General features: G+C 70.6%; 72 protein-coding genes. 19 read left to right on the top strand and 53 right to left on the bottom strand.

Features of this window, described 5'->3' with window-relative positions:
- The coding region (locus tag ABD810_RS15355) for a DEAD/DEAH box helicase (protein ID WP_344939514.1) at positions 1-693 on the bottom strand (693 nt) is incomplete at its 3' end.
- Positions 694-973: 280 nt separating this feature from the next.
- On the bottom strand, positions 974-1792 hold the full coding sequence (locus ABD810_RS15350; RefSeq protein WP_344939512.1) for a TauD/TfdA dioxygenase family protein: 819 nt from the start codon (positions 1790-1792) through the stop codon (positions 974-976).
- Positions 1793-1980: 188 nt separating this feature from the next.
- On the opposite strand from ABD810_RS15350, the gene ABD810_RS15345 reads away from it, so the two are divergent.
- Positions 1981-4524, top strand: coding sequence for a DNA gyrase/topoisomerase IV subunit A (locus ABD810_RS15345; protein WP_344939510.1), 2544 nt, complete (start codon positions 1981-1983; stop codon positions 4522-4524).
- Positions 4525-4596: 72 nt separating this feature from the next.
- Here the strand turns inward: ABD810_RS15345 and ABD810_RS15340 are convergent, their stop codons facing one another.
- Positions 4597-4971 (bottom strand): VOC family protein, encoded by a 375-nt coding sequence (locus tag ABD810_RS15340; RefSeq protein ID WP_344939508.1) that lies wholly within the window; start codon positions 4969-4971, stop codon positions 4597-4599.
- A gap of 204 nt (positions 4972-5175) precedes the next feature.
- Here ABD810_RS15340 and ABD810_RS15335 point away from each other — a divergent pair, with 204 nt between their 5' ends.
- Positions 5176-5739 (top strand): thioredoxin family protein, encoded by a 564-nt coding sequence (locus ABD810_RS15335; RefSeq protein ID WP_344939506.1) that lies wholly within the window; start codon positions 5176-5178, stop codon positions 5737-5739.
- Here the strand turns inward: ABD810_RS15335 and ABD810_RS15330 are convergent.
- Positions 5736-6065 (bottom strand): hypothetical protein, encoded by a 330-nt coding sequence (locus ABD810_RS15330; RefSeq protein ID WP_344939504.1) that lies wholly within the window; start codon positions 6063-6065, stop codon positions 5736-5738. The two genes, ABD810_RS15335 and ABD810_RS15330, sit on opposite strands and share 4 nt — an antisense overlap.
- A gap of 140 nt (positions 6066-6205) precedes the next feature.
- Between ABD810_RS15330 and ABD810_RS15325 the strand changes: the two genes are divergently transcribed.
- Complete coding sequence (locus tag ABD810_RS15325; protein WP_344939502.1) at positions 6206-6706, top strand: beta-class carbonic anhydrase; 501 nt, start codon at positions 6206-6208, stop codon at positions 6704-6706.
- Positions 6707-6755: 49 nt separating this feature from the next.
- On the opposite strand, the gene ABD810_RS15320 is transcribed toward ABD810_RS15325, so the two are convergent.
- From ABD810_RS15320 to ABD810_RS15280, 9 genes are all read right to left on the bottom strand, one after another.
- Positions 6756-7916, bottom strand: coding sequence for an acyl-CoA dehydrogenase family protein (locus ABD810_RS15320; protein WP_344939500.1), 1161 nt, complete (start codon positions 7914-7916; stop codon positions 6756-6758).
- A 16-nt stretch (positions 7917-7932) separates the two neighbouring features.
- Positions 7933-9978: an acetate--CoA ligase family protein gene (locus ABD810_RS15315; protein WP_344939498.1), complete on the bottom strand. Its 2046-nt coding sequence runs from the start codon at positions 9976-9978 to the stop codon at positions 7933-7935.
- Positions 9975-11159, bottom strand: coding sequence for a Glu/Leu/Phe/Val dehydrogenase dimerization domain-containing protein (locus ABD810_RS15310; RefSeq protein WP_344939496.1), 1185 nt, complete (start codon positions 11157-11159; stop codon positions 9975-9977). The genes ABD810_RS15315 and ABD810_RS15310 overlap by 4 nt, the downstream gene beginning before the upstream one ends.
- The gene (locus tag ABD810_RS15305; protein WP_344939493.1) at positions 11146-12765 is read right to left on the bottom strand and encodes a thiamine pyrophosphate-dependent enzyme; all 1620 of its coding nucleotides are present in this window, start codon (positions 12763-12765) and stop codon (positions 11146-11148) included. Before ABD810_RS15305 ends, ABD810_RS15310 begins: the two co-directional genes overlap by 14 nt.
- 84 nt (positions 12766-12849) lie before the next feature.
- Positions 12850-13617 carry an amino acid ABC transporter ATP-binding protein gene (locus tag ABD810_RS15300; RefSeq protein ID WP_344939491.1) on the bottom strand — a complete coding sequence of 256 codons (768 nt, stop codon included), beginning with the start codon at positions 13615-13617 and terminating at the stop codon, positions 12850-12852.
- On the bottom strand, positions 13614-14549 hold the full coding sequence (locus ABD810_RS15295; RefSeq protein ID WP_344939489.1) for an amino acid ABC transporter permease: 936 nt from the start codon (positions 14547-14549) through the stop codon (positions 13614-13616). Before ABD810_RS15295 ends, ABD810_RS15300 begins: the two co-directional genes overlap by 4 nt.
- Positions 14546-15454 carry an ABC transporter substrate-binding protein gene (locus ABD810_RS15290; protein WP_344939487.1) on the bottom strand — a complete coding sequence of 303 codons (909 nt, stop codon included), beginning with the start codon at positions 15452-15454 and terminating at the stop codon, positions 14546-14548. The genes ABD810_RS15295 and ABD810_RS15290 overlap by 4 nt, the downstream gene beginning before the upstream one ends.
- Positions 15455-15586: 132 nt before the next feature.
- Complete coding sequence (locus ABD810_RS15285; RefSeq protein WP_344939485.1) at positions 15587-16180, bottom strand: TetR/AcrR family transcriptional regulator; 594 nt, start codon at positions 16178-16180, stop codon at positions 15587-15589.
- Positions 16181-16467: 287 nt separating this feature from the next.
- Positions 16468-18540, bottom strand: a complete 2073-nt coding sequence (locus ABD810_RS15280) for a DNA gyrase/topoisomerase IV subunit B (RefSeq protein ID WP_344939483.1) — start codon at positions 18538-18540, stop codon at positions 16468-16470.
- A 243-nt stretch (positions 18541-18783) separates the two neighbouring features.
- On the opposite strand from ABD810_RS15280, the gene ABD810_RS15275 reads away from it, so the two are divergent.
- On the top strand, positions 18784-19011 hold the full coding sequence (locus ABD810_RS15275) for a DUF7455 domain-containing protein (RefSeq protein WP_248958778.1): 228 nt from the start codon (positions 18784-18786) through the stop codon (positions 19009-19011).
- A 195-nt stretch (positions 19012-19206) separates the two neighbouring features.
- On the opposite strand, the gene ABD810_RS15270 is transcribed toward ABD810_RS15275, so the two are convergent.
- Positions 19207-19938, bottom strand: coding sequence for a GNAT family N-acetyltransferase (locus ABD810_RS15270; RefSeq protein WP_344939480.1), 732 nt, complete (start codon positions 19936-19938; stop codon positions 19207-19209).
- Between the two features lie 212 nt (positions 19939-20150).
- On the opposite strand from ABD810_RS15270, the gene yaaA reads away from it, so the two are divergent.
- Positions 20151-20915, top strand: a complete 765-nt coding sequence (yaaA, locus tag ABD810_RS15265) for a peroxide stress protein YaaA (protein ID WP_344939478.1) — start codon at positions 20151-20153, stop codon at positions 20913-20915.
- Here yaaA and ABD810_RS15260 read toward each other — a convergent pair.
- The 3 genes from ABD810_RS15260 to ABD810_RS15250 all read right to left on the bottom strand — a co-directional run bounded on the left by ABD810_RS15260 (position 20902) and on the right by ABD810_RS15250 (position 26088).
- Positions 20902-21876, bottom strand: coding sequence for a hypothetical protein (locus ABD810_RS15260; RefSeq protein WP_344939476.1), 975 nt, complete (start codon positions 21874-21876; stop codon positions 20902-20904). The two genes, yaaA and ABD810_RS15260, sit on opposite strands and share 14 nt — an antisense overlap.
- A 145-nt stretch (positions 21877-22021) precedes the next feature.
- Positions 22022-23752, bottom strand: a complete 1731-nt coding sequence (locus ABD810_RS15255; RefSeq protein WP_344939473.1) for an RNA polymerase sigma factor — start codon at positions 23750-23752, stop codon at positions 22022-22024.
- Positions 23753-23988: 236 nt separating this feature from the next.
- Entirely contained in the window at positions 23989-26088 is a 2100-nt protein-coding gene (locus ABD810_RS15250; RefSeq protein WP_344939471.1) for a SpoIIE family protein phosphatase, read from the bottom strand.
- A 477-nt stretch (positions 26089-26565) separates the two neighbouring features.
- Here ABD810_RS15250 and ABD810_RS15245 point away from each other — a divergent pair, with 477 nt between their 5' ends.
- Together ABD810_RS15245 and ABD810_RS15240 are read left to right on the top strand one after the other, a co-directional pair.
- Positions 26566-26850, top strand: a complete 285-nt coding sequence (locus ABD810_RS15245) for a hypothetical protein (RefSeq protein WP_344939469.1) — start codon at positions 26566-26568, stop codon at positions 26848-26850.
- A 288-nt stretch (positions 26851-27138) separates the two neighbouring features.
- Complete coding sequence (locus ABD810_RS15240; RefSeq protein ID WP_344939520.1) at positions 27139-28776, top strand: hypothetical protein; 1638 nt, start codon at positions 27139-27141, stop codon at positions 28774-28776.
- A gap of 57 nt (positions 28777-28833) precedes the next feature.
- On the opposite strand, the gene ABD810_RS15235 is transcribed toward ABD810_RS15240, so the two are convergent.
- The 6 genes from ABD810_RS15235 to ABD810_RS15210 all read right to left on the bottom strand — a co-directional run bounded on the left by ABD810_RS15235 (position 28834) and on the right by ABD810_RS15210 (position 39199).
- Positions 28834-30618, bottom strand: coding sequence for an ABC transporter family substrate-binding protein (locus tag ABD810_RS15235; protein ID WP_344939467.1), 1785 nt, complete (start codon positions 30616-30618; stop codon positions 28834-28836).
- Positions 30619-30658: 40 nt separating this feature from the next.
- Positions 30659-32704 carry a dipeptide ABC transporter ATP-binding protein gene (locus tag ABD810_RS15230; RefSeq protein ID WP_344939464.1) on the bottom strand — a complete coding sequence of 682 codons (2046 nt, stop codon included), beginning with the start codon at positions 32702-32704 and terminating at the stop codon, positions 30659-30661.
- Positions 32701-33609: an ABC transporter permease gene (locus ABD810_RS15225; RefSeq protein WP_344939518.1), complete on the bottom strand. Its 909-nt coding sequence runs from the start codon at positions 33607-33609 to the stop codon at positions 32701-32703. The genes ABD810_RS15230 and ABD810_RS15225 overlap by 4 nt, the downstream gene beginning before the upstream one ends.
- Positions 33610-33612: 3 nt before the next feature.
- Positions 33613-34596 (bottom strand): ABC transporter permease, encoded by a 984-nt coding sequence (locus ABD810_RS15220; protein WP_344939461.1) that lies wholly within the window; start codon positions 34594-34596, stop codon positions 33613-33615.
- Between the two features lie 218 nt (positions 34597-34814).
- On the bottom strand, positions 34815-37169 hold the full coding sequence (locus ABD810_RS15215) for an AAA family ATPase (RefSeq protein ID WP_344939459.1): 2355 nt from the start codon (positions 37167-37169) through the stop codon (positions 34815-34817).
- 209 nt (positions 37170-37378) lie between these two features.
- A complete protein-coding gene (locus ABD810_RS15210; protein ID WP_344939456.1) occupies positions 37379-39199 on the bottom strand; it encodes a hypothetical protein in 1821 nt (606 codons plus the stop codon).
- 377 nt (positions 39200-39576) lie between these two features.
- On the opposite strand from ABD810_RS15210, the gene ABD810_RS15205 reads away from it, so the two are divergent.
- Both ABD810_RS15205 and ABD810_RS15200 read left to right on the top strand, forming a co-directional pair.
- A complete protein-coding gene (locus tag ABD810_RS15205) occupies positions 39577-41160 on the top strand; it encodes an MFS transporter (protein WP_344939454.1) in 1584 nt (527 codons plus the stop codon).
- 114 nt (positions 41161-41274) lie between these two features.
- Positions 41275-42081, top strand: coding sequence for a DoxX family protein (locus ABD810_RS15200; RefSeq protein ID WP_344939452.1), 807 nt, complete (start codon positions 41275-41277; stop codon positions 42079-42081).
- Positions 42082-42172: 91 nt separating this feature from the next.
- Here the strand turns inward: ABD810_RS15200 and ABD810_RS15195 are convergent, their stop codons facing one another.
- A complete protein-coding gene (locus ABD810_RS15195; protein ID WP_344939450.1) occupies positions 42173-45661 on the bottom strand; it encodes an AfsR/SARP family transcriptional regulator in 3489 nt (1162 codons plus the stop codon).
- A 179-nt stretch (positions 45662-45840) separates the two neighbouring features.
- On the opposite strand from ABD810_RS15195, the gene ABD810_RS15190 reads away from it, so the two are divergent.
- Positions 45841-45999 carry a hypothetical protein gene (locus tag ABD810_RS15190; RefSeq protein WP_344939448.1) on the top strand — a complete coding sequence of 53 codons (159 nt, stop codon included), beginning with the start codon at positions 45841-45843 and terminating at the stop codon, positions 45997-45999.
- A 54-nt stretch (positions 46000-46053) separates the two neighbouring features.
- On the opposite strand, the gene ABD810_RS15185 is transcribed toward ABD810_RS15190, so the two are convergent.
- Genes ABD810_RS15185 through ABD810_RS15165 form a run of 5 tightly spaced genes read right to left on the bottom strand, consistent with a single transcriptional unit; the run spans position 46054 to position 52314 of the window.
- The gene (locus ABD810_RS15185) at positions 46054-47298 is read right to left on the bottom strand and encodes an acyl-CoA dehydrogenase family protein (RefSeq protein WP_344939445.1); all 1245 of its coding nucleotides are present in this window, start codon (positions 47296-47298) and stop codon (positions 46054-46056) included.
- Entirely contained in the window at positions 47298-49571 is a 2274-nt protein-coding gene (locus tag ABD810_RS15180; RefSeq protein ID WP_344939442.1) for an iron-containing redox enzyme family protein, read from the bottom strand. The genes ABD810_RS15185 and ABD810_RS15180 overlap by 1 nt, the downstream gene beginning before the upstream one ends.
- An 11-nt stretch (positions 49572-49582) precedes the next feature.
- Entirely contained in the window at positions 49583-50506 is a 924-nt protein-coding gene (locus ABD810_RS15175; protein ID WP_344939440.1) for a beta-ketoacyl-[acyl-carrier-protein] synthase family protein, read from the bottom strand.
- A gap of 3 nt (positions 50507-50509) precedes the next feature.
- On the bottom strand, positions 50510-51310 hold the full coding sequence (locus ABD810_RS15170; RefSeq protein WP_344939438.1) for a thioesterase II family protein: 801 nt from the start codon (positions 51308-51310) through the stop codon (positions 50510-50512).
- Positions 51307-52314 carry a DMT family transporter gene (locus ABD810_RS15165; protein ID WP_344939436.1) on the bottom strand — a complete coding sequence of 336 codons (1008 nt, stop codon included), beginning with the start codon at positions 52312-52314 and terminating at the stop codon, positions 51307-51309. The genes ABD810_RS15170 and ABD810_RS15165 overlap by 4 nt, the downstream gene beginning before the upstream one ends.
- Before the next feature lie 348 nt (positions 52315-52662).
- On the opposite strand from ABD810_RS15165, the gene ABD810_RS15160 reads away from it, so the two are divergent.
- The 4 genes from ABD810_RS15160 to fabG are packed head-to-tail and all read left to right on the top strand — an operon-like array spanning position 52663 to position 56098.
- Positions 52663-52932, top strand: coding sequence for an acyl carrier protein (locus ABD810_RS15160; protein ID WP_344939434.1), 270 nt, complete (start codon positions 52663-52665; stop codon positions 52930-52932).
- A 33-nt stretch (positions 52933-52965) separates the two neighbouring features.
- Entirely contained in the window at positions 52966-54198 is a 1233-nt protein-coding gene (locus tag ABD810_RS15155; RefSeq protein ID WP_344939432.1) for a beta-ketoacyl-[acyl-carrier-protein] synthase family protein, read from the top strand.
- Positions 54195-55352 carry a beta-ketoacyl synthase N-terminal-like domain-containing protein gene (locus ABD810_RS15150; protein ID WP_344939429.1) on the top strand — a complete coding sequence of 386 codons (1158 nt, stop codon included), beginning with the start codon at positions 54195-54197 and terminating at the stop codon, positions 55350-55352. Before ABD810_RS15155 ends, ABD810_RS15150 begins: the two co-directional genes overlap by 4 nt.
- Positions 55349-56098 (top strand): 3-oxoacyl-[acyl-carrier-protein] reductase, encoded by a 750-nt coding sequence (gene fabG, locus ABD810_RS15145; RefSeq protein WP_344939427.1) that lies wholly within the window; start codon positions 55349-55351, stop codon positions 56096-56098. Before ABD810_RS15150 ends, fabG begins: the two co-directional genes overlap by 4 nt.
- Here the strand turns inward: fabG and ABD810_RS15140 are convergent.
- The 13 genes from ABD810_RS15140 to ABD810_RS15080 form a co-directional block, all read right to left on the bottom strand.
- Positions 56050-57024 (bottom strand): hypothetical protein, encoded by a 975-nt coding sequence (locus ABD810_RS15140; protein WP_344939425.1) that lies wholly within the window; start codon positions 57022-57024, stop codon positions 56050-56052. The two genes, fabG and ABD810_RS15140, sit on opposite strands and share 49 nt — an antisense overlap.
- A gap of 17 nt (positions 57025-57041) precedes the next feature.
- Complete coding sequence (locus ABD810_RS15135; protein WP_344939423.1) at positions 57042-58079, bottom strand: C45 family autoproteolytic acyltransferase/hydrolase; 1038 nt, start codon at positions 58077-58079, stop codon at positions 57042-57044.
- Positions 58076-58690, bottom strand: a complete 615-nt coding sequence (locus tag ABD810_RS15130; RefSeq protein WP_344939421.1) for a GNAT family N-acetyltransferase — start codon at positions 58688-58690, stop codon at positions 58076-58078. The genes ABD810_RS15135 and ABD810_RS15130 overlap by 4 nt, the downstream gene beginning before the upstream one ends.
- On the bottom strand, positions 58687-58956 hold the full coding sequence (locus tag ABD810_RS15125; protein WP_344939419.1) for a hypothetical protein: 270 nt from the start codon (positions 58954-58956) through the stop codon (positions 58687-58689). The genes ABD810_RS15130 and ABD810_RS15125 overlap by 4 nt, the downstream gene beginning before the upstream one ends.
- Positions 58940-60454 carry an AMP-binding protein gene (locus ABD810_RS15120; RefSeq protein ID WP_344939416.1) on the bottom strand — a complete coding sequence of 505 codons (1515 nt, stop codon included), beginning with the start codon at positions 60452-60454 and terminating at the stop codon, positions 58940-58942. The genes ABD810_RS15125 and ABD810_RS15120 overlap by 17 nt, the downstream gene beginning before the upstream one ends.
- A complete protein-coding gene (locus ABD810_RS15115; RefSeq protein WP_344939414.1) occupies positions 60451-63765 on the bottom strand; it encodes a non-ribosomal peptide synthetase in 3315 nt (1104 codons plus the stop codon). Before ABD810_RS15115 ends, ABD810_RS15120 begins: the two co-directional genes overlap by 4 nt.
- A complete protein-coding gene (locus ABD810_RS15110; RefSeq protein ID WP_344939412.1) occupies positions 63762-65693 on the bottom strand; it encodes a class I tRNA ligase family protein in 1932 nt (643 codons plus the stop codon). Before ABD810_RS15110 ends, ABD810_RS15115 begins: the two co-directional genes overlap by 4 nt.
- Before the next feature lie 142 nt (positions 65694-65835).
- Positions 65836-66909 carry an NAD(P)/FAD-dependent oxidoreductase gene (locus ABD810_RS15105; protein WP_344939410.1) on the bottom strand — a complete coding sequence of 358 codons (1074 nt, stop codon included), beginning with the start codon at positions 66907-66909 and terminating at the stop codon, positions 65836-65838.
- Complete coding sequence (locus ABD810_RS15100; RefSeq protein WP_344939408.1) at positions 66906-67247, bottom strand: cupin domain-containing protein; 342 nt, start codon at positions 67245-67247, stop codon at positions 66906-66908. Before ABD810_RS15100 ends, ABD810_RS15105 begins: the two co-directional genes overlap by 4 nt.
- Positions 67244-68551, bottom strand: a complete 1308-nt coding sequence (locus ABD810_RS15095; protein WP_344939406.1) for a lysine N(6)-hydroxylase/L-ornithine N(5)-oxygenase family protein — start codon at positions 68549-68551, stop codon at positions 67244-67246. Before ABD810_RS15095 ends, ABD810_RS15100 begins: the two co-directional genes overlap by 4 nt.
- Positions 68552-70064: 1513 nt before the next feature.
- The gene (locus ABD810_RS15090; protein ID WP_344939403.1) at positions 70065-71072 is read right to left on the bottom strand and encodes a LacI family DNA-binding transcriptional regulator; all 1008 of its coding nucleotides are present in this window, start codon (positions 71070-71072) and stop codon (positions 70065-70067) included.
- Positions 71069-73918 carry a glycoside hydrolase family 3 C-terminal domain-containing protein gene (locus ABD810_RS15085; RefSeq protein WP_344939401.1) on the bottom strand — a complete coding sequence of 950 codons (2850 nt, stop codon included), beginning with the start codon at positions 73916-73918 and terminating at the stop codon, positions 71069-71071. Before ABD810_RS15085 ends, ABD810_RS15090 begins: the two co-directional genes overlap by 4 nt.
- Positions 73919-74133: 215 nt before the next feature.
- Positions 74134-75345, bottom strand: a complete 1212-nt coding sequence (locus tag ABD810_RS15080; RefSeq protein ID WP_344939399.1) for an ROK family protein — start codon at positions 75343-75345, stop codon at positions 74134-74136.
- 407 nt (positions 75346-75752) lie between these two features.
- On the opposite strand from ABD810_RS15080, the gene ABD810_RS15075 reads away from it, so the two are divergent.
- From ABD810_RS15075 to ABD810_RS15065, 3 genes are read left to right on the top strand one after another with little or no spacing between them, the layout of a single operon-like run.
- Positions 75753-77462 (top strand): extracellular solute-binding protein, encoded by a 1710-nt coding sequence (locus ABD810_RS15075; protein WP_344939396.1) that lies wholly within the window; start codon positions 75753-75755, stop codon positions 77460-77462.
- Between the two features lie 18 nt (positions 77463-77480).
- Positions 77481-78545 (top strand): ABC transporter permease, encoded by a 1065-nt coding sequence (locus ABD810_RS15070; RefSeq protein WP_344939394.1) that lies wholly within the window; start codon positions 77481-77483, stop codon positions 78543-78545.
- The gene (locus ABD810_RS15065; RefSeq protein ID WP_425566901.1) at positions 78539-79447 is read left to right on the top strand and encodes a carbohydrate ABC transporter permease; all 909 of its coding nucleotides are present in this window, start codon (positions 78539-78541) and stop codon (positions 79445-79447) included. Before ABD810_RS15070 ends, ABD810_RS15065 begins: the two co-directional genes overlap by 7 nt.
- Before the next feature lie 107 nt (positions 79448-79554).
- Here ABD810_RS15065 and ABD810_RS15060 read toward each other — a convergent pair whose 3' ends face one another.
- The 8 genes from ABD810_RS15060 to ABD810_RS15025 form a co-directional block, all read right to left on the bottom strand.
- A complete protein-coding gene (locus ABD810_RS15060) occupies positions 79555-79803 on the bottom strand; it encodes a hypothetical protein (RefSeq protein ID WP_344939390.1) in 249 nt (82 codons plus the stop codon).
- A gap of 798 nt (positions 79804-80601) precedes the next feature.
- Entirely contained in the window at positions 80602-80802 is a 201-nt protein-coding gene (locus tag ABD810_RS15055) for a DUF397 domain-containing protein (RefSeq protein ID WP_344939388.1), read from the bottom strand.
- The gene (locus ABD810_RS15050; RefSeq protein ID WP_344939386.1) at positions 80793-81623 is read right to left on the bottom strand and encodes a helix-turn-helix domain-containing protein; all 831 of its coding nucleotides are present in this window, start codon (positions 81621-81623) and stop codon (positions 80793-80795) included. Before ABD810_RS15050 ends, ABD810_RS15055 begins: the two co-directional genes overlap by 10 nt.
- A 315-nt stretch (positions 81624-81938) precedes the next feature.
- Entirely contained in the window at positions 81939-84902 is a 2964-nt protein-coding gene (locus tag ABD810_RS15045) for a glycoside hydrolase family 3 C-terminal domain-containing protein (protein ID WP_344939384.1), read from the bottom strand.
- Positions 84903-85001: 99 nt separating this feature from the next.
- Positions 85002-85943: a carbohydrate ABC transporter permease gene (locus ABD810_RS15040; protein WP_344939382.1), complete on the bottom strand. Its 942-nt coding sequence runs from the start codon at positions 85941-85943 to the stop codon at positions 85002-85004.
- On the bottom strand, positions 85940-86851 hold the full coding sequence (locus ABD810_RS15035; RefSeq protein ID WP_344939381.1) for a carbohydrate ABC transporter permease: 912 nt from the start codon (positions 86849-86851) through the stop codon (positions 85940-85942). The genes ABD810_RS15040 and ABD810_RS15035 overlap by 4 nt, the downstream gene beginning before the upstream one ends.
- Positions 86852-87032: 181 nt before the next feature.
- A complete protein-coding gene (locus ABD810_RS15030) occupies positions 87033-88343 on the bottom strand; it encodes an ABC transporter substrate-binding protein (protein WP_344939379.1) in 1311 nt (436 codons plus the stop codon).
- A 20-nt stretch (positions 88344-88363) separates the two neighbouring features.
- Entirely contained in the window at positions 88364-90649 is a 2286-nt protein-coding gene (locus ABD810_RS15025; RefSeq protein WP_344939377.1) for a TIM-barrel domain-containing protein, read from the bottom strand.
- A 189-nt stretch (positions 90650-90838) separates the two neighbouring features.
- On the opposite strand from ABD810_RS15025, the gene ABD810_RS15020 reads away from it, so the two are divergent.
- On the top strand, positions 90839-92923 hold the full coding sequence (locus tag ABD810_RS15020) for a beta-galactosidase (protein WP_344939375.1): 2085 nt from the start codon (positions 90839-90841) through the stop codon (positions 92921-92923).
- Between the two features lie 442 nt (positions 92924-93365).
- On the opposite strand, the gene ABD810_RS15015 is transcribed toward ABD810_RS15020, so the two are convergent.
- Together ABD810_RS15015 and ABD810_RS15010 are read right to left on the bottom strand one after the other, a co-directional pair.
- On the bottom strand, positions 93366-94169 hold the full coding sequence (locus ABD810_RS15015; RefSeq protein WP_344939373.1) for an MBL fold metallo-hydrolase: 804 nt from the start codon (positions 94167-94169) through the stop codon (positions 93366-93368).
- A gap of 197 nt (positions 94170-94366) precedes the next feature.
- Positions 94367-94651, bottom strand: coding sequence for an Lrp/AsnC ligand binding domain-containing protein (locus ABD810_RS15010; RefSeq protein WP_344939371.1), 285 nt, complete (start codon positions 94649-94651; stop codon positions 94367-94369).
- Between ABD810_RS15010 and ABD810_RS15005 the strand changes: the two genes are divergently transcribed.
- A complete protein-coding gene (locus ABD810_RS15005; protein WP_344939369.1) occupies positions 94650-95102 on the top strand; it encodes an amino acid permease in 453 nt (150 codons plus the stop codon). The two genes, ABD810_RS15010 and ABD810_RS15005, sit on opposite strands and share 2 nt — an antisense overlap.
- Before the next feature lie 225 nt (positions 95103-95327).
- Here ABD810_RS15005 and ABD810_RS15000 read toward each other — a convergent pair whose 3' ends face one another.
- Positions 95328-95726 (bottom strand): VOC family protein, encoded by a 399-nt coding sequence (locus ABD810_RS15000; protein WP_344939367.1) that lies wholly within the window; start codon positions 95724-95726, stop codon positions 95328-95330.
- Positions 95727-96006: the final 280 nt, after the last annotated feature.

The raw sequence follows: 96006 nt of genomic DNA, 5'->3' as shown, positions 1-96006 counted from the left end.
GGAGACCGCGGAGGTGGGGGTGGAGGTGGCCGAGGTGGAGACCGCGGAGGTGGGGGTGGTGGTGCCAGGCAGTGTGCCGGTGCCGAGTTGCTCGGCTACGTCGCGGGTGACGCGGGCGTTGGCGGTGGCGGTGGTGGCGAGGACCGGGACGCCTGGCGGGAGCTCGGCCAGCAGCGTGCGCAGCCGCCGGTAGTCGGGGCGGAAGTCATGACCCCAGTCGGAGATGCAGTGGGCCTCGTCGACGACGACCAGACCGGCGTTCGCCGCGAGCTTCGGCAGCACCAGGTCGCGGAAGTCGGGGTTGTTGAGCCTCTCGGGACTGACCAGCAGGACATCGATCTCCCCGCGCTCCACCTGGGCGTGGATCAGGTCCCACTCGTCGACATTGGCGGAGTTGATCGTGGCGGCGTGGACCCCGGCGCGCCCGGCGGCGGAGATCTGGTTGCGCATGAGCGCCAGCAGCGGCGAGACGATGACGGTAGGGCCGGCGCCCCGGGCCCGCAGGAGCGCGGTGGCGATGAAGTAGACCGCCGACTTGCCCCAGCCGGTGCGCTGCACCACCAGGGCACGCCGCCGGTCGACCACCAGCGCCCGGATGGCGGACCACTGGTCGTCTCGCAGCCTGGCGTGTTCCCCCGCAAGAGATCGCAGTCTCTGCTCCGCCTCGGCCCGCAGACCGCTCTCGTCAACCATGGGTCCTTGGTACCAGGTCCCAGTGACGTTTCAGACCCTCGACCCTCCACTGTGGACAACCGTGGAGGGTGACCTCACCACCGCACTCCCCTCCTGCTGTGACCGTCCATGCGACATCCCGTCACCACCGCACCCCTTCCCAAGGTGGACGACCACAGCGACCACGGCCCACCGTCCCCGGACAGAGGGTCGGCGGGAGAGGGGGTCCCGGTGCCGAAGGTCACGCCTGAGGACATCGCCGGGAAGGCGGGCGGCCGGTGGCGATGACGGGCCGGCGACCTCAGCCCTTGTGCTCGTCGAAGGCCGCGATGGTGACGCGGTGCATGATGCGGCGTTCGGTGTAGTCGGCGATGGCGTAGTGCTGGGTGCTGCGGTTGTCCCAGAACGCCAGAGTGCCCGGCTGCCACCTCAGTCGCACCTGGAACTCCGGAGAGCGGATGTGGTCGATCAGGTACGGCAGTAGTGCCTCGTTCTCACGGTCGGACAGGCCGACCAGCCGGGTGGTGGAGGCGCGGTTCACGAACAGGGCCTTTCGCCCGGTCTCCGGGTGGATCCGGACGACGGGGCGCTCGTACGGCGGCCACTTCGCCTGCATCTCGGCGAGATCGTACTTGTGCCCCTTGGAGATGGCCTTCTTCATGGAGTTCGTGATGTCGTGGATCGCGGTCAGCTCGTCACAGAGCCGCTGGATCGGCGGCGACAGCGTCTCGTACGCCAGGTAGGTGTTGGCGAACATGGTGTCGCCCCCCACCGAAGGCAGTTGCAGGCAGCGCAGCAGGGATCCCATGGGCGGCTCGGGCTCGAAGGTGTTGTCGCTGTGCCATTCGTCTCCCCCCTCGCCCTTGGGGTCGACCTGGTCGAGCCGGTGGATCGGGCTGTTCTGGTCCTTGTTGAACGCCGGGATGTTGAGCGTGCCGAAGCGCAGCGCGAACTGGGCGTGCTCCTCGTCGTCGATCGGCTGGTCCCTGAAGAAGAGCACCAGGTGCTTCAGCCAACCCTGCCTGATGGTGTGCACTTCCTCTTCCGCCAACGGCTTGCGCAGGTCGATACCGACCACCTCGGCGCCGATGTTCCTGGTCATGGGCTTGAATTCGATCATGTCTCCGAAAGCCCTCCTCGTTCTCCGTCCGGCCCGCCCAGAGTAAGCAAGCAACCGCTTGGTCAAGCATATGCGCCCTTCCCCGCCGACCGCGAGAGTGATGTAGGTCACCGTGAAGCGGCCAACCGTACGGGGGCAAAAGTCCTTCAAGTCGCGGAGCACGTTGGACGTTCGGCACAATGTTCGATATGGCCCGACGGACGACAGCACCCCCACCAGACGAGGACTTCGAGGAGCGGATCGTCGACATCGACGTTTCGACCGAGATGCGCACCAGCTTCCTGGAGTACGCCTACTCCGTGATCTACCAGCGCGCGCTGCCCGACGCGCGCGACGGACTGAAGCCGGTCCAGCGCCGCATCCTCTACTCCATGAGCGAGATGGGCCTTCGGCCCGACCGGGGGCATGTCAAGTCCTCACGCGTCGTCGGTGACGTCATGGGCAAGCTCCACCCGCACGGCGACACCGCCATCTACGACGCCCTGGTCCGCATGGCCCAGCCGTTCTCCATGCGGCTCCCGCTCGTCGACGGCCACGGCAACTTCGGCTCGCCCGACGACCTGCCGGCGGCCATGCGGTACACCGAGGCGCGTCTCGCGGCGGCGGCCATGCTCATGGTGCAGTCGATCGACGAGGAGACCGTCGACTTCAAGCCCAACTACGACGGCCAGGAGACCGAGCCCACGGTCCTGCCGAGCGCCTTCCCCAACCTCCTGGTGAACGGCGCCGCGGGCATCGCGGTCGGCATGGCGACCAACATGGCGCCCCACAACCTCGTCGAGGTCATCGCCGCCGCCCGCCACCTCATCAAGAACCCGGGCGCCACGCTCGACGAGCTCATGCGCTTCGTGCCCGGGCCCGACCTGCCGACCGGTGGTTCGATCATCGGGCTGGCCGGGGTCAGGGACGCCTACGAGACCGGCCGTGGGACGTTCCGCATGCGGGCCAAGGCGACCATCGAGCAGGTCACCCCGCGCCGCAAGGGCATCGTCGTCACCGAGCTGCCCTTCAACGTCGGCCCCGAGCGGGTGATCACCAAGATCAAGGAGCTGGTGACCTCAAAGAAGCTCTCCGGCATCTCCGACCTGAAGGACCTCACCGACCGGCACAAGGGCCTGCGCCTGGTCGTCGAGATCAAGAACGGCTTCCACCCCGAGGCCGTGCTCGCCGAGCTCTACCGTATGACCCCGATGGAGGAGACCTTCGGGATCAACAACGTGGCGCTGGTCGACGGCCAGCCCCTCACCCTGGGCCTGAAGGACCTGCTCCAGGTCTACGTCGACCACCGCATCGACGTGGTCCGCCGCCGGTCCACCTACCGGCGCCGCAAGCGAGAGGACCGCCTGCACCTGGTCGACGGCCTCATCGTCGCCCTGCTCAACATCGACGAGGTCATCCAGGTCATCCGCTCCTCCGACGACTCCTCAGAGGCCCGCACGCGGCTGATGCAGGTCTTCGAGCTCTCGGAGATCCAGGCCAACTACATCCTCGACACGCCGCTGCGCCGCCTCACCAGGTACGACAAGATCGAGCTCGACCGCGAGCGGCAGACCCTCCAGGAGGAGATCGCCGAGCTGACCGCGATCCTGTCGTCCGAAGACCGGCTGCGCCGGGTGGTCTCCACCGAGCTGGCCGAGGTCGCCAAGACGTACGGCACGCCGCGCCGCACCGTCCTGCTGGAGGCCGGGGTCGTCACGACGCCCGGGGCCATCCCGCTGGAGGTCGCCGACGACCCCTGCCTGGTGCTGCTCTCCTCGACCGGACTGCTGGCCCGCACGGGCAGCGCCGCCCCGCTCGGCTCCGGCGAGGACCGCTCGGCACACGACGTGCTGGTCTCGGTCGTACGGTCGACGGTGCGGGGCGAGGTCGGCGTGGTGACGTCCGCCGGGCGCCTGATCAGGGTGTCGGTCGTCGACCTGCCGACCCTGCCTCCCTCGGCCAACCCGCCGTCCCTGTCGGGCGGCCACCCGGTCAGCGAGTACGTCGCGCTGACCGCCGGCGAGGTGGTGGTGGGCCTGGGCTCCCTGGACCCCGAAGGCCCCGGCCTGGCCCTCGGCACCGCGCAGGGCATGGTCAAACGCGTCGTCCCCGAGTATCCCGCCAACCGCAACGACTTCGAGGTCATCGGTCTCAAGCCCGGCGACAGCGTGATCGGCGCCGTGGAACTGCCCGCCGAGGACCACGACCTGGTGTTCATCACCTCCGACGCGCAGCTTCTGCGCTTCCCCGCCTCCTCCGTACGGCCGCAGGGGCGTCCCGCCGGCGGCATGGCGGGCATCCGCCTCGACGAGGCCGCGAAGGTCATCTGGTTCGGCGCCGTGGATCCCGCCCGCGAGGCGCGTGTGGTCACCGTCTCCGGCTCCGCCACCGCCCTTCCCGGCACGGAGCCGGGGAGCGGAAAGATCTCCGACTACGCCGAGTTCCCGGCTAAGGGCAGGGCGACGGGCGGCGTCCGTGCGCAGCGCTTCCTCAAGGGTGAGGACCTGCTGGTTCTCGCCTGGGCCGGCCCGGCCCCGATCAAGGCTGTGTCCTCTACCGGCAAGCCCGTGGAGCTGCCAGCCGAGCTGGGCCGCCGGGACGGGTCGGGCATCCGGCTCTCCGCCGCCATCGCCGCGATCGGCGGGGCCCTGGGCAGCGGCCCGGCGGACGGCCAGGGCGACGGGGGCTCCGCCGGGTACCTCGACGGCCAGGAGGGCGTCCCGGCGTCCACCCCCGATGAGCAGCTCTTCTGATCGATCATTGAGACGGTGTGATCGCCGGAGCCGATGAGCCCCGGCGATCACACCGCACCGTACGAACCCGTTCTAGCCGGCGTCACACAGGCAGAACGGGTGACCCGCGGGGTCCAGGAACACCGTGAAGCCTCCGTCCACCTCTCCAGGCTGGTGGGGATGCTTCACGGCCCCGAGAGCCAGCACCTCGGCTTCGGCCTTCTTGCGATCGTCCACCGTCAGGTCGAGGTGGAACTGCTGGGGATGGTCGGAGCTGGGCCAGTTCGGCGGCTGGTAGTCGTCCGCCTTCTGGAACGACAGCCTGAACTCCCCGCCGTCGCTCAGGCTCACCCAATCGTCATCCACCTTGGTGATCTTCCACCCGACCACGGCGGAGTAGAAGTCCGCCAGCGCCTTGGGCTCCGGGCAGTCGAGTACGACAGCCCGCATGCGCGCGATCTCGCTCATCGTCACTCCCTCTCCAATGTCGAACAACACCACCGATCACGTTATACAGGTGTTCCGACGCGAGCAATGGCTTTGTGGTCATCCGGCCGTGCTGCTGGAGCAGGACCGCCTCGCCCCTGTAACCCGAGCCCGAGGGTCCAAACCGCCACGACCGACACGGCGCCCGCTGCGCCCGCGGCGCGGCGGATGGCGGAGAATGACGGCATGGCTGTCACCTCCTTCATGGTCCCGCTCGGCACGCCCGCCCCGGCGTTCGATCTGCCGTCGATCGACGGCGGCCGCGTGTCCCTGGCCGACCTCAAGAGCACTCCGGCGACTCTGGTGATCTTCCTGTCGAACCACTGCCCGTACGTGCGCCGCATCGAGCAGGGCATCGGCACGCTGGCCGCCGACTACCGCGACCTGCTGACGACGGTCGCCATCTGCAGCAACGACGTCGTGAACTACCCTGACGACGACACGGCCCACCTGGCCGAGCAGGCCCGGCGCGCCGGATTCGGCTTCCCCTACCTCGTCGACGAGTCGCAGGACGTCGCCCGCGCCTACAAGGCCGCCTGCACGCCCGACTTCTTCCTCTACGACGCCGACCGGAACCTGGCCTACCGCGGCGAGTTCGACGACGCCCGCCCGTCGAACCAGGTGCCGGTGACCGGCGCGTCGCTGCGGCGGGCCGTCGACGCGGTGCTCGCCGGGGAGCCGGTGCCGGGCAGGCAGAATCCCAGCCTGGGCTGTGGCATCAAGTGGAAGCCCGGGGGCGAGCGGCCCTAATGTCGCGAGGGGACGGACCCACCCCTGGCCACCGCGGGGATGGCGGTCAGCAGCTCCCACGGCTCTCCGGCATGCCAGGAGTCGATGAGCTTGGCGACGGCCTCCCCCGGCTCGAAATCGCCGAAGCCGTACGGGCCGAAGCACCCGGCCTCCTCCAGGGCGAAGATCAGTGGATCGTCGTCGGGAAGCTCCTCGACGTAGGCCGCGGCGTCCAGCAGCGCCAGCGCGCAGCGCGCGTTCCAGCCGCCATCCCTGCGCTGCACCCGGTCGAGCCGCCACCTGGCCCGGGCGCGCAGATGGCCGGCAAGCGAATCGGTCGTCCCCACCACGAACCCTCTCCACGATCTTGCACTCAGAGTGTCATCATCATCACCCAAAGTAACCGATGATCGTGGGCTCTTTACCAACCCCCTCCCGGACACCCCCGGCGGTATTGCCGAAAAGGGCGTCCGGGAATATGGGCACCATGACGGAATCCTTCGACGATCTGCTGACCGCCAACGAGGCTTTCGCCCGCTCCTTCAAGCACTCCGGTCTCACCGGGCGCGCCAGGCGCGGTCTGGCCGTGGTCACCTGCATGGACTCACGGATCGACCCTCTGGGCCTGCTCGGCCTGGCCGCCGGAGACGCCAAGATCCTGCGCAACGCGGGCGCGCGCGTGACGGACGATGTGCTGCGGACGCTCGTGCTCGCGGTGTACCTTCTCGGCGTCGAGCGCGTGCTGGTCATGCCGCACACCGACTGCAGGATGGCCAAGTCGACCGACGAGGACGTCCACGAGCTCATCAGCCGGGAGTACGGCGTCGACACGCGCAGCCTGGAGTTCCACACGGTCCCCGATCAGGACGCGGCACTCCGGCGCGACCTGGTCCGCATCCGCACGTACCCGTACCTGCCGGAACGGCTGGTGGTCGGCGGAGCGGTCTACGACGTCCACACCGGCAAGCTGATGCCCATAGAGATGTGATCGCCCAGAGGCGCCACGGCCACACGATCGGCGGCCGGTCCTGGAGGAATCAGCTCGGGAAGGAGAGCAGGCCCGCAACTCCGCGCTTGACGATCTCGTTGCCGATGACCAGCCGCTGCACCTCGCTGGTGCCCTCCCAGATGCGGTCCACCCGCAGCTCACGGTAGAGCCGCTCGACCGCGTAGTCACGCATGTAGCCGCGCCCGCCGAAGATCTGCACGGCACGGTCCACAACCCGCCCGGCCGCCTCAGAGGCGGCGAGCTTGACGACGGCGGCGCGGGCGTGCAACTGCTTGCGGTCCAGCCCCTGATCGGCCTCCCAGGCGGCCTGGTAGACCAGCGTCCGATTGGTCAGCACGTCCACCGTGCTGTCGGCGAGCATGGCCTGGATGAGCTGGTAGGTGGCGATCGCGGACCCGAACTGCTCGCGCTGCGTCGCCCAGGCGGCGGCCTCGGTGAGGGCGCGTGCGGCCGCGCCCACGGTCCGTGCGCCGATCATCAACCGTTCCTCGACGAACCAGTCGCGGGTCAGTTCGTAGCCCTGCCCGACCTCGCCCAGCACGCAGTCGGCCGGAACTTCGACGTCGGTGAAGGTGAACTCGGGGTGCTCGTAGACGAAGGTGTGCATGTACCGGGGAACGCGCGCCATCTGGACGCCGGGGAGGTCCTTGTCCACCAGGAACATGGTCGGCGCCCCCTCGACCATGGCAAGCACGATCAGGAAGTCCGCCGCGTCGCCGACCGTGACGAACCACTTCTCACCGTTGAGGATGTAGGAGTCCCCGGAGCGGCGCGCGGTCGCCTTCACCGCCTGGGGGTCCGACCCGGCGTTCGGCTCGGTGACCGCGACGCAGTCCCGGCGCTCGCCGCGGACGACCGGGACCAGGAAGCGTTCACGCTGCTCAGGGGTACACGCCTTGAGCGCGTTCGCCGGTCGCCACACGGTGTCCCACAAGGCGTTGGTGAGCTTGCCCAACTCCTCCTGCACGATCACCTGCTCCAGGATCGACAGCCCGGCGCCACCCCACTCGACCGGCATGTTCACCGCCTGGAGCCCGCACTCCAGTACGGCCGAGCGAATCGTGGCGTGCGCCTCAGGAGGCAGGCCGTTGTCGGCCTCACACTGCTCCTCAAAGATGGCGATCTTCTCGAACAGTGCGATGGCGGCGTCCTTCAGCTCTCTCTGTCGTGGCGTGTAGCGGAATTCCATGGTGAAGCCTTTCTGATCAGGAAAGGACGATGCGCGCGTCGAGAGCGAGCGCGCCTCGCGGGGTGACGAGCAAAGGGTTGACTTCCAGCTCGGCGATCTCCGGATGGGCCGCGGCGAGCTCAGTGATGGCGGCGATGACGCGGGCCGCCGCCGCGACGTCCACCGGGGTTCGGCCCCGGGCACCGCGCAGGAGGGCGGCCCCGCGCAGTCCGGCCAGCAGCCGCTCCGCCTCGTCGGCCCGCAGGGGAGCCAGAGCGCAGGCGACGTCGGCCAGGATCTCGGTGTAGACGCCGCCCAATCCCACCATGGCCACCGGTCCGAACCGGGGATCCCGCCGGACGCCGGCGATGAGCTCGACACCGCCCGAGACGTCGGCCATCTGCTCGACCGTGCAGGGCAGCGGCCCCAGCCGGTCCTGCAGGTCGCGGTAGGCGGCCGTCAGCGAAGCCGCGTCCGGGATGCCGAGCGACACGCCGCCCGCGTCCGACTTGTGCAGCAGCCCGACGGCTTTCAACACGCACGGGAAACCGGGGGCGGCGGTCAGTCCCGCCTCGTCGTACACGAGGACGGCCGCGGGGAACGGCACGCCCGCCTCCGCCAGCAGCGCCCGGGAGCTCCAGTAGTCGTCCTCACTCACCGGCTCGGCCGGCACGGGGATCGGCAGCGGTGCGGGTACGGCGGGCGGAGCGGCCATGACCCGGGCGAGAGCTCCCACGGCGGCCTCCACGGTCCGGTAAACCGGGACCCGACCCGAGCGGAGCGCCGCCGCCGCCGGGGTGTCGGGATACATCGAGTGGACGACCAGCGGCCGGCCGGCCTCCCGGGCGGCTCGGGCCAGCGCGTCCGCCACCTCGACCTCCCGCTCGGCCAGCTCCGGGCTGTACTCGCCGTAGCCGCCGAAGTAGCCGGTCAGCAGCACCGCGTCGACCTCGCCCGAACCGAGCAGTCCACGGGTCACGCGGGAAAAGCAGGTGATGTCCTGCTCGCCGCCGCCGGCGACGTCGATCGGGTTGGCGGTGGCCGCGGTGGGCGGGAGCTCGGCCGCCAGTTCCGCCATGACGGCCGAGCTCAGCTCAGGCACCCGCAGCCCGGCCACCTCCGCGACGTCCGCCGCGATCGACGCGTGCCCGCCGCCGTCGGAGAGCACCGCCAGCCTTCGCCCGGCATGGCCGTCGGGGCGTACGCCGGACAGCAGGGCGGCGAGGAGGTCGGCGAGCTGGGCGGGGGTGGCGACGCGGAGTACGCCACCGGCCGCGCACGCGGCGTCCACCACCGACGACCCGCTGACCAGCGAGCCGGTGTGGGAGCGGGCGCCTCGGCGGGAGGCCTCGGAGGAGCCGACGGTGAGCAGCACGACCGGCTTGCCGGTCTCGCCCGCGCGCCGTGCCGCGGCGACGAAGCGGCGGCCGTCGCGGAAGTCCTCGCAGTAGACGGCGATCGCGTCGGTGCCCTTGTGCTCGGCGCAGGCGACCAGCAGGTCGGCCACGTCCAGGTCGGCCTGGTTGCCGAGCGAGGCGAACCGGGAGAAGCCGTGGCCGTGCCACTGGAGCATGCGACCGAGCTCCAGTGAGAGGTTGCCCGATTGCGACAGGAGCGCGACCCGGCCGGCCGGCATCGGGTTGGACACCAGGTGTAATTCGGCGGCGCTGTCCATCACGCCAAGGCAGTTCGGGCCGAGCAGCACCGCGTCGGCGGCGCGGACGTCGGCCTGGAGCTCCCGCTGGAGCCGGGCGCCGTCCTCGCCGGCCTCGCCCAGCCCCGCGCTGATCCCTACGATCGCCCGGGCCCCCGCCTCCAGCGCCTCGTGGACCGCGGAGGCGAAGGCGGCCGCGGGTACCGCGACGACCACGAGCTCGACGGGTGCGCCGATCTGCGCCAGGGAGGTGTAGGCCTTCTCCCCCAGGACGGTACCGGCCCTGCGGTTCACCAGGTGGACCGTCCGGCGGGACCGTCCGGCGAGCGCCCCGCGCGCCAGCCAGTTCCCCCACTTGGCCGGGTCATCGCTCGCCCCGACCACGGCCACCGACGCGGGATCGAACAGCGCGGACAGGTCCCTGCTCACCTGCCGTTCACCGCGGCCTCGACCAGGGCACGCTTCTCCAGGGAGATGGCGGTGGCGGCGGTGCGCGGCGTGGTGCGCTCGCTCGCCGCTCGGGCGAGCATCTCGCGGGTGAGGGGCCGCAGAGTGGAGTCGATCTTCTTGAAGGAGCTCTCGGCTTCCGGGGCTATGTCGCCGAAGACGGTCCACCACCACCAGGCGTTGGTCCCGACGTTGGCGACGAAGTCCGGGATGACGGCCACGCCTCGTGCGGCGAGGCGTTCCTCAGCTTCGGGGACGGTCGGGCAGTTCGCTGCCTCCACGATCGCGCGGGCACGGACCTGGTCGCAGTTCGCGGGCGTGATCGTGTACGAGAGGGCCGCCGGCACCAGCAGTTCGGCGTCCATCGAAAGCCACTCGTCGCCTGGCAGCTCACGGTCGCCGGGGCCGAGCCGCCTCCGGTCGATGGCGCCGTGCTGGTCACGGGACAGCAGCAGCCCTTCGACGTCCAGGCCCTCGGGGTTGGCGACGAGGCCGCGCACGTCGGCGATCCCGACGACGCGGACACCCGCCGCGGCGAGGTAGCGGGCGCTCGCCCCGCCCATGGACCCGAACCCCTGGATCACCGCTCGTGACTCGCCGGGGACGATCCCCAGGTGCTCCAGTGTCTCCAGCGCGACCGCCGCCACGCCGTATCCGCCGACGACGCCGTCCAGGCCGACGCCGTCCACTTGCACGGCGAACGCCTCCCGGAGCCGGCGGTGACCCGCCTCCGCGCCGTCCTGGACGAGCCTGAAGGTCGACTGCACCGAGGAGGTGATTCCCTCGGCAGCGAAGACCTCGTCGATGACCTCCTGCCGGACTCCCAGGTCCTCGCCGGTGGCGAAGCACGTCTCGATGAGCGGCTTGGTGGCGCGGGCGTACCGGGCGAGCACGCCGCGGGCCTCCGGGTCGTACGGGCTGCAGTCGATGCCGCCTTTCGATCCACCGAAGGGGATGTAGCGATCATGTTCGGAGTAGACCACGGACTCCTTCAGCGTCATCGCCCGGGCCAGGTCGCGTACCTCGTCGAGCGTGCATCCCTCGCGCATCCGAAGCCCGCCGGCGCTCACCCCCCTCGTGAGGCAGTCGATCACCACGAAGCCTTTGCGGCCGGTGACCGGGTCCGTCCAGACGACTTCGAGGTAGGAGTCATGCTCCCTCACGGTTCACTCCCTCTGGGATCGATGCTTCCGGTGTCACGATGAGCGTCGGGCCCGGCCGTTCCAACGCCAGGGCAAGCTCGGTCGCGAGGTGCTCGGGGGTCGGCGCGGACGCCCCCGCCGCCCCCATCGCCGCCGCCAGCGCCACGAAGTCGGGCGCGGCGAGGTCGACCGCGTACGGCTCCATGGACCGCGCCCGCATCTCGGCCCTGATCTCCCCGTAACCCGAGTTGTCGAAGACGACCACGGGCAGGCAGAGCTCCTGCTGGACGGCCGTGGCGAGCTCGGCGATGGTGAACATGAGCCCTCCATCGCCGGTCAGCGCGACGACCTGGCGCTCCGGAGCGGCGAGCTTGGCCCCGATGGCGGCGGGCAGCGCGTAGCCGAGCGTGCCGAAGCCGGTCGGGTAGAGGAAGCCGCGGGGCAGGTAGCGGGGGAGGTTTCCTGCGGCCCCGTAGTAGCAGGCCATCGCGCTGTCGCCCGTCACGATCGCGTCCCGGGCGAGCACGCCGTGGATCGCGTCCAGCGCGTGCAGCCACCGTGCCCCCTCCGCGGCTCGGTAGGCCGCCAGCGCGGACCGCCACCGCCGCGTCGGGCGTCCGTCGGGCGGCCCATCCCCGGTCATCGCCTCGTCCAGACGGGCCAGCGTGGGTCCCGCGTCGCCGATCAGCGCCTCGGCGGCCGTGTAGTTGAGGTGGGCCTGCGCCGGGTCGATGTCCAGGCGGATCAGGCGCCCGCCGAGCTCGGGCCAGCCGTTCCAGAAGTCGGCCCCGCCGAGCTCGGTGCCGACGGCCAGCACGACGTCGGCCTCGCCGAAGATGTCGGCCGCGGCCGGGGAGTGCACGCCCGCGCCCAGCGACTGCTCGTGGTCCTCCGGGAGCGTTCCCTTACCGTTGAATGTGGTCAGCACGGGGATGGCGTGCCGCTCCGCGAGCCGGCGCAGTGGACCGGCGGACTCGGCCGTCCCTCCCCCAGCGATCACGAGCGGCCGCCGGGCCGCGGTCAGCATGGCGGCGGCCCTGGCGACGGCACCGGGGTTTGCGACCGGCCGCGGACCTGGCAGGGGGCCGAGGATCTCGACGTCCGCGATCTCGTCAACCATGTCCAGGGGGATCTCGATGTGCACGGGCCGCGGCCGGGCGGCGGCGAACCCGGCGAACGCGTCCGCGATGGCCGCCGCGAGCGCGGCGTGGTTGTCCACCCGGATGCTCTGCCCCACCAGTGCGTCCATGGCGGCCCGCTGGTCCTTGGCCTCGTGCAGATGGCCGCGGCCGCTCGGAGGGCTCGTCCGGGGCATTCCGGGGCTGAGCAGCAGCAGCGGGATCGAGTCCGAGTACGCCTGTGCCGCCGCCGTGGCAGCGTTCATGATCCCGGGGCCTGTCGTGGTCAGCACCACGCCCGGCCGCCCGGTGACTCGCGCGTACGCGTCCGCGGCGTACCCGGCGCCCTGCTCGTGCCGTGGGACGACGTGACCGATGCCCGCGGCCGGCAGCGCCGCGTAGATCCCGAGGTTGTGCGTCCCCGGAATGCCGAAGACCAGCTCCACGCCGTGTGCCGCCAGCCCGGCCGCCACCACCTCGCCGGCGGTCCTGCCCCATCCCTCTTCCATGGATGGCACTCCTAATTGATCGGTCAGTTGAATCGAAGGACACGCGGATGCCCAGGCCCTCCAAGGCCCTGGAGCCTTGGAAGATCAGCTCAGCACTTTGGACAGGAAGGCGCGGGTGCGCTCGTGCCGGGGCTGCCCGATCACCTGAGCGGGGGTGCCGCACTCGACGATGCTGCCGCCGTCCATGAAGGCGATCCGGTCGGCCACCCCGCGCGCGAACCCGATCTCGTGGGTCACGACGAGCATGGTCATACCGTCCCTCGCGAGGTCGCCCATGACGTCGAGGACCTCGCCGACCAGCTCGGGGTCGAGCGCCGAGGTCGGCTCGTCGAACAGCATGAGCTTGGGCCGCATCGCCAGGGCCCTCGCGATCGCCACCCGCTGCTGCTGGCCGCCCGACAGCTGGGCCGGGTAGCCGTCCACCTTGTCCGCCAGCCCGACCCTGTCCAGAAGCCGGCGGCCGCGCTCGACGGCACCCGTACGATTCTCGCCGTTGACCCATATCGGACCGCAGACGACGTTCTCCAGCGCGGTCATGTTGGGGAACAGGTTGAACCGCTGGAACACCATGCCGATCGTCGACCGCTGCCGGGCGACCTCGGCGTGGCTCATCTCGTGCAGGCCGTCGTCCTTTTCGTGGTAGCCGATGATCTCGCCATCGACGAGGACCTTGCCGGCGTCCACCCGTTCGAGATGGTTGACACAGCGCAGGAACGTCGACTTGCCCGATCCCGAAGGGCCGATCACGCAGACGACCTCGCCGGGAGCCACCTCCAGGTCGATGCCCTTGAGCACATGCAGGTCGCCGAAGTGCTTGTGCACGCCCTGCGCGCTGACCATCGGGCCGCTCATGCCGCGCCCCTTTCCGCCCGGCGGAGGCTGAACAGGTTCCCACGTAGCCGGGCCCGCAGCGTCGGGCCGGGAGGACCGCCCCCATTGTGAGAGGAGCCGCGCGAGTAGTACGCCTCCAGATGGTGCTGCCCGTACGTCGCGACCGAGGTGAGCAGCAGGTACCAGACGCTGGCGACGATGAGGAACTCGATCGTCTGGGAGTTGATGTGGGCGAAGTTGAGCGACTTTGTCAGCAGGTCGTCGCCGGCGATCACTTGGACCAGGGAGGTGGTCTTGAGCATGGAGATGAACTCGTTGCCGGTCGGCGGGATCACCACGCGCATGGCCTGGGGAAGGACGATGCGCGTCATCGTCCGGCGTGGGGTGAGGCCCATCGCGAGAGCGGCCTCGGTCTGACCGCGGTCGATGGAGAGGATGCCGGCGCGCACGATCTCCGCCATGTAGGCGGCCTCGTTGAGCGCGAGCCCGAGGGCCGCGGAGACAAAGCTGGTCATCACCGCGGTGGTCGTGACCTCGACGAACGTCGGCCCCCAGGGGACGCCGAAGGAGATCGTCGGAAACCAGAGCGACAAGTTGTACCAGAACAGGAGCTGAACCAGAATCGGCGTGCCGCGGAAGAACCAGATATAGGCGCCCGCCATGCTACGCAGGACCGAGTTGTCCGACATCCGCATCACCGCGAGCACCGCGCCGAGCGCGACGCCGACCAACTGTGCCAGCACCGCCAGCACCAAGGTCACGAGCAGCCCGCGCATGATCTCGATGTTGAACAGGTACTGCACGACGACGTGGTAGTCGACGTTGGGGTTGCTGACGACGCTCTGCCCGAGGAAGAGCAGGAAGAACAGGATGGCGGCGGCCAGCACCCGGCTTCCCCACCGCGGACGGCGGTGGACGCGGGCCGGTTCCGCCGCCGGGACCGGGTTGATCACTCCTGCGCTCCGTTGATCTGCGCCGTGGTCAGCGAGCCCGCCGAGATGTTCCACTTCTCCAGGATCTTGGCGTAGGCGCCGGACTCGATGGCCTTCTTCAACCCCGCCTGGATGGCGTCGCGCAGCTGGGTGCGGTTCTTGGCGATGACGATTCCATAAGAGCCGGGCTTGTACTGCTCCGAGGTCAGCACTTCGAACAGCTTGCCGCCTCCGGCCCGCTGGGCGTTCCACGCGGCCGCGGGGAAGTCCTGCATGCCCGCGTCCGCCCGGCCGTTCCGAACCTGGAGGACGGCGCCGCTGTCGGCCGGATAGACCAAAACCTTGATCTTGCTCGCCCCGCACTTCGCCTGCTGGCCCTTGACGATGTCGACCTGCTGGGTGCCGGTCTGCAGGGCGACGGTCTTGCCGCACAGGTCGGCCAGACCCTGGATCTTCTTCGGGTTGCCCTTTTTGACCAGCAGCGCGCTGCCCGCGCTGAAGTACTGGACGAAGTCGTTCTGGGCCTCACGCTCCTTGGTGTCGGTCACGGCGTTGACGACGACATCGAAGCGGCCTGAGTTCAGCGCGGGGAAGATGCCGTCCCAGGCGGTGTTGGTCCACTCGACCTTGACGCCGAGGGCCTGACCGACAGCCGCCATGAGATCCGGCTCCGCACCGATGATCGTCTTACCGTCGGCGTCGAAGAAGGACATGGGCGCGTACCCGACTTCGGCGCCGACCCGGATGACGCCCGCCTTCTTGACGTCCTCAGGCAGAAGCGTGGCGGCCTGCGTGTCCTTCGCCAGGGCGGCAGGGCCCTCCTTGGACGGCTTGGCGGCGGGAGCGTCGGTCGGCGTGGCGCACGCGCCGACCAGGGCAAGTGAAGCCAGTGCGAGGGACGGCGCCCAGCGTCGGTTGCGTGACAAGACAGCACCTCCAGCGAGGGTTCATGGAGGAGCCCATCTTGTTGGCCGACTCACTCGCAGGTCAATAGCAATTAACTGATTCGTCAGACAGAAAACTGCTTGGCGGCGAGCCGGTACCGTCGATGACGTGAGTCATGCCCGCAGGCCGTCGATCATCCGAAACAGGATCCGGCGCATCCGTTCGCGAGCGGCCTCGCCCGGCTCCAGCAAGATGTGCAGGCCGAGGCCGTCGACGAGAGCGATGAACTCCTCGGTGATGTCGTCCACGTCCAGTTCGGCCGCAAACAGCCTTTGGTCCTGCCCTTCCTGGACGAGCTGCACGATGAGCGCGCGCCACCGGTGGTAGATGGCCGCATGGCTGGCGCGAAGCGGCTCACGCCGGTTCGCCTCGTTCCAGAATTCGAGCCAGATGGTCCATTCGTCCCGGACCGTACGGTCGGGAATCTGCAACTCCACCAGCCGCCGTAGGCGCTCGGCCGGATCGGTGAGCTCGCTCAGCATCCGGTGGTGGCGATCGAAAGCCCGGTCGGCGGCGTAGCGCAGCGCCTGGTCGAGCACGTCCTCCTTGGTCGGGAAGTAGTAATGCACGGTCCCCGTGCTGGTGCCGCTCAGCCGGGCGATGTCGGCGACGCGTGCTGCGGCGTACCCCCGTTCGATGAGCACCTTCCAAGCAGAGCTGAGGATCAGCGCTCTGCGCTCCTCCTCCTCCACCAGCCTGCGCGCCATGGATACCATCCTTGTGCCGTGAGAAGATCACCCAGTATAACTTGACTGACCGGTCAGTTCCCTGGGATGCCAAGCCGCAGCGCCGGGTCCTGCCGGTCACCGAGCTGGAGACGAAGAACCCCGTCATGAACCTCCAGGACGCAGGCTGCCGGCTGACCGCCGCACCTGCCGGTGGTCTTCCTGGCCGACGCCGGTCGGTGTAGGTCCACCTCGGGCGGCGTGCGTCGTGGGATAGGCGCGGCCTAGGGACGTCGCCCTCGGGCGGCGTGCGCCGCCGGGCGATGCTCTCAGGCGTCGATGTGGTCGCGGTCGACCTCGGCCGCGCTGCCGACGATGAACTCGCGGCGCGGGGCCACGTCACTGCCCATGAGCAGAGCGAAGATCTGCTCGGCCGCCTCGACGTCCTGGATGCGGACCCGGCGGAGCGTGCGGTGGCGTGGCTCCATGGTCGTCTCCGCGAGCTGGTCGGCGTCCATCTCGCCGAGGCCCTTGTAGCGCTGGATGGGATCCTTCCAGCGCTTGCCCCGGCGCTCGAGGTCGCGCAGCACCTTGTGCAGCTCGGCGTCGGAGTAGGTGTAGATGTACTTCTCCTTGCCCCTGCCCGGATTGACGACCTCGATGCGGTGCAGGGGAGGCACCGCGGCGAACACGCGCCCCGCCTCGACCATGGGCTTCATGTAGCGGTGGAACAACGTCAGCAGCAGGCAGCGGATGTGGGCGCCGTCGACGTCGGCGTCGGCCATCAGGATGACCTTGCCGTAGCGCGCGGCCTCGATGTCGAACCCCCGCCCGGAGCCGGCGCCGATGACCTGGATGATCGCGGCACACTCGGCGTTCTTGAGCATGTCGGCCACAGAGGCCTTCTGCACGTTGAGGATCTTGCCGCGGATGGGCAGCAGGGCCTGGAACTCGGAGTCGCGCGCCGCGCGGGCGGTGCCGAGGGCCGAGTCGCCCTCGACGATGAACAGCTCGCTGCGGTCGACCGCGTCACTGCGGCAGTCGACCAGCTTGGCGGGCAGCGCGGAGTTCTCCAGGGCGCTCTTGCGGCGCTGGTTGTCGCGGTGCTCCCGGGCGGCGATGCGGGCCTTGGCCGCCGAGACGATCTTCTCCAGCACGGCGCGCAACTGGAGCTTGTGGGCGCGCTTGGTGCTGGCGAACAGCTGCTTGAGCTCCCTGGTGACGACGTGGGAGACGATGCGGCTGGCCGCCGAGGTGCCGAGCACCTCCTTGGTCTGCCCCTCGAACTGCGGCTCGGGCACCCGGACCGTCACGACGGCGGTGAGGCCCTCGAGGATGTCCTCCTTGGTGACCGGATCGTCGCCGTTCTTGAGCAGGCGGGTCTCCCTGAGCTGCTCGTTCATCGTGCGGACCAGGGCGCGCTCGAAGCCGCTGACGTGGGTGCCGCCCTTGGGCGTGGCGATCACGTTGACGAACGAGCGGACGGTCGTCTCATAGCCCTTGCCCCAGCGGACCGCGACGTCCACCGTGAGCTCGCGCTCGACCTCGGTGGAGGTCATGTGGCCCTGCTCGTCGAGCACCGGGACGGTCTCGTGGAAGTGACCCACACCCTGCAGCCGCATGACGTCGCAGACGGACTCGTCGCGAGCCAGGAACTCGGTGAACTCGGAGATGCCGCCGTCGAAGCGGAACTCCTCCTCCAGCGGCTCCTCGCCGCGGCTGTCGCGCACCGCGATCGTGAGCCCGGGGACCAGGAAGGCGGTCTGCCGGGCGCGGACATGGATCTCGTCGAGCGAGACCTCTGCCTCGGGCAGGAAGATCTGGCTGTCGACCCACCAGCGCACCCGCGTGCCGGTGATCTTCTTGCGGAGAGCGCCGCCGTCGCGCAGGCCGGACTTCTTCTTGAACTTGGCGGTGGGGCCGGCGCCGTCGAACACGCCGGGCACGCCCCGGCGAAAGCTGATCTCGTGGATGCGCCCGCCGCGGTCGACCTCGACGTCGAGCCTGGCCGACAGGGCGTTGACCACGGAGGCGCCGACGCCGTGCAGGCCACCGGAGGCCCCGTAGGAGCCGCCGCCGAACTTGCCGCCCGCGTGAAGCTTGGTGTAGACGAGCTCGACGCCGGCGAGACCGCTCTTGGGCTCGACGTCGACGGGGATGCCCCGGCCGTCGTCGCGGACCTCGATGGAGCCGTCGGGGAACAGCTCGACCTCGATGCGCTTGCAGAAGCCGGCGAGAGCCTCGTCGACGGAGTTGTCCACGATCTCCCAGAGGCAGTGCATGAGACCGCGGCTGTCAGTGGACCCGATGTACATTCCGGGGCGCTTACGGACGGCCTCAAGGCCCTCCAGCACCGACAGATGACGGGCCGTGTAACCCGTCTCCGTGCTGACTGCGGTCACTCCCACTCCCACTGAGCATCGAACATGTGTGCGTAGCCTACCGTTTCTGATGTTCCGGCGCGCCTAAGCGTGCCACCAACAAGGGGTTCTGCGTCAGCCGGAGCTGTATTCACGTCACTTAACGACACATTCTGCTCTCGGCGTATCCGGAAGGCGATTGGGAACGTCCGCATCGGGTTAGATGTTGAGCCAAGTGACTGACGCCAAATCCCCACGTCAGTGGGGTGACCCGAAAGGCGATACGTGACTGGAGCTCTCGCCCCCACCAAGCCGCTTACCGCCGTGGATCGTTGCGACCGGTGCGGCGCCCAGGCGTACATCCGCGCGTCCCTCCCCGTGGGCGGGGAGCTGCTGTTCTGCGCCCACCACGGGCGTCGGCACGTCGCGGCTCTGCGCGACAAGGGTGCCGACATCCAGGACGAGTCCGCGCGCCTGAGCGAAACCCCTACATCGAACACCACCGAGCGGTGAGCATGCGCCTGCCGCTCTGACCCAAATAATCGAGCACAACCGCATAAGCGAACGCGGCGATCTCAGATGGCGTCCCCCCGGACGCCACCTCGAGGCTCGCCGCGTCGCTCTCTCTCAGGCCGGTCCCGCCTCCGCCTCGGGGCCGCCCATGTGGCGACGCCCCGGCGGGAGCGCCGGCCGCGACAGCGACCGGCGTCACCGCACGCGGTAGTGGTACCGGCCTGACAGGGTGAAGCCCTCCTTCGTGTACAACGCGACGGCCGCGGAGTTGGCCGCCACGACCACCAGGTAGGCGTTCGTGGCCCCCCGTGCCCGGCCGTGCGCGAGCAGGGCGCGCAGGACACTGCGCCCGAGCCCGCGACGTCGCGCGCCGGGCAGCGTCGCCATGCAGTAGATCCCCAGCGTGCCGCCTTGGAGCACGGAACGGCCCACGGCGACCGGCTTGCCGTCCTGGTGAACGGCCGCGTAGCTCGCGGGCGTTCCCCGCAGTATCCGCCCGGCGCCCCGCAGGCCGTCCTCCCCGAAGCGCCCGTCCACCGCCCACCAGGTGGCCAGCCACTCTTCCGCCGGCCGGTCCGCGATCTTCACCTCGTGCGCGGCGGGCTCCGGCTCCTCCGCCATCGAAGTGGTCATGTACGCCGTCTCGTCGACCACGCGGTATCCGCGCCCGGCCAGCATCTGGTCGAGGCCCGGCGCCGCGCGCGGGCCCATGGAGAAGACGCACGGCAGCCCTCGCTCGGCGTAGAACTTCTCCGCCGCGTCGACCGCCGCATCGAGGTCCTCAGGCTCGGCCCAGGGAAGGACGGAATTGGCCCGCTTCGTCACGCCGTCGGCGTGGCGCAGGACCCATCCGTCGAGGTCCTCCTGGTACGGCGCAGGCCAGGCACGATGGACGAGGGCGTCGAAGTCGAGATACTCCCCGATCATCCAGCGCACATTAGCCCATCCCCTCCCCCGGGCCACCACGCCGCCCCGCCTCCGCGTCCCGGCCGGCCTGCCCGGCCCCCGCTCGGACCACCACGCCGCCCCGCCTCCGCGTCCCGGCCGGCCTGCCCGGCCCCCGCTCGGACCTTCTCCAGGACGACCGCGCCCGGGGGTGGCATGACCTATCTGACCTGCGAGGGCTAGGATCGGCATCCGTGCTGATCCTGCTGCCGCCGTCCGAGGGCAAGGCCGCCCAGGGCGACGGGCCCGCTCTGGAGCTCGACGCCCTGAGCTTCCCCGCCCTGACCTCCGCGCGCGAGAAGGCCCTCGACGCGCTCACCGCCCTGGCGAAGGGGCCGGAGGCCGACGCGCTGGCCGTGCTGGGCCTCTCCCCCGGGCAGGCCGGTGAGCTCGCCGCCGACCGCCGGCTGCGCACCGCTCCCACCCTCACCGCGGCGCGGCTCTACACCGGTGTGCTGTACGACAATCTCGGGCTGGACTCCCTGAGCGCCCCCGCCCGCCGCCGGGCAAGGCGTTCGGTGATCGTCTTCTCGGGGCTGTGGGGCGCGCTGCGGATCTCCGACCGTGTCCCGCCCTATCGCCTGTCCATGGGGGTGAGGTTGCCGCCCCTGGGCGGCCTGGCGGCCCACTGGCGCCCCCACCTGGCCGAGGTTCTCGACGCCGAGGGCGGCGTGGTCGTCGATCTGCGGTCCTCGACGTACGCCCAGGCGTGGCAGCCCGGTTCGCGCGCCACGACGGTGCGCGTGCTGAGAGAGGTCGACGGCAGGCGTTCGGTCGTCAGCCACATGGCCAAGGCCACACGCGGCGCGGTCGCCCGTTCCCTGCTGGAGTCCGGCGCCCGCCCGAGGACCCCACAGCAGCTCGCGGAGCTGCTGGGCGACCTCGGCCACCTCACCGAACTCGGCCCCCGGCCCGGCAAGGGCAGGCCTTGGACCCTGGATGTCGTTATCCGCTCGTGACCACATTCAGCCGTGCACGGGCCTTGTGGAACTCCTTCTCGGGATCGCCCAGATGCGACCAGGGCAGGGCGCTGAACCGCCCCTCCGTACGCGAGAGGTGTCCTCTGGCGGGCCGTCGCATGTCCGCGAGGTAGAAGGCCGCGCCGAACGCGTTGTGCGCCTCCAGGGCCCTGGGGTGGGCCCGCACCCCCCGCGCCTGGTGCCACCGGCCGGCCGCCGAGGTGATCTCTCGCTGCACCTCGAAGGACGACCAGGCGCGCGACCGCCCGGAGCGCTCGCCGGCGACGTGCTCGAAGTACGCGAGGGGCACCAGCGCCGCCAGGGGATCCCTGTCGGGCGCGTGTGAGCCGGCGTACCGGGCGAAGTCGAGCATCTCCTGGCTCGTGCCGCCCCAGCCGGGAGAGAGCGTGATCAGCCGGGCGAGGTGGGCGGCGAACAGCGTGCGATGGCGGCGCGCCGCCTCGTCCCAGAGGTGGTCCTTCTCCGCCCTCGGACGCTCCAGCCCCAGCGCCAGCCAGAGCAGGGCGACCCAGGGCGCGGGGTCGGCGGGCATGAGCCGGGCCGCCGCCAGCAGCGGCGCCCGCGCCGACTCCATCGCCTGGTGGAACAGGCGCAGGCGATCGGCCTGTACGGCGCGCGCCCGGACGTCCGGCTTGATCTCCCAGGCCTCCTCGACACGGGTGCGGCCGAGCCACAGCCACAGGTCGGGATTGACCCGATCTCGCGAGAGAAGGGCTTCGATGCCGCCCGTGAGACCCACGGCGGCCCTGGCCAGCGCCTCGACACGCAACGCACGCACCTCGGGATCACCCCGGGTCGCGACGAGCGCGGGAATGGCGGGTTCGAGATATCCACGTCCCAGCGCGGTCACCGCGTCATCGAGCACGGTGTCCGCCCAGGGACGGCTTGCGATCAGTCGTGGCCCCCGAGCACGCGCCCGATCCACTTCGATCACACCCATGGCGGGTAAGCCTAGAAGCCGTCGAGACATCCGTCGCTACCGTGGCGTTACGGGTGCGTTAATGAGGGTGACGACGGGGCCTATGGTGCCCGTAACCGACGAGGAACGGCTCCCGCCCTTATAGGGGGCGAGAGCCGTGCCGTCATCAGTCGAGGTAGTCGCGCAGGACCTGCGAGCGCGACGGGTGGCGAAGCTTCGACATGGTCTTGGACTCGATCTGCCGGATGCGCTCGCGCGTCACCCCGTAGACCTTGCCGATCTCGTCGAGCGTCTTCGGCTGGCCATCGGTGAGGCCGAACCGCATGGAGACCACGCCCGCCTCACGCTCCGACAACGTGTCGAGCACGGAGTGGAGCTGCTCCTGGAGCAGGGTGAAGCTGACCGCGTCGGCCGGGACGATGGCCTCGGAGTCCTCGATGAGGTCACCGAACTCGCTGTCGCCCTCCTCGCCGAGAGGAGTGTGCAGGGAGATCGGCTCGCGGCCGTACTTCTGGACCTCGACGACCTTCTCAGGGGTCATGTCGAGCTCGCGCGCCAGCTCCTCGGGAGTCGGCTCGCGACCGAGATCCTGCAGCATCTGCCGCTGGACCCGGGCCAGCTTGTTGATCACTTCGACCATGTGGACCGGGATGCGGATGGTCCGCGCCTGGTCGGCCATGGCACGGGTGATCGCCTGGCGGATCCACCACGTGGCGTAGGTGGAGAACTTGTAACCCTTGGTGTAGTCGAACTTCTCGACCGCCCGGATCAGGCCCAGGTTGCCTTCCTGGATCAGGTCGAGGAAGAGCATGCCGCGGCCGGTGTAGCGCTTGGCCAGCGAGACCACGAGGCGGAGGTTGGCCTCCAGCAGGTGGTTCTTGGCGCGGCGGCCGTCCTCGGCGATCCACTCCAGCTCGGCGCGGACGTCGACGGGAAGCCTCTCGCCGTCGTTCGCCAGCTGCTCCTCGGCGAAGAGACCGGCCTCGATGCGCTTGGCCAGCTCGACCTCCTGCTCGGCGTTGAGCAGCGGGACCTTGCCGATCTGCTTGAGGTAGTCCTTCACCGGGTCGGCGGTGGCTCCCGCGGCGGCGACCTGCGCGACGGGCGCGTCGTCGTCGTCGTCGGAGAGGATCAGGACCTCGTCGTCGTTCTGGACCACGACGCCGGCCTTCGGCTCCTCCTCGACCTCGGCTTCGGCCTCCACCTCGACCTCGGGCGTGTCGGCCTCGGGCGTCTCGACCTCCACCTCGGTGTCGGTGTCGGCTTCCGCCTCGACCTCCACGTCGATGTCGATGTCGATGTCCTCGAGCTCGAGGTCGCCCTCGATGTCGAGCTCTTCGTCGTCCTCGGAGGCGACCTTGGGCTTTGTTTCGATCTTTGACGATGGCGACGCGGGCACGGCGACCTCCGGCTTGGCCTTCTTGGCGAGGGCGGCAGGGGTTGCGACCTTGGCGGGAGCGTCAGGGGCTGGTGTGGCCTTCTTCGCCGGCGCGGCCTTCTTGGCCACGGGCTTCTTGGCGGCCGGCTTCTCAGCCGGCGCCGCGGCCTCGCCCCCGGCACCACTCACCACGGCCGTGACGGTATCGGGCTGCTCCTTGGCCGCCGCAGTGGCGGTCTTTGTCTTCTTTACGGGGGCGGCGGTGCGACGCTTGGCCGGGCCACGAGACCTCTTGGGCGCCGCCGAGTCCGCAGCGGTCACCACGACGGTCACGCCCTCTTTGCTGAGGTTCCGAAGGAACACAGCGGCGTGCGACATCGGGATGTCCGCCTCCTCGAAGGCCTTGCGGACATCCTCAGACTCGAGGAAACCCTGCGAGCGGCCACGCTCGATGAGCCGCTGAATGACGGGCTCGTTCAGCTCAGACGGCTTCGAGCGAGTCGAACTTGCAGGCGACACGAACACCTCTCGAACGAACGCGTGGTGAGAATGGACCCAGGTGCCCGCTAGGGGCGCTTGCTTCTTTCGGTGGTGGGCCGTGCGAACCGCGACGTACCTGCCCAGCATTCTGGCATGACCCCGCTGTCCTTACGGCCGCCTCACAGCGGTTGCCCTCCACCCTAGGCCGACCGGAACAGTAGTGCGTACGGAAGCGGGTCACCGATACCCGAAAGCAACCGTTATGACTGTTTCATTCAGTCACTCTTTGTGGCGGCCGGCACATGGACGGCGAGCACCGTGACGTCATCGTCCTGCTCATACCCGGCCAGCATCCGATCCACCAGGAAGTCAAGCAACATATGCGGATTTCCTAGGACTTCAGGAGGCGCCTCGCCGACTACGGAACAAAGTTCTGCGAGTCCGGCGTCGAGACCGCGCTTGCGGTTCTCCACGAGACCGTCCGAGTAGAGCACCGCGGTGTGGCCGGGCGGCACGCAGAACCGGAACTGCTTGCGGATGGTCGGCCAGCCGAGCGGGGTGCCGGGCTCACCCTCGGACAGGACGCCGGTGCCCTGGGGCGACACCAGCAGGGGCGGCGGGTGACCGGCCAGCGCGAGGGTGCCCTCGCCGGTGCCGGGCTCGACGACCATGTACGCCAGGGTGGTGACCTGCTCTTCCTCCTCGGTGGCGTCGAAGACGCGGTCGAGGCCGGTCAGCACCGCGGCGGGCGGCGGGTTGGTCAGGGCCAGGGCGCGCATGGCGTTGCGGATGCGGCCCATGCCCGCGGCCGCCTTGACGCCCTTGCCCATGACGTCGCCCACGACGGCCGCGACCCGCGCGTCCTGCAGGACGAACGCGTCGTACCAGTCGCCGCCGACCTGGACGTGCCTGCTGCCCGAGCGGAAACGCTGGGCCAGCACCAGGCCGGGGATCACCGGCAGGCGGTCGGGCAGGAGGCTGCGCTGGAGCGTCTCGGCGGTGCGGTGCTCTCGCTCGAACAGCGTGGCTCGCTCCACGGCGAGCGCGCACTGGCCTGCCAGGGCCTCCAGGAAGACCCCGTCCTCCTGCGAGATCTTCTGGGGCCGGGTGAAGGCGAACCGGAGCGCGCCCAGCGCCCGCCCGGCGGCCAGCAGCGGCAGGCCGACCCAGGCCCGCTCGTCGCTGTGGGCCAGGAAGGTCGCGATCGCGGACTCCTCGGCGCCCGCCTCGACCAGCTGGGCCCTGAGGCTCTCAGGCGACTCGGCGAACACGGGCCTTCGGCTGTTGACCGCCATCGTCATCACGCTGGACTGCGAGAGCGGGATCTCCTCGCCCGAGGCCCCGGGCACGTCGGGAAGGCCGCCGCTGTTGGTGAGCTTCAGCGCGGCCCGATCGGTGTCGAGGAGGGCGACGGCCGACCTGTCGGCGGCCAGCGCCGTGCGGCCGACATCGATGATGACCTGGACGACCTGCTCGACCGTGAGGGCCTCGGCGAGCATCGCCGTGGCGCCCTGGAGCCTGGCCGTGCGCAGGGCGGCGGCGCCGAGCTGGTCGGTCAGGCGGCCGCGCATCTCCTCGGCCTCGCGCTGCGGCGTGACGTCGCTGTTGGCGCCCACCCACTCGACGACCCGGCCGTGCCGGATGATCGGCACCGCCCGCACCTCGAAGTGCCGGTAACCGCTTGCCCGGGTACGCACCCGGTAACTCCACTCGAACAGCGTGCGACCGCGCAGGGCCTCGCGCCAGGCCTCGTCGGCGGCCGGGCGGTCGTCGGGATGGACGGCCTCCAGCCATCCGTAGGCAAGGTATTCTTCGAGGCTCTGGCCGGTGATGGCGCGCCACTGCGGGGCGTCCTCGATCACCGAGCCCGCGGGCGAGGTGATCCACACGAGCTGCTGCTGCGACTCGACGAGTGAGCGGTAACGCTCCTCGCTGCGGCGCAGCTCCTCTTCGGTGATCTGGCGCTCGGTGACGTCGACACCGAACAGGGCCACACCGGCGACCGCCCCCTTGTCGCCGTGGATCGGATAGAACGACAGGGTCCAGTGCCGCAGCTCGCCGGTCGTGGTCTTGTTGCGGTAGCGCTGGTCGCCGTTGGCGACCGCGCGGTGCTCTTCGACGACCCTGTGCAGGGCGGCGTCGATGAGGGCGGCCAGGTCGGCGGAGAGGATCTCGGCGGCCGTGTGGCCGGCGTGCTCGTCGGCGGCCACACCGCTGACGTCGGCGAAACTCTGGTTGACCCGCTGGAACCTTCCGGCCGTATCGAAGAAGGCGAAGGCGAACGGCGCCTCCGCGAGCAGACCCTGGAACAGGGCGGGGTCTGAGATGTCCACACCCGACTCCCGGGGACAGGGCACGGAGGTTTCGGCGCTCATGGTCGGCACCTCCGTCGCGTGCCAGGGTCTCCCACGAGGCACATCTCCATAACTGTGATTGGTAGCGCAGAATCTGCACTACATCATCGGCGATGGGCACGCACGGACGGAAGCCCCGGCCGCGATGCGGTCAACGCATCCTGTCAAAAACGCGCCGCTGTGTGTAGCAAGATCGGCTGACTTTTCTGGCACTCGCTGTGTGGTCTGCCCGGTCTTCGCCACCTCGGCCAAGCCTTCACCTTCCGCCGTCCTGAACCCGAACGTCAACGCTTCGTGCCGTAGGGCACGGCCCGTCCGGGAGCCGAACGCGCTTGGGACCAGCTTCCCACAGGAGAGGGCGTGAGGTGCCGGATGTCCCCTTAACCGGTAGGGGTTGACACCTCCCGGATACAAGATGGAATGGGTACGCACGCCCCCTCAGCGCACTGGTCCGGGGGATGGATCTCCCCCGGCTAACCGGAGGATGCGAAGCCGCTCATGCCTGCTCTAGCAACGCGTTTCACCGGGGGAACCGCCGAACGAGGCGTCACCGCGCCGCTCGCCCATACGCGGGCGGCCGGACCACGGGAGCTCGTCAGCGCACGCCTGTCCGACGAGTTCCTCACCTTGCCCATCGAAACGGTCGACCGATGCGTGGAAGATGTGTGGGCGTGCGCCGCCCACCTCGGCGTCGACGTCACCATGACCGTCGTCGAGCGCATCGCCCGCGAGCACCTGATCGCGCTGGTGAACTCGGCCCCCCTCGTCGACCCATCCGGGTGACCCGGGCCCGCCGTCACGCGGACCCGGCCAGGCCGCCCGCCTCGTCTCCTGGGGGAGCGCGGCGGGCCCACCGGCTCCGCCTTTCTTGAGAGGTGACGCAGATGGCCCCTGACGGTGACACTCGCAGGCCCGGCGGGGTGACAGCCGGGCTTCCCGGGTAACAGCGGGGTCACCAGGCGGCGTTCCGTGCACCGTTTGGGCCTGGAATGCGAGAAGGTAAGGGGCGTGAGCCGCCGACGACGCCGAGACCCCAGGGGGACCCAGCCTCCGGACGACGTGTTCGCGGAGATGCTTCTGGCCGCCCGTGAGCTGCTCGCCGTGCGCACGCCGCTCGACGCCGAGCTGATGGTCTCCGACATGCTCGGCGCCTGGTGGGGGCGCCGCCTGCGCCGGGGAGACGTGGAGGAGTTCCTGGGCGAGGGCCTGGTCGACTACGCCGCCAAGGCCGGCACGCCCGCGGCGCTCACCCTGCTGATCGCCGTCGCCTACCTCGGGACCTCACGCCAGGCCGCCAAGGCGGAGGGCGCCGCGCTGGCGCTGATGGAGTCCGACGTGGCGAGGCCGCGCTGGGCCGAACGCGTTGGAGCGGTCAAACCCCGGGGCTGCTACGTCTCCAGGGACGCCTACGGCGACCAGGACACCGTGGTCTGCACCTTCGCCTACCGGGGAGGCCTCCCCGGCCGGACCGGCCCCGCCTCCTCCGACCCGGCCTCTTCCGGACAGGACCCGGCGGGCGTCCCTGGCCACCGCTCGGCCGCGGGCCAGACGGGACTCGACGTGGAGCCCGTGCGGCTCCCCGAGCAGATCGAGGACCCGCACGCCCTGGTGGTGATCGTCGACTACAACATGCGGGGCATGGCCCGGGACGCATGGGTGTCCTCCCAGGTGGACGCCCTGCTGGAGAAGGCCGGCGTCGAGGCCGACGGCAATCCCATGCTGCGTTTCGAGGAGATCGAGCCCCAGCAGGCCAGAGCGCTCCTGGAGTTCGCGATGAAGGCGACCACGGCCTCCCTCGGCCGCAAGTCCCCAAAGCTCGTCAGCGACAGCTACAGCGCCTACCACGCCTTCGCCAGGTCGCGGATCAAGGCGCTGCCGCCGGGCCGCAAGCGCCCCGCCCCGCTCTTCAGCGAAGCGCCGTACAGCCGCGACCGGCGGGCGATGCTCGCCGCGGAGTTCCTGGCCTCCGACGCGGCCGAGCATCTCTCCGACCCCTCGGCGGCGTCGCGGTGCGCCGATCACATCATCGACTACGGTTGCGATCAGGACTTCAACCGCCCGCTGCGGGTCAGCCCCACCAAGTGTGAGACGTTCCTGCTCGACTGGCTGCCGCGTAAGGTCCTGCTCGATGCCGCCGAGCAGGAGGCCATGCCCCACGTCCTGCTGTCGTGGGTGCGTTTCGCCGCGCCGAAGACCGGTCTGCCCGAGGAGGGCATCCGGGCGACGCTGGACGCGGTCTGGGAGGCCACGGGTCGCTTCACCGAGGCCTACCGCGATCCGACCACCTTCGGCCTGGACCGCTCCCTTGTCGAGCGCCTGCTGCCCGACGGCGACCTGTCGGCGCTGGCCCGGCGGGCCTTCGCGTTCCCCTTCCTGGAAGGCAAGCACGGCGACATCGATCTGGAGGCCCTCCATCCGGCCGAGGACGCCGACCGCCGGATCCTGCTGGAGATCGACCACGCGGCGGAGCGGGACCGCCCCGACTTCGCCGAGCACCTGGCCTGGCACGAAGAGATCGCCAAGCGGTTGTGGGACGGCGACCCCGAAGAGCTGTGGGAGGCGGCACAGCGCCTGCTGGACCTCGGCCACGACCGGCACGACGTGCTGCACGTGCTGATGGAGATCGCGGAACGCATCGGCGACCACCCCGACGAGCTTGCCGCCGCCCTCGACGACATCGCCGACATCCCCGACGAACCCCCTGCCTGACCTCCCGCGCCGCGCCGGACGTCGCAGGACGCCGAGGGGGGGAGCCGCGCGGGCGGGTCAGCCGGTGAAACCGATGTCGGCGTATCTCAGGGTGTAGAAGCCGGGGGCGCCGATGTTGGCGAGGCCGGCCTGCACAGCCCAGTTCTGGGGGCGCTGGTAGAGCGGCAGGACGTTGACCTCCTGCCAGATCAGCTTGTCGGCCTCGTTGGCGTCGTCGCGCGCCCGTACCAGGTTGAGGTCGGACGACGCCTTCTTCATCGCCGCGTCGATCTGTGGGCTGCCCGACCTGCCGAAGTTGGCGTTCCACTGGACCTTGCCGTCGGACCCCTTCACCCCGTTGGCATACGTGCCGTAGCTGCTGGAGATGGGGAACGGGGTGCCGATGTAGGAGAACGGCGCGATGTCGAAGTTGCCGGGGATGACGTACTTGGAGAAGAAGTCGTCGCTCGGGACGGACTTGATCGTCACCTTGACGCCGATGCGGTGCAGCATGGCCTGCGTGAGCTCGCCCTCCGACTTGCTGAGCTGCAGCCCGGACGGGATCACGAACCGGATGTCGAGCTCCTTGCCGGCCTTGTGGCGCGTCGGGCTCGCCCGGCGCCAGCCCGCGGCGTCGAGCATCCGCTGCGCCTTGGCCGGGTCGTACTTCCCCAGTTCCCCGGAGTTGTCCTGGTAGCCGGCCTGGGTGTTCATGAAGAAGTGGTTGTTCAGCAGCGTGCTGTTCCAGTTGAGCCCCTGGAGGTCGGACCGGGTCAGCGCCTCCCGGTCGATGCCGAGGGCGATCGCCTGGCGGACCTTGACGTCGGACAGCGCGGGACTCTCGTCGTTGAAGGTCAGGTGCCGGAAGTCGGGGCCCGCGGCCTGCCGGATCACCGCGCCCCTGGCGTTCCCGGCCCTTGCGTAGTCGGGCGCGGAGGGCCCGATGTCGAAGACGTCCAGCTCACCGTTGGTGAAGGCCCCCACCAGCGCGTCGGTGGCCAGCGAGCGATAAATGATCTTGTCCAGCTTGGCCCTGGCACCCCACCACGCGTCGTCGCGGACGATCGTCGTCGTCTTGCCGGTCTGGTCGAACGCGGAGAACTTGAACGGGCCGGCCGTCACGGGGATCCTGTTGAGCCAGTTCGTGTTGAAGGTGTCGGGCGTCGCGTTGGTCGACTTGGGGTACAGCGGCCAGAAGAGCGACTGCCACTCGGAGAAAGGGCTCTGGAAGGTCACGAGCACCTCGTAGTCGTCCTTGCCGCGCACCACGCTCGTGATGTCCTGGTAGCCGGTGGTCGCGGCGACGTGGAAGTCGGGGTTCGCGCCGTTCAGCGCCTTCCACTGGGCCTCGTAGTCCTGCCAGGTGATCGGCTTGCCGTCGGACCACCGGGCCTTGCGGTTCAAGGTGTAGGTCACCACCTGGCGAGGGTTGGTCGCGATCACCCGGGCATCGGTGACGTAGTCGGTGTTCGGGGTCGGCGAGGCCTTCTCGTCGGAGCGGAACGCCGCGGGCATCAGCGCGTCGACGATCTTCTTGACCTCGGCGAGGTTGCCGTCGACGTGGTTGAGGTTCCACTGCGTCGGGAACTCGGTGAGCCCCCACCGGAGCGTGCCGCCGTCCTTGACGCGGTCGCGGGGCATCGGGTTGATGTCGAAGGCCTTGACGGCCGAGGCCTTCTTGCTCGACGGGTCGCCGCTTCGGCCGCTCCCGCAGGATGTCAGGGCCAGCGCCATGGTGACGGCGAGCGCGAGGGCCACCGGCGGTCGTGCACCCGCGCCGGCGAGGGCACTCACCGGCGAGGGTGCGCCGGCGATCGGGCGCGGCTCCCCCACGCCGGGCCTGCCCCTCCGGAGTACGGTCACGTTTCCTCCCTATATATAGGTATCTGTCCGATGACGCCTTCTAGACGACGTCGAGCTTCTCCGCGTAGTGGCAGGAGGCCCCGTGGTCGTCCGCCAGCGGGCGGACCTCGGGCTCCTCCTCGACGCAGCGCACCCGCTGCGGGTCCGTGAGGACCGTGAACTTCGGGCACCGGGTGCGGAACCGGCAGCCCGAAGGAGGGCTCGCGGGGCTGGGGAGGTCGCCCTCCAGCAGGACGCGGCGGCGCTCCCGCTCCTTGTCGGGGTCGGGGATCGGAACGGCCGACAGCAGGGCCTGGGTGTAGGGATGCATCGGGCCCCCGTACACCTTGTCCACCCGGCCGATCTCGGCGATCCTGCCGAGGTACATCACCGCCACGCGGTCGGCGATGTGCCGGACGACCGCGAGATCATGGGCCACGAAGAGGTACGACAGGCCGAGGCGGCGCCCCAGGTCCTCCAACAGGTTGATCACCCCGGCCCGGATCGACACGTCCAGCGCGGACACCGGCTCGTCGAGCACGATCAGCCGGGGTTCGAGGGCGAGCGCCCGGGCGATGGCGATGCGCTGACGCTGGCCGCCGGAGAAGTCCTGGGGGTAGCGCCCGGCGTCCGCCGGATCCAGCCCGACGAGCCCGAGCAGCCGGCGCACGCGCGGGCCGGTGTCCTTCAGCCCGTGGGCGGTCAGCGGCTCGCCGACGATGTCGTGCACGGTCATGCGGGGGTCGAGCGAGGCGAGCGGGTCCTGGAAGACGACCTGCAGGTGCCGCCGGACGGCCATGCGCTCGCGGGGCGCCAGGGTGGCGGTGTCATGCCCGAACACGACGACGCGGCCACGCTCAGGCCGGGTGAGCTCGAGGATCTCCATGAGCGCCGTGGTCTTGCCGCAGCCGGACTCCCCCACCAGGCCGAGCGTCTCCCCCTCACGGATCTGGAAGCCGATGCCGTCGACGGCGTGGACCGTGCCGACCCGGCGCCTGAAGACCGCCCCCTTCATCAGGGGATGGTGTTTCACCAGGCCCTCGACCTCCAGGACCACGGGGCGCCGCTCGCGCGGCGGCCGTTCGGGAACGGGAGGGGGCGCGGCGGGGATGGTGTCCTCACCCCCGGCCGGGCTCACCTCCGCCTGGCCGATCTCGTGCGCGCGAAGGCAGGCCGCCTGGTGACCCGGGGCCACCTCCACCAGAGGTGGCTCGGCCAGGCCGCACTCGGCGACGGCCATCGGGCAGCGGGGCTCGAAGGGGCAGCCGGGCGGCAGGGCGGCCGGGGACGGCGGGCTGCCCACGATCGGCACGAGCGGCAGCTCCTTGCCCGCGTCGACGCGGGGCACCGATCCGAGCAGGCCGATGGTGTACGGCATGCGGGAGCGGTGGTACACCTCGCGAACCGTGCCGACCTCCACCTCGCGCCCGGCGTACATGACGAGCACGCGGTCGGCGAAGCCCGCGACCACTCCGAGGTCGTGGGTGATCAGCACGATGGCCGCGCCGGTCTCGCGCTGCGCCTTCTTGAGCACTTCGAGGACCTGTGCCTGGATGGTGACGTCGAGAGCCGTGGTCGGCTCGTCGCAGATGATGACGTCGGGGTCGTTGGCGATCGCCATGGCGATCATCGTGCGCTGCCGCATGCCCCCGGAGAACTCGTGGGGGAACGCCCTCGCCCGCTGGCGCGGGTTCGGGATGCCGACCAGGTCGAGCAGCTCCACCGCACGCTCCGCCGCACGCTCCCTGCTCACCTTCTGGTGGATGCGCACGGCCTCGGCGATCTGGGCCCCCACGCGGTAGACGGGGGTCATCGCCGAGAGCGGGTCCTGGAAGACCATCGAGATCGACTTGCCGCGGAAGGCCGCGAGGTCCTTCTCGGGCGCGCCGAGAAGTTCCGTCCCGTGCAGCAGGACCGAGCCCGCCACCTTGGCGTGCCGTGGCAGCAGGCCCATCACGGCCAGGGAGGCCACCGACTTGCCCGCACCGGACTCGCCCACGATGCCGAGCACCTCGCCGGCCTCGACGGCGTAACCGACCTCGCGCACCGCCCGGACGTCGCCGAAGCGGACCTCCAGGTCGCGCACCTCCAGGACCGGGCCGCTCATGCCGATGTCCTGGTGCCGGGATCGAAGGCGTCACGCAGGGAGTCGCCGATCAGGTTGACCGCCAGGATGGTGACGACCAGCACTCCGGCCCCGAACCAGAACGTCCACGGGGCGTACAGGGCGGTCCTGGAACCGTCGGCGATCAGGCTGCCGAGCGAGACGTCGGGCGGCTGGATGCCGAATCCGAAATACGACAGGCTCGTCTCGGTGAGGATGGCGGCGCTGACGTTCAGCGTCGCGTCCACGATCAGCAGGGACGCCAGGTTCGGGATGACGTGCCGGAAGATGATGGCCGAGGACGGCACCCCCATGAAGCGCGCCGCCTTGATGTACTCGCGTTCCTTGATCGCCTTGGTCATGCCGCGCACGATCTTCGAGGTGACCATCCACAGGAACAGCGCCAGCATGATCACGAAGAGCAGCCACCTGCCCTCGGTGAACAGCGGGGACATGATCGCCAGGATCAGGAACGCCGGAAGCACGAGGAGCAGGTCGGCGACCCACATGAGCGTGCGGTCGGTCCAGCCGAGGAAGTAGCCGGCGAACGAGCCGACGACCGCCGCGACACCGGTGGACAGCACCGCGACGAGCAGGCCGACGATCAGCGACTTCTGCGCGCCGCGCAGCGTCACGGCGAACACGTCGGAACCGGTCTGGAGCGTTCCGAACCAGTGGCCGGGCGAGGGTGGCTGCATGAAGGCCGAGAAGTCCATGTCGGTGTAGGACCAGGGGGACAGCAGCGGGCCGAGGAAGGCCAGCAGGAACATCGCGGCCAGCAGCCCGAAGCCCAGCCGCCCCTGCTTGGTGCGGAAGAAGCGCGCGGCCACCACGCGGGTCCTGGACGGCACGCGGATGCGCTCGGCCTCCGCCTGGACCTCGGCGAACTCCTCCTCCGGCAGCGTCATCATCTAGCCCACCCGCACCCTCGGGTCGAGGCCGGCGTGCAGCACGTCGGAGGCGAGCGAGGCGAGGAGCACGGCCAGCGCCGCGAAGCAGCTGATCGCCGCCACCGTGTTGACGTCGTTGGTGCGGATCGAGGCGACCAGTTCCTCTCCCATGCCGTGCCATCCGAAGACCGACTCGGTGATCGTGGCGCCGACCAGCAGCGAGCCGAAGGTGAACGCGAAGTAGGTCACCGCGGGGATCAGGGCGGTGCGCAGGGCGTGCTTGACGAGCGCGGTGCGCCTGCGCAGCCCCTTGGCCATGGCCGTGCGGACGAAGTCGGCGTCGAGCACGTCGAGCATCATGTTGCGCTGGTAGCGGCTGTAGACGGCGATCTGCCCGACGGCCAGCGAGACCGTCGGCAGGACCAGGTGCTTGACCCGGTCAAGCAGCCCGGCTCCGGCGCCGCCCTCGAGTCCCGGGGTGGCCTCGCCGCTGACCAGGAGGATCTGGACGCCGAGATGGTCGTTGAGCCAGATCGCCATGATGATCAGGATGTTCGCCAGCACGACGGTGGGGATGGCGAGCACCACGAAGGCGCCCGCGGTGGACAGCCGATCGAACCATCCGTACTGCCTCACCCCGGCGTAGGCCCCGACCAGGACGCCCGCCACGCTGCCGAGCACCACCCCGAGCAGGATGAGCCGCAGCGTGACGCCGAGGCGCCGCCCGAGCTCGTCGTTGACCCGCTCGCCGTTCCAGGTGCGCCCGAAGTCACCGTGCAGCACTCCACCGGCCCACACCAGGTAGCGCTCGAAGATCGGGGTGCGGTCGTTGAGGTTGTACTGCGAAAGCCGGGCTTCGACCACCGCGGCGGGCGGGCGGGGATTCCGGCCCTCGTAGTTGGAACGGGGATCGAGCGCGGTGGCGGCCAGCATGTACGCCAGGCTCGTGGCGACGGCGATCAACACCATGTAGTTGACCGACCGGCGAAGCAGGAATCCCGCCATCGCCCCCCTTCCGCCGATTGCCGCGTCGTGCCGGATCGTGCACCATCGAGGGCCGCCTGTGTCCCTCCGTGCCCATCCTGCTACATGCTGTAACCGTCCGGTGACAATAAAGTCGTCAATCGGGCCAGGTGTCGAGGGAAACTTCCCCATCGGCCGTCTGGTGACGGCCTGAGAGCCGGTGTCGTGCCTGCCGGCCGTGCCGATGCGAGCCGGTGGGTCTAGCGGTCGGCGAGCTCGTCGACGGCGGTGCGCACGTCGTCACTGGTGATCGTGGTGAGCTCCTCGGCGCTCGCGCCGCCACCGCGCCCCGCGAGCCGCACGTCGCGGCCGAGGGCCGCGCGCTCGAACAGCGACCGTGCGAAGCGGCCGTTGCCCAGCTCGTCGATCAGGCCCTCCGCGCAGACCCACGAGAACACATCGGCGAGGTCGCGCTCGGCGGAATCGTCGAAGCGGTCTCCCGACTGCTCCGCCAGCAGCCCGGCGATCTCGGTCAGCTCGGCGGGGCTGTAGGAGGGGAACGCCACACGCTGGTTGAACCTGCTGGCCAGGCCCGGGTTGGTGGCCAGGAAGCGCTCCATCTCGGAGGCGTACCCGGCGAGGATGATGACGAGACGGTCGCGGTCGTCCTCGGCGCGCTTGAGCAGGGTCTGCACGGCCTCGACGCCGAACGCGTCTCCCCCCTGGTAACCGCTGTTGACCAGGCTGTACGCCTCGTCGACGAACAGCACTCCGCCGAGCGCCCTGTCGACCAGCTCGTTGGTCTTGATCGCCGTGGCGCCGAGATGCTGGCCGACGAGCTCGGCCCGGGACGCCTCGACCACATCGGGGCGGGACAGCAGCCCGAGCGCGGCGAAAATGCGGCCCAGCACGCGGGCCACCGTGGTCTTCCCGGTGCCGGGCGGCCCGACGAACACGAAGTGCCGCATCTGCGGCGGGGCGGGCAGCCCCTGCTCCTGCCGCATCCGCGCGACGCGCAGCTGCGCCGCGATGGCCCGGACCTGCCGCTTGACCGGCTCCAGCCCGGCCATGCGGTCGAGGTCGGCCAGGGCCTCCTCAAGGCTGGGCGTGGCCTGGTAGCCGCGGAACCTGGCGGTGATCTCGTTGAACGCCTTGGTGAGGTCGACGGTGGTGGTGGTGACGAGATCCTCGCGACTCGGCGACCCTCCGGCGCCCACGACGCGCACGTCACGGGCCTGCGCCGCCCCCTCGATCAGGCTGCGCGCGAACCGCGCGTTGCCGAGCTCGTCGATGAGACCGCGCCGGTGGACGTCCTCGAACAGCCCGAGCAGCACCGGAGGGGCGTCCGGGGACAGCCGCTCGCCGCGCCTGGCCCGCAGCAGCTCGACGATGCGCAGCAGCTCGGGCGGGGAATAGGTGGGGAACTTGATGCGGGTGGAGAAGCGGGAGGACAGGCCCGGGTTGGAGGCGAGGAAGGTGGCCATCTCCTTCTCGTAACCGGCCAGGATGATGATGAGCCGCTCGCGGTCGTCCTCGGCGCGCTTCAGCAGGGTCTGCACGGCCTCCGCGCCGAACCTGTCGGGCTGGCCCTCGCCGGAGTTCATGAGGCTGTACGCCTCGTCGACGAACAGCACCCCTCCCAGCGCCTGGTCGATCAGCTCGTTGGTCTTGATGGCGGTGGCGCCGAGGTACTCCCCCACCAGGTCGGCCCGCTGCGCCTCCACGACATACGGGGTCTCCAGCAGGCCGAACGCGTAGAAGATCTTGGCGACCGTGCGCGCGACGGAGGTCTTGCCGGTGCCGGGCGGCCCCACGAAGACGAAGTGGCGCATCGGCTGCTCGGTGGAGTACCCGGCCTCAGCGCGCAGCCTGGACGCCTCGATCGAGGCCGCGATCGAGCGCACCTGCTCCTTCACGGGCTCCAGGCCGATCATGCTTTCGAGCTCGCCCAGAGCGTCCTCGACGGAGATCGGCGGCGGCGCGCCGCGCTCGGGCAGGCCGTCGCGCTCGCCGGCGCCGTCGCGGACGCGCTGCCGCGCCTGGGCGGCGGGCGCCTCCCCCTGCGCGGCCGCGAACCGGCGACGCGCCTGGCCCGCTTGGACGAGACGGTAGACCAGCACGGCGGCGGCCACGCCGTACGCCGCCCAGACCGCGGCCTCCGGCGAGAACGTGGCCACGGCGAAGGTCACCATGGCCACCGCGCCGAGCGCGGCCAGCGTGGTCACCCACGGCGTCACCCACCTGATCAGGTGGGCGGCGGCCCCGGCCACCACGCCGAGCAGGAGGAACAGGGTCGGCAGCGAGGAGTGCGGCTGCACGAAGTCGACCGTGACGATCATCACCGAGGACCATGCCACCACGACCAGCACGGTCGCGGCGGCACGGGGGAAACGCAGGGTCAGCTCGGCGAAGCCAAGAAGTAAGAGAGTGGTGACGAACGTGGAGAACAGGGACCATTCAAGAAAGAAGGCGAGAATGAGGACGCCGATGAGGACGGCGGCGAACATGGCCCGTCTCGTGCCACGGGAAAGCTGGAAATAACGTAGCCGGACGTGCTCGAACGCATCACGGGCCGCGGCGCGCCCCGCCGGCCGGGCCCTGTCGGAGTCCCGCATTTTGCCTCCCCGGTCGCCTCCCGGTTATACCGCACCAAGGCCTGAAGCGCGCGTCCCCGGCCCCGTGCCCTTCCCAACGCGCCGTCACTTATATACGAAGGCGGGAGTGGAACCGTTTCCGTACGACCGCGGAAACGGCGTGACCAGGGCCTCGGCCTAGGCGGCCCACGCGGCGCCAAGGCGTGCCGGGCACCGGCGACCGCGGGCCATCAGGGTCTGCGCGGGGAGGTCCGGGCCTCGTGGCGGCCGGGATACTCGCCGACGACGACGTGCTTGGGCGTCACCCGGAGCACGTCCTCCGCCGCGTCGGGCATCGCGATCCCGCGCACCTCGGCCCAGAAACGCCGCTCGATCGGGTCGGCGACGAAGACCGCCACCCGTGGGTCACGCTCGGCGGCTGCCCACGCCTCCTCCGCGGCGATCAGGCGCAGTTCCCCCGACCGGCTCACCGAGGTCACGGCCCCGACCGCGAGCGTGCGGGGACCGCCTGCGTCGGTGTAGGACAGCACGACGCTGCGGGAGTAGGTGAAGGCCCGCCGCACTTCGGGGCCGAGCACCACCGACGGGCTGACCTCGCCCGGCAGGCGGGGGCCGCAGCCCTCGCACAGGATCAGGGAGGCGCGCCAGGGCCCGGCCGACCCCCGCCACCAGGCGCGCGTGGCCCGCGCCGTGAAGGCGAGGACCACGACGAGGAGCGCGCCCACGACCGACCACCACGCCCGCTCGCCGATCCAGGGCGCGAGGCCCAGCGTGGGCACCGCTCCCGCCACCACCAGGGCGGCGCAGGACAGGAAGAGGAACACCAGCGCCACCGCCAGCCACCGGTCGGCCCGCAGGACGGCGCGTATCCGTGGACGCAGACCGCCGCGGTCGAGCACATAGAGCATCGCGACCGGGACGCAGACGGCCGCCAGCGCGGCGCGCCGTTCGGCGGCCACCAGGGGAAGCAGGGCCGGCACGGCCACCAGGAACCAGAGGCGCACGGTGACGATCCACAGGGTGACGCCGGTGTTCCGCAGCCCGACGCGTTCGGGCGGGGTGACGGTGAACTCGGCGAGCGCCCGTACGGGCCTGCCACGCCAGGCCTCGGCGAACACCCGCAGGAGCAGCACGGCCACCCCGTTGAAGAGCACGAGGCCGAACAGCCCCGCCCAGAACCCGCCCAGGAGGTCCTCCCACTGGACGAGCGTGGGCGCCGAACCGGCGGCGACCAGGGGGACGACCTCGCCCGCGAGCGACCAGGGCGGCAGGGTGGCCAGCGCCGCCACGTACGCCGCGATCACCAGGAGGGCGACCGACACCGCGACGCTGAGCCACAGGTCGCGGGCGAGCATGCCCGGCACGTACCTCCACACCGTGATCCTTCGCGCCTGGCGCACGGTGGCCGCCAGCACCAGGACCAGGACCGCCGCACCGCCGATGCGTGCCTGATCGTGCAGGTCGTACCAGAAGGCCAGGACGACGACGGCCGTGAGGGAGATCGCGAGCAGCACCCGTACCTGCCGGGTCCACACCTCAAGGGCGCGCCGGGCGCGACCGGTATCGCGGGGGTCGACCGTCCATGTCGGGTCGTGGTGGTCGCGGGACCGGTCCCAGCGCAGGAACGTCAGGCCGAGGTTGATCCGCCCGGCCGTGTGGTCGTCGTCCCTGCGCAGTGCGGCCCGGTAGGCCACGGCGGCCTGCTCGTGGTCGCCGCGCAGCAGGGCGAGGTCGCCGATCAGGACGTGCGGGTCGGGCTGCTCGGGGGCGAAGCGGACCGCCTGCTGGGCCTCGGCCCAGGAATCGCGCCACCGGCCGGGGAGCCTGCGAAGCGCGGAGCCCAGTCTTAGCCGCGCGGCCCAGGAGCCGGGTGCGAGCCGGACGGCGTCCTGAGCCGCAACGACCGCCTCGGAGTCGCGGCCGAGGCGTTCAAGGGCGAGACTCGCCAGCCGATGCCCCCACTCGCCGTCGGGATCACGCTCGACCGCCTCGCCTGCGGCCTCCAGCGCTCCCTCTGGCTGGTCTCGCGCCAGCCTCGCGACGGCGACCACACACCAAGCCCGGGGATCGGAGCGGTCTCGCGGGGGTGGCACCGGAGAGGGATCTGACTCGCTGGCGTTCCCCACGCCGTCATGGTCCGTTGCGGATCACCCGTTGCCTAGATGTCGGACATATACCTATAGCTCTCTAGAGAGGTACGCGGCACCCCAGCTTGATCACCCATCCCATGAGCCCCGGGAGATCGCGTGGACCGTATGCTGCTGCCGGGCGCCCGGGGTGACCGGGGGTTCGGTTCCGGACTTTCGACCGCGCTCGGGGAGCATCCGGATGGGCGCTCCAGGGCCGTTGTCCCAACCTGCTGAACAATCAACCGAGATGGCCTAAGCTGCCACGCATGTTCAGCAGGCCCCATCCCTTTGAGTAGGCAATGACCGTTTTGGGCACCCCGCCAGGCGTCCGTGTCAAGGGCACGACCATGGACCACCAGAGAAACCGGTGGTCGGTGCTCGCCTTGCTGTGCTTCAGCCTCCTGCTCATCGCCGTGGACGCCACGGTCCTGCACATCGCCGTGCCCGCGCTGACCGCCGCCCTGGAGCCGTCGGCCGTCGAACTGCTGTGGACCATCGACATCTACTCTCTGGTCGTCGCGCCGCTCCTGGTCACCTTCGGCACGCTCGGCGACAGATACGGCAAGCGGCGTTTCGTCCTCGCGGGCTACGTGGTCTTCGGGGTCGCCTCGCTCTCCGCCGCCTTCGCGAGCACCCCGACGGCCCTGATCGCCTCGCGGGCGCTCCTCGGCATCGGCGGAGCGATGATCATGCCGGCCACGCTGTCGATCATCCGGCAGGTCTTCACCGACCGCCGGGAGCGGGCCGTCGCCCTCGGCGTGTGGAGCGCGGTCGCCGCCGGGGGCGCCGCCGTCGGACCGCTGGTCGGCGGCGTCCTCGTGGAGCACTTCTGGTGGGGCGCGGTCTTCCTGATCAACGTCCCGCTGCTGGTGGTGGCGTTGCCGCTGGCCGTACGCCTGCTGCCGGCGTCGCGCGGCAACCCCTCCCACCGGTGGGACGCGCCGAGCGCCGTGCTGTCCACCCTCGGCATCCTCTTCCTCGCCTTCGGCCTGAAGGAGGCGGGGCACGGCACGACGCTGGGCCTGCTCCCCGCCCTCGCCGTCCTGGTGGCGGGCATCGGGTTGCTCGCGTGGTTCACCGCGCGCCAGCGGCGGCTCGCCCATCCCCTGCTCGACATCGGCCTGTTCGCCCAGCGCGGCTTCGCCATCGGTGTCCTGTGCGTGCTCCTCGCGGTGTTCGCACTGGTCGGCCTGGAGTTGATGCTCGCGCAGTACCTCCAGCTCGTCCTCGGCGACAGCCCGCTGCAGGCCGGGATACGCATGCTCCCCCTCATGGTCGCGGCCATCGCGGGCGGCCTGTGCGCCGCGCACCTCCTGCAACGCCTCGGCCTGCGCGCGACCATGGCAGGAGGGCTCGCCCTCGCCGGGCTGTCCCTCGCGCCGACCATGGCCTGGGGCACCGAGCAGCACCCGCTCCTGCTCTCCCTGTGCTTCGCGGGCATCGGCTTCGGCGTGGAGGTCGCGCTGCTCGCGGCCTCCGACACGATCATGGCCTCCGCGCCGGAGTCCCGCGCCGGCGGGGCGGCCTCGATCGAGGAGACCGCGTACGAGCTGGGCGCCGGCCTGGGGGTGGCCGTGCTCGGCACGATCACCACCATCGTGTACGCCCCGTCGCTGGGCAGCGTCCCGGGGGTCGAACCGGCGGCGATGGGACAGGCGAGAGAGTCGCTCGCCTCCGCCGCGCACGTCGCCGGAGAGGTGGGCGGGCCGGCCGGGCTCGCCCTCATGGACACCGCACGGGCCGCTTTCGTCACCGCCCTGCACTCCACCGTTCTGGTCAGCGTCCTGCTGCTGGGGGTGACCGCGCTCGCCGCCGCCGTCCTGCTGCCCCGCCGCGCCCCCGTCGAGGTCCACGCCGCCGAACGGGAGCGCGTCACCGTCTGAACCAGCCCCGTGTTGTGACACGGCCCCCGCTGAGTCGCTACCGCCTGTGCATGACAGGAGCGATACAGGGCAATTGTCTGTGCAACACGGACCGACCCCGAGAGAATGGCTACCGTGAGACGAACCTTTCAAGATCTCGCTTCGCTGGCCGCCCGGCTGGGCGTCGGCGGGATCTTCTTCGCGAACGGCTGGCACAAGCTCGAGTTCGGGCTGACCGCGACGAGCGAGCAGTTCGCGAAGATGGACGCCCCCGGCCCCGGCATCTGGGCCGCCTCCACCATGCTCATCGAGCTCATCGGAGGAGCGCTCCTGGTCGCGGGACTGGCGGTCCCGGCCTGCGGGCTGATCCTCTTCGCCGAGGCGCTCGCCGTGTTCGTACTCGTGAGCGGCGACACCGGGCTGCCGCTCACCGGTGGGGACATCAACCTCATCGTCGCCCTCGGGGCCGCGTCGGTTCTGCTGGCGGTGGTCGGGGCCGGGCGCCTGTCCATCGACCACCTGGTCGTGATCCGGCGGCGTGACGCCGAGGCCGCCGACGACATGGCGGCCGACGCCGAGGCGGACGATGTGATCTCCTCCTGGCGTGAAACGTCGGCGCCCAGGCCCGCCAAGGAGACCGGCCCGGGAGACACCTCGGCCGGAGGCACCGGGAGCACGGGCACCGGCGGTAAGGGAAGCACGGGAAGTACGGGGAGCACCGCCGGAAAGGGCCCTGTGACCTTTCCTGAGGAGCGGTCGCGGGCCGAGGACACCGCCGAGATCACCGCACCACGCAAGACCCGCCCTCGCCGCCCGGCCCGGCCCGCGGGCGCCCCGGAGGACGCCACGACCGAGAGCCCGAGCGACGCCCCCTCCACCCCCGCCGACAAGCGCGACCGCCTCGTCGCCGGTGGACGAAAGACCACCCCCGACCCGGAGTAGCGACCCGGCTCACCGGTCCCCGAAGGCCGCCCACGCCGTCTCCGGAGCGCGCTGAACGGTCCGGACGACCGGGCAGCCTCGGCCCTCCGTCCTATCCCCCGCGCTCCTCGGGTCGGACGGCGCCGAAGACGGTTCTCCGGAGGTTGATCCCCTCTAGCTCTTCGGCCGGCACTCCGGCGAGGACCAGCGTCTGCTCCGGGGTCATCGCGGCACCGCGTTCGTAGGCCGCGGCGAAGGCGGTCGCACCGACCAGGCCCTCCGCCAGCGCCGCGACCCGGGTCACATCGGGATCCCCGGGGAGCGCCACGCCGCGCATCGCCTCGCCCGCTCCGAGCAGCAGCGCGGCGCGCTCACCGTCGCCCCGCGACAGCGCCACCCCGGCCAGGCCTTCGACCGCACCGGCCGCCGCCGGGAGGCTACGCAGGCGCAGCCCGCTCTGGATGGCCTGAGTGTGCCAGGACTCCGCCTCGCTGAGGTCCCCCTCCGCCTCGGCGACCCGTCCGAGCGCGACCATGATGCGTGCTCGCAGCTCCTCCACGGTCACCCATTCGGAAGTGCACGCGCTCAACGCCATCTGGTAGAGCCGCCGGGCTTCGGCCAGGTCGCCACGGAGGCGGGCGATCTCCCCGAACCCCAGCTGCACCCCGGCCAGCGTCACCGGCATTCCCGCTCGGCGGGCGGTCTCACCGGCCCGCTCGTACGTCGCGTGCGCGGCGTCCAGGTCACCCTGGCGGAGCTGGACGTAGGCGACGCCGCACAGCAGCTCGGCCATGTCGTCCAGCGCGCCGAGCTGCCCGGCCAGCTCCAGGGCCTGCCCGGCCATCGCCAGCGAGGCCGCCTGGTCCCCCTGCCACTCGGCGACCTTGGACAGCGTGTCCAGCGCCGCCATCATCCCCCAGCGGTCGCCCACGGATCGGAAACGGCCGAGCGCGGCGGTCAGCTCCGACGCGGACTCGCTCACCTGCCCGCCGAAGAACTTGGTGAAGCCCTCGCCGAGACGGCCGAGCGCCTCGAACCACGCGTCCGCGCCGACGTACTGGTCCCAGGTGACGCCCTGGGAGTCGGCGGGGCCGGTCGCCAGCGCCCACAGGACCATCGTGAACCGCTGGCGCGGTGGCCGGGCCAGGGCGTGCATGATGGCCCTGGCGCGGTCCACGTACGGGCGCAGCGCCGGGTCGTGGAAGCCGTCCCTTCCGGCCAGCACCACGCAGGCGACGTACTCGTCCTCCAGGCCGGCGGGCGGCTCGGTGCCGATCACCCGCAGCAGTTCGGCCGCCGGCGGTGCCCCCTCGCTGGGCAGGCCCCGCAGCCACCAGTACACCGACAGATTCGCGAGCAACCCCAGCGCCACCGCCGGATCGGCGCCCACCGCCCACCGCAACGCCGCGTGCAGGTTCGCGTCCTCCGCCCCCAGCCTCCGCAGCCACTCCACCTGCTCGGCCCGCCGCAGGCACGGCTCCGCCTTCTCCGCCAGATCGGCGAAGAAGCGGGCGTGTGCCGCCCGCAGCCGGTCCGCCTCACCCGCGTGCTGGAGCTGCTCACCGCAGAACACGCGAATGGTGTCCAGCATCCGATATCGCCCGCCGCTCACCTCCACCAGCGACTTGTCCACCAGCCCCGCCAGCACCTCCACCACCCGCCCGACCACCAGCGGCCCCGGCTCTCCCCCCGAAACCCGCTGCGGCACCCGCCTCGCATCTTCCTCCGGCAGGGCGCACACGCCTTCCACTGCCGCGAGCGTCGCGCCGCCGCGGAACACCGTCAGGCGCCGGGCCAGCACCCGCTCCTCCTCGTCCAGCAGGTCCCAGCTCCACGCCACCACCGCCCGAAGCGTCCGGTGACGCGGCGCCGCCGTACGATCGCCCCGCGACAGCAGCCCGAACCGGTCCTGCCCGGCGTCGCCCTCGCCCGTACGGTCGGCCGCGCCGAGCCGGGTGGCGATCTCGTGCACCGGCAGTGACCTCAGCCGGGCGGCGGCCAGCTCGATGGCCAGCGGCAGGCCGTCCAGCGCGGCACAGATCCTCACGACGGTCTCGACGTTCCCCGCGTCCACCACGAAGTCCGGCGAGACGGCGGCGGCCCGGTCGGCGAACAGCCGTACAGCCGGATAAGCCTTCGCCTCCGCCACCGGCACCTGACCCGCCGGAAGCCCGAGCGGCGGAAGCGGGCACAGCGCCTCCCCCGTGATGTTCAGCGCCTCCCGGCTGGTGGCCAGCACCCGCACCCCGGCGCATCCGCCCAGCACCCGGCGGACCAGGCGTGCCGTCTCGTCGATCACGTGCTCGCAGTTGTCGAGGATCAGCAGCATCCTCTGGCCGGCCAGCGCGGCCAGCAGCCGCCCCACCACGTCAGAGGGCTCGGACGTCAGCGCCGACAGCTTCGTCTCCCGCAGGCCGAGGGCGCTCAGCACCGCCTGCGGCACGTGCGCTCCCTCCCCCAGCGGCGCCAGGTCGACGAAGCACACCTGGCCCTGCCCACGATCGCCGGCCTCCATGGCCAGCCGGGTCTTGCCGGCGCCGCCAGGCCCGATGAGCGTCACCAGCCGGCCGGAGTCCAGCAGCTTGCCGATCCGCCGAAGCTCCTCCTCCCGGCCCACGAAGCTGGTCAACTGGGCCGGCACGCCCTGCCAGGAGCCCTCGGCGGTAGCTGGGTGCCGCTCCGGCTCGCCCGAACGTCCGCCACCGCCACCGCCACCGCCAGAGAAACGCTCTCCACCGCCCGAGACACCCTCCCCACCGGGCGAGAACCGACCCCCGCCGCCCGAGACACCCTCCCCATCGCCCAAGAAACCCTCCCCGCCGCCCGAGGAACCCTCCCCGCCGCCCGAGAAACCCTCCCCACCGCCCGAGACACGTTCTCCGCCGGGTGAGAAACCGCCTCCGCCGGGCGAGGACGCCCGGTCCAGCGAGGGGTCGTTCCGCAGGACCGCCAGGTGCACCGCCGCTAGCTCGGCCGACGGGTCGGCACCGAGTTCCTCGGCCAGCACCCGCCGCCCGTCCTCGAACACCGCGAGCGCCTCGGCCTGCCGCCCGCATCCATGCAGTGCCCGCATCAGCAGTCCCCGTGGCCGCTCCCGCAGCGGATGGGCGGCCACCAGCTCGGCCAGCTCCGCGACGACCTCCCGATGGCCGCCGAGCGCCAGCCCGGCCTCGACCCGGTCCTCCACGGCGGCGAGCCGAAGCTCCTCCAGACCGGCCGCACGCGCCTCCGCGACGGGCACGTCCGCCAGCGCCGGGCCGCGCCACAACGCCAGCGCCTCCCTCAGCAGCGCGCTCGCCTGGAAGTGATCCCCCGCGGCGAGCGCACGCCGCCCTTCCCTGGCGAGGCGCTGGAACCGGTGGGCGTCGACCGATTCGGAGTCGACCGCGAGACGGTACCCCGAGGGGTGCAGCTCGACGAGACCGCCGCCCTCCGCGCCCAGACCTCGCCGCAGACGCGACACCTGGGACTGCAGCGCGTTGGCCGCGTCGCCTGGCGGGCTCTGGCCGTACAACCCGTCGATCAGCCGCTGCGTGCCGACGACCTGGCCGGCGTCGACCAGCAACAGCGCCAGCAGCCGGCGCACACGAGGTCCGCCCACGCCGGCGGGGCTCCCGTCGGAGAGCCACACTTCGGTCGAACCCAGGATGCCGAATAACACGCCCCTGATTGTCCCCCTATCGTGACCCTTCAGGCGCGAGCCTGGCGGCATCGTGACCTCACCATCAGCCAGGGGCGAAAGCATGCGCTATCTGGTGAGAAGAACGGAAAGATGACTGCATGCGCCTCCCCGGCTGGTTCGCCGAACGTATCGAACCCACCCCCCCGGAGGAGGAGCTCCGTGTCTCCACGCTGGAGCTCTTCTTCGACCTCGTCTTCGTCTTCGTCGTCACCCAGCGAATCCCGAGCAGCAGCGGGATGGGTCCCGGCCACTCCTGAGCCCGCAGGCTGACCCAGGTCCGCACCAGGACCGCCGAGCCGTGTCCCGGCCCGTTAGGAACGTCTGGATCCCATGGGCCGGCGGTTCGCGCGGCGGAGGTCGAGGGCTCCGGCGATTATGGTTTTCTGGATCTCTGATGTGCCCTCGTAGATGCGTAGCGACCTGATCTGGCGGTACAGGCGTTCGGTGACGCTGCCGGCGACCAGGCCCGCGGCGCCGAAGATCTGCACGGCGTCGTCCACGATCTCCTGGGCCGCCTCGGTCGCGTACAGCTTGGCGATGCTCGAATGCTTGCCGAAGCTCCGGTTGCCCTGGTCCAGTTCCCAGGCGGCGCGCGTGACGAGCAGGGCGGCGGCGTTGAGCTTGACCTCGAAACCGGCGAAGGTCTCCTTCACCGTCGGCAGGTCCAGCAGCCTGCCGCCGTTCATCGGCCTGCTCCTCGCCCGTGCCAGCGCGGCGTCGGACGCGCGGCGGGCGAAGCCGATCGCGGCGGCGCCCACGGTCATGCGGAACCGCGCGAGCACGTCCATCGCGATGACGAAGCCGCCGCACGGGCGTCCGAGCACGCTGTCCGCCGGGACGTAGCAGTCCTCGAACGCCAGATGGGCGAAGGAGCGCGGGGCGATCGCCGCGATCCTCTCCCGCACGCGCACCCCGGGTGCCGTGGCGGGGACCAGGAAGGCCGTCAGGCCCAGAGCGCCCGGCGCCTCACCGGTGCGCGCGATGACACAGTGCACATCGGCGATGCCGCCGTTGGCGATCCAGGCCTTGTGGCCGTTGAGGACGTAGCCGTCCCCCGCCCGTTCGGCCCGTAACCCGATGGCCGCGACGTCCGACCCCGCTTCCTCCTCGGAGATCGCGAACGACGAGACGATCTCCCCGCTCGCCAGGCCCGGGAGATAGCGCCGTCGCTGCCCCTCCGAGCCGTACCGCAGGATCGGTGTCGCGGACAGCGCCTGGATGGAGAACGCGTAGTCGGCCAGGTCGTCGGCGTAGGCGAGCGCCTCCCGCATGAGGCAGAGCGACCGGGCGTCCCCTTCCATGGCCTGGCCGGGGGTGGCCGCCGGATCCAGGAAGGCCAGCCAGCCATCCTCTCCCAGTGCCCGGATGATGCCCAGTCCGGTGCGCTCCGGGTCGCGCTCGGAGGTCGTCCAGAGGTCGCCCCTGGTGTCGCACCACTCGCTGATCCGGTGCGCGAGCGCCATGTGGCGCGGTTCGTAGAACGGGAGCCCGAGGATCGCCTCGTCGAAGCAGGACCCGGTGGTCACGGGCGTCGCCACGGCGACGGGATCGATCATCAGATCACCAGGTCGACGTTCCCGGAGTCCGCCGGCGAGACGGCTTCCGCCGGCGGGGCGGCGGCGGACGCCGACGCGGCGGAGGCGGGCTGTGTGCTGATGAGCCGGTGCTCGGGGTAGAAGGCGAAGGCCGCGTAGCCCCGCCAGACGCGACGCCACTCCTCCTGGACGAACGCCGCGCCGTGGCCGCGTTCCACCTCGTCGAGATAGGAGATTATGGCGTCCACCGACTGCCGGGAATGACCGGCCGAGACGTTGTCGATGGACAGATGCGCCTCTTCGTAGGCGATGTCGAACCCGTGGGCGCGCAGCTTCTCGATCTCGTGCATGCGCAGTTCCCCGAGACCGTACATCTCGATCGCGAGGTTGTATCCGAGGATCTCGCTGTAGAAGCTGTCCGGGAACAGCGACATGCACATCTGCCGGATCGTGAAGTCGTAGGGATGGTCCGGGAGGATCTCCTGGTCGCGGAACGCGGCGTCGCGGACATGCGGCAGGCGGATCGAGAGGCTGTCCATCACCCGGTGGATCAGCGTCACATGGTTCTTCTCCAGCTCGCCGCGCCCCATCTCGTCCGCGTAGATCGCGAACAGCAGGTCGTCGCTCCGCCGCTTGAAGCGCCCGAGGTTGGCGATCCTGTGCGACCAGGCGGCCTCGATCAGGTTGCCGAGGGCCATCGTCATCTGATGGAAGATCACGTTCTCGCGGTCGGGGATCTCCTCCAGCGGCCGGTAGGGGTTGATGAGCTTATCCCAGTAGATGCTGTCGACCCGGGCGCGCAGCGCTTCAGGGGTGTAGGGGAAGTAGCTGGCGTCGGTGTACTTGCCGCCCGCACCGCAGGTGAACAGGATCTCCCCGGCGTCGAAGCTCTCCTCGGCGCGCCGGCGGGCCAGTTCCAGCGTGTTCGGGAAGCGCTCGATGTTCACCAGGCGGTAGAGCAGCTCCCGGTCGTCGAGCGTGGGCGGCTCGGCGTAGACCACATCGTCCGGTTCGTACCCGATGACCGCCTCGTGCCGGCGCGCGGCCGTGGCGTCGCCCACGCGGTTGACCGGGATCACGACCTCGGGGAGGTTGCCGGCCTGGACCTCCGCCACCCACGCTCGGAGGGTCCTCGCCTCGCGCTCGTCGAAGACGGCGAACATCGATCCGCCGAACTTGATGGCGTCCAGGAAGCGGCAGCCCCCCGTGGGACCGGGCTTCAGATGGCGGGAGCCGCGGAACTCGGTGATGAACGCGGCGAGGTCGAAGCCGGGGTCGTCGAAGGTGTCGGTGAGCGAGCGGCGGCCCAGGCGCACGTCGCGGTGCATCGGACCGGCGAACGGGGCGTGCCGCATGACGATCTCGGCCACGCGCGCGTCCAGCGGCAGCTCACCGCGCCAGGCGGCGAGCTCGGCCAGCATGTCCACGTGCTCGCGTTCCAGCTTCAGGACCAGGCGGATGGCCGCGAGCAGCCGCCGCCGCTCGGCCACCCCGTTGGGGGAAGGCCTGGTCAGGTCGAGGTACTGGGCCAGCGATGCGCGCAGCATCGGCTCGGAGAGGGGTTCGGGCGTGCCGGCGAGCAGACCGTCGACGCCGAGGGCGAGGAAGGCGTAATGCACCCCGACCACCTCGGGAAGGAAGCTGGCCGGCAGCCGCGAGAGCGCGACGTAGAAGGAGGCGTGCGCGGCGGTCAGCGGACGGGTCCGCGCCTCGGCGAGGAACTCCTCGGCGTCGATCTCCGGCAGGTAGACCTCGGCGTCTTCGAGAGCCCGCCGCAGCACGTAGTACGACGAGCGCAGCCGGTTCCCCTCCCCCTTGAGGATGAAGTGGTGCCTGACCAGGTGGTTCACGATCACGGAGGGCTGGGTCGCGGGCTGGGAGATCGTGTCCAGCCAGCAGCCGCCGACCAGGCCGACCGGTGCGCGCTGCCGCAGCACGGTCTCGAAGACGTCCGGCTCGTACTGCCGCACGGCCTTCATGGCCGTGGCCAGCTCGTCACGCACGCTGAGGACGCGCGCGGCGATGGCGTCCGCGTCCGCGGACTCCCCGCCCATGAGGGCCGCGTCCCCGGCCTCGTCGCCTGCGGCCTCCTGGAGGAACGCTCCGATGATCTTCCGGGCCACGAGCAGGCCCGCCTCCGACTCCTGGTCCCGTATGAGACTCCGGAAGACGGCTTCTGGGCCTTCGGACAGGGTGGCGCGGGCCGTGGCCTCGGCCCCCGGGCTGAACTCGAAGGGCAGCTCGGGCATGGACGCCATCAGGTCAGGTAGTTCGAAGATGGGCAGCGACATCATTGACTCTCCGCTCAGGGGGCGACTTTCCGCAGCAGGACGCCGATCCGCGATCCCGGAACGCTTGACGCGAGCATGGAGAAGCAGCCGTCACGCACGTGACCGGCCGCTGTCCTGTCGACCAGATTGATGATCGGGTCCGCCGCGAAGCAGTGCCCGACCCGAGGAATGTTGCCGGTGTAGAGCTGCTCCGGCGTGAAGCCCGCCTGCATCTCCTTCATCATGACGATCGGCTTGAAGACGTTGCCGTGCATCAGGGCGGAGACGTCCTGGAGCTTCATGCCGAGCGGCTCCAGCAACCGCTCGTTCACCTGGCGTGCGAGGTCGGAGCTGATCTCGTTGGACCAGTCCAGCTCGCCGGCCTCGTGCGCCGCGGCGCAGGACATGAGTTCGTGGCCGCCGGGCTCGCGGGTGACCAGGCAACTCGCCGCCCCGTCGCTGAAGATGGCGAACTTCTCCATGCGGGTGTCCTCGTCGGCGCGGTCGGTGGTGACGACGAGCACGTGCCGGCGACGGCCGCTCGCCACCAGGGCGTCCGCGACCTGGATGGCGGCGAGGAGATTCGTGCAGCGATTCAGCGTGAGGCCGGTGAAGTCGGCTCCCTCCAGGCCGATCCCCCTCATGATCGTTTCGACGAAGCGTCCATGGGCTCGGGTGTCCGCCGGGAAGCCGGTGGAGCACAGGACCAGCCCGTCGATGGAGGAGGGGTCGATCGCGGCCGCGCGCACCGTGGCCGCTCCGCTCTCGACGGCCATCGACTCGATGGTCCTCTCGGTACGGCGGACGCGTCCCCATCCCCACAGGCCCGGTTTCGGCAGCAGGCGGAACTCCTCGATCCGCGCCTGGAGGCCCGCTATCGCCGTGTGGTCCTCGTCGATCTCGCCGAGCACGTAGTGCGGTGCGGTGAGGAAGACGGGGATGGATGACCTGGTCGTCACGGTCTAGATCACTTCGACGTGCTGCTGGGAAGGCGCGGCGCCGCCCGTTCCACCGAGGACGAGGGGCCGCAGGACGTCGGTGACGGCGGTGGGGCGCTTGTCAAGGTAGAAGTGGTCTCCCTCGGTCCAGTGGCATTCGGGCACCGTCTCGCACTCCTCGCGCCAGGCGGTGAGCCCCGGCCCGTCGACGTGCGGATCGTCACGTCCGCAGATGAGCGAGACGCCGACGGACAGGGGCGCCTGCGGCCGGTACCGATACTCGGCGAGCAGGCGGACGTCCTCCCGCATGTCGGCGAGCAGCAGATCCTGCACCTCCTCGTCGGCGGCGGCGAACTCGGCGGACAGGCCGAGGAACGAGGCCGCCTCCACGGCGAAGGCCCGCCCGTGGTTGGTGTTCGACCAGACGATGTAGTCGGAGGGGTTGAGCCTCGGAGCGGCGCAGCCGGACACGACGAGATGGCGCAGCGCCGGAAGGCCGCGGAGACGCCGGGCGACCTCGAACGCCAGCAGCCCGCCGAGGCTGTGGCCGAACAGGTAGACCGGCAGGCCGGCATGTGCGGCGATGGCCGCCGCCGCCCCGTCGGCCAGTTCGCCGACGGTGGCGGGCGACGGTTCCTCGCAGCGGTGCGCCCGCCCCGGCACGCAGACCGCGACGATCTCCGCGTCGGCTCCCATGTCCGGCTGCCATCCGAGGAAGGTGCGGGGGTTCCCCCCCGCGGGAGGGAAGCAGAAGACACGGGCGGCCGGCGCGGATCGCGTCCCGGCGGACAGGAACCAGGGCGAGTCGAGCATGGGAGAGGTCACTTCGAGTCCGCCGCCGCCGAACGGACAGGGGTGACGTCCGGCTCCTGCCCCTCCGGCCCGACGGCCGCCTCGTCGGGGGCGGGAACCGGGTCCGGCGCCGGACTCGCGGGGTGCGGCTTGCTCCGCCCCCGGGAGACGGTGACACCGGCGAGGCACAGGGCGCCGCCGACGAAGGTCAGCAAGGCGGGCACCTCGCCCAGCGCGATCCACGAGATCAGCACCGTGAGGACCGGCACCACGTACGTGGTGGCTCCGAGGGTGCCGGCGCTGAGCCGCGACAGCGCGTACGCCCAGGTGGTGAAGGCCAGCGCGGTCGGGAACGCGCCGAGGAACATGACGTTCAGCAGCGCGGACGCAGGCGCCTCGCCCACCTCGCCCACGAACTGCCCGGCGAAGGGCAGGCAGGCCACGGCCGCGACGACGCACCCGAACAGGGTGGCCTGCAGCGGCGAGGCGTGCCGGAGCGCGGGCTTCTGGCAGACGACGCCCCCGGCGAAGGCCACGGCCGCGAGCAGGCACAGCAGTACGCCCCTGACGGAGGATCCTTCGCCGGTCGACACCGAGATCCCCACCACGACGGTGCCGGCGAAGGCCACCGCGATCCCGGCGAGCAACCGGCGGCTGATGCCCTCCTTGAGCAGCCAGCTCCCGAGGAGCGCGACGAGGACCGGCCCGATGCCGAGGAGCAGCGCGGCGGTGCCGGCGTCCACTTCGTGCTCGCCCCAGTTCAGGGCCACCATGTAGAGCCCGAACCACAGGAGGCCGGAGCCGAGGATTCCCGGCCACGCGGCGCGGGGGGGCAGCCCTTCGCGGCGGACCAGCAGGATCCCGCCGAGCACGATCGATCCCACAAGCATGCGGCCGAGCGCCAGCGCCCCCGGGGAGAAGTGCGGCGCGGCGCTGCGGATGGAGACGAAAGCGGACGCCCAGAGCAGCATCGTTACCGCCGCCGCCGCGAGCGCCCACCGCTCGGCGCGGACCCCCGTGGTGATGGTCTGACTCATGCGAAATCAGAGCTCCAGATCCTGACCGGTGTCGTTCGAGGGCGGCCTGACGAGACCGGCCGCGGCCCCGGCCGTGAGCCGGGATCTCGCGAACGGCTCGCCCGCCCGCCGTGGAGCGGATCCTTGCGATCCCTTCGGATCCCAATCTGGGCGATCTGCCCGGTGCTTCGGTATGGGTTGTCAGGAACATGCCATGATCGCCTGCCGCTCCGGAGCCTCCCGGCTGGCAGGTAGTGGAAACGCGGCTTGTGGGGCTCCGGCGGGGCGGCCTACATTCGCCCCACCCATCGGCGCGAGGCTCTCGAGCGGCGACGCCGGGGTACCGGTGACGAGGAAGGACGGGCGACGGTGACCACTGCCATCGATGACCACAAGAAGGAAATACGGGACATCGTTTGCAAGGTGCTTGAGATCGATCCCGACGAGCTCAGCGACGACGACTCGTTCAAGGACGAGCACGAGATGGACTCGATGGGGGCCATCGAGATCCTGGCGGCGCTCGAGCAGAACTACAACATCACCATCGACCAGAGCGAGCTGGTCCGCATGGTCAACCTCTCCGGCGTCTACGACGTGGTCGTCGAGGCCGCGGGCTGGGAGCGGGAACCGGCCGGTTAGCCGCACGCCACGACGACGTTGGGGGGACAGGGCATGCTCAGCGAACCGGCCGGGCGCCGAGTGGTGATCACCGGCCTGGGCGTCGTCTCGCCCATAGGCGTGGGAGCCCGGGAGTACGCGGCCGGGCTCCGTGCCGGCCGCAGCGGGGCCAAGCCGGTCAGGGGATTCGACACCACCGGGTTCGAGCACACCATCGCCTGTGAGGTCGGCGAGTTCGACCCCGCGGCCTGGATGCGGACGCTCGACCCGGCCGCCCTCGGCCGGGCGAGCCGGTTCTCGGTCGCCGCGTCCCGCATGGCCGTCGAGGACGGCGGATACGCCGACGCCGGCCTGCGTGAGCGCCACGGGCTGATCGCGATCGGCACGACCATGGGCGAATCCCGGGAGTTCGACCGGCTCGTCGGCCAGGAGGTGGCCGAAGGGCCCGCCCGGATGGACCCGGCCACAACCCGGAGGATCAACGCGAGCCGGCTGTCGGTGCTGATCGCCCGTGAGCTCGGGCTCACCGACGTCGAGGCGGTGACCGTTCCGACCGCCTGCGCGGCGGGCAACTACGCGATCGGCTACGGCTTCGACGTCATACGGAGCGGTGAGGCCGACTTCGCCCTGTGCGGTGGCGCGGACGCGTTGTGCCGCAAGACCTTCGCCGGCTTCTACCGGCTCGGGGCCATGGCGCCCGACCTGTGCCGGCCGTTCGACAGGAACCGCCAGGGGATGATCACCGGCGAGGGCGCCGGGGTACTGCTGCTGGAGGACCTCGCCTCGGCCCGCGAGCGCGGCGCGCGGATCCACGCCGAGGTGCTGGGCTACGGGCTCAACTGCGACGCGAGCCATCCGGTCGCGCCCGACTCCGGCAGCGTCGCGCGCTGCATCCGGCTGGCGCTGGACAACGCGGGCGTCAAGCCGCAGGAGGTCGACTTCATCTCGGCCCACGGGACGGCGACCAGGGCCAACGACGTCGCCGAGGCGCGTGCGATCCGCGGCGTCTTCGGTGACGCGACCCCGCGCACCGTGTCGATGAAGTCGATGCTCGGCCACACCCTGGGCGCGGCCAGCGCCCTGGCGGCCATCGGGTCGGTGCTGGCCATCGAGGGCGGGTTCATCCCGCCGACGATCAACCATGTCGAGACCGACCCCGAGTGCGAGGTGGACTGCGTGCCCAACGTGGCGGTCGACGCCGACCTGCGGATCGTGCAGAACAACGCCCTGGCCTTCGGCGGCAACAACGCGGTCCTGCTCCTCGGCCGCCACGAGGAGCGCTCGTGACCGGCACGGCCGGCGTCGACCGGCCGCCCGCGGGCCGGCCCCCCGTCGTCCGCACGATGATCTCGGGGTGGTCCGCGGTATCGCCGTACGGCCTCGACCGGGCCGACTTCGCGGCCGGGCTGCGGGAAGGGCGCCGCGAGACCGCCGTGCCTCCCGGTGACGGCGGGGACGCGCCGGTCGAGCGAGCCTGCCTGGTGCCGGGATTCGACATCCGGGAGGTGCTGGGCCGCAAGGGCACCCGGTCCATGGACCGGGTGACCGCCCTCGCGGTGGCCACGGCCGGGCGGCTCCTGCGCGCCCCCGGCGGCGACCGGATCCCGGGGATCGGCGCCGAGGCGGCGCTGGTACTCGGCACCAACGTCGCCGGCGCGCAGAGCACGGTGGACTTCGCCCGTGACTCCCTGACCAAGGAGAAGCCCTACTTCGTCGACCCGGCCCGGTTTCCCAACGCCGTGCTGAACTGCGCGGCGGCGCAGTGCGCGATCTGGCACGGGCTCCAGGGGCCCAACACGACCGTGTCCGGCGGGCGGGCCTCCGGGCTGCTCGCACTCAACTACGCCATGCGCCTGCAGCGGTCGGGCCGCGCGGGCCCGGTGCTGTGCGGCGCCGCCGAGGAGTTCTCCACGGCCAGGGCCTGGTTCGAGACACTTTCCGAACCGGATCGGCCGCCCGAGGCGGTCCTCGGCGAGGGCTGCGCGATGGTCCTGCTGGAGCCGTACGGCCGGCCGGGCGAGCACGGGCGCGCCGAGCCGGCCGAGGTGCTCGCGGTGGAGTTCGGCGTTCACTGCGAGCCGGAGGACGTCCACGCCACGCTGGCGAGTTGCGTGAGCCGTGCCTTCGCCTCCACGGGAGAGTCACCGGACCGGCTCTGGGCGGTGGCGGGCTCGGGAGGCCCGGGGCCGGAGGGTTCCGCCGAGGAGGCCGTGATCACCGGGATCCTCGGCGACCGCGTGCCGGTGCGGCTGCGCGGCACCGACCTGGTGGGCGACACCAACGCCGCCTCCGCCGCCTTCGGGCTCGTCGCCCTGCTCGCCTGGGCCGAGAACGAGCCGGTGCCGTACGGGCGGACCGCGCTGGTGACCGCTGTGGACCGGGACGGTGTGGCCGGGTGCGCGCTGCTCCGGATGGGACCGTCGAAGGGGGAGGCCAGGTGACGGCGAAGGAGACGCCTCGGGTGGCGCTGGTGACCGGGGGCAGCCGCGGCATCGGGCGCGCGGTCGTCCTCCGGCTCGCGCAGGACGGCTACGACGTGAGCTTCTGCCACCGTTCGCGGCCCGACGCCGCGAGCGAGCTCGTGAAGGAGGCGGCCGGGCACGGCGTCCAGGTGATCTCCCAGCAGGCCGACGTCACCGATCCGGCCGCGATGGCGGAGCTGGTCAGGCACACCGAGCGGGAGCTCGGGCCGATCGGCGCCGTCGTCACCTCGGCCGGCATCGTCCGCGACCGCCCGCTGGTGATGATGAGCGACGACGACTGGCACCAGGTGCTCGACGTCAACCTCGACGGCACCTACCACGTCTGCCGCGCGGTGGTCTTCCAGATGATGAAGCGCAAGGCGGGCTGCGTGGTCGCCCTGTCCTCGGCGGCCGGGGTCCAGGGCAACGCCACCCAGGTCAACTACTCGGCGTCCAAGGCGGGGATCATCGGCTTCACCCGGGCACTGGCCAAGGAGGTGGGGCGGTACGGCATCCGCGCCAACGTGGTCGCGCCCGGTTTCATCGAGACCGACATGACCGCCGGTCTGGGCGAATCGACGCGTGAGGAGTCGCTGGCCAGGATCCCGCTCGGCCGCTGGGGGCGCCCCGAGGAGGTGGCGGAGCTGGTGGGGTTCCTCGCCTCGGAGCGGGCCGCCTACATCACCGGCGCGGTCTTCCAGATCGACGGCGGCATCTCGGGCTGATGATCGAGAGAGGGCCGGCGGTCGAGCGACGGCACCTCCGGCCGGGGGTCGAGGGAGGATATCTCGGGCTGCCGGTCGAGAGGCAGCGCCTCCGGCCGGGGGTCGAGGGAGGGTATCTCGGGCTGCCGGTCGAGAGGCAGCGCCTCCGGCCGGGGGTCGAGACCGTCCCCGTTGATCTCGCCGTGGGACAGCAGTCCGAGCTCGGCGGCCCTGGCCCCTGCCTGGAAACGGGAGGCCGCTCCGACATCACGCATGATGTCCGCGACGTACCGCCGGTAGGTGCGCACCGACAGCCCGAGCTGGCGGGCGGCGGCGTCGTCCTTGTACCCGGCGCCGAGGAACAGCAGGATCTGCTGGGTCAGCCCCTCGCGGGCCTGCTCGCCGAACCGCCGGTGGTCCACCACCGGGATCGCGGCCTCCCACGCCCCGGCGAACAGCGCGCCGAGGGTGCGCAGGATCGCCGGAGCGCGCGCCACCAGGGTCTGCTGCCCGGCGCGCATCAGCGCCACCCGCTCGTCGACCAGCACGAGCTTCTGCAGCGCGGGCTCGGCCACACGGGTGTGGATCGCGTGCGCCCGCGCGTAGTCGAGGAACCGCACCCCGTTGCGCGTGCGCAGCGTCTCCTGCGAGCACAGCATCCGTACGGCCACCCCGGCCGAGGTCAGGCACTCCAGCTGCGGCACGGCCACGTCCAGCCAGCGCGCGGGCGGCATGACGAAGATCACCTCCTCCCGGGCGGAGGTGAGGATGCGGTGCAGGGCGCTGCCGGCCGCCACGTCCTCGGCGGGCAGCTCGATCAGCGCGGGCGTGTCCGATCGCCGGCGGTGGTTGAACATCGCCGCCTCGACCAGCGCCCGCGCCTGTAGCAGGTCGCGTTCCACCTCGTCGCGGGGAGCGCGCATCTCGATTGCCGGCTCGGCACTCACCAGGGCATCCCCCTGCCTCAGTCCAGCGTGAACTTCTGGGTCTGGCCGCGCGACGGATCCCCCGGCCTCACGTACAGCTCGCCGTGCGCGGGCCGCATGACGACCGTCGCGACGGTCCTCTCCCGCCGGATGTCCCCGAGGTCCGGGACGCAGATCGGCGGCGCGGACAGCACGGCGAAGTGGCTCTCCGCGCCCGCCCCGGCCGGGAGCCCGGCCAGCCGCGACACGCAGGCGTCCAGCCTGCGCAGCGAGGAGTTGCGGGCGAACACGTTGAGCTCGTCGCGCGGCGCGAAGTCGGGGTGCAGGAAGTGGTTGGTGTGCGCCACCTCCGGCGCCTCGACGACGCGCAGCTCGTCGCCGAGGATCTCGACGAAGGCCGCCCGTGTGGGGTCGCACAGTACGATGACGCGGGAACTCGCCAGGCGGAGCCCGCGCAGGATCTTGACGGCGTCCTCGACGTTCCCCGCCGAGTCGAGCAGGTGCCGGATGGCCAGGTAGGGCGGCAGGCCGGGACGCCAGTCGCCGCCGAGCACCAGGTTCAGCCCGACGGCCAGGCCGTCGCTGTTCACCCCGAGGTAGCCGAGCAGGCCGCCGAAGCTCAGCACGAGCGCGCGCCGGGACGACCCTGCGGGCGCGACCCGCAGGACGGCGATCTGGTCGTCCAGGTCGCCGTTGAGGTCGACCGTCTGGGCCAGCACGGCGTGCTCGCCGGTGCGGGCGTACGTCGTGCAGTCGCCCCTGGCCGGCACCTTGTTGTACCCCATGATCTCGCGGCGGAGCTGCAGGAGCATCGCCTCCTCATGGGTGATGCCGGCGCCGTCGGCCAGTCCGCGGATCTCGGCGGCCAGCTCCGGCGCCCCGGCCGCGATCTCCGCGCCGTAGGCGGAGATCGCGGGCCGCAGCAGGTCCATCGACACGGGTGGCCGCATGACCCGGTTCAGGCGGCACAGCGAGTCGTCGAGGAAGGCCCGCAGGGACACCGCCCGTGCCGCGCCGTGCCACCTGCCGAGGGCGTACGAGTCCCCCTCGGCGTCGACGAACGGGATGGCGGTCATCCCGGCGTGCCCACGAGACGTACCTTCGGCTGGGTCGCGAGCTGCTGCTTCACCGCCGGCCACTCGGCGCGCAGCACGCTGTAGAAGACCGCGTCGCGGCGCCGCCCGCCCGGCATGGGGTTGAAGCTGCGCAGCGTCCCCTCCTCCACGGCGCCGATGTTGCGCAGGCCGTGGCGTGCCTGCTCGTTCAGCCGGTCGGTCTTGAACTCGACCCGCTCCGCCCCCATCGTCTCGAAGGCGTGCTCCATCAGCAGGTACTTGACCCAGCGGTTGACGCCCTGCCCGCGGAAGTCGCGGCCGAGCCATGACCAGCCGATCTCGATGCGCCGGTCGGCCTCCGCCATGTTGCCGAAGCTCATGCTGCCCGCCGCGCGCCCGGACCGCTTGTCGGTGATGTGGTAGACGGCCCGGCGGCCGGCCTCGTGGTCGGCGAGCGTCGCGTCGAAGAACGCGTGGAAGTCGTCGTCGGTCTGCACCAGCGATACGAAGTACCGCCAGATGTCTGGATCCATCGCGATCGCGTGCAACGACTCCCGGTCGGCGGGCGTGATCGGCCGGAGCAGCACGTGCTCGTTCTCCAGCGTGGTCGCGGCGATGTCGCTCCAGCTCATCGTGCGGCCTCGCTTCCGGCGTGGTGGGAGAGCACCATGGTGACCTCGCGCAGGGTGCTCATCCCGGCCACGTCGTGCTCGGTGAAGCGGGACAGCGGGATGCCGACGTCCTCGCACACGGAGGTCAGGAACAGCACCTTGTTCAGCGACGTCAGCCCGTACTCGTCCGCCATGTGACGGTCCAGGTCGAGCTCGCCGGGCGGGATTCCCGGATCGAGCACCAGCGAGAGGTTGCGGCGCGCCGCCTCCTCAATGGGATCGAGCATGAACACCTCGGTGACTTTCCAGGATCCGCGACCGGTACAGGTCGAAGATCCGCCGGCGTTGCGGTTTGAACTGCGATGTGAGCAGGTTGTTGTCGATGCTGAACCGGGACTCGGCGATGACGATGCCGCTGATCTGCTCGTCCCGGCCCAGGGTGGCGTTGGCCAGGGCCAGGTGCTCGTGGATGGCCGCCTCGTCGGCGGGCTCGGCCGCCGGCGAGACCACGGCGACCAGGGAGGTCTGCGTGGGACAGAACAGGACGCACTCCTCGATCGCCGGGCTTTCCCTCATCAGCTCCTCGATCGGCCTGACGATGATCTTCTTGCCATTGTCCAGCACGATCACGTCGTCGGCGCGGCCCCGGATGAACAGGAAACCGTCCTCGTCCACGTAGCCGAGGTCTCCGGTGCGGACCACGCCGTCCGGGCCGAACATCCGCTCGGAGTCGCCCGGCGCCGCGTACTCGTAGCGCCGGTTCACCGGGTGGTCGCAGCGCACGCTGATGACCCCGGCCTCGTCCAGGATGACCTGCTTGCCCGGCAGCACCTGGCCGACGCTGCCCTCGCGGCTGGCCCCGGGATGGTTCTTGCTGACGATGCAGGTCTCGTTCAGCCCGTATCCCTCGTAGATCGGCAGCCCCGCCTCGTTGAAGAAGCGCAGCATCGGAGCGCTCGCGGGAGCCGATCCGGTCCACAGGTAGCGGATCCGGTCGCCGAACATCCGCCGGGCGGCGTGCGCCACTCCCCCCTCGCCCGTCCGCGCCTCGATGTGCTTCTTCGCGGTCTCGAAGAAGGCCGGCACCCCCATCACCACGGTCGGCCGCACTTGGGGCAGTGCCCAGAACGCCGCCTCGTAGGTGCTGATGGTGATGTCGTGGCCGTGGCGCAGCGCGGAGTAGACCCAGTAGCGCTGCTGCAGCAGCGACAGCGGGAGGAAGACGAAAAGCTCGTCCCCCGGGCCGTGCGCGAACATCTCCTGGACCGCTCGCATGGAGCTGTCGATGCTGCCGACCGTGGCCGCCAGCCCCTTCGGCTGTCCGGTGCTGCCCGAGGTGAACTTCAGCGTGGTCACCTCGCCGGGGGCGTAAGCGACCGGCGGGAGGGCCCCGGAGGCGGCGGGCCGCTCCGCCGCCCGCCGTGCCTCGCCGATCGGCCGCACTCCGGGATGCTCCGCGGGCTGGTCGGTGAACAGCACCTTCAGGTCATAGCGGGCAAGGAGCTCGCCGTCCGCGTCGAACTTGCCGGGTTCCAGGCCCGCGGTGACCGCCTTCAGGCGCAGGGCCGCAAGATCGAGCAGCACCCATTCGAGGCTGTTGGCGGCGAGTATCCCGATACGGTCCCCTGGGCCGATGCCCTGCTCGCGCAGGTGGGCGGCCAGCCGCCCGGCGCGCTCGTACAGGTCGGGCAGCTCGACGGTCTCGGTCCCGTCCAGGCGCATCACGGTCAGCCGGCCGCGGGTGGGCGGGGTGGTGACGATGTGGTTGACGATGGAGCCGGTCACGCGCCACCCCGCTCGACGTAGGCGGCCATCGCCCGCACCGTGGCGACCTCGGGGAGCCGGTGCAGCGGGATCACGACGCCGTACTCCTTCCTGACGCGGGTGGCGATGCCCGCGGCGGCGATGGAGTCGCCGCCGAGGTCGACGAAACCGGTCTCGACCGGCACGTCGGGGAGCTTCAGCACCGAGGCCCACAGCGCGGCGATCGCCCGCTCCAGCTCCGAGGCCGCGGCGCCCTGCCCCGGCGCGGGCGCGGGGACCGGCCCGCCCGGCCGGACGGCGGCCAGGCCGCCCCGGTCGACCTTGCCGTTCCTGGTCAGCGGCAGGCTCGCGTGCCAGGTGTAGGCGGAGGGGATCATGTATCCCGGCAGGTGCGTGCGCAGTTCCCGGCTCAGCGACTCGTCGGGCGGGCGGGCCTCTCCGTCCGCCACCAGGTGGGCCACCAGGCGGTCGCCGCGTGTCCCCTCCTGCCGGAGGACCACGGCGTCCCGTACCCCGTCGATGCCGGTCAGCCGGGCCTCGATCTCCCCGGCCTCGATGCGGTAGCCGTTCACCTTGAGTTGGTGGTCGGCGCGGCCGAGGATCTCGATCTCGCCGGTGGGCAGGTGACGCCCGATGTCCCCGGTCCGGTAGAGCAGCTCCCCCAGTGCCTCGTCGTACCGGAACCGCTCGCCGGTGCGTGCCTGGTCGCCCCAGTAGCCCCGGGCCAGGCCGGTGCCGGCCGCGCAGATCTCACCCGCGACCCAGTCGGGGAGGTCCTGTCCGTCCGGTCCGAGGACGTAGGCGCGGTTGTTGGCGTTGGGCCGCCCGTAGGGGATGCTCCGGCTCCCGTCGTCCTCGGGACCGATCGGATGGAGGATGTTCCAGATGGTCGTCTCGGTGGGCCCGCCCAGGGAGACCAGGGTCAGGTCGTCTTTCAGCCCCCGCAGCGCCACCGGAAGCGTCGGCGGGATGCGGTCCCCGCTCATCATCACGAGCCTCAGCGTGGCGAGGGCCTGCGGCCGGTCCTTGACCGCCTGGTCGAGCAGGAGCGAGACGATGGCCGGCACCGAGTTCCACACGGTGACCCCGGCGCGCTCGCACAGCTCCAGCCAGTGCGCCGGGTCTGCGGCCGTGGCGTGGTCGGGCATGACGATCGCCGCCCCCGCGCCGAGCGCGCCGAACACGTCGTACACCGACAGGTCGAAGGTGAAGGCGCTGACCGCGAAGAACCGGTCGTCCGGGCCGATGGCGAACCGCTCGCCGCAGTCGGCGACGACGTTGGCCACGCTGCGGTGGCTGACCATGACCCCTTTGGGCTCGCCGGTCGTGCCGGAGGTGTAGAGCACGTAGGCCAGATCGCCGGGGTGGGCGCCCTCCGCCGGAGGCACGTCGGGAACCGGCTCGGCGCCGAGCGGTCGCGTCGCGTCGAGCGAGAGCACCTCGGCCTCGTCGTCCTCGTCCGTCCAGCCCGCGTTGGTGAGCACGTGCCTCACGCGCCCGTCCCGCAGCATGTAACGCCGGCGCCGCTCGGGCAGTTCGGCGTCGACGGGCAGGTAGGCGGCGCCCGCCATCAGCGTGGCCATGATGGCGACGATCTGCTCCGGCCCTCGGGTCATCACCAGGCCCACGAGCGTGTCGCGCCCCGCTCCCCGTGCCCGCAGCCAGGCGGCGGCGTGGCGGGCGCGGTCGTACAGCTCGCCGTAGCTCATCGTCGCGCCGGTGGTGAGGATCGCGGGCGCCTCCGGAGCCTGTACGGCCCGGGCGGCGAAGGCGTCCTGCAGCAGCGCCTCCGGGCGCGGGGTGGCGGTGTCGTTCATCAAGCGGCGGCGCGCACGCTGGGCCTCGGGCACCAGGTCGAACACGGTCGCCGACCACGCCTCCTCGTCCAGCAGCCGGTCCAGCAGCCTCTGGTACCCCTCGACCAGGTCCCCGAGGAGCCCTTCGGGGAACAGCTCGTCGACGCCGTCTATCTGGATCACCAGGCCGCCGTGCTGCTCTCGTGCGAACACGTTGAGCCACACCTGTGGCGTCTGGCCGACCGAGTAGACCTGCGGGCCGAACAGCTCGAAGGTGGACCCGTCGAGATCGGCCTGGACGTAGCCGATCGCGCAGTTGAAGGTGAACGGCATCCGCGCTCCGGCGGCGCCTCGCCGCCGGCCGAGCTCGCGCATCACCTCGACGCCGGAGAAGTGCCTGTTGTCCAGGTCGCCGCGTAGCCTCGTCTGCAGGGCACGCGCGCGGGCGGTGAAGCCCACGCTCCTGTCGATCTCCATCTCCACCAGCATGGTGTCGGAGAAGGCGCCGATCGCGCCCAGGACGCGGGGATGGATCGGCGGGCGGTCGGCCACGGTCGTGGTGACGGTGAAGCGCGGGCCCGCGCCCCAGGCCGCCAGCGTCTCCCCGTAGGCGGCGAGCAGCAGGCTCGCCGGCGTCAGGCCCGCCCGGGAGGCACGCGCCTTCAGCTCGGCCCACGGCGCCGCGTCCATCCGCACGGTTCGCGGCACGAATCGGGGATGGGTGATGGCGGCCGGGCTGGTGCGCAGGGGAAGGTCCGGGTGCGGTGCCAGGTCGTCCAGGCGGGCGAACCAGTACTCGCGGGACCGCAGCGCCGCGGGGCGGGTGCGTGCCGCCTCCAGCGCCGCGACGTACGCCTCGAACGACGCCTCCTGGGGCGGCGCCTCGCCCGGCCCGTCGCGGTAGGCCTCCCACCAGTCGCGCATGAAGATCATCGCGCTGATGCCGTCCATGACGAGCCCGTCCTCGCTGACGTGGAGGACCATGCGCTCGTCGGACAGGATCGTCACGTCGACGGCCAGCAGCGGCGCGCGGTCGACGGGGAGCATCCGGTGGGAGCGCTCCTCGCGCAGCGCCCGCCTGCGGCGCTCCTGCTCGGCCTCGCTCTGGCCGCGCAGGTCGAGCCGTCCGATGGCGAAGCCGCCCGCCGTCTCCTCCTCGATCTGCCCGCTCTCGGTGAAGCGGGTCCGCAGCATGCCGTGCCGTTCGATGACCTGCCGCAGCGCGGCTTCGAGGCGGTCGAGGTCCCAGCAGCCCTCGTTCTCGAAGTAGACGTGGTTGGCGACGTTGCCCATCTCGAACATGTCGCCGCGCCCGAGCAGGTAGCCGCGTTGCAACGGGGTCAGCGGGAACTCGCGTGCCTGCCCGGCCACGAGCGCGCTGAGGTGGGCGATCAGCTCCGTCTTGTGTGCCTTGATACGGCCGATGAGGTCGGGGTCCATCCGTTCCCTGGGCCCCTGCAGGCGCAGGTCGTTTCCCGCGGCGGCGATGCTGAGACCCCGGGACTCGATCTCCCGAAGGACCTGGACGTGGCTCATATGCGCACCGTCCCCGCCAGCGTGGTGAGGGCCTCGGGCTTAGCCCGCTCGGCCAGCAGGGCCGCCAGCGCGGTGACGTCCCGCCCGTCGAGCAGTTCCTCGACCGAGACGTCGACGCCCAGCTCCTCCAGGATCTGGAACTGCAGCGCGACGGTCTGCATCGAGACCATGCCGAGCTGCGCCGGGGACCTGCCCTCGACGGGCTCGTCGTCCGGAAGCCGGAGGGTGCTGCGGACCAGCCCGGCCAGCCAGGGCAGCAGGGGGGTATCCGGTTCCCCCGCCGGATCCGGTGGCGTGCTGAAGAAGACCTGGCGTGCCAGGTCGAGGCCGGTTCCCGGCGGGATCAGGGCCACGGTCCGCGGCCACTCGGCGGGCGGCCGCAGGCCGAGTGCGGTGGCCAGCCTTCCGGCGAAGCGCGGCATCACCGGCGCGGCGCAGTGGGCCAGCAGCGAGGCCGCGGCCAGTTCGAGCGCGATCGCCGTCCGCGCCTGGTCGGACCAGCGGGTGCTCTCGGCCACCGGCCCCTCCTGGCGGGCGAAGCGGACGGCGTCCTGGACGATGCCGTCCAGCTCGTCCGCGGCCTGGTTGAGCGAGAAGCCGTCCGCACCCAGGGCGCGCGTCAGGGCCGACAGGCGCACGCCGAGCCGATCGAGGAAGGCGGAGTGCTCCGGCGTCCACGTGCCCGGCTCGGGCGCGGTGCCGCCGTGGTGCTTGTCGACACGAGCGCCCAGGTCCGACAGCCAGCGCTGCCAGGTGCCCACGAGCGTGTCCCGCAGGACGCGGTCGTAGGCGTCGTGCTCGTAGTTCGTGCGCCGGCCCTCCGGACGCGTGCGCGACAGGAAGAAGCGGACGGCGTCGACGCTGTGCGGGCCGAGGACGTCCTTGCCCCAGATCGCGTGCCGGCGGCTGGTGGAGAACTTCTGGCCTTCCAGCAGGTAGAACTCGTTGACGTGGTAGTCGATGTCGGGCGACCAGCCGGGGTGGGCCAGACGGTAGAGCACCGGGTAGAGGATCGAGTGGTAGAAGGAGTTGTCGTAGCCGAAGAAGTGGACGATCTTCCAGTCGTCCCGTGGCGCGTCCGCGCTCCAGTCACGCCCGAGGCGGCGGCCCATCGACTCGATGCCGTGGAGGAACCCGAAGGACATCTCCGGCCACACCCAGATGACCTGCCCTTCGACCCCCGTCTCCACCGGCGGCACGCCCCACGATGCCGGGTGGGTGACCGGCACGTCGACGCGCTCGCGGCGGAAGAGGCGGTCGGCGAGTTCCTTCAGGCGTGCGGGGACGCGACCCCGCCCGTGGTGGGCCGCGACCTCGCCGGCGAACTCGTGCAGCGGCAGCGAGTAGCGGCTGATCGTGCCCGCGCGGGGCGCCGTGTCCGACCGGCCGGAGCGGGGGTTCGCCAGGTCCACGCAGAAGTTGGGCTCGCCGCACTCCTCGCAGATGTTGCCGCCCGCCGGCTGCCCGCAGCCCGGGCAGCCCCCCGAGACGTCGACCTCGTAGAGGTAGTCACCGGTCGCCGCGTCGAAGAGCGCCTGGTCTTCGCGCGGAGCCACGCGCCCGCCGGCCACCAGGCGGGAGAAGAACGCCCGCAGCCCTTCTTGGTACGTGGGGTCAACGCTGGTCACGGTGTACTGGTCGACGGCGATGTCCATGAGCTCCAGCGTCGAGGCGATCTCGGCGCTGTAGTGCGCCGCGCTCTCGGCCGGCTCGCACCCGTCGCGCCGCGCGCGGTCCACCACGTAGCTCTGGAAGTCGTCGCTGCCGGTGAGGTGCCAGGCGGTGGCCCCGTTCATCCGCTGGAACCGGACGAACGCGTCCGCGCCCAGGTACGGGCCGGACAGGTGACCGAGGTGCAGGTTCCCGTTGGGGGTCGGCGGGGTGGAGAAGACGAAGATCGGCTGCCTGCTGTCATTGCCCGTGCTCACACGTGCCTCCGTTCCTGTCCGTGGTGGTGGGCCGTCAGGCCGGCGACGGGGCCGGCCGAATGCGGCGCCGTCATGCTCGCGCCGGGGCCCGTCGTGGGCGGCGCCGTCATGCTCGCGCCGGGGCCCGTCGTGTGCGGCGCCGTCATGCTCGTGCCGGGGCCGGTTGCGTGAGGGCCTGCAGCGCCTCGGCCGCCAGCGCCGGGGCGAACCGGACGCCGGACCCCGAGCCCCCTCTGATCGCCACAAGATCGGGCAGGTCCGGGTGGCCGGTGACCACGGGCAACCGGTTCTCGGTGTACAGGTCGCAGAACGCCCGCCCGCCGCTCACCGCGGCCGCCGCGGCGGCACTGCGCCGTCCCAGCGCGGCACGGCCCTGGCGCAGATCCTCGGCGCCCGGCCGGCCGTCGCAGGTGTCCGGATCGGTGTCCCAGGCGTCCCGGTAGAAGCTCACCAGCGCCGTGCCGGTGCCCAGCGGCAGGATGAACAGGTCGTCGTCGACGAAGTACACCAGCGGGTCGTCGAGGGTGACCGGCAGCCGGGCGTGCAGCGCGGCGATCCGCTTGCGCCGGGCGCCGGGAACGCCTGGCAGGGGCGTGGCGTGAACGGGGGGCGGTGTCCACGCGCCGCACGCCGTCACGACGCGCCTGGCGTGCCATTCCCCGTGCTCGGTGGTCAGGCGGTACCCGCCGTCGTCCGGCTCGACGGCCTCGACGCGCTGGCCGAGCTGGATCTCCACGCGGTCGGCCGCGAGCGCGACCAGCGCCTCGGCCACCGCGCGCGCGTTCACCGCGAACCCCTGCCCGTCGTGGGTGACCATCTCCTCGCCGGGCCCGATCCGCGCGTCGGGCAGGAACCGCGCCACCCGCCGCCGTTCGGTCGCGGTGACCGGACGGACGTCGGCGCCGACGACCCGTTGGCGGAACGCCTCCAGGCCGTCGCGGCGGACCACGTAGACCATCGTGACGGGGCGGACGAAGGCGCCGGCCGGTGTGCCTCGCAGCGCCTCGTACCGGGGGGAGGCGGCGTTGACCAGGTCACGGTGCCTCGGGGTCGCGGCCAGCGGGAAGCTGACGCCGGCCGACCATTCGGTGGCGCCCGAGCCGATCGACGAGCGCTCCAGCAGCAGCACGCGCCAGCCGGGGTGGCGCCGCAGCGCTTCGCGGACGACGAAGGCACCGATGACGCCGCCGCCGACCACCGCGAGGTCGGCGGTCATTCCGCCGGCCCCTGCCACCAGACGCTGAACACGCGGAGCCGGTCGGTGCCGGTGTTGGTGACCTGGTGCGGCACCCGTCCGGCGAAGTACACCATCTCGCCGGGCGCGACGTCGAGCGTGGTCCCGCCGGAGACGACCGTGCCGTGTCCGGACCGCACCATCCACAGCTCGGCGACGTCGTGGACGTCCAGTTCGGTGGTCCGGCCGGGGGGCACCTCGAACCGGGAGGCATTGAACGGCCACCGTGCCGTGGCGGCCGTGGCGGCCTCCTCTATGACCATGCCCGACCGGTAGTGCTCAGGCGCCTGGTAGGTGACCTGTTCCGGTTGCGTCGTCATGCGTTCACCTCTCCGACCGGAGTGACCAAGGGGTAGCGATCCGTGCCTTTCCAGGCGACCGTGGCCTGGGCGTCCTCGGTCCGGTAGACGGTGCGGCCGCAGATCGAGTTGATGATCCTGGCGCTGCGCCACGCGGCGAGGCTCAGGTTGGGGTCGGCGATGCCGTGGGTGCTCTCCGCGGCGTTCTGCACGTAGATGCCGAGGTCGGCGGGGCCGTCCCATTCGAGCGAGTAGTCGCGCCTCACGCTCATCCGGCCGTCGGCGTCCAGCAGCCGCCCGCGCAGGGGCTCCAGGTATTCGGGGAACTGGCTGCGGTAGCCGGTACAGCAGATCACCACGTCCGCGGTGCAGGTCTCGACCTCGCCGGTGTCCTGGTCGTGCAGGCCGGCCACGAGCCTGCCGTGGTCGCGGGTGAGCTCGACCAGGCGGCGGCAGACCAGCAGGCGGTGGCGCAGCCGGCCGGGCTCCAGTACGTCCAGCTCGTAGAGGCGGCGGTAGACCTCCCGCAGCAGCGGGTCGGAGATGCCGTCGCTGGCCATGCGCTGCCCGTCGAGCAGCGTTCGCCGGCGCTCGGCCGACAGTCCGTAGAAGTGGTCGACGTAGGCGGGGTGGAACCACTCGTTGGTGAAGGGCGAGTCGTCCAGAGGCAGGAAGCCCAACCGGCTGGAGACCCAGGTCAGCGAGCCGGGCAGGCCCATGGCCCCGGACAGCAGATGGTTCACGACCTCGGCGCCGCTCTGACCCGCGCCGACCACCAGGACGTCCCGGCCGGCCAGCTCCGGTTCCACCAGGCGCAGCTCGCTGCTGTGCAGCACGGTGGGACCGTGCAGCGCCACCGCGGGCGCGGGCATGAACGGCTTGCGGCCGGAACCGAGCACCACGTTGCGGGTCGTGACCGACTCCCCCGCGCCGCCGACCTCGAAAGCGTCCCCCTTGAGGTCCACCCGCTCGACGGGGTGATCCCATCGCACGCTCTTGAGCTGGTCGGCGGCCCACTGGTAGTAGCGCTCGAACTCCTGGCGCGAGCACCGGTCGGCGTGGGCGATCAGGAACCGGTACAGCCGCCCCTCGCTGGCCAGGTAGTTGAGGAAGGACAGCACGTTGCTGGGGTCGACCAGCGTGACGAGATCTTTGAGAAAGGACACCTGAAGCTGGGCTCCAGGCACCATGATCCCACCGTGCCATCGGAATGAGGGTTGCGCCTCGAAGAAGCGCATTCGGATATCGGGTAGTGGCTCCAGCAAGGCAGCCAGGCTCAGGTTGAACGGGCCCAACCCGGCTCCGACGACGTCGAACCGTTCCATCGACCGTTCTCCGATCACAGATCGCTTGTGGCGTCGCTATTCGGATGAAGACGCGGCCTGCCATCGGGTCGAGGTTGTTCGAAGGTCTTCGCGAAATACGGACGGGAGCGAGAAGGCGAAGCCCCCCGACCTTCGCATATGCCTACCTCCGAGCGCGGGCACGGTCGAACTGTTACACGCGCATAGTCATGCCCGCCAGCCCCATAAGGCATATATACCTTATAAATGCGAAATAAGAATTTTCTTCTGCTCTCATCATTTTTAGGGCATTCATGTCTGGTTCGAGACCTATGACGGTTTCACTGGTCCACGATGGCGATCAGGTTAACGACGTGTTACATCCGGATTCCTGCAATCCCACAGGCCTTTTGATCAAGAGTTAGCGAGGTCAGAGGGGGTACCACGCCCGCCTCTCCCGTCGACCGCCCGCCAAGGGCATGCCGTCTTTATTGATATATTTCTGGTTTGTCCATCCAGGTCCCTAGATGCTAATGATCACGAGGTTTGTTGATGTAAGTACCTATCCGTCGCTGATGGGATGACCGAGTGCGGACCATCGGACAATGGGCCGGCCATCCAGAGAACATGGATGACGAGCGCGATACTCGAAATACCGGCGATCGAAATGCGGGCGGCCGGACGGCCGTTATTCATCGGAACAAGTGGCTCTTTCTGAACGGCCTGCCCCATACGGGGAAATCCCTACGCCCTCTCATTGAAGAACGCACACGCGTACGCCTTCCCGCGAACGGCGGCGCCGCCGCACGGCGCGAGGCGTCATTCATGTCCCGCGCTTTCATCGCAGAATACGGAATTCACTCACCGGAAACCGGCGTCCGTTCCAGCGACGCTCCGGCATCGTGCCGGACGGGCTTCCGAAATGGCGTTTCAAAGTGATTCCGGAGGCCTTGCCTTTCGTGCGCCCGTCCGGCTCCGCCTGCCGCGCCACCCCGGGCAGCCGCCTTGACACACGGTCCGGCCACGGGTCACCCACCGCGAACGGTGCGCTTCGTTCAGGGCACGGCCGTGCCGGGCGGTCGTCGCGGCGGCCCGGCCCACGGCACCGCGATCATCGGCCCGGCACCCGGCGGAGCCTGCCGAGCGTGCCCGCGGGCGCGTTCCCGGAGCGGAGGCGCGAGACCGGCCGGGGCCGGGGAATCACAATTGGCCCCACCGGTCAGATCGGCCCCACAAGTCCCGCCGGCCGCTCTCGAACACGCGGGCACCGATGCGAAACCAGGCTCTGACCAGGGCTTTACACGGAGTTATACGCTTCTTCACAGAAAGGCCGCGACCATGATGACCCGCCGTTCATCCCGATGCCTCAGGAAGCGCGAGGGGGGTGACGGGGGGCCAGGACGCTTTGCCACTTGCGCCGGCGGGGCCGCATCGATCTTTCCCTCGATGAGCCGTGCCGGTCATCAGGCGTAGAACGGTCCAACTCTATGCATAACAGCCCATTTGATGACAGGTAGAGATTCGCACCCACGCCCTCCCGGGGAGCGGGCGGACGTCATCGTGCCCTGGTGCTCTGCCGGATCGTCAGGCGCGGTTCGAGCAGGGTGGAGTCGGGGACGGCCACGCCCTCCAGCTTGGCCATCAGCAGCCGCACCGCCTGGTAGCCCACATCGGCCGCCGGGATCAGCACGGAGGTCAGCGAAGGGCTTGCCCGCTCGGCGACGTCGTCGGGGCAGATGGCCACCACCGACATGTCCTCCGGCACCCGCCTGCCGAGCACCCGCAGCGCGCCGAGCACGTGGCCGACCGCCGCCTCGTTGTGCACGACCAGGCCAGAGAGCCCGGGATGCTGCTCGAGCAGGGCTTTGACCGTCGCGCAGACCTCGTCGAAGCTCTCCTCGCACGGCCAGGCGAGGGCCGTCAGCCCGTGCCCGTGCCCCGCCTCGGCGAAGCCCTCCATGGTCCGCTCGGCGTACCCCGTGCCACGCTTGTAGACGACGTTCGGGGCGCCGAGCAGCGCGATCTCGCGGTGGCCCAGCGAGGCGAGGTGGTCGGCGCAGGCCGCGCCCGCCCGCGCGAAGTCGAGGTCCACGCACGTGAGACCCGAGGCGTCGGCCGGGAACCCGATCAGCACGCTGGGCTCCCCCAGCTCGCGCAGCAGCGGCACGCGCGGGTCGTGGATCTCCACGTCCATGAGCACCAGGCCGTCGACCAGCGCGCTGGCGGCGACGCGCCTGAGCCCGTCCGGTCCCTCGTCGGCGGTCATCAGAAGCACATCGTGGTCGAACTGGCGTGCTGTGGTCACCACCGAGGTGGCGAACTGCATGAGGACGGGCAGGTGCATGCCCGCGCGCAGCGGCAGGACCAGCGCGATCACGTTCGACCGCTTGCTGGCCAGGGCGCGCGCCCCCGCGTTGGGGTGGTAGCCGAGCGCCCGCACGCTGCGCATCACCCGCTGGCTGGTCGTCGCGGAGATCGCCCGCTTGCCGCTCAGCACGTACGACACGGTGCTGACGGCGACCCCGGCGTGCTTGGCGACGTCTGCGATGGTGACCGTTCTCAACGAGCGCCCCCTGTGGCTCCCTGCGCGACCGCCGCCGTGAAGGCGAGCTCGCTCACCGTGACCCCTTCGTTCTCGAACACGACATAAAGATCGTGCACCCCGGCCGCACGGGCAAGGGGGCAGCCCGCGGCGGCGAAGTCGTACCTGTCCCTCGATGGTGCCACCGACACCGCGCCGACGACATCGCCGAAGAGCGGGTCGTCGAGCCGCAGCGTCAGGACGCCTCCCTCGGTGCTCGAGACCGTCAGCACGCACGCGGCGGCGCCGTGAGCGAAGTCGACCTCCCGGAAGGCGATCCACCCGCCCGGGTCGGTACCGCGGACCGCGTCTCCCCGCACACGGGCGGCGTCGCACAGCACGATTCCGTCGTACTCGTCGTTGTCCGCCGCGTCCAGAGGGCGGGCGTAGGGATCGCGGGCGGGAATCCGCTCTCCGGCCACACGGAAGTGCCCGCAGAGGCGGATGTCGCGGGCGGACCGGCCGACCTGCACCTTGTGCGGCGCCTCCTCGACCACGAACCTGCCCTGTGTGACGTCCCAGAACGCCAGGTCCGCCACCTCGACCTCCATGGTGATGGCCCGCCTCTCCCCGGGCGCCAGCCGTACCCTCTCGAAGGCCCGTAGCTGGCGCACCGGCTGCTTGACCCGGGAGCGCCGCTGGTGGGTGTAGAGCTGGACGACCTCGGTTCCCGCCCGCTCTCCGACGTTGGTGACCGTGACGCCGACCCTCAGCACCTCGCCCGGCTCGACCGTCTGCGCCGACAGCCGCAGGTCGGAGTACGCGAACCGCGTGTAGCTGTAGCCGTGCCCGAACGGGTACAGCGGCGTGCCCCGGTAGTAGAGGTACGTCGAGTCGGTGGCGATGATGTCGTAGTCGAACAGGTCGGGCAGCTCGCGCGCCGACCGGTACCACGTCTGGGTCAGCCTGCCCCCCGGGTCATCGTCGCCGAACAGCACGCCGGCGAGCGCGTGGCCGTACTCCTGCCCGCCGTGCGCCGACCAGACGATCGCGGGCACGTTGTCCTCGGCCCACATCACCGCGAACGGGTAGCCGCTGCTGATGACCAGCACCGTGCGGGGGTTGGCCGCGTGGACCGCCTGGACCAGGGCCTCCTGGGCGGCCGGCAGCCCGAGGTCGGTACGGTCCTCGGTCTCCCTGCCGTTGACCAGCGGGTGGTCCCCGGCCACCACGATGGCGACATCGGCGGCCGCGGCCAGCTCGGCGGCGGCCTGGGCGCCGCTCTCGACCAGCTCCAGGGTGAAGACGGCCGCCGCGTCCGGGTCGTCGGTCAGGAGCAGGACGCCGTCCCGCCCCAGCCCGACATGGCGGCCGGTGGAGATGTGGCGCAGGGCCAGGGTGCCCCGGGGCCGCTCGTCCAGCCGGAAGGTCTGGCGCACCTCCCAGCCGTTCGGACCGGGCTGGTCGTTCACCAGCACGCCGTCGTCGCCGGCCGACACGTACCGGCCGTTGGCGACGGCACGCAGCGCGTACGCGCCGCCACCCCAGTCGAACAGGTCGAACCAGGTGAGGCGCGCCTCCCCGGCGGGCAGCACCACGAGAGGCGCCCCGCCGAAGTCCTCGCCGGCCGTCACATGGCCTCCCGCCATGTGCAGCGCGACGCGGTCCACGCCCTCGTGGAACTCGGTCACGCACCGCTCGGCGAGGCCGGCGCGGGCCGTCACGGCGTACGGCAGCGTGCCGCTGTACCAGTCCTCCATGAGCGTGTCGGCCAGCGGCCCGATGACCGCGATCCGCGCCGGGTCGCGCAACGGCAGGATCCCGTCGTTCTTGAGCAGCACGATCGACTGCGTGGCCGCCTGCCGTGCCAGGGCCTGGTGCTCGGGGCGGTTGACGACCTCCTCGGTGATGTCGTCGTAGGGGGTGGCGGGGTCGAACTCGCCGAGCCGGAACCGGATCGCCAGCGTGTGCCGCACGGCGGTGTCGAGGTCGTCCTCGGTGAGCAGGCCCCGGCCGAGCGCCGCCCTGATGTGGCCCAGCGTCTCCTCCGGCCGGTCGTCGTCCTGCGTGAAGCTGTCCAGGCCCGCCTTGATCGCCGCCGCGTACGCCTCGGGCGGGTCCGCGTAGTAGGCCTGCAGGCCGGTGAGATTGGCCGGCGCGTAAGCGTCGCTGACCACCAGCAGGTCCTCACCGGCCCAGGAACGCACGGCGCCGTTGATGAGCGGGCTCAGCATCGCCGGGCGGCCGTTGACGAGGTTGTAGGAGGGCATCAGCGACACGGCGGCGCCGGACTCGATCGCCGGGCGGAAGGCCTTCAGCTCGTACTCGTGCAGGACACGAGGAGGCAGGTTGCTGGAGCTGACGCACCGGTCGGCCTCGTTGTTGTAGGCCAGGAAGTGCTTGAGCGTGGGCGCGGTCCGCAGGATCGGCAGGTCGCCCCGCAGCCCTCGGGCGAACGCCGTGCCCATCACTCCGGTCAGCCAGGGGTCCTCCGAGTACCCCTCCTCGTTGCGCCCCCACCGGGGATCGCGCAGCGGGTTGACCACGGGCGCCCAGACGTTGAGCCCGGCGCCGGAGGGGTCCTTGTGGTGGAAGGCCACGACCTCCTCGCCGGTCGCGGTCCCCACGCTCCGCACGAGCTCGGGGTCCCAGGTGCTCGCCAGCCCGACCGCCTGGGGGAAGACGGTGGCCGTCCCCAGCCAGGCCAGCCCGTGCAGGGCTTCGGTGCCGGTACGGAAGGCGCCCAGCCCGAGCCGCGGGACCGCCGCCTGGTACTGGTGCAGCAGCCCGGTCTTCTCCTCCAGGGTGAGCCGGCCGAGGAGGTCGGCGATCCGGTCGGCGAGCGGCCGGCCGGGGTCGCGGAAGGTGCCTGACACCGGTTCGTTCATCTGGAACCATCCTTCGCTCACCGAGGGCGTTTCCGCGCGCTCCGGTGCCGAATATCTCGGGCGGTCGAAGCGCTTCGACGCCGCCTGACGTGCGAACGTTTGTCGAAGCGCTTCGATGACGTATACGAAGTTTCAGCGGTGTTACATCCGGGGTTCTCCAGAAGAGTGCCGCTTCGCGGCCCCGGGGTCAAGAGCTCCCGGCCCAGGACGATCGGTCAGCTCTGGGCCGGCAGGCGGCCCGAGTCGATGGAGTCGAGCAGGCGGGCCGCCGCGCCGAGGGCCGCCGCGCCGTATCCGAGGGTGGAGGCGACCAGCCGGGTGCCGCCGGCGTCCGGGGCGAAGCTGCGGCGCGCGAGCTCGGTCTGGGCGGCGGGCAGCACCCATGGCGCGAGCGCGATGTAGTAGCCGCCCAGGATGACGACCTCCGGGTTGAGCACGTTCGCGATGATGGCCACGCCTTTGCCGAGATTCGCGCCGATGGTGTCGAGCGTCGCCAGGATGTCGGCGTCCTCGCCGCGCGCCAGCCGTACGACCTCGTCGATCTCGGGTTCCAGCTCGGCGGGGGCGGCGTCCGGCGCGACGTGCTGGAGCACGGCGCCGATGCCCGCGACGGCCTCCAGGCACCCCCGGCGGCCACAGCGGCAGTCGGCGCCCGACGGGTCGATCTGGATGTGGCCGACCTCTCCCGCGAACCCCTGGCCGCCCCGGCGCAGCCGCCCGTCCATGATGACGCCCGCGCCCACGCCGACCTCGCCGGTGAGGTAGACGAGGTTCTCCGCGCCGCCGTGCGGGCCGAAGCGGTGCTCGGCGAGCACGGCGAGGTTGGCGTCGTTGTCGACCAGCACCGGGAAGCCGGGGTCGCGCAGCGCCTTGGCGAGGTCACCGGAGAGGTCGACGTCCCGCCAGCCGAGGTTCGGCGCGATGCGCACGGAGCCGCTCACGTCGACGAGGCCGGGCACCGCGACGGTGAGGCCCAGCACCTGGCGGGCCTCCTTGCCCATGCGGTTCAGCACCCGCCGGGCCAGCGCGGCCACGGCGGCGACGGCCTGGTTGGGCGTCGCCGTCGCCCCGGGGAAGGAGCGCCGCCACGACAGCAGCTCGGCGCCCGAGAGGTCGACGGCCACGGCGGTCAGGTAGTCGACGTTCACCTCGATGCCGATCGCGGCGTACGGCGAGCCGTCGAGGACCAGCATGGTCGCGGGCCGGCCGACGCGGTTCTCGGTGAGGCCGGTCTCGCGCAGCAGGCGGCGGTCGATGAGGTCGGCGACCAGGCTGGACACCGTGGCCTTGTTGAGCCCGGTGGACGCCGCGATGTCGGCACGGGAACAGGGCGCGTTCTCGCGCACGAACCGCAGGACGACCGCGAGGTTGGTGGCCCTGACGTCGGCGAAGTCCGCCGGTTGAGGGCCGGTGTGCGTGTTGATCAAAATCAGCCCCGTTCCCGCTGAGCCCCGGTGGGCTCATCATGCCGCATCGTCGAGCAGGTGGTCATGTGTCCCCCCCTGTGCTCCCTCGTCGCGCGTGCCATCTCGACCACGTCATCAATCTGTGACCGCCACCCAGGCGAACGCCACCGGCCGTCCCTTGTGGCGCTCGTCGCCCTCGACTAATTTGTTTGGTCGAAAGACTAACTAACTCTACCTCGGACCCCGCGTCTGCCAACACCCTTGACAGCCGCCACCCCGCTGACCCGCACGAAGGGAACGCGCCGTGAGACCACCTGTAGCCAGTCCCACGCCTGACGCCCGTCCCCGCGAAGGGAGCACGCCTTGACACCCCCCGCAGGCCGCTCGATCCCGATCCCCGGCGCCCCTCTCCACGAGGGGAGCGCGCTATGACGTCCTCCCCGGACGGCGTCACCCCCGAGGCGCGGCCCAGCCGCCGGGGATTCCTCGGCCTGGTCGGCATCGGCGCCGCCACGCTCGCCGGCGGCGGCCTGCTGACCGGCTGTTCCACACCCGCCGGGCGCAGGCCGGGCAGCGGAGGGGCCACCGCCGCGGCCGCGGACAAGCTCACGACCCTCACCCCGTCCCATGTCCCCTTCCAGGCCGTCAAGCCGGACATCCCCGGCACCATCTCCAAGCTCCCCGGGGTCCCGGATGTAGGCGGCGGTTTCCTGAAATATCCGGCCAGTCTCGTGGACGGGATCACCGGCCCGGCGGGTAAGGGCGGCAGCTTCAAGGCCATGACACCGCTCTGGGGCCCGCCACCGCCCGGCCTCGCGGACAACACCTACTTCCAGGCCTGCAACGCCGACATCGGCGCCACCGTGGACTTCCAGATCGCCGACGGCCTCACCTACGCCGACAAGGCGACCGCCCGGCTGGCTGCGGCCGACATTCCCGACATCATGGTCATCCCCCAGTGGGAGATCGAGAAGATGGCCGACTTCAACATGGCCGTCGACAAGGCCTTCGAGGACCTCACGCCCTACCTGCAGGGCGACAAGGTCAAGGCCTACCCGATGCTGGCCAACCTGCCCACGGCGGCCTGGGCGTTCTCGGTCTTCAACAGCAAGCTGATGGCCGTCCCGTTCCCCACCGAGCCGTTCCCGTACGCGCTGCTGTACCGCAAGGATCTCTTCGACGCCAACAGCGGCTGGACCCTGCCCAAGACCGCCGACGAGCTGTACCAGCTCGGCAAGAGCATCACCGACCCCAAGGCCAAGCGCTGGGCGTTCGGCGACATCCACGAGATGGTGTGGCCCATCTTCAAGGTGCCGCAGGAGTGGCGGTACGAGGGCGGCAAGCTCACCTTCAAGTACGAGACGCCCGAATGGGAGCAGATGCTCGCGTTCATGCGGAAGCTGTTCGACGAGAAGCTCATCCATCCGAGCGTCGTCAGCAGCAAGGGCACCAACGAGAAGGAACTGTTCGCCTCCGGCCAGATCCTCTTCTATCGCGACGGCCTCGGCGCGTGGAAGGAGCTTCTCCAGCAGCACCGGGGCAAGAACCCGGACTTCGCCATCGGCGCCGTCCCCCTGTTCTCCCACGACGGCAGCACGCCGATCATGTACCACAACAGCCCGGCGGGGATCTTCACCTTCGTCAAGAAGGGTCTCGGCAAGGCGCGGATCGAGGAGATCCTCGGCGTCCTCAACTGGTGCGCCGCCCCGTTCGGCACCAAGGAGTACGAGCTCGCGACCTACGGCGTCGAGGGCAAGCACTTCACCCGCGACTCCGAGGGCGTGCCGCAGTTCACCGACCTCGGGCGCAAGGAGGCCCAGCCTTCGTACGTCTTCCTCGGCGGCCGGCCCATCGTCGCCGACTACGTGATGTTCCCCGACGCGGTCAAGGGCAACATCGAGTGGCAGAACAACAGCTTCCAGTACATCCAGAAGACCCCGCTCGACGGCATCCGGCACCAGCGCCCCTCCAGGATGTCGGGCGCCCAGATACCGACCGAGGACAAGTTCACCGACATCATGCGCGGCCGGCGGCCGGTGAGCGACGTCAAGCAGATCGTCGCCGAGTGGCGGCGGGACGGCGGCGACGAGGCCCGGGACTTCTACATGAAGGTCCTGCGGGACAACGGCCGTGCCTGACGGCCGCTACGGAACCGGATGGCACGCGTGCTGAGAAGGGACGCGAGGACCGGCCCGGCGGGTGACCTGACCTCACCCGCCGGGACCGGCACTCCCCACAATGTCCGTAAGGACACCCCCAAGGCAAGCCGGGCGGCCAGAAAAGCGGCCTTCACCCGGGCGATCCCGCACAGAAGGCCGTTTCTCAGCCGCCTCAGGCGCGACTGGCCGCTGCTGCTGATGACACTTCCGGCGGTCGGCCTGCTGGTCGTGTTCCACTACGTGCCCCTGCTCGGCAACGTCATCGCCTTCCAGGACTACTCCCCCTACGTCGGAATCAAGGACAGCCCGTTCATCGGGTTCGGCAACTTCCAGTGGCTGCTGCAGGATCAGAGCTTCTGGGACGCGACGCTGAACACGCTGAGCATCACCACCTTCCAACTCGTCTTCTACTTCCCCATCCCGATCGTGCTGGCGATCCTGCTGGACAGCGTGGTGCGGCCACGGGTGCGGCTGTTCATCCAGGGCATCGTCTACATGCCGCACTTCTTCTCGTGGGTGCTGGTGGTGACGCTGTTCCAGCAGATGCTGGGCGGGGCCGGCCTGCTTTCGCAGATCCTTCGTGACCACGGCTACGAGGGCTTCGACGTGATGACCAACCCCGACACGTTCATCCTGCTGCTCACCGCCGAGACCATCTGGAAGGACGCCGGGTGGGGGACGATCATCTTCCTCGCCGCCCTGGCGGCGATCAACCAGAACCTGTACGAGGCGGCGGCGGTCGACGGCGCGAGCCGGTGGAAGCGCATGTGGCACATCACCCTGCCCGGCCTTCGCCCCGTCATCATCCTGCTGCTGATCCTGCGCCTGGGCGACGCGCTCAACGTGGGCTTCGAGCAGTTCTTCATCCAGCGCGACGCGGTCGGCAGGGAGGCGGCCGAGGTGCTCGACACCTTCGTCTACTGGCGCACGCTCACCACCGGCGAGTGGAGTTACGGCGCGGCGGCGGGCCTGGTCAAGGGCCTGGTCGGGCTGCTGCTCATCCTCGTCGCCAACAAGATCGCCCACCGGTTCGGGGAACAGGGGATCTACAAACGATCATGACCACATTCACCTCACGTCCCATCTGGGACGAGCGGCCGAGCGCCATCGGGCGGCTGGGCAAGTCGCTGCTCCTGACGCTCATCGTGGTGAGCGTCCTGTTCCCGATCTACATGGTGGTGCTCACGAGCCTGTCGACCCAGGACACCGTCACCGAGGCCGGCGGCCTGGTGTCGATCCCGGGTGAGCTGTCCCTCGGCGCCTACAGGGAACTGTTCGCCGGCGGGGTCGTCACCCGCGCCGTCATGGTCAGCCTCGGCGTCACCGGCCTCGGCACCGCCATCAGCCTCACCACCACCGTGCTGGCCGCGTACGGGCTGTCGCGGCCCGGCTCGCTGTTCCACCGGCCGCTGCTGTTCATGATCTTGCTGACGTTCCTCTTCGGGCCCGGCATCATCCCGAACTACCTGCTGGTCAGCTCGCTGGGGCTGATCGACAGCTACTGGTCGCTCATCCTTCCGTCGGCGGTCACGGCGTTCAACCTCGTGGTCATGCGGGCCTTCTTCATGAACATCCCCCAGGAGGTGACCGACAGCGCGCGCATCGATGGCGCCGGCGAGTGGCTGATCCTGCGCCGCATCGTGATCCCCATGTCCAAGGGCGTCATCGCGGTGATCGGCATGTTCTACGCGGTGGGCTACTGGAACTCGTTCTTCAACGCCGTGCTCTACCTCAACGACAGCGCCAAGTGGCCACTCCAGGTCGTCCTGCGCCAGTACGTGCTGCAGGGCCAGGCTCTGGTGGTCGGCCAGACGAGCAACACCATCGCGGGCGAGGCGCTGCCACCGAGCCTGGCCATCCAGATGTCCATCGTGACGCTAGCGCTGATCCCGGTGCTGTTCATCTACCCGTTCGTCCAGCGTCACTTCACCAAGGGTGTGATCATCGGCGCCGTCAAGGGCTGAGGCGCCTCCCGCTCACCCACGAGGAGCCCTCCGCCCGGCGACCGGGCGGGGGCTCCGGGCCGTGGATCACCCCGCGACCGCATCCGCCAGAAGGGCACCGCGCCGGTTCAGTGGGTCGCCGCTCCGACACGGTCGACGATCTCCGAGACGCCCTTCTCCCGCGCGCAGTGGGCGCAGCAGTACCAGTGGCCGCTGGCCTCCACGCCGTGGCCGACGATCCGGCATCCACAGTGCTCGCAGGTCGGCGCCATGCCTTGGATCGCGCATTCGAAGCTGTCGTAGGTGTGCACTCCACCCTTGGTGTGGATATCGAAGCTCATGTCATAGTCATTGCCGCATACTTCGCAGGTAGCCATAGTCGTCCCTCCAGGCGCTCATCTACCGAGCTACCCAGGACGAGTGGCACGGGACTCCCCGACGGGCATTCCGTGCAGACATTTGAGGGTCCGGCTACCAGGCTTTTGACCGCGCGCGGCGAGCCACCGGCGCGTGGACTTCGCTCACCGAGGATCCTGGTCGGCCGGCCGGGTGGAGTGGCCCTGGGCTGACATCTCGGCGTGGATGCTCCGTTCGCAGGCCCTCCTCCACCCGCCAGCTCACCTCCACCGCGTCGCCGCTGCGGCTCGTCTCGAAGCCGCCTCCATGTCGGGCGGCGGCGCGGGGAAGCCCGACCGGTCGCAGAATGAGGTCGACGTCATCCGCGATCACCGGGCGCGACGGTGACACATCGCTCATAACCATTACGCTAAGTGCCGAGCGCCCTGATCGCCAGATCTGCACCCCACTTGCCCAATAGGGCTTTTCGGCACTCAACGAATGATGGGGAAAGGCGTCCCTTATTCATCTAGGCGGAGATGGGAGCCGAAAGCCATCTATCATCAGACGCGCCTCCTATTCTGAGCAATAGGGAGAATCAATTGTCAAGGGCCGGCACCGGTCGCGGCGAGGGGTTCGCCCCCTCTCTCATCACTGGCCGTGGCCCGCGATCGTCGCGCTCCTCACCACCGCGACCGTATGGCGGACGCGGCCCCTCGACGGATGCGGCCGCCCGCCTCGACCGGCGGCGAGGCGGGCGGCCATGCGGGCGATGATGCGAGTGGTTTACCGGCACTGACGAGCGGAAACGCCGTCACAGGCCCTCTCGGGGGGTCGGCTCAGTGACGGAGCCGCCCGGACCTGACGCCGGTGACGAACGCCCTCCACTCGCCGGGCGTGAGGACCAGCGCGGGGCCGTGGGGGTACTTGGAGTCGCGTACGGCGACGGCTCCGGGAAGGTCCGCGGCTATCTCCACACACTCGCCGCCGTCTCCCCCGGACCAACTCGACTTGCGCCAGCGTGCACGGGTCAGGTCCATTTCTGCTTCACCACTTCCTCAATGAGCTTGCAGGACAGGTGTTGCGGATAGGCGTCCGCCCGGACGGCGTCGTAGCGATTGATTATCTCGGTGATAGTGGTCCTGTCGGTTATCGTCCGTCCCCGGGGCTGGAACTCCACTCGCACGGTATACGCATTACCCCGCATTTCGGCAATGGCATACGCACCGATCAGTCCTGACAGGGCCTCCGCGGCATATGGCACCACCTGAATGGTGACGCGGGGGTGCCGTGCCATATGGAGGAGATACTCCAGCTGCTCGCGCATGACCTCGGCGCCGCCGACCGGACGGTGCAGGACCCCCTCGTCGATCAGGCACATGATCATGGGGGGATCCGTCCGCGAGAGGATCGCCCGGCGCTGCATCCGTCCCGTGACCCTGGCCTCGATCTCCTCTGCCGTGAGCCCGGGCTCCCGCTCGAAGACGCGCCGGGCGAAGGCTTCGGTCTGCAGCAGCCCCGGCACCAGCAGAGGAGACCAGAGCCGCAGCGCCGTCGCCCGCTGTTCCTCGATCGCCCAGTCGCGGAAGTGCGCGGGCACCGGGGGCGGAGGCGGCCAGACCTCGGCGTAGAGGCGGGCGATCACGCCCTCCAGGCCGAAGACCTCGTCGCACAGCTCGGCGAACCGCTCCGAGGGGCGGAACTTCGAGGTCTCTACCATGGCCACGGCGCTGGTGGAGAAGCCTATCCGCCGCGCTAGCTGCTTTTGGGTGAGCTTCGCCGCCAACCGGTGGTGGCGAAGCACGTACGCGAACCGAGCACGTGGCGACTCCTCGGGGTCGATGTCGATCATTTTGGTCATGAGGTCCCCTCGCGACACCTGGCCAGACCTGACTCACTGACGTCAGAACAACGCTGAAGTCATTCCGTAGTCAATTCGCTACCAAGCGTAATAGCTCGGATCCTCGCCGGAGGCACGAATCCCGACTCCGCGGCCACGTCCGGAAAGGCGCTGGTCACCTCAATGCATCACCTCAATAAGGCTGATCTATTGACCATTGCTCATCGTTGATCGGGCGCCCGGACGGCGGAGACCGCCACCCCTCCACGCGGAAGGGCGCCCCGGCCTTCCCATGAGGGAAGGCCGGAGCGCCGTTCGGCCGCCGGGACGGGCGCACTACCTGGTCAGGGAGAAGTCCCTGATCCGGATGTCACCGGTGAACACCAGGTAGACGTCGTGGACGCCGCCGGCCTTCGCCAGCGGGGCCGTGACCGTGGTGTAGGAGTAGATCCCGCCGGTGGCCGGCACCTGGGCGGTGCCGAGGAGCCGGCCGGTGGGCGAGCCGAGACGGACCTCGATCTTCCCGGCGGCGGTGGCCGCGACGCCCGCGGTCAGGCCGGTCGCGCCCGTGCGCAGGTCCGCGTCCTTGAACGCGATCCAGTCACCGGCGCCGGTCTTGCCGACCGCATCGCCGGACGCCTTGGTCTCGTCCACCAGCTCCACGCCCGCGTAGTCGTCGAAGTCGGCGGCGCGGGTCGGCTTGAACAGGTCGCGGTGCGGGATCTTCTCGCCCAGCACGTCGAGCGTCGCGCGCCGGTGGACGGCGGCGGACGAGCTTCCCATCATGACGTCGTGCGTGGCCTTCTCGACGGCCCACTTGCCGCGGGTGACGTCCCACAGGGCCAGGTCCGCGGCCTTGAAGGACAGCGTGACGTTCTTGGCCTGGCCCGGCGCGAGGCGCACGCGCTGGAACGCGCGCAGCTGCTTGACCGGCTGGGTGACCCGCGAGGTGCGCTGATGGGTGTAGAGCTGGACCACCTCGTCGCCCTCCAGCCTGCCGGTGTTGGTGACCTTGACGGTCGCCGTGACCGTGCCGTCCGGCCTGACCGAGCCGGAGTTCAGCTTCAGCCCCTGGTAGGTGAAGGTGGTGTAGCTGAGCCCGTGGCCGAAGGCGTACAGCGGGGAGCCCTTGTAGTACAGGTAGGTGTGGCCGGTCTTGGTGATGTCGTAGTCGAGGATGCTCGGCAGGCCGGCCTCCGACTTGTACCAGGTCTGGGTGAGCCGCCCGGCGGGGTTGACGTCGCCGAAGATCACGTCGGCGAGGGCGTGCCCGGTCTCCGCGCCGGCGTGGGTGGTCCACAGCAGTGAGCCGACCTGGTCCTCCCTGACCTTGGGGATGGTCGTCGGGTAGCTGTCCTCCAGGACCACCACGGTGTTGGGGTTGGCCTTGGTCACCGCGGCGATGAGGTCCTGCTGACTCTCGCCCAGCGCGAGCCCGGTCCGGTCGTGGTTCTCCCTGCCGGCGACGAACGGGTCGCTGCCGACCACGAGGACGGCCGCGTCGGCGGCCCTGGCCTGGCCGGCGGCGGTCCGCGTACCGCTGGTGAGCACCTCCTTGGCGAAACGCGCCGCCTGGTCCTTGGGACCCATGCCGAGGACGCCGCCCGCGCCCACGGTGACGTACGGGTCGGGGGTCGCCCACCAGCCTTCGTTGATCTCATATCCAACGTAGGCGATCAGGAAGGTGCCGTCGGCCTGCCTCTCCAGCTTGAACTGCTGCTGGACGAACCAGCCACCGGGGGTGTCGGAGTTGGCGGCGAAGGTGCCCCAGTTGCCGGTCAGCAGCTTGCCGTTGCCGACGTTGCGCAGGGTGGCCACCCCGTCGGTCCAGTCGGTGACGTCGAACTGCGAGGCCGCGGTGGGCGCGGCGTCGGAGACCACGACCGGATCGGCGGTTCCCGTGACGGTGACGTACTTGCCGGTGGTGACGTCCTTGAGGGCGACGCGGTCCATGGCGTCGGTGCCGGTCACGGTCGCCCCGGCGCCGAGCCGCTCCTTGACGCCGTCGAGCGGGGTCACCTGGTACGGCATCTTGCCGCCGTACCAGTCGCTGAGCAGCGTGTCGTGCAGCGGCCCGATGACGGCGACCTTCTTGGTGCGCGCGGGGTCGAGCGGGAGCGTCTTGGCGGTGTTCTTCAGCAGCACCATGGCCTTGCCGGCCGTCTCGCGGTTGAGCTTCTGGTTGGCCGGGCTGTTGACGACCTCCTTGGTGATCTTGGCGTACGGGCCGCCGTCCGGGTCGAACTGGCCGAGCCGGAAACGGACGGACAGGGCGTTGCGCACGGACCGGTCGATGTCGGCCTCCGCGAGCAGGCCTTTGGCGAGCGCGTCCTTGATCAGCGTGGTCATCGTGGCCGGCTTGTTGTCGTCGACGGTGAAGCTGTCGATGCCCGCCTTGAGCGTCGCGGCGAACGCCTCGGTCTCGTTGTCGAAGTAGTGCTCGGGGTCGGTGAGCGCGTGCGGGGCCCACGCGTCGCTGACGTTGTAGAGGTCCTTGGAGGTCCAGCTGCGCACCAGCCGGCCGATGTCGGGGTTGACGGTGTTGGGCCGCCCGTTGACCAGGTTGTAGGACCCCATCACGCCGGTGGCCGCGTCGGCGGAGATGGCCGGCTTGAACGCGGCCTCGTCGTACTCGTGCCTCACCCTGGGCGGCAGGTTGGACGAGGTGAGGCTGCGCTGGTACTCGTTGTTGTTGGCCAGGTAGTGCTTCAGGACCGGGGCGGTCTTCAGGTAGCGCGGGTCGTCGCCCTGCAACCCCTTGCCGTAGGCGATGGAGATCGCGCCGGTGAGCAGCGGGTCCTCGGAGTAGCCCTCCTCGTTGCGGCCCCAGCGCGGGTCGCGCAGCAGGTTGACCACGGGCGCCCACACCTGGGTGCCCCACACGACCGGGTCGATGGAGTTGTAGCCGCGCACCTCGTCGCCGACGGCCGAGCCGACCCTCTTGATCAGTTCGGGGTCCCAGGTGCTGGCCAGGCCGACGGCCTGGGGGAAGACCGTTCCGCCGGCGAAGGTCTGGGCCCAGTTGTTGGCGTTGTCGTTGGACCAGGCCACGCCGTGCAGGGCCTCGGTGCCGTTCTTGTGGTACGGAACGCCGAGGCGCGGGATCGCCGCCTGGGACTGGTGCAGCAGGGAGATCTTCTCGTCAAGCGTGAGACGGCCGAGCAGGTCGTCGACGCGCTGGTTGAGCGGGAGGGACGGGTCACGGAAGGGCGGGTCTTCGGCCGCTGTGGCGGGGGCCGCCAGCAGCGTCGTCAGCAGGCCGAAGACGGCCGCCAGCCATAACGGTCGTCGCAGGGACATAGCGCCTCCAGGTCAGGTGGTTGACGCGGGTTCTCGGACTCTGGTCGGTACGGACATGGGCTGGTACGGGTGCACCGTGACGGCGTGGCGACGGCCGCCCTACTTGATGGCGCCGACGGTGACGCCGCGGGTCAGCGTCCGCTGGAAGATCAGGAAGAACGCCACGGCAGGGATGATGCCGAGCAGCGCCGATGCGCTGGACATGGTGGCGTCCATCATCTTGTCGCCCTGCAGCACGCCGAGCGCGACGGGCACGGTCTGGTTGTCGTTGGAGATCAGGAAGATCAGTGGCAGGAAGAACTCGTTCCACGTCCAGATGAAGAAGAAGATCGCCAGGACGCTCAGCGTGGGCCTGCTGATCGGCACGACGATCCGCCACAGCACGCGCCACCGGCTCGCGCCGTCCATGGCGGCGGCCTCGATGATCTCCCTCGGGAAGTCGCCGAGCACGGCCGACAGCAGGTACGTCCCGAAGGCCCCCTGCACGACGGTGAAGATGATGATCACCGCGAGCCGGCTGTCGTACAGCCCCACTTCCTTGGACAGGTAGTAGAGCGGGTAGGCGAGAGCCTCCTGCGGGAGCGTGTTGGCGACCAGGAACAGCACGAGGATCCACAGCCGGCCACGCACCCGCCCGATGCCGAGGGCGTAGGCGTTGAGCACCGACAGGACCACGGCCAGCACCGCGACCGCCGCGCTGATCAGAAGGCTGTTGAGGAGCTTGCGGCCGAAGTCGACGCGGTTCCAGAAGTCGATGATGCCGTCGAGGTGGATGCCGTGCGGGAGGCTCAGCGGCCCGTTCGAGGAGTACTCGGCGGGGGTCTTGACGGCGTTGAGGGTGACGATCAGGAACGGCAGGAGCATCACGACGGCGAGCACGACGAGCGCGGCGAGGATCGCCCACCGGCCGGGACCGGTGCCGGTGCCGGGAGCGCGGTGGGCACGGCCGCGGACGTGACCGGCGGACCCGGCGGACGCGGCCGGCCGGCCCTGTCCCGCCTGTCGCCCCGTGCCCGCCTGGGGCGCCGGAAGGGATGTCATGACTTGCGCTCCTGGACCCGCAGGAAGAGGAAGGTGACGATCACGATGAGGATCGCGAGGACGGTGGCGATGGCGGAGCCGTAGCCGACGTTGGCCTTCTCGAAGAAGTTCTGGTAGCTGAAGTAGGACGGCACGATCGTGGCCTTGCCGGGGCCGCCCCTGGTGAGCACGAAGATCGGCCCGAAGATCTTGAGGGCGGCGATGGTGCAGGTCAGCAGCACGACGAAGATTTCGGGCCTGATCTGCGGGACCGTGATGTTCCAGAACCGCTGCCACCACGAGGCGCCGTCGATCTCCGCGGCCTCGTACAGCGCGGGGTCCACGCGTTGCAGCCCCGCCATGAAGATCACCACGGGGTAGCCCAGCTGGAACCAGATCATGATGGCCATCACGGTGGCCAGGGCGATGTCGGGGTCGCCCAGCCAGTTCTGCGCCAGCGAGCCGAGGCCCACCGACTTCAGCACGTCGTTGAGCGCGCCGTACGAAGGGTGCAGCATCCAGCCCCACACCACTCCGGCGACCGCCACCGGCAGCACCTGCGGCAGGTAGTACGCGGCCCGCAGCGCGCTCGCCGTACGGGCGCCGAATCTCTTGCCGATGTAGTCGAACAGCGCCGCGGCGAGGATCAGCCCAAGGATGGTCGGCACGATCGCCATCGCCACGATCAGCGCGACGTTGTGCGTGAACGAGGCCCAGAAGGTCTCGTCGGCCAGCAGCCGCCGGTAGTTGTCGAGCCCGGTCCACTTGGGGGTGCCGACACCGCTCCACCTGGTGAAGCTCGTCCCGATGTTCATCAGGAACGGCACGACGATGACCACGAGGAAGAGCACGGCACTGGGCACCAGGTAGACCCAGTACCCCGCGCACTTGCGGAAGCGCCGGACCGGCTCGGGCATCCGGTCCGTCACCGGCCTCGTCGCCGGAGCGTGAACTGCCATCGATACTTCGGCGGGGCCCCGCCGCCTTCCGGCGACGGAGGCCCGCCGTCCCTCCTCTACGTGCATGGTGTTTCATCAGTGCCATCCGGATTTATCCGGATGAATGCGTCACCACGGCACGGCGCCTCACCTCGGGCGAGGGCGCCGTGCGTCAGTTGCCGATGTCGGCGAGGTTGTCGTTGTAGGGCTGCGCGAGCTCGTCCAGGACCTTGTCCGGGGCCTTGCTGCCGTTGATCAGCTCCTGGACGCCGGCCACCATGGTGTCGTAGTAGCCGGGGGCGGGCCAGTCGGGATAGAACGCGAGGCCGTCCTGGGCCGAGAGCTTGTTGAAGTTCTCGATCAGTTCCTTGTTCTTCTCGTCGGTGATCGCCGAGGGGTCCGCCGCGACCGGGACGCCGCCCGCGTTGCCGAGCTTGTTCTGGATGTCCTTCTTCATCGTGATGTCGATGAAGTCGTAGGCGAGGTCCTTGTTCTTGGACTTCTCCGGCACGACCCAGAGGTTGCCGCTGGAGCCGGCGCTCAGCTGGTTGCCCGGCCACAGGAACGTGCCCCACTTGAAGTCCTTGATTTCAGAGCTCATGCGCCCGTACCACCAGCTTCCCGACACCATGATCGGGAACTTGCCGGAGATGAACGAGACCCCCATGTCCTCGGCCTTGATCCCCGCCGAGTCCTTGCTGATGTACCCCTTCTTCACCCAGTCGGCGAAGGTGGTGGCGCCGTAGGTGAACTCGGGACCGTGGAAGTCGGTCTTGCCCTTGTAGAGCTGGAAGGCGTCCACCCAGGGCCGCTGCGCCTTGCTGAGCGCGAGCTGGTACATGATCTGCTGCGCCGGGTACTCGGCACCGCCGACGGCGATGGGCGTGATGCCCGCCTTGACGAACTTGTCGAGGGCCGCGGTGAACTCGTCGTAGGTCGTCGGGACCGTGATGCCCTGCTTCTCGAAGGCGTCCTTGTTGTAGTAGACCATGACGTACTCGGCGTAGTTCGGGACACCGAACCACTTGCCCGAGCCCATGACGCCCCTGTCGTCATAGCGGGCCGTGGTCTGGAGGCTGGGGCTCAGGAGCTTGTCCCAGCCGCGCTTGGCCACCTCGCCGCTCAGGTCCGTCAGCAGCCCCTGCTTCGACAGCAGGCCGGCGGTGGCGTTGCCCTTGTTGTACTCCATGAGGTCGGGCGCCTGGTCGGATCCCAGCACCATGCCGGCGGTCTTCTGGATCTGCTCGAAGCCCTTCTCCTCGAACTTCACCTTGACGTTCGGATGGCTCGCCTCGAACTGCTTGATGGCGTCCGCCCAGGCGACCCCCATCGCGCTGGTGGCCCCCTCGTAGTGCCAGAGCGTCAGCGTCTTCGCCTCGGCCGTACCGCTCCCGCCGCCCGGTTCCGTGGAACCCGATGAGCCGCAGGCGGCGAGTGTCAGCGCCGCCGCGGCCAACGCGGCGACGATCCCTATCTTGGACATGGTGTTTCTCCAGGGGGTTGCTAGTCGACGACGACCGTGGCAGGGGCGCCGGCGACGGGAGCGATTTCGACGTTGGCGATCTGCTTGGAGCCGGAGACATGGACGCGCAGCACGTCGCCGTCCCGGGCGGCGGTGACCGTCGTGTCACCGTCGACGTCTCTGATGGTGGTGCGGCCCTCGCCGCCGTAGCTGACGACGGTGACCCGGGCGAACGGGTCGGCGCCGACCGAGTCCCCGACCTCGGTCACCGGGATCAGCGCGCCGTGCCGTACGAACAGCGGGATCCGGTCGAGCGGCTTGGTGACCGGGATGTAGCGGCCACCGGCGTGGACCTCATGGGTCCAGTAGTCCACCCACTCCCCGGCGGGAAGGTAGACCTGTCGGGTGCCCTCCGGTGTGGTCATCGGGGCCACGAGCAGGTCGGGACCGAGGAGGTACTCCAGGTCGGCCTGCCAGGCCACCGGGTCGTCCGGGTGGTCCACGCACAACGCGCGCATCATCGGGGCACCGGTCCTGGCCGCCTCGACCGCCGCCGAGTAGATGTAGGGCATGAGCCGGTAACGCAGCCTGATCGCCTCGACGACCAGGTGCTCCACCTCGGGGAACTCCCACGGCTCGCGGCTGGTGGTGCCGTGGAAGCGGACCAGCGGGGAGAGCGCGCCGAACTGCGCCCACCGGACGTACAGGTCGTCGGTCGGGGTGCCGGTGAAGCCGCCCGCGTCATGGCTCCAGAACGGGATGCCCGACAACCCGTGCGAGAGGCCGCCCCGGATCGTGCTGCCCATGGCGGGGTAGGAGGTGTAGGTGTCGCCGCCCCACTGGGCCGCGTGCCGCTGGCCGCCGAGGAAGGACGAGCGCGCCCAGACCATGCCGTGCCCGTTGACCTCGCGGGTCACGTCGGAGACCACGTCGTTGAACAGCAGCGAGTACACGTTGTGCAACTCGGTGCCGCTCATCCCGTTGGACGCCACCGAGTCCCTCGGGACGCCCTCGGCGAAGTCGGTCTTGAAGACGGCGACCCCCTGCCGGAGGAGCGGGCGCAGCAGGCCCTTGAACCACTCCACGGCGCCGGGGTGGGTGAAGTCGACGATGCCGCAGGCGGGGTAGGAGCCGTGCCAGGAGTCCGCGACGTAGACCTCACCATCCTGATTTGTCAGGAAATATCCCGCTGCGGATGCCTCGGTGAAGGCCGGGCTGAGGTGGGAGATGTACGGGTTCATCCACAGGCAGACCTCGAAGCCCTGCTCCTTGAGCGTGGCGAGCATGCCGTCGGGGTCGGGGAAGCTCTCCGGGTCCCACCTGAGGTCGGACCAGTGCCCGTCGACCTGCCAGTAGCAGTCGAGGTGGAGGACGTCGCAGGGGATGCCCTTGCCGCGAATCCTCCTGGCTCGTTCCAGCACCCGCTGCTGGGTGTCCTTGAAGAAGCCGGAGGAGATCCAGCTCCCGAAGGCCCACTTGGGCGGCAGCGCCGGGGCGCAGGTGAGCCGGTCGTACCGTGCGAGGATCTCAGGGACTCCCGGGCCCGCGATCACGTAGTAGTCGATCAGGTCGTCCGGCACGACGATCTCGACACAGCTGTGGGTGGAGCGGCAGACGTCGAACTCCACCGGCATGCCGCTGTCCACGAGCAGCCCGTAGCCCCGGCTGGACACAAAAAAGGGGACATTCTTATATGAGCGCTCCGATTCAGCGCCGAAAGCATCAAAGTTCCACATAAGCGGACGCTGGCCGCGCTTGTCCAGCGGCGTGAACTTCTCGCCGAACCCGCCGAAGTGCTCGTCGGGCTGTGCCACCAGGCTTTCCTGGTACGCCACCGTCGCGCCGCCGGCGCGGGAGCGCCCGAACGGCAGCGTCCGCAGCCGGCCGCTGATGTCCACGTGACCCGGGTCCTGCTCGGTGAGCAGGCGGCCGTCCGCATCGGTGAACCGCAGGTGCCAGGGGTCGAGGGTGATCTCCGCCCGTACGGCCCCGGCGTCCACGACGATCCGCTCGTCACCGGTCTCGACCCGTGCCCCGGCGAACTCGCCAGGGTGCACCATCTCGATGACCCGGGCGGAACGGGTGCGCGCCTCGGAGTCCTCGCCGAGCTTGACGCGGATGACGCCCTCACCGGCGACGGCCACCTGGACGACCAGCACCTCCTCCGCCGAGGTCGACGCCTTGAAGGTCACCCCCTGCCCGTCGGCGGCCATCAACTCGGCACGGACCAGCGCCGACAGGCCCTGCTCTCCCTGCGCGCGCACCGGGAGCTCCGGCGGGTCCGCACTGAAGTACTCGTGCGCGATCAGAGGGGGACGGTACGGCATTGCGGCGCTCCTGTAAGACACGAGGAAGGTACTCAGGGGAATTAGTTTGCCGACTATACGAACAAACGTCAACGTCACGGCGGTCCGGCGGGCCGGGCGTTGACAGCACCCCTCGGCCGTACTTAGTTTGATGGCCGTACGAATTCCGAACCGCTCGGCGGGCCGGAGCGACGAGCGGGGACGCCGGGCATGCGATGGCCGAGGGGGATGGACGGGCTCTGCTACGGGGGTGACTACAACCCCGAGCAGTGGCCCGAGGAGGTCTGGCACGAGGACGTCGCGCTCATGCGCGAGGCCGGCGTCACGCTCGTCACCGTCGGTGTGTTCTCCTGGGCCCGGCTGGAGCCCTCGCCGGGCCGCTTCACCTTCGGCCGGCTCGATCGCGTGCTCGACCTGCTCCACGCCGGCGGCGTCAAGGTCGCCCTGGCCACGCCCACCGCCTCTCCCCCACCGTGGTTCGGCCTGGCCCATCCCGACGCCCTGCCGGTGTCCGGCGACGGCACGCGGCTCTCCCATGGCAGCCGTGACACCTACTGCGTCTGCGCTCCGGCCTACGTGGCGGCGTCGGTGCGGATCGCCCGCGCCCTGGCCGAGCGCTACCGGGAGCATCCGGCGCTGGCCATGTGGCACGTCCACAACGAGTACGGGACCTGGTGCCACTGCGACCACGTGGCGGCGGCCTTCCGCGCGTGGCTGCGAGCGCGGCACGGCTCCCTCGACGCCCTCAACGACGCCTGGACCACCGCCTTCTGGAGCCAGCACTACACGGACTGGGAAGAGATCACACCGCCCCGCGCCACGCAGTACCTGCCGAACCCCTCGCAGGCGCTCGACTTCCGCCGCTTTCTGTCCGCCGCCATGCTCGCCCACTACCGTGCCCAGAAGGCGGTGCTCCGGGAGCTGACGCCCGATGTGCCGGTGACCACCAACTTCGTGTTCGGCGGCTGGGTCCCGGTCGACAACTGGGAGTGGGCGGGCGAGGTGGACCTCGTCGCGATCGACCACTATCCGGACGATCCCGAGCACGCGGCCGAGCAGACCGCTTTCGCCGCCGACCTGGCCCGCGCGTGGTCGGGCGGGCGGCCGTGGCTGCTGATGGAGCAGGCGGCCGGGATCGTCTACACGGGCACGCGCATGCGGTCGAAACGGCCCGGCGAGATCGCCCTGCACAGCCTCCAGCACGTCGCCCGGGGATCGCGCGGGGCGATGTTCTTCCAGTGGCGGGCGTCCCGCGGCGGCTCCGAGCTGTGGCACGGCGGGATGGTGCCGCATGCCGGCCCCGGCGGCCGGATCTTCAGGGAGATCCGCGAGCTCGGCGGCGTGCTCCCGCACCTGGCCGAGGCCGCCCGTGACGCGGCCGTCCCGGCGGACGTGGCGATCCTCTGGGACCCGGAGTCGTGGTGGGCCGTGGAGTCCCCCGGGTTCCCCTCGTCCGACGTGCGATACCTGGACGCGCTCCACCAGGCTCACCGGGTGCTGTGGCGCAACGGCGCCACCACCGACTTCGCCCACCCTTCACACGATTTATCGGCATATGCCATGGTGCTGGTCCCCAGCCTGTACCTCGTCTCCGACGCCGCCGCACGGAACCTCACCGCCTACGTCGAGCAGGGCGGCACGCTGGTCGTCTCCTTCCTCAGCGGCGTCGCCGACGAGCACGCCCGGGTGCGGCTCGGCGGCTACCCGGGGGCGCTCCGCGACCTCCTCGGCATCTGGGTGGAGGAGTTCCTCCCCCTCGCCGAACCCGTGCCGATCCGCATGGACGACGGGGAGGATGCCGCCGGTGGCCGGGGCGGCCACGTGGTGACCGGCGAGATCTGGAGCGAGCGCGTCGAGTCGCGGGGCGCGACCGCCCTGGCCCGGTACGAGGGCGGCGTGCTCGACGGCCTGCCCGCCGTCACCCGCCACGCCCACGGCGCCGGTCAGGCGTTCTACCTCTCCACCCGGCTGGACGACGACGCCTACGCGCGGGTCCTGTCCCGCGCGGGCCTTCCCGCCGCGCCCGCTCCCGCCGGGGTCGAGCTGGTACGGCGCGTCGACGGCGGGACATGCTGGCTGTTCGCGCTCAACCACACGGCCGCAGAGCAGGAGATCGCGGCGACCGGGACCGACCTCGTCACCGGGGCCACGGCCGGCGGCCTCCTTCGTCTCCCGCCGGGCGGCTTCGCGGTGATCCGGACGACGGACGGCGCGAGCCGCCCCGTACGGCGTGGCCACGCGTCCGCGCAGGGAGGAGAGACGGCCGGTCGGCGGACCGAGGGTGCAACCGCTTAACAAGAGGACGTCAAGCGGCGCGAGCAATAGTCTGCTCAGGCACTCGGTCCATGACCGGAGGGAGAGAGCGATGAGGCGCATCAGAATCGCCCGGCCCCGCGCGGGTCGTCGCACCAGCAGGCCGTTCCTGCTCGATCTGCGATCGCCGTCCGGACGGACTCTGCCGTACTAGAGCTTTTTACAATAGTCTTACGCCGACTTCTGTAGACATCTCGCGTAACACATTCATCACGGCCGGGGGGCTCGATGAGAAGGCTTGCGGTGGTGCCCGCGTACGTTCCACGTCACAAAGTGCGCGACATACGGACGGCACACCGCCCGACACCGTCCCCGGACACCAAGGTGGTCCACCTCCAGGCGTACACCGGTCGCAACGTCATCCGTTTCCCGCGCCGGGGCGGCTCCACCCCCGCCGCCTGACCGCACCGGCCCGCATCGCCGGTCACGCCGTCGCGGCGGCCCGGCCGAGTGCCTCCCGGGTGAAGTCCTCCGGGTACGGCGAGCGGGCGAGCGCCTCGGCCACCGCGATCTCGCCTGCGCCGGCCGCCCGGCAGAGCTCGGCCACCTCCGCCAGCTCCGCTCGCTGCCGCTCGACGAACGCGGTGTCCACCGGCTCGCCGTGACCCGGGACCACCGTACGCGCGCCGTAGCCGAGCACCTGGTCGAGCGCCGCCGGCCACGCCGAGGGGAACGCGTCGCCGAACGACGGCGGCGCGCCCTGCTCCACCAGATCTCCGGCGAAGAGCAGCGCCGAGTCGGGCACGTGCGCCACCAGGTCGTGGCCGGAGTGCCCGGGGCCGGGGTGCGCGAGCCGCACCAGGCGGCCGCCGAGGTCGATGTCGGCGGTGCCGCCGACGAGCCGGCCGGGCAGCACCAGGCGCGCGGCGGCGATGCGCTCGGCCTCCTGCGGCCTGCCCTGCTCGCGGTAACGCTCGGCCCAGACGGACCTCTGCGCCTCGCCGGTCTCCGCGAGGTCGGCCCGGCAGGCGGGATGCGCCCAGACCGGGCACTCTCCGAACGCCGCCGTGCCGAAGCTGTGGTCGAAGTGCGAGTGGGTCAGCACCACCGACCACGGCAGCCCGGTCAGCTCGCGGATCGCGGCCGCGAACTCCGCGCCCTGCGCCTCGTGGGCACCGGTGTCGATCACCAGGCAGGCGCGGTCGCCCACCACCAGGCCGAGCGAGAGGTCGAGCTCGGCATGCCGCCGCACCCAGGCACGGTCCCCCACCTCGATCCACCGGCCCACCGGCCACCTCCACGCCCGACGACCGCCCCAGTGTAAGGAGCAGGCACCACATGAGGCCAGGTAAGAGCAGTGGGACCAGCAGCCGGCGGGGGCCCGCATCGGACGCTGACGGGGTCGTCCCGCTCGCACCTCAGACCGGGGCCGGCTCCGTCAGCACGTACTCGTCGCGCGGCGGCGAGTCCTGCTGGGGCCGCGGGTCAGGACCGGCCGGGCGCGGCGGGATCCGGAAGCCGGCTGATCACCGTGTTGTGCACGCGCTGGAAGACCATGGACGTGCGGAAGCCCACGATCTCCTTGCGCTTGCTCAACCGGTCCAGCAGGAACGAGTGCAGGTGGTCGAGATCCTGCGCCGTCACGTGCAGCAGGAAATCGTCGCCGCCGGACAGCACGAAGACGCTCAGCACCTCGGGAAGCCTGCTGACGGAGTCCTTGAAGGTCTGGATGACCGTGCGGCTGAGCGGGCGCACCTGCACAGAGATCATGGCCGTGCCGCTGACCGCGCTGCTGGAACTCGGGATCGGCCCGGCCGCCCATCCGATCGTGGGCGTGGCGGCCGTCTTCCTGACCTTCGGCGCCGTGAACACCTACATCGCGGGCGCGGCCCGGCTCGGCGTGGCCCTCGCCCGTGAGGGCGCGCTGCCACGGCCACTGGCGGCCGGTGCGGTGGCCGGTCGCGGTCTCGCGCTGCCCGGCGCGCTGACGGCCCTGATGACGCTGGTCATCCTGCTCTACGGGCTGGACCTGGACGCGCTCATGCGGGCCACGTCGGCCGGTCTGGCCGCCGTCACCTTCGCCGGCTGCGCCGCCGCCATCCGCCTGCTCACCGGAAAGCGGCGCAAGGCGGCGGTCGCCGCCACCGTTTCACCCTGGCCGTGCTGGCCTCCTGCGGCGCCTACCTGCTCGTACCCGCCGCCCTTGGACTGCTCAGCATGACGGTCACGCGCCACCGGATCTCTTCGAGGCCGGCCATACTCCCGTCTTCGCGTTGAGGGAAGTCGCGGGGACACGGCGCGGCGCGGAGGCGAGCACGACCGAGCCGAGCGTGACCACGCCCCGCGCCGCGCCGGTCCAGGCGACGGAGGCGTACCCCAGGCCCGCCGCGATGGCCGGCCCCCCGAGCCACGGGGCCTATGGTGATCCCGACGTTGAACGCCGAGGTCACCTCTCGGGCAGCGGGCAGAACAGGTCGACGGTGTTGCCGTCGGGGTCGTGGACGACGGCGTACCGCTGGCCCCAGAAGGCGTCCCAGGGCGCCTTGTGGCTCTCGTGGCCGAGCGAGACGAGTGTGTCGTGGAGCGCGTCCACGTCGGCCGGGCTGTCGAGGCGGAACGCCAGGGACATCCGGTTCCCGCCGCTCGGCCGCTGCCACTCGGAGTCGAAGGAGCGGATCGTCTCGACCGTGTCCCAGGCGAGCCGCAGCCCGCCCGGCAGCACGAACTCGACGTGCGGCTGCTCGTCGGCCTCCGGCGGCAGGTCCAGCCCGAGCCGGCGGTAGAAGGCCAGGGAGCGGGCCATGTCCTCGACGATGATGCCGACGACGTCAAGATGCGCTTTCATGTCGATCCTCGTCCCATCGGTGGGTGTGCGTTCGTCGCCGCCGTCCCGCCGTGAGCGTGATGACCGGCATGGGGATCCGGCGGGACGACCTGAACGGCGGTGACGCTCATGTCCGGCATGCTAGGCCGCCGCCGCCACCGCGGTCTTGCAGGAATCGGCCCCCTCTTCGAGAGGCGGCCCACTCGCCCCCGGCCCGAAGGACGCACTCGGCCCAGCGGCCGGTCAGACCTTCGTCTCCGCGGTGCCCGGCCGCGCCCGGGCCGCCGGTGAGGTGTGTCAC

It is taken from the genome of Sphaerisporangium flaviroseum (assembly GCF_039537005.1).
GTDB lineage: Bacteria > Actinomycetota > Actinomycetes > Streptosporangiales > Streptosporangiaceae > Sphaerisporangium > Sphaerisporangium flaviroseum.
This window is presented reverse-complemented; position numbering and strand designations above follow the sequence as displayed.

Coding starts and splice junctions, on each gene's coding strand:
- ABD810_RS15350 (WP_344939512.1), bottom strand. CDS start 1,792: ATGATCGAATTCAAGCCCATGACCAGGAACATCGGCGCCGAGGTGGTC.
- ABD810_RS15345 (WP_344939510.1), top strand. CDS start 1,981: ATGGCCCGACGGACGACAGCACCCCCACCAGACGAGGACTTCGAGGAG.
- ABD810_RS15340 (WP_344939508.1), bottom strand. CDS start 4,971: ATGAGCGAGATCGCGCGCATGCGGGCTGTCGTACTCGACTGCCCGGAG.
- ABD810_RS15335 (WP_344939506.1), top strand. CDS start 5,176: ATGGCTGTCACCTCCTTCATGGTCCCGCTCGGCACGCCCGCCCCGGCG.
- ABD810_RS15325 (WP_344939502.1), top strand. CDS start 6,206: ATGACGGAATCCTTCGACGATCTGCTGACCGCCAACGAGGCTTTCGCC.
- ABD810_RS15320 (WP_344939500.1), bottom strand. CDS start 7,916: ATGGAATTCCGCTACACGCCACGACAGAGAGAGCTGAAGGACGCCGCC.
- ABD810_RS15305 (WP_344939493.1), bottom strand. CDS start 12,765: ATGGAAGAGGGATGGGGCAGGACCGCCGGCGAGGTGGTGGCGGCCGGG.
- ABD810_RS15300 (WP_344939491.1), bottom strand. CDS start 13,617: ATGAGCGGCCCGATGGTCAGCGCGCAGGGCGTGCACAAGCACTTCGGC.
- ABD810_RS15285 (WP_344939485.1), bottom strand. CDS start 16,180: ATGGCGCGCAGGCTGGTGGAGGAGGAGGAGCGCAGAGCGCTGATCCTC.
- ABD810_RS15270 (WP_344939480.1), bottom strand. CDS start 19,938: ATGATCGGGGAGTATCTCGACTTCGACGCCCTCGTCCATCGTGCCTGG.
- ABD810_RS15260 (WP_344939476.1), bottom strand. CDS start 21,876: ATGGGTGTGATCGAAGTGGATCGGGCGCGTGCTCGGGGGCCACGACTG.
- ABD810_RS15250 (WP_344939471.1), bottom strand. CDS start 26,088: ATGAGCGCCGAAACCTCCGTGCCCTGTCCCCGGGAGTCGGGTGTGGAC.
- ABD810_RS15245 (WP_344939469.1), top strand. CDS start 26,566: ATGCCTGCTCTAGCAACGCGTTTCACCGGGGGAACCGCCGAACGAGGC.
- ABD810_RS15240 (WP_344939520.1), top strand. CDS start 27,139: ATGCTTCTGGCCGCCCGTGAGCTGCTCGCCGTGCGCACGCCGCTCGAC.
- ABD810_RS15230 (WP_344939464.1), bottom strand. CDS start 32,704: ATGAGCGGCCCGGTCCTGGAGGTGCGCGACCTGGAGGTCCGCTTCGGC.
- ABD810_RS15225 (WP_344939518.1), bottom strand. CDS start 33,609: ATGACGCTGCCGGAGGAGGAGTTCGCCGAGGTCCAGGCGGAGGCCGAG.
- ABD810_RS15220 (WP_344939461.1), bottom strand. CDS start 34,596: ATGGCGGGATTCCTGCTTCGCCGGTCGGTCAACTACATGGTGTTGATC.
- ABD810_RS15215 (WP_344939459.1), bottom strand. CDS start 37,169: ATGCGGGACTCCGACAGGGCCCGGCCGGCGGGGCGCGCCGCGGCCCGT.
- ABD810_RS15205 (WP_344939454.1), top strand. CDS start 39,577: ATGACCGTTTTGGGCACCCCGCCAGGCGTCCGTGTCAAGGGCACGACC.
- ABD810_RS15190 (WP_344939448.1), top strand. CDS start 45,841: ATGCGCCTCCCCGGCTGGTTCGCCGAACGTATCGAACCCACCCCCCCG.
- ABD810_RS15185 (WP_344939445.1), bottom strand. CDS start 47,298: ATGATCGATCCCGTCGCCGTGGCGACGCCCGTGACCACCGGGTCCTGC.
- ABD810_RS15180 (WP_344939442.1), bottom strand. CDS start 49,571: ATGATGTCGCTGCCCATCTTCGAACTACCTGACCTGATGGCGTCCATG.
- ABD810_RS15165 (WP_344939436.1), bottom strand. CDS start 52,314: ATGAGTCAGACCATCACCACGGGGGTCCGCGCCGAGCGGTGGGCGCTC.
- ABD810_RS15155 (WP_344939432.1), top strand. CDS start 52,966: ATGCTCAGCGAACCGGCCGGGCGCCGAGTGGTGATCACCGGCCTGGGC.
- ABD810_RS15135 (WP_344939423.1), bottom strand. CDS start 58,079: ATGACCGCCATCCCGTTCGTCGACGCCGAGGGGGACTCGTACGCCCTC.
- ABD810_RS15130 (WP_344939421.1), bottom strand. CDS start 58,690: ATGAGCTGGAGCGACATCGCCGCGACCACGCTGGAGAACGAGCACGTG.
- ABD810_RS15125 (WP_344939419.1), bottom strand. CDS start 58,956: ATGCTCGATCCCATTGAGGAGGCGGCGCGCCGCAACCTCTCGCTGGTG.
- ABD810_RS15115 (WP_344939414.1), bottom strand. CDS start 63,765: ATGAGCCACGTCCAGGTCCTTCGGGAGATCGAGTCCCGGGGTCTCAGC.
- ABD810_RS15105 (WP_344939410.1), bottom strand. CDS start 66,909: ATGACCGCCGACCTCGCGGTGGTCGGCGGCGGCGTCATCGGTGCCTTC.
- ABD810_RS15100 (WP_344939408.1), bottom strand. CDS start 67,247: ATGACGACGCAACCGGAACAGGTCACCTACCAGGCGCCTGAGCACTAC.
- ABD810_RS15095 (WP_344939406.1), bottom strand. CDS start 68,551: ATGGAACGGTTCGACGTCGTCGGAGCCGGGTTGGGCCCGTTCAACCTG.
- ABD810_RS15085 (WP_344939401.1), bottom strand. CDS start 73,918: ATGAACGAACCGGTGTCAGGCACCTTCCGCGACCCCGGCCGGCCGCTC.
- ABD810_RS15075 (WP_344939396.1), top strand. CDS start 75,753: ATGACGTCCTCCCCGGACGGCGTCACCCCCGAGGCGCGGCCCAGCCGC.
- ABD810_RS15070 (WP_344939394.1), top strand. CDS start 77,481: ATGGCACGCGTGCTGAGAAGGGACGCGAGGACCGGCCCGGCGGGTGAC.
- ABD810_RS15060 (WP_344939390.1), bottom strand. CDS start 79,803: ATGGCTACCTGCGAAGTATGCGGCAATGACTATGACATGAGCTTCGAT.
- ABD810_RS15055 (WP_344939388.1), bottom strand. CDS start 80,802: ATGGACCTGACCCGTGCACGCTGGCGCAAGTCGAGTTGGTCCGGGGGA.
- ABD810_RS15050 (WP_344939386.1), bottom strand. CDS start 81,623: ATGACCAAAATGATCGACATCGACCCCGAGGAGTCGCCACGTGCTCGG.
- ABD810_RS15045 (WP_344939384.1), bottom strand. CDS start 84,902: ATGTCCCTGCGACGACCGTTATGGCTGGCGGCCGTCTTCGGCCTGCTG.
- ABD810_RS15040 (WP_344939382.1), bottom strand. CDS start 85,943: ATGACATCCCTTCCGGCGCCCCAGGCGGGCACGGGGCGACAGGCGGGA.
- ABD810_RS15030 (WP_344939379.1), bottom strand. CDS start 88,343: ATGTCCAAGATAGGGATCGTCGCCGCGTTGGCCGCGGCGGCGCTGACA.
- ABD810_RS15025 (WP_344939377.1), bottom strand. CDS start 90,649: ATGCCGTACCGTCCCCCTCTGATCGCGCACGAGTACTTCAGTGCGGAC.
- ABD810_RS15020 (WP_344939375.1), top strand. CDS start 90,839: ATGCGATGGCCGAGGGGGATGGACGGGCTCTGCTACGGGGGTGACTAC.
- ABD810_RS15005 (WP_344939369.1), top strand. CDS start 94,650: ATGGCCGTGCCGCTGACCGCGCTGCTGGAACTCGGGATCGGCCCGGCC.
- ABD810_RS15010 (WP_344939371.1), bottom strand. CDS start 94,651: ATGATCTCTGTGCAGGTGCGCCCGCTCAGCCGCACGGTCATCCAGACC.
- ABD810_RS15000 (WP_344939367.1), bottom strand. CDS start 95,726: ATGAAAGCGCATCTTGACGTCGTCGGCATCATCGTCGAGGACATGGCC.